The organism is Actinoplanes sp. CA-030573 (assembly GCF_050951115.1).
In the GTDB taxonomy this organism is placed as follows: domain Bacteria; phylum Actinomycetota; class Actinomycetes; order Mycobacteriales; family Micromonosporaceae; genus Actinoplanes.
Genome location: NZ_CP192038.1, coordinates 2521369 through 2635020, shown reverse-complemented (window position 1 = coordinate 2635020; position 113652 = coordinate 2521369). Strand labels below are relative to the sequence as shown.

Here is a 113652-nt window from a genome sequence, read left to right as displayed (position 1 = left end):
GGCCGGCCTGCTCGTCTACCTCACCCTGGACCGGGACGTCCCGCCCGCCCCGGGGTCGGCGGTGGCCGAGGAGGACGTGGTCCCGCTGCTGTCGCTGGTGGCACCGGCCAAGTCGACGCCGAACGGCCGCTCGGTCATCGAGTGGACGGTGAAGGGCCGTCGCGGCGAGGCCACGGTCGAGGTCAGTCGATCGTGAAGAGCACGTCCGGGCCGATGTCGCGCCGGGTGACGCCGGGCATGGACTCCACGCCGAGCGCCAGCTCGTAGGGGGTGCCGGTCACCCGGTCGCGCAGGACGACGACGCTGCGGATGCCGAGACGGCGCAGCAGGTCGAGGCTGCCCGGGCTGGGGAACGTCTGCATCACGTCGCGGACCGTCTGCCGGTCCGGGGTGTTGTAGCTGGCGACGCCGTTGACCATGGTCGGGAAGTCGTTGGTCGACCAGAGCAGGGCGGTGCTGTCGAAGCCGTCGTCCGAGGGCAGCACCATGAGCGGGGCGGTGGCCGCCGCCATCGCCGCCGGCTCGGCCGGCTCCCGCACGTGTGCGAGGTCGGGCATGCCCTCCAGGAGCACGAGGATCAGCAGCGGAACGGTCACCACCCGGGCCGCGACCGCCGCCCGCTCGGGCCGGGCGGCGGCACGGGCGGCGCGGGCCAGGCCGGTGACGAAGCCGGCGGCGAGAACGGCCAGGCAGATGGTCGGCCAGAGGATCAGCCGGCCCGGGGTGCGGCCGCCGTCGAAGCCGGGCACGTAGAGGTAGAGCAGCCGGTAGAGGGGGCCGTGGGTGCCCAGGGCGAACAGCACCCCGACGACCGTGCCGGCGAGCAGCAGCAGGCGCTGCCGGACCGACCACACCGACAGGAACATCCCGCCGAACGCGAGCAGGTAGAGCAGGTACCCGCAGAGCAGGGCCTTCTCGTTGTCGGCGGCACCAAGCGCGGCACGGCCGGCGGCGTGCAGCGTGCCCCACGGCAGGGAGTAGCCGGGCGCGACCAGCAGGCTGCGCGGGACCGGCGAGAAGGTGCCGACGTAGTCCCACGACCGGAGCACGTCCGGATAGAACTCACGGACCTGCTCGTACGCGTACGCGAAATAGCCGGTCACCGCCGTGAAGATCAGCCCGCCGGTGAGGTCGCCGAGGACGAGGCGCCGCTCCAGCGGCGGCCGGCCGGAGACCAGCCAGCCGATCGCCGCGCAGAGGCACGCCGCCGCCAGCAGGTAGACGAAGACCAGTCCCATGCCGAAGCCGAGGCTCACCTGCCAGGCCGCGACCAGCCAGCCGGCCACCGCCCAGCCGGGCCGGACCCGATCGGGCCGGTAGCCGCGGGTCATCGACCAGCCGTGCCCCCGGGCCAGCATCGCCACCGCCAGCGTGATGCCGCCGGTGGAGAGGATGTTCAGGTGCCCGACGTGGCCGTACCGCCAGGGCGCGTAGGCCAGGGCGGCCCCGGCCACCGCGCTGCCAACCCGGTCGGCGCCGAGCTGGCGCAGCAACGCGTAGCCGCCGAGGAAGGCCAGCGCGAACGCCAGCACGAACAGGATGTTGTAGCGCAGGAGCGTGGCCGTCACGCCGTTGCCGATCAGCCCGGCCGGCGTGTAGCCGATCAGGGTGTCGTTGAGCGCCAGGGCGTACTTTCCGGGATAGAACGCGTTGGTGTCCCACAGGCCGCCGAAGATGCCGTGCTTGAGCGCGTGGCCGTTCCAGGCGACCAGCCACGCCTGCGCGGCCGTGTCGCCGCCGTCGCCGACGATGGTGTGCGCGGGGTCGCCGATGGTCGCGGGCTTGACCCCGGCCGCGGCCAGATCGGCCGCGTAGGGCGGGATCAGCCACAGCATGGCGATCGCGAGCAGGACCGAGCCGACGCTCGCCACGACCCACTCATGAAGGACAAAGCGGTACGAGCGCTTTGTTTCCACGGCGACCGGCTCGGTCACCTCTTTGATCGCGACATCGGACAACGCGTCCCCCACACGCTGGATCCCGGAAAACGTGAGTGACGCTAACATGACGCTACGCGATTTCATAGAAGTGGCTCGATGTTGCGAGACTCGGCCGGTGGACAAACTCGCCGCCCTCCGCGCCGCCTGCACCGACGCCATCGCCGGCAACGGGCTGACCCCGCCCGCCCGGCTGCTCGCCTCGATCGGTTCCGGCGTCGAACCCGACTTCTACGGCGCCGGCGGCGTCGTGGCCGACCTCGAACGTGAGGTGGCCGAGCTGCTCGGCAAGCCGGCCGCGGTCTTCCTGCCCAGCGGCACCATGGCCCAGGCCGCGACGCTGCGGGTGCACGCCGACGCCCGGGGCGCCCGGACCGTGCTCTGGCACCCGCAGTGCCACCTGCTGCGGCACGAGGACAACGCGTTCGCCCACCTGCACCGGCTGGTCGGGCGGAGCGTCGGCGACGCGGCCCGGCTGCTCACCCTGGACGACCTGCGGACCGTGGCCGAGCCGTTCGCGGCGCTGCTGATCGAGCTGCCGCAGCGCGACCTGGGCGGCCGGCTGCCCGCCTTCGACGATCTCGCCGCGCAGGTGGAGTGGGCCCGCGGGCGGGGCGCCGCCGTCCATCTCGACGGCGCCCGGCTGTGGGAGGCGAGCGCCGGCCACGGCCGGGCGCCGGCCGAGATCGCCGCGCTGTTCGACACCGTCTACGTCTCGTTCTACAAGGGCGTGGGCGCGCTGCCCGGCTGCTGCCTGGCCGGTCCGGAGGACGAGGTCGCCCAGGTCCGCGAGTGGCGCAAACGGCTCGGCGGCACGCTCATGCACCTGTGGCCGGGCGCGGCCTCGGCCCGCAACCTGCTGCCCGGCGCCCTGGCCGAGATGCCGGACCGGATGCGGCATGCCCTCGACATCGCGGCCGCGTTCGAGCGGGTGCCCGGCGTCCGGGTGGTCCCGACGACGCCCGAGACCCCGATGATGCATCTGCTGCTGCCGACGACCGCCGAGGCGTACGCGCAGAATGCCCGCCGCCTGGCCGAGACCGAGAAGCTGTGGGTCGCGCCGCACGTCGCCGCCACCGAGCTCCCGGACGTGGTGCGGGTCGAGCTCACCGTCGGCAGCGCCACCCTGCGGCACTCCGCGGAGTTCGTCGCCGACACGTTCGCGAACCTGATCGGCTGACCGGCGCCTCAAGGGGCCACCGCGGAACGTCGGCGGGTGCCCGGTCGTGGGTCCGTTCGACGGCGCCGGGGCATGTCGGGTTCGTGGTCGGTGACCTCGAGGACGAATCCGACGCGTTCGGGTAGCGGCCCGTCGTAGCAGACGGTGAAGACCGATTCGTCGGTGCCCGTGTGCAACGGCATGGGAGTGCCGGGCATCGGGCGGACGACGATCCGGTCGGTCACTCCGGTGTCCGCCGAGAAGGTGTACGTGACGTCGATGGAGCCGACCGAGCCTTTCTTGCGTACGAAGAACACGGTGTCCTGGCCGCCGTTGATCAACCATCGGTAGGCGCCGGGCCAGATCCAGGTGAACAACACGTCGATGTGCTCGCCGGGTGGCAGGGGATCGGCGAGGCACATGTAGACGACGAGGGCATCGACCTCGTCGTACCAGACCTTGGTGAGGTCGAACGACGGTCCGATGACCCGGGTGCCGTCCGGGGCGGTGCTGAAGGAGTTGGCCGTCACCGCGACGCCCCGTTTCTGGGCCGCGGTCAGGTGCCCGTGTGGAGTCTGTTCGAAGGCCGCCCACACGACGTGGACCGGCTCCTCGCCCGCGCGCAGGGTCCGCCATTGTCGCAGCACCATGTCGCCGCCGCGGCCGACGTCCGCGACCTCGACCCACCGCTCCCAGGTGTAGGCCGTCGCCGACTGCTGGTCGAGGATCGTCCGGGTCAGTCGGCGAATGACAGCATCGGAGCGTGTGCGCCGCCGCCGCTCGTGGCGCAGCAGGGTGGTCAGAATGGCGATCACGACCAGGACGACCGCCAGGGTGACGACGAGGGCCGCGGTCGTGGCCGCGGGGGTCGGCACGGTGACCCCGAAGACAGTGGCCAGGAACGACAGTCCGGCGAGCGGCGCGGCGACGACCTTGCTCGCGCCGAACTCCTCCAGCAGCGAGTTCAGTGCCCGCTGCACACGACGGGTGAGCGGTGCCCGACGGCGGGCCGGCGGTGGCATGGCTGACCGCCTCTCCTCCGAGCGATGTGAGGAAATGATCGTTCCGATGGGCGGCTATCCGGCGACCGAGTGAACACCGCTCTTGCCACGACGGCACCCACCTGCGCAAACACCGTTACCTGAAGTCGATCTCGGGCGAACGCCGGCATCGGCCGTCAAGAATGGAACCGTGGGGAACGGATGAGGGCGCCGCCGGAGGGTTGGTCCGGTGAGCTGGTCGACCTGTTGCGCCGGCTGCGGCACGAGGCCGCAGCGCGAGACGGCCGGATGCCTTCCATGCGGGTGATCGCCGGCGCCTCCGGATACTCGGTCGGATACGTCAACAACGTCTTCAACGGAATACGGACGCCCGCGGCCGATGCCGTGGAAGCGATGGCGTCCGCCCTCGGGGCGTCCGCCGCCGAGGTGAGGCGGGCCCGCTTCTACGCCGAACAGGCACAAGCTGCCGCGCAGCGCCGGTCCACGTCGAGGCCCGTACCGCACCGGCTGCCACCGGACCCGGGCGCCTTCGCGGGCCGCGAGCACGAGCTCGATCTGCTCACGGAGGCAACCTTCCCGCGCGGCACCCGGGACGGCTCGCGGGTCGTGATCGTGACGGGGATCGGCGGCGTCGGCAAGACCTGGCTCGTGGTGCGCTGGGGTCGCCGGCACGCCACCCGGTTCCCGGACGGCCAGGTCTACGTCGACCTCGGCGGGTTCACCTCGGCCGACGAGCCGATGCCCTCCGAGCAGGCCTGCCGCACCCTGCTGGCGGCATTCGGCGTGCGCGTGGGCGACCGGGAGGACCCGGAGGTGCTGTACCGGGACCTGGTGTCGACCCGGCGGGTGCTGATCGTGCTGGACAACGCCCGCGACGCGGCGCAGGTCGCCCCCTTGCTCTCCGGAGAGGGGGCCGCAACCGTCGTGGTGACTAGTCGCGACGATCTTTCCGAGATAGTTCTGCGGCGAGGCGCCGGGGTGCTGCGCCTGGACCCGATGTCACCCGCGGAGGCCCGTGCGGTCCTCGTCGCACGCCTCGGAGACGAACGGCTGCGCGCGGACGAACGGTCGGCGCGGATCGTGGTGGACGCCTGCGGCGGCCTTCCACTCGCCCTCGGCATCGTCGGCGCCCGCGCCGCGCTGCACGCCGACTGGCCGCTGTCGGCGCTGGCCGCCGAGCTCGCCGACTCCGGCACCGTCCTCGACGCGCTGAGCACAGGAACACTGGAGGGCAACCTGCGCAGCGTGTTCGCGTCGTCGGACCGGCCTCTCCGAGCGGCACCGGCCGCTCTTCTCCGGCTGCTGAGCCTGGTTCCCGGGCCCGAGGTCGGCCTGGCCGCGGCGGCCAGCATCGCCGGCCGGCCGCTACGAACGACCCGCGAGCTGCTGCGCGACCTCGAACGGGTGGGACTCGTGCGTCAGCCGGCGCCCGACCTCTACGCGCTGCACGACCTGGTCCGCCTCTACTGGGCCGAACGTGCGGCGCACGACATGCCGTCGACGCGGCGGGAGACCGCGGTCCACCGCATGACCCTGTCCCTGCTGTACGGCGCCTACCACGCCGAGCGCCGGCTCGCGGCGCTGCGAGCGCCGATCGTCCTGGTCCCTCGGGACAACGGCGTACTGGCCGACGATCCGCCGGATCCCCTGACGTGGTTCGACCGCGAGTACCGGAACCTCATCGCCGCACAACAGCACGCGGCCGACCGCGCCCGGCACCGCATCGTCTGGCAGCTCGCGTGGTGCCTCGACAACTACCACTACCGACGCGGGATGCTCACCCAGCACAGCGAGGTCTGGCAGCGCGGGCTCGCGTCGGCGCAAGCGGACGGGGATACCCCAGCGGTCGCGCTCGCCGAGTTGTGTTACGGCAATGTCTGTACGCGCGCCGGCCGGTACGTCGAGGCGTCCGGGCACCTGGCCCGGGCCATGGATCTCGCCACGCGCCTCGGTGACACCGCAAGCCTGGCGCAGGTCCACCGTGCCATGTCCATGGCCGCCGAGGGCCGCGGCGACACCGAGGCGGCGATCGAGCACGCCACGGCGGCACTGCGCCTCTTCGAGGACCTCGGCGAACCGCTGTGGTCCGCCGTCGCGCGCAACGCCTTGGGCGAGGAACTGGCCCGATCCGGCGACCTGGCCGGAGCGCGCGAACACTGCACCGCCTCGCTGGCGATCCACCGCGCGCACCAGAACCGGTCCGGCGAGGCGGCCACCTTGGACAGTCTCGGCATCATCGCGCGCGCCGCAAACGAGCCGGCCGCGGCGGCCGCCTTCTTCGAGGAGGCACTGTCGATCTACCGGGAGCTCGGCAACGACTACTCGACCGCCGACACCCTCGCGCGGCTGGGAGACGTGCTGGCCGACACGCCGGGACGCACGGCCGAGGCCGAACGGTGCCGGCGCGATGCGTACGACCTTTACCGGGCGCAGCATCGCACCGTCGAGGCGTCGCGCCTCGCCCCGGACCTCGGCTAGCGCATCCGGCCGCGTCCGCAGGCTGCTCATGGACACCGTTGACATGGGCGACAGTCGATCTTACGGTTCGACTGTCAGACAGCTTTACTAACAATCCGGGGAGGCCCCATGCCCGCCACCCGTATCCTCGCCGCGGCCGTCGCGGCGATCGTCGCCGGTGCGCTGCCCGCGCCGGCCTACGCCGGACAGCGTCACCGCACGCTGCCCGCGCACGTGTTCGCGCCGTACTTCCAGACCTACACCGACGCCGACCCGGCCGCGGTCAGCAAGGCCTCCGGCGCCCGCTACCTCACCATGGCCTTCCTCCAGACGCAGGCCACCGGCTCGTGCGACATCCTGTGGAACGGCGACCCGGCGACTCCCGTCTCCCCCGCCGTCCACGGCACGCAGATCGCCCGGATCCGGGCCGCCGGCGGCGACGTGGTGCCCTCGTTCGGCGGGTACAGCGCCGACAGCACCGCCACCGAGATCGCCGACAGCTGCACCGACGTCGGGAAGATCGCGGCCGCGTACCGGAAGGTCGTCACCACCTACGGCGTCACCCGGCTCGACATGGACATCGAGGATGCCTCGCTGAACAACACGGCCGCCATCGACCGCCGCAACCAGGCGATCCACCTCGTGCAGCGCTGGGCCGAGCGGCAGCACCGGCCGCTGCAGATCGTCTACACCCTGCCGACCGCGCCCGGCGGCCTCGAGGACAACGCGATAAACGTGCTGGCCAGCGCCCGCCGCTACGGCGCCCGGGTGGACATCGTCAACATCATGACCTTCGACTACTACGACGACCAGGCGCACGACATGGCCGCCGACACCAGAACCGCGGCCGCGGGGCTGGTCGCCACCCTGCGCGAGCTCTACCCGCACCGCTCCGACCGGCAGCTGTGGGCGATGGTCGGCGTCACCGAGATGATCGGCATCGACGACTACGGCTCCGGCGGGGAGACCGGGCCGCTGGAGGTCCTCACGCTCGCCGGCGCCCGCGACGTCACGCGCTGGGCGGCCGCGCACCGGATCGGCGAGCTGTCGTTCTGGGCGCTCGGCCGCGACAACGGCGGCTGCCCGGGCACGCCCGGCTCCGACGACTGCTCGGGCGTGGTGCAGAAGCCGTACGAGTTCACCCACATCATGGGCCGGTTCTGAGGAACTCGATGGTGTGCCGCAGCAGCTCGGCCGAGTCCGTGAACCACAGGGCGTCGGTGCCGGGCGTCGTCCGCAGCCGGGCGTGCGGCAGGTGGGCGGCCAGATAGGAGGCGTGCCCCACGTCGACGTTGAGGCAGTTCCGGCGGTGCAGCACCAGCGTCGGCGCGCCGACCGCGGGCAGCCGGTGGCGCAGGTCGGTGCCGGTGGCGACGGCCCGGACGGCGAGGGCGACCGCGGGACCGGCGGCGCGCCGGCCCAGGCGGTTCCACCACCGCCGGAACTCCTCGTCGGCGGCGACACTGGGTGCGGCCTGCGCGACCGAGTCCACGCCGTGCTCCGGGTCGGCCGGCGAGACGGTGTCGCGGATCAGGGTGTCGGTGGTGCCGCGATCCAGCCCGTACGGATAACCGTCGCCCCGGGTGTAGCGCGGGTAGCACTGCGCGAGCACCAGCGAGCGCACCCGCTCGGGATGGCGCGCGGCGAACTCCAGCGCGACCAGGCCGGTGTCGAAGTTGGCGAACAGGTCGGCCCGGTCGGCGGCGAGGGCGTCGAGGACCCGGCGCACGTCGTCGACCCACTGGTCGAGCGGCGGCCGGCCGGCGGCGAGCGGGTCGGACAGGCCGATGCCGCGCCGGTCGAGGCACACCACCGCGGCGTGCTCGGCGAGGGCGGTCAGCGCCGTGCGGGCGTGCGCCCCGTCGAGCAGGCCGTCGATGGTGATCATCGCGGGGTTGAGGACGAGCAGGAGGCGGCCGCCGTCGGACACGCGCGTGTAGGCGGTGGAGCCGTCGTGGTCGGCGGCATAGCGGATCCGCACGGCGGCCGCCGGCCGAGGCGGGGCGGCGCGCAGCACCTCGGCCTGCACGTCGCGCAGGGCCGGCGACGGGTCGAGACCGACCTCGACGAGCGCGGCCCGGGCGGCGGCCGCGGCCCGCAGCGCCTCGGTCGGCCGGCCCGCCCGGTGCAGGGCCCGCACGTAGAGCACCCACAGCGGTTCGTCGAGCGGGTCGGCCGCGGTCAGCTGCTCCAGCTCGCCCAGCGCCACTCCCGGGTCGCCGCCGGCGGCCAGGCAGCCGAGGTGCTCCTGCACCAGCAGCCGCCGCTCCCGGCGCCAGCCCTGGCGCAGAGCCTCGGCCGCGACCGTGTCCGGCAGCTCGGGGTCGGCCCGCCACAGCCCGCGGGCCTCGGCGAGCTCGGCGGCGGCGTCGTCCGGGCGGCCGTCGGCGAGCAGCCGGCGCGCCCGGGCGCGGGCGGCGGCGACCAGGCCGACGTCGGTGCGGCCGGGATCGGCCGCGAGACGGTACGCGTCGCGGCCCACCCGCTCGACGTCGGCGCCCGGCTCGGCGGCCCGCAGCGCGGCGCGCAGGCGGGACAGGTGGGCGCGGATCGTCTTGACCGCCGAGGGCGGCGGGTCGTCCCAGAGCAGGCGGGCGAGCTCGGCCACGGCCACCGCGCCCGGCGACCGGACGGTCAGGATGCCGAGCAGCTCCCGCGCCTTTCGCTCGAGCCGGGGCGCGGGTCCCTCCGCGGGCTCGACCCGGGCCGTCCCGAGCACTCGCACGACCACAGTGCTCAATCTAGGACCACATCCGGACCACATCCAGAACGCAGCCGTCCCGGGCCGGGTGCCACCTAGCTTCGGCGCATGACCACGTACCGGCCCGGCGACCCGGGCTACGACGAACACCGGCTCGGCTGGAACCGCACCTTCGACTCCCGGCCGGCGCTGATCGTCACGGCGGCATCGACGGCCGACGTGCGCGACGCCGTACGCGCCGCCCGCGAGCACGACCTGCCGCTCGCGGTGCAGGCGACCGGCCACGGCGCCGTCGCCCCGGCCGACGGCGCCCTGCTGCTGAAGACGACGGCGCTGACCGGCATCGCGATCGACCCCCGGCGCCGGCTCGCCCGGGTCGGCCCCGGCGCCGTCTGGGCCGGCGTGAACCGCGCCGCCGCCGCGCACGGCCTGGCCGGGCTCGCCGGCCGGTGCGGCACCGTCGGCGTGACCGGCTACCTGCTCGGCGGCGGCCAGTCGTGGCTGTCGCGCACCTTCGGGTTCGCCGCCGACAGCATCGTCGCCGCCGACGTCGTCACCGCCGACGGGGTGGCGCTGACCGCGACCGCGCGGGAGCACCCCGACCTGTTCTGGGCGCTGCGCGGCGGTGGCGGGAACTTCGGCGTCGTGACGTCGCTGACCTTCCGCCTCCGCCCCGTGCGGCGGGTCTTCTCCGGCATGTCGCTGTACCCGCCGGAGCGGGCGCTCGACGTGTTCTGCGCCTACCGGCAGTGGGCGGCCGCCGAGCCGGAGTCGATGAACACGGCGGTCCTGCTGATCCGCCTGCCGGCGGCCCCGCTCGTGCCGGAGGCGTTGCGCGGCCGGCGGGTGCTGGCGATCCGGGCGTTCCAGCACGGCGAGGACGGCCGGCGCGTCCTCGAGCCGCTGCTGAAGGTGGCCGGGCCGCCGCTGCTCGACGCGTTCCGTCCCCGCTCGTTCCCGGACGCCAGTACGGCCACGAACGGCCCCGACGTGCCGCCGATGGCGAACCGCCAGGAGACCGAGCTGTTCCGCGCGGTGCCGGACGACGCGCTGCGGGCGATCGTCGAGGCCGGCGCGGACGACTCCCCGGTCGCCTTCGCCGAGCTGCGGCACTGGGGTGGCGCGATGGCCGATCCCGGCCCCGACGCCGGCCCGGCCGGGCATCGGGACACCGAGTTCTCGGTCATGGCGGTCGCGGCCTGTCCACCCGATGACCGGACGGCGGCCGACCGAGCGCTCGACCGCCTTTCGGGACGGCTCCGGCCGTACGCGACGGGTGGCGCCTTTTTGAACTTGCTCACCGATCCGACCCGGACCCGCGACGCGTTCACCGCGGGCAACTGGGCGCGGCTGACCGCGGTCAAGCGCGCCTGGGACCCGGCGAACCTGTTCCGCGCCGGCCACACCATCCCGCCGGCGCCCGACCGAGAGGCACTCCCATGAAACGCATCCTCGTCACCGGCGCCACCGGGACCGTCGGCGCCCACGTCGTCCGCGAGCTGCACGAGCGCGGGGCGACCGTCCGCGCGTTCGTCCGCTCCGCAACCCACGTCCCGCGCGGTGCCGAGCCCGTCATCGGGGACTTCGAGGACCTCGCGTCGGTGCGGGCCGCCCTCGACGGCGCCGACCGGGTCTATCTGTGCGCCGCCGACGGGCCGCGCAAGGTCGCGCACGAGACCGCCGTGATCGACGCCGCCGCCGAGCGGGGCGTCGAGCGGATCGTCAAGCTGTCGGCCATGCACGCCGATCCGGCGTCGGCATTGCCGGCCTTCCGCTGGCACGGCGAGATCGAGCGCCACCTCGACCGGTCGGGGGTGCCGGCGGTGATCCTGCGGCCGGCGTTCTTCATGACCAACCTGCTGATGGTGGCCGGGGGCGTCGCGCGAACCGGCACGCTGTACGCGCCGACCGCGGGTCGCCGGGTGGCGATGGTCGACGTCCGGGACGTCGCCGCGGTTGCCGCCGGCACGCTCCTCGAACCCGGGCACGCGGGCCGGGCCTACGAGCTGACCGGGCCGTCGGCGGTCACCTTCGCGGAGGTGGCGGCGGCCCTCGCCGAGGCGACCGGACGTCCCGTGCGCTTCGCCGATCTGACCGAGGAGCAGGCCCGGCCCCGGTTCGAGGGAGCGGGACTGCCGGACTGGCTGGCCGCGCACCTGGCCGGCGTCTTCGGCCTCGTCCGGGCCGGCGGGTTCGAACGGGCCACGGACCGGGTGCGGGCGATCACCGGCCGGCCGGCGCGGGACATCGCCGGTTTCGCCCGCGACCACGCGACGGCGTTCACGCCGGCACCGGCCCCGGCCGCGGGATGACCGCGGGCGGCGGCCCGGAGGACCCGGGCCGCCGCCCCACGTGTCACGAGATGCGGATCTTGGCGGAGGTGCCGTTCTCCTGCAGGACCCGGATCTTCACACCGACCGCGGGCAGCTTGACCCCGTGGTTCGGCAACTCGTCGTAGAAGTACTTCTGGGTGTCGTCGAACAGCGGCTGGGCGGCCTGTCCGCGTACGTAGGACGCCTGGCCGTTGACGTGCAACGTCATCGAGTCCGCCTTGCGCAGGCCGAACGGCGCGTCGTAGACCTGGATGCGGGCGCTGAACGGCAGGCCGTCGAGCCGGTAGAACGGGCGCGGGTGCGCGTCGATGTACAGGTTGCGGCCCTGGCCCGGATGCCAGTTGGTGTCGTTGTCGGTCTGCGAGGTGTCCCAGTACGAGATGAGCACACCCGTCTGGTACGAGTAGTGCTCGACCCAGTCCGGCTTGGTGTTGAGGAAGCCGAAGTTGTACGGGCCGGTCTTGAGATACCGGTCGTAGGAGACGTAGGTCCGGTGCCCGGCGATGTAGAAGTTGTCGTAGTCGCCGGTCGCGCTGGTCCCGACCGTCTTGAAGCCCTTCAGCGTCCACGGCGAGGTGGTCGCCTCGGCGTCGTCGCGGAACAGCACCGTGGTCCCGTCGACGACCTGGAGGTTGTCGGAGAAGAAACCACCGGCCGAGTAGCCGCCGTCGGTGCGGTAGTAGAACTGCAGATAGACCTTCTTCCCGGCGTACGCGTTCAGCGGCACCGACATGTCCACCCACTGGTTGTCGGTCGACCCGGTGACGGCCGGCCGCGGCGGGTTCGCGCCGTCACGGCCGAACGGCTCCCCGTTGACGGTCCCGTCCAGCGCCGTCCACTTCTGACCGTCGAGCGACGCCCGCACGTACAGGTAATCGAAGTCCTCCTCGACGTTGTAGCGCGCCTTGAGGGTGAGCGCCGGCGCGGTCGTGCCGGTGAGGTCGAACTGGCGGGTCATCGAGTTGCGCAGGTCGTCGGCGTTACCGGAGAAGTATTGCCGGGACCCCTCGAAGGGCGCGCCGAACTCGGTGGTGACCCGTTTCTTCGGCAGCACGACGACGGCGGCCTGGGCCTTGTCGCTGTTGTACTCCTGGGGGCCGAGGGTCAGCGTGCGCTTCTGCTTGGCCACCACGGTCTCGTAGTCGAGCCAGCCGAGCTGCAGCTTGTTCCAGGCGCCGAGGTCGCCGGGCCGGGTGCCGAGCGGCTCGCCGGTGCCGTTGAGCCGGCTCTGCGCCATCAGCGTCCAGTACTCGTTGTTGTTGGTGCCGCCGGTCAGCACGTTGTAGTCGTCGGGCAGGCCGAGGTCGTGGCCGTACTCGTGGACGAAGACGCTGAGGCCGCCGTTCTCGGGCTGGATCGTGTAGTCGCCGATCCACAGGCCGGTGCCGGCGATCTCGGTGCCGCCGAGAAGGTTGCCGGTGGGTCCGCGGTCACCCTCGTCGTCCCCGTACGCGAAGGCGCGGTGACTCCAGATGGCGTCCTCACCCTGGTACGGGTCGCCGTCGGCCTCGTCGCCACCGGCGTGCACGATCTGGAAGTGGTCGAGGTAGCCGTCCGGCTCGTTGAAGTTGCCGTCGGCGTCGTAGTCGTACCGGTCCCACCGGTCGAAGGTCTTGAGCTCGGCCACGACGTCGGCCTTGCTGCGGCCGGCCGCCAGCTGGTCGGCGACCCATTGGTTGGCGGCGTCGCGCACCAGGTCGAACGTGGTGTTGCAGACGTTGCCGCCGCAGACGTTGGGGTCGTCGCCGTTCGCGTCCTTCGGGTCGTCGCCGGAGCGGCCGTACCGGGCCTCGTTGTACTTGACCTTGACCCAGTCGGTGACGGTGCCGTCGACGCTGTACCGCCCCGAGGACTGCGTCTCGTAGTACGTCTTGACCGACTGGGTGTTCCGGCCCTTGCCGAAGTACAGGTCCTGGTAGTGCTGCCGGCTGTAGTCGGCCTGCCAGACGGTGGTGTTGTCGAGCGACCGGTCCGGCTGCGGGATCTGGTTGTGCAAGGGACCGTCGAAGCGCTGCGGCCCGGCCGTGGCCGGGTCGGTGTCCCGGTCCGGGAACCGCGGGTCGCGCTCGTTGCCGAACTCGGCGAGGATCACGAAGATCCGGTCGGTCTTCTCGCGGGCGAGCTCGACGTACTGGTCGCGGTTGTCCCGCCCGCCGTGGCGGTGGCGGGACTCGCGGCCGAACGCGCCGCCGCCGGCGGCCTGGCCGACCTTGACGACCTGGCTGCCGTTGCGGTTCTCGGGCCTGGCGCGGCCGGAGAGGACGTCGCTGACGGCCTTCTCCCGCAGCGCCCGGCGCTTCCGCTCGAGCGGGCCGACCAGCTCGTCGCTCGACGCCTCGGACCCGTTCTTGACGGAGGGGACGGCGGCCGGGCTGTCGGCCGGCGGGGCGGCCACGGCGGCCGGGCTGAGCGAGATGCCCAGGCCGGACGCCAGGCTGAGGCCCAGCAATCCCACTACGACTTTGCGCATCGACTTTCCCCCCGGGGGTGATCACGCCGGCGCCACCGGTGAACGCGGGGCCGGCCCGGATGCAAAAAAGGGCGGCCCGGTCGGGGCCGCCCTGGAACGTTTGCATCGATCACCGGCGAGGGAAAGACCTAGATCGGTATCGAATCAATATTCGCGGAGATCGCGACTACGGAAGTTTCCGGCCTTCCCGGGCGACTTCCCGTCCCCTGACGTAGACGGCCCGCACCCGGTGCAGTGCCGCGAGGTCCGTGCCCGGGTGGCCGTCGACGACGAGCAGGTCGGCGTCGTAACCGGCCGCGATGCGGCCCTTGCGGTCGCCGAGCCCGCAGGCGCTCGCGGCGGCCGAGGTGGCGGCCCGCAGCGCCTCGGCCGGGGTCATGCCGAGCGCCGTGGCCTGCCGGATCGCCCACGGCAGCACGTCGTGGGGCTTGGCGGCGGCGATGCCGGCGTCGCTGCCGAGGACCATGGTGGCGCCGTGCTCGTACAGCGCCCGGGTGTTCGCGATCAGCTTCGGGATGCGCTCGATCATGAACGGTGGCAGATCACCGGCGCCGGGCTTGGCCCCGATGGTCAGGCCCAGCGTCACCGGCCGCCGGTTCAGCAGATCGAAGACCTTCGCCGGTACGGGGTCGACGCCGTCCTCGGTCATGAAGGACACGTGCTCGACGCCGTCCACCCCGGCCTCGAGCGCGTCGATCACCGGCCGGCGGCCGTGCGCGTGAGCCGTCACCGGCAGCCCGAACCGATGTGCCTCGTCCACCGCCGCACGCAGGTCCGGGACGGAGAACTGCGAGTCCGCCACCCGGGTGCCCGGCGTCAGGTTCCCGCCGCTGGCCATGATCTTGACGACGTCGACACCGCGGCGCGCGTGCTCGCGCACCGCCCGCCGCAGGTCGGGCCCGGCCACCCCGCCGCCGAGATAGTGGCAGTGGCCGTCCGGCGTGGTCAGTGGCGGCCCGGCGGCCACGATCGTGGGCAGCGTCGGGTCGGACCGGGCCGCGTCCCGCAGGCCGAGCGACAGGTATCCGCGGTCGCCGAGGTCCCGGACGGTCGTCACGCCGCCGGCGACCGCGGTGCGCGCGGCCACGCTCATCGCCAGGAAGGCGGCCGCGTCGTCCCGCCGGGCCAGCCGCCCGACCGGGTCGTCCGACGCGTCGAAGGCGAGGTGGACGTGGGTGTCGATCAGGCCGGGCAGGATCGTCGCGGCGCCGAGGTCGACGACCGTGGCCCCGGCCGGCGGCTCAAGGCCGCGACCGGCCGCGACCACCGAGGCGCCGGCCAGCAGAACGGTCGGATCCGGTACGAACTCCAGGGTCACGCCGTCGAACATCCACGAGGCGCGCAGTGCCACCAGTCCTGATGTCGTCGTCATGGACACAGCGTCGGCCGGGCGCGCCGCCCGGGCATCGGTGGCACTACGGAGACGGAGTACGCATTCCCGACGCCACCCAGCCCGCGATCTGCCGCCGGCTGGCGAATCCCAGCTTGGTCAGGATGTGCTGGATGTGGCTCTCGGCGGTGCGCTCACTGATGTGCGCGGCGGCGGCGATCTGCCGGTTGGTGAGCCCGCGGGCGGCCAGCCCGGCGATCTCCCGCTCGCGCCGGGTGAGCGGGCCGGCCACGCCCAGCCCGGCCAGCAGCGCGGCGGCGTCCCGGGCCAGCGGCCGCATCCCGAGCGCCTCGGCCTCGGCGCCGGCCGCGACGGCGAGGGCGGCCGCCTCCTCCCGGTCGCCCGGGCGCCGCCGCCGGGCGAGCGTGCGGGCCAGGTGATAGCGGGCGGCGGCGGCCATCGGCGGCAGGCCGGCGGCCTCGTTGCGCCGCACCGCCTCGCGCAGGTGCCCGGCCGCGTCGTCGAGCCGGCCGCAGGTGGCGGCGGCGATGCCGAGCGGCATCCGGGCCGAGCCGCCGGTCAGCACCACCCCGGCGCCGCCGCAGACGAAGTAGTCGGCCCAGGGAAGCAGCCGCCGGTGGACCTCGGCGGCCATCTCCCGGTCGTCGAAGGCGGCAGCCAGCTCGGCGGTGCCGCCCAGCGCCGAGATTAGCACGAACCGCGGCACCGACGCCAGCGGCGGCAGCGTCCGGTAGAGCCGCTCGGCGCCGTCGCGGTCGCCGTGCGCGAGCTTCCAGGTCGCGAACATGGCCCGGAGGAACTCGGCGGCGACGCCGGCGAACCCGGTCGACCCCGGTTCCTCGGGCACGGCCGCCGCATCCCCGGTGATCGCCGCGAGGCCGAGCAGGAAGCCGACCGAGGGGGTGAGGGCGCCGTCGTGGGCGGCCTGCCGGGCGAGCGCCTCGGCCTGGCGGCCGTGGGTCAGCGCGTCGGCGAACCGGCCCCGGGCGTGGTCCATCGTGGCCCGGACCCGCACCGCGTGCCAGCGGGCCAGTGGCGTGCGCAGCCGGCGGGCGGCCTCGGCGACGGCCGGCAGCCCCGCCTCGGCCCGGTCGATCTCGCCCAGCTGGACGTGCGCGTCGAACCGCCACAACCCGGCCCACAGGGCGGCGTCGTCGTCGCCGGCCCGGCCGATCTCGGTCAGCCGGCCGGCCAGCTCCAGCCGGTCCCGTGCGCCGTCGGGTACGCCCCGTACGAGCTGGCGGGCGCGCAGCGCCTCGATCAGCGCCCGCTTGTCGCCGAGCCGCTCGGCCATCGCCAGCGCCGCGCGCGAGCGCTGATCGGAGGCCGGGGACTCGGTCCAGACGTCGGCGGCGACCAGTTGGGCGAGCAGGCGGGCCCGCAGTGGGCTGTCCTCGTCCGGCAGACCGGCCAGCGCCTCCTCGCAGAGGGCACGACCGGCCCGTTCCCAGATGAAGTCGGTGACGCCCTCCATCACCAGCACCGCACGGCCGAGCGCCGGGTAGTCGGCGCGCCGGCGGGCCGAATCGGCGGCCCCGGTCAACGAGACGCGGGCCCCGTCGACGTCGTACGCCTTGATCTGGGCCCGCGCCCGCTCGATCAGCAGGTCGGTCCGCTCGCTCTCGCCGGCGCCGCCGGCCCGCAGCGCCCGCTCGTACCAGAGCGCCGCCTCCTCCCAGGCGAGCTGGGCGGCCGCCTGCTCGGCGGCGTCGGCCGCCCAGCGCGTCGCGGCCGGGGCGTCGACCAGCGGCGCGGCCTCGATCAGGTGGTACGCGACCAGGGCCGCGCGCTCCCGGGCACCGGGCCGCGCGGCGAGAAAGCCGCCCAGCCGGGCGTGCAGCCGCAAGCGCTCGGCGGTGGCGACGTCGAGGCCGGCCGACTCGCGGATGATGTCGTGGGTGAAGTCGTATCCGGGAGCCGGGGCGACAATCCCGGCGGCGGCCGCCTCGTCCAGCGCGCCGAGGACGCCGGCCGGGCCGAGCTCGAGGACGGCCGCGAGGTCGAGGGGCTCGGTGGTGCCGAGAACCGCGGCGGCGGCCACGACGGACCGGCACGGCGGCGTCAACCGGCCGAGCCGGGCGCGGACGGCATCGCGTACGCCCTCGGGCAGATCGCCCTCGCGGGCGCCCGCCAGCACCCGCCCCAGCTCACCGACGAAGAACGGGTTTCCGCCGGTCCGGCGGCGGACCGCGGCGGCGACGGGCTCCGGCACCGCCCAGCCGGCGATGTCGCACAGTTGCTCGCCGACCTCCGCCTCGCTCAGGCCGGTGAGCACGATCCGGGTAGTCGCCGGCTCCCGGCTCAGCTCGGCCAGTGCCGCCCGCAACGGCTCCCGCCCGGCCGTCTCGGTGGTGCGGTAGGCGGCCACCACCGCCAGCCGGGAAGCGGCCAGCGACCGGGCCAGGTGGACGAGCAGCTGCAGCGAGCCCGGGTCCGCCCAGTGCAGATCGTCGAGGACGAGCACGAGGCCGGCCGGCTCGGCCGCGTCGATCAGCGCCGCCGACACCGCCTCGAACCGCCGGAAGCGTTCCTCGGCCGCGCTCGCCGCTCCGAACATGCCGGGCCGCCCCAGCGCCTGGAGGATCTGGCGGAAGGGCCAGTACGGCGGGCTGCCCGCCGGCTCGATCGCCCGCCCGTGGGCGACGGGGACGCCGGCCGTGGCCGTCAGCCCGGCCAGTCGCGTCTTGCCCGCCCCCGGCTCGCCCGCGATCAGCACCAGCCGGCCGGAGCCGGACCGGGCGCTGTCCACCGCGGCCAGGAGGAGCTCCCGCTCCCGCCGGCGCCCGATGAACGTGCCCGCCCGCTCGCCCGTGGCTCCTCCGGTCTCACCGATCCGGGGTCTGCCGTCCCATCGTAGTGGGGCGGGTCCCGGCCGGACGAGCCTCGCCGCGGCGGCCGGACTCGTCGGAGCGGCCGGGCTCGCCCGGGCGGCCGGTCTCGCCCGGATGGCGGGACGGAAGCCGGTTCGTCGGTATCCGTACGGTGAAGGTGGTCGCCGGGCTGCCGGCCTCGCTCACCTCGATGACACCGCCGTGCTGCTCGACGATCGTCCAGGCCAGGCTCAGGCCGAGCCCGGCGCCCGGCATGCCGCTGTGGCGGGCGCCGTCGCCGCGGAAGAACGGTTCGAACAGGCGTGGCCGCTCGTCGGCGCGGATCGGGACGCCGGTGTTGGAGACCGAGACCACCGCGGTGTGTTCGCCGGGCGTCAGCCGGATGTCGACCGGCGAGCCGGCCGCGGACCAGGTCAGCGCGTTGGCGATCAGCTCGTCGGCGACCTGGCGCAGCCGGTCCGGGTCGCCGACGATCGGGGCGCTGCCGGGCGCCTCGATGCGGATCGGGTGGGTGCGGTCCCCGGCGCGCGCGGCGTCGGCCGCCTCGCGCAGCACGAGCGCCAGATCCATGGGGCGCCGGCGCACGTCGAGATGCCCGGCCCGCAGCGCGGCCACGTCGAGCAGCTTGAGGACGACGGCACGCAGGCTGGCCGTGTTGCGCTGCACCACCAGCAGCATCTGGCGCTGGTCGCCGGTCAGGCCCGCCTCCTCCAGCAGCATCTCGGTGTAGGCCTGGATACTGGTGAGCGGCGTCCGCAGCTCGTGGCCGACCAGCGCGATGTACTGGTCGCGGGCCCGGTCCAGCTCGGCCGCCAGCCGCTCGGCGCGGCGGCGGGCGAGGAAGACGCCCAGGGGTGGTGTGACGCCGGTGACCATCCCGGCGCGGACGTCGCCGGGGATCTCGGCGACGTCCGCGTAGCAGACCAGCACGCCGAGCGGGTGCGGGCCGAGGGGCACCGGCACCGCCAGCGCCGTACGCAACGGGCCGTCCTCCCGGCCCGGCTGGTACACGGGCTGCTTGTCCGCCCACGCGCGCCCGGCCAGGCCCTGACCCGGCGCCAGGAACTCGGGGAGCCCGGGCGGCAGGTCGAGGGCCGGACCGGCCCAGCGGCCGGCCCGATGGATCAGGCCGGCCGCCTCGTCCCAGCACCAGAACTCGACCAGGTCCCAGCCGAGGATCGAGCCGATCAGCCGGGTGGCCTCGTCGAGGACCTGCCCGTCGGCCTCCGGGCGGGCGGTCGCCTTGGCGATCGCCAGCTCGCATTCCTGCAGGCGGGCGGCGCGCCGGGCGGCGGTGATCTCGTGGATCGCGACCACGGCCGCCACCCCGGGCTGGCCGGTCACCGGACGGCTGTGCACGCGGAAGAACCGCCGGAGCCGGCCCGGCGGCCGGAGGACGATCTCGACGTCGTCGACCCGCTCGCCCCGGAGGGCGCGCAGCAGCGGCAGGTCCGGTCCGATCGGGCGGCCGTCCGCCCCGTAGAGGTGCAGCTGCCGGCCCCACTCCGCGGCCGTCACCTCGCCGAGGGTGTCGCCCATCAGCTCGCGGGCGGCGTCGTTGTAGAGCACCGGCCGCCCGGCGGCGTCGGTGCCGATGACGGCCGGCTCCAGGCTGTCGATCACCGCCTCCAGCGCCTCGTGGCGCCGCTGGAGGCGACGGCGGGCGAAGATCTCGGCCGCCATCTGCTCGGTCCGCACCCGCAGCGCGCCGGCCAGCTGGGCGGCCTCGGCGTTCCCGTCGTGCGCGCTGACGAAGGCGGTGACGTCCTCGGCGCGGTGCACGATCCAGCGCAGCCTCCCGTCCCGGTCGAGCACCGGCGCGTTGACCGGCGCCCAGTAGCGGACGTCGAACGTGCCGCCGGCCATCGGGATGTCGTACTTCTGGATCTCCATGACGTCGACGACCAGCTCGCGCCGGACGCGGCCGAGGGAGGCGCCGAGCTTGGCGGTGCCGCTCGCGGCCGGGTCGTCCGGGTTGTCGGGGAAGGCGGCGAACACCGGGCGGCCGATCAGCTCGGCCCGGCTGCGGGCGGTGGCGTTCAGGTAGGCCTCGTTGGCGTCGACGATCGTCAGCTCGGGGTCGAGGACGAGAAACGCGGTCGGAGCGCTGCGGAACAGCGCTTCATAGTCGACCGCTCCGGACATATCGCCCACAAGGGTCTAGCGTAACCCGGCGGCGGCGCGGCTCGCGGGCTTACCGGAAGAGCCGCCCGGGCGATCCCGGGCGGCTCTTCGCACTCAGGCGGAACGCCGCGGTCAGGCGGGGGCGCCGTAGACGGCCACCTCCACGGTGTCGGCGAAGGAGCAGCCGCTGAACTGGCCGGGGCAGGTACCGCCCTCGTCGGCGACCTGCGTGCCGAGCATCGTGTACCGCACGAACCGGACGCCGGCGGCGCCGGCCGACAGGGTCACCCGGTTCATCCGGTCACGGTCGGCCGGCCCGAAGTGCCCGGTCGCCGCCACGGTCCAGGCGGCGCCGTCGGCGGACGTCTCCACCCGGTAGTCGCCGGTCGAGGCGGTCGGATCGTCTCCGCAGTTGCCGGTGGGGTTGATCTCGACCGAGCCGAGGTCGACCGCCGCCGGCAGCTGGATGGTGAGGAACCGGGGCTCGATCGCGGCCCCGGCTCCGGTCGGCACCGCGTCCGTGCTCCAGCCGTTGCCCTGGGACATGTCGATCGCCTGCCCCGGACCGCAGCCGAAGTCGGTGTTGTCCTCGCCGTTGGACGCGTCGATCCGGGCACCGCCCTGGGACGCGGCCCAGTCGCGGCGCACGCGCCAGTCGACCGTGCCCGGTCGTCTGGTCACGGTCACCGTCTCGACCTGCTTCTCGAAGCCGTTGCCACCGGCCGCGACCTTCCGATACGTACCGGCAAGGACGTTGTTGATCTTGTACTGCCCGTCGGCGCCGGTGACCGCGGCGTAGGAGCCGGCGAACCCGGACGCGTGCCCGCCGAAGGTGACCGCGACGCCGGCCGCCGGTCGTCCGCTGTCCGAGTCGACGACGGTTCCGGAGACCGAGCTCCGCGGTGCGTGCGGTCCCGGCGGCATCGAGAAGTCCTCGACCGGCGCCGTGTCCGAGCCGTCGGTCGCCGCCGCGAAGAAGCCCATCCCCCGGTGAGCGAAGACGGCCCAGATGTCGTGCTGGTGCCGGCCGCGGCTCACCACCCGGTCGGCCATCAGGATCGAGTTGCGCATGTCCAGGTAGGACGGATCGGCCGGGGACAGCTCCATGGCCCGGGTCACCAGCGACTCGGCGAGCCTGGCGCCGAGCTTGGTGCGCAGGTCCCACAGCGTCTCGGCCCAGATCTCACCGTCGGCGTGCACCTCCGGGCCGCGGCGGGAGATGTGGCCGAAGTCGCCGTACGTGTAGCCGCCCGGCCCCGCGGTCGCCGTGCCCGGGCACACCGTCGCCGAGGCGCCGACCGGGCAGTCGAGCGGCTGGGTGCGGATGGTGTTGGCGCCCGCCGTCGAGTACTCGAAGATCACCAGCTCGCCCGGTTTCGCGGTGTCCCGTTCCAGGCCTTCCTTCTGCAGATAGTCGTACGCGTACCAGTCGCTCCACGCCTCGCCCATGGCGCCCGACTGCGGGCCGTTGAGCGTGGACACCCCGGCCGCGTCGACGACGAGCCGGTTCGAGAGCCCGTGCGTGTACTCGTGGTAGACCGACGACGCCTCGTTGCCGACGTCGGAGGGCACGTACGGGTCGTCCGCGGCCGGCGTGTTCGCGGCCGGCTGCAGGTACATCTGCATCGTCGGCGAGGTGCCGTCGGGCGGGGTCGCCATGTTCGCGTTGTCGACGTGCGCGCCGTCCGGGAAGCCGTTGTCGGTGTTCGCCCCGTCGAGGTCGTTGACCTGCACCGGGTCGCCGTCGCGGGTCTCGAAGTTGCCGGCCGCCCGGGTGAACCCGATCGGCGCGGCCAGCAGGTGGTCGTGGAAGACCGAGGTGAAGTAGAGCAGCTGTGTGGCGTCCATGGCCCGGTTGGCCTGCCAGGAGTACGCGGTGAACGGGTCCCACGTGCACTGGTACTGCGCGCTGCACAGATCGCCGGGGAAGGTCTTGAGCGGGTACGTGAAGTGGCCCGGCGAGCTCTGGCCCACCTCCTCCCCGGCGTCCGCGACGTTGTTGTCGTTCAGGTCGGAGAAGACGTGCGCGGAGTTACCGGTGAGATTCTTCGCGTACGGGGTGACCCACCGGGACAGCGAGACCCGCCGCTGCTTCCCGCCCGCCGGGGCGCCCGGGTAGTTGTCCCAGACCAGCGCGTCCGGTCCGGACTCGTGGTCGGTCAGGCTCTGCCGGTAGAGGATGCGGCCGGTCCGCGCGTCGACGACGTGCAGGTAGCCTGACTGCATGGTGAGCGTCTGATAGCCCAGCCGCAGGCCGGACACGGTCGGGAAGGCGACCAGCGCGGCCTTGTCGGAGGCGGTCGTCCGGGTCTCCCGGGCGTCGCGGCGGGCGGCCGCGAGAGCCTGGGCGCCGGTCAGCTCGGCGCCGGCCAGACCGGCCGGGACCTGGCGCACCGGCGAGCCGGTCATCTGGATCAGCGCGCCGTTGCGGGCCACGTCGGCCCGGATCCCGTTGCCGAAGACCGGCACCGAGCCCACCCGCTGCAGGAAGCTCAGGTGGTGGGTGCCCACGACGTCCACATAGTCGCGGCGCAGCGTCAGCGTCGCCGGGTCGACGCCGAAGAGGTCGGCGTGCGCCGCGAGGTAGCTCCGGGCGACCTGGACGGCCGGCTTGCGCGACGGCCCGGTGAGGAAGCCGTCGAGCCGCGCCACCTGCCGGGGCGTGCCGGTCAGCGGGTCGAGGTCGACGATGCCCTGGTCGCCCAGCCGCGTGCGCATGTCGCGGACGGCCGGGGACGGCTTCGCCGCGAGCATCGCCGCCCTGGTCTCGAGCATGCCGGTGACGGCGGGGTCGTGCCGCGCGTCGTAGTCGGGGGGAGCGGCGGCCGGCGCTGCGGGTGCGCGCGTCGGTGCCGCCACGGCCGGGCCGGCGCCGATCGCCGCCGGCACGATGCCGACGGCCAGAGCCGCGCCGCCGGCGAGGATACGTCCGATAAACGTCTTCACCGGGCCAGCCTGGCCCACCCATCGAACGAGATCAACCTTTAGCGACCGTCGACAGTGACCGCCGTCAGGATCAGGCCCCGCGCCACCAGGAAACGGCCGCTGATCACCGCCAGGCGCGGGCCGCCGTCGGCGAGCAGGCGCGCCTCGAACGTACCGGCCGCGGGGTCGACGGTGAGGACCGCCTCGCTGAAGTCGAGCCAGCGCGCGGTGAGCGGGTACCAGGCCTTGTAGATCGACTCCTTGGCGCTGAACACCAGCCGGTCCCAGCAGACCGACGGGTCGTCGCTGCTCAGTGCCGCGACCATCCGCGGCTCCCCGGCAGTCATGATGTGCTCGGCCACCCCGGACGGCAACGGCTCGTCCGGCTCGGCGTCGATGCCCACCGCCGCCAGCTTCGTCGTGACGGCGGCGGCCCGGTAGCCCGGGCAGTGCGTGATCGCGCCGGCCACCCCCGCCGGCCACAGCGGCTCGCGTTGCGGTCCCGTCCCGATCGCGACCGGCGCGATGCCGAGCTTGCCCAGCGCCTCCCGCGCGCACCGGCGCCCGGTGACGAACTCCCGGCGGCGAGCCTCGACGGCGGTCGCTACCAGCCGCTCCTCGCCCGGGAAGACCGGCTCGCCGGGAACGTCGCCGAACGCCTCGGCCACCGCGACGTCGTTCGGCGGCAGCAGCTGGTCGATCACCCGGACTCCTCGAACTCTGGGGTTTCAGCCTGCCATGCGATGCCGCTGCGGTCAGGAAGTGACCGCAATGGCCGGCACGATGGCCTCATGACAGCGACGTGGAAGATCGAGCTCATCCCCGTGCCGGTCACCGACGTGGACCGGGCCAAGGCGTTCTACCAGCGGATCGGCTTCAACGCCGACGTCGACTCGACGATTCGCGCGGGCCTGCGGTTCGTGCAGCTGACGCCGCCCGGCTCGGCCTGCTCGATCGTGATCGGCGAGGGCATCACCGCCAAGACGCCGGGCACCCAGGAGATCCAGGTGGTGGTGCCCGACGCCCACGCGGCCCGCAAGCAGCTGGTCGAGGCCGGCGTCGAGGCGAGCGAGGTGGACACCCAGCCGTGGGGCGACTTCGTCCACTTCCGCGACCCGGACGGCAACAGCTGGGCGCTCCAGGCGGTCGAGGCACGCCCCAACGGCTAGGGTCTGTCCCTAGGCCGCCGGGTCGCGGTGGCGCAGGATGAGGACGCAGGCGGCCACGCAGACGGCGATCCAGCCGGCTTGCACGCCGGCGCCCGCTCTCAGGTCCCCAGCGCCGGCCGGGTCGAACAGGGCCACCCAGCTCTGCCAGTAATGGACCGGCAGGACGACGGCGACGGCATGCAGCGCGGACCGGCCGTCGAGGACACTGGCGACCACCACGAAGGCGATCGCCACGGCCAGGGCCTCGGCGCCGCGGGGCAGCAGCAGCCCGAGCGTGAACGCGATGGCGGCCATCGCCAGCAGGCACAGCAGCGCATAGCCGGTGGCGGCGAGGACGCGCCCGGCGGTGGCGGCCGCGGAGAGGTCGGCGGCGCCGATGATGTGGAACGGGTGCCAGCCGAAGAGCACCCAGCCGGTCGCCACCCCGGCGACCAGCACGCAGCCGAGCGCGGCCGCGGTGGCGATCGCGGCCGCGCCGAGCTTGGCCGCCAGCAGCCGGCCGCGGGTCACCGGCGCGACGTAGAGATAACGGAGGATCCCCCAGTCGCGGTCGGCCGAGGCGATGGCGGCGGCGAGCATCGCGACGACGATCGGCAGCAGCAGCGGACCGGTGAACTCGAGACCGGCCATGGCGTGGTTGAGCGCCGAATAGGGCGAGGCGCCGAAGAGCCCACCCTGGTCGCCGTTGCGGTGCCCGGCCGCGGGGGCGAGGGCGAGCCCGGTCGCGACCGGCACGGCCGCGAGGCCGAGCAGGGCGATGAGGGTGCGGAGTCGCATCAGCTGGGTGGTGAGCTCAACGCGCAGCACGTTCATCTCCTTCGATCAGGGCGAGGTACGCGTCCTCGAGCGCCCCCGCTCCGCCCAGCAGCTCCCGGAGGCCGCCCGCCGCGATCAGCCGGCCCCGGTTCAGCACCACCAGGTGACTGGCCAGCGCCTGCACCTCGGCCAGCTGATGGCTGGAGACCAGCACCGCGGCGCCGGCGGCGGCGCGGGCGGCGAGGTGCTGCCGGAGGGCGCGGACCTCGGCCGGGTCGAGCCCGGTCGCGGGCTCGTCGAGGACGAGGACATCGGGGTCGCGCATGACAGCCTGGGCGAGCACCAGGCGCTGCCGCATGCCCGTTGAGTAGCCCTTGACCTTGCGATCGACGGCGGGCCCGAGGCCGGCCAGGTCGAGCGCGTCGTCGAGTGCCGGTGGTGGCCAGTCCCGCCCGGTTGCGGCCCAGAGCAGGCGCAGGTTCGCCGCGCCGCTGAGATGCGGCACGAAGGCCGGCCCGTCGATCAGGACGCCGACCCGCCGCAGAACCGGCGACCCCAGCCCGACCGGCATGCCGGCGATGCGAACCGTGCCGGCATCGGGCCGCGAGAGCCCGACGAGCATGCGCATGGTCGAGGTCTTGCCGGCGCCGTTCGGGCCCAGGAGCGCGCAGATCTGGCCGGCCGCGACGGCGAAGCCGACCGCCCGGACCGCGTGCCGGCGACCGTAGCGCTTGGCCAGCCCGTCGGCCTCGATGACGGATATCTCGGGCATGCGGCATCACCTTTCCGCGCGGGGTGGAGAAGCGGGTTCGAGTTGGACCGCGCGGGCCGGGGGGAGGCCGGCGCGGGGTCAGACCGGTCGCGCGCTTCGCCGGGCGGACAGGGCGGCGAGGACGGCCATGGCGGTGGCCGCGGTCAGGGTGAGGGTCACCGCGATCCAGCTGGGCGGGAACGGGGTGGCCAGCAGCCCGTCGTCGCCGCGGAAGGCCGCCGGGTCGCCGGCCCGGATCTGGAGACCCCACGTCAGGGCGGCGATGGTGGTTGCGGCCATGCCCGCGGCCACCACGGTCAGGGCGGCCGGGCGGAAACGGGGCCGGGCCGCCTCCGGGAGTCGGCGCAGGACCTTCGCCGCCGCCCACGCGGTCGCGGCCACCACCGCGACTCCGGTCGCGGCCGTCAGCAGGAAGGCGGTCACGGTGGGCGCCGCGTGCGCGCCGTGGCCGTCGGCGACGGCCGCGGCGAGCCGCACCACGCCCCACCAGGCGACGGCGCCGACGACCGGCACCGCGACGTAGCGCCGGGCGGCGCGGTCGTGAACCAGCGCGGGCAGGCTGGGAGCCGCCGCGGCGACCAGCGCCAGGAGGGCCACCGCCGCGGCCAGGACGAGCGCGACGTAGGCGCCGCGGGCCGTGCCGGTGAAGTCCTCGGCCAGCTTGGCGAACCCGATGCCGCCGACGGTGAAGAGGCCGGCCGCCCGGACCGCGGCGGTCATCGGCGAGTTGCGGGTCATGAGCACACCTCCGTGGGCCCGGGCGGCGCCGCCGAGCGAGTCGAGGATCAGCCCGGGACGGCGGTGCACGCGCAGGTCACACAGCAGCTCTGCGTATTCGTCGCCGTACCGGCGGCGCCAACCGGCCGGATAGCAGGCCACGAGCGCGCGAACCAGCCGCGGATCGGCGGTCATGCCGGCTCCGGGTTCAGGCGCCGCAGGCTCAGGGCGGCCAGGCGGTGCATGCGCGTGGCCTGCGCGGACAGCTCGGCCGCGCCGGCCGGGGTCAGCCGGTACGGCCGGCGGCGCCCCTCGGCCGGCAGGCCCTCGATCAGGCCCTGTTCCTCGAGGCGCTGGAGGGCGGCGTAGAGCGTGCCCGGCCCGAGCGTCACGCCGGCCTGCTCGGCGACGTCGGCGGTGATGGCGTAACCGTGCTTCGCCCCCTCGGCGAGGCTGGTCAGGATCAGAAAGCCGGGATCCATCCGCTGCTCCGTTCTCCGCTATATCGCCCAACGTACTACGCGAGACGATATAGCGCTAGTCGGCGCGGGCGTCATGCGCCGGACCGCGGGATGACTTGCAGGCGCACCGAGTCGTCGTACGGCACGATCAGCGTGCGGCCCTGCGTCGTCCAGTGCTCCGGAACGAGGAACAGCCGCCCACCGGCTTGGACCAGCAGGCGCAAGCCGCGGTACCGGTAGCGGAACTTGTCGCCACGCTCGGCCGGCAGGGCGTTCTCCCGCACGTACGGCGGTAGGTCGATCAGCCTTTCGCCGGTGTCCAGGACGACTTCCGGGCGGTCGGGCAGCTGGAGGGCATCGTCATACGCGCGGCCCTCGCCCAGCCGCCACGCGAACGACGTGCCGGCCCAGAACATGCCGGTCAGCGCCAGTCCGGCGACCGCGGCGACGGCGATCAGTCGCAGCCGGCGGGCCTGGGCGTACCACGGGCCCAGCGGTCTGGTACGCGTCGCGATCCAGCAGCCGTACGCGATGAGCACCGGCCCGGCGGCCATGGCCAGCGCGGTGGTCCCGGGTGGCTCCTGGCGTGAGACGTGCGCGGCGGCGAGGCCGATCACGGCGCGTGCGGACAGCAGCACCCCGGCCAGCGCGAGCAGTCCCGTGACGATCCAGCCGCCGACGTTGCGGGCGACCAGATGGATGCCGGCGATGATCAGTACGGCGACCAGCAGCACCGCGACCGGGAGGTAGAGGACCTCGATGCCGTACAGAACGAGGTCCCGGCTGGACAGGTCGGTCAGATCGAGATAAACGCCGAAGTACGCGAACCGCGCGCGTGGCGATGTAACCGAAGTAGAGCAGCATGGCGGTGATCACCGTGGTCGGCGCGATGACCGCACCCCACTGGCTGAGCTTCGACGCCAGCCCGGTGGGTTCGGGGTTCGGTGCGTCCTGGGGCGGCTGTATCCGCGGCCGGCGTGGTCGCTGACGGGTGGTCGTCATCAGCAGAACGGGTTGTCGCCGGGCGGGTTCCGGATGCAGAGCTCGAACTCGTACGTCTGCGTCCAGGTGACCTCCACCGGCCGGGCGGTGGTCGGCTCCGGACTTCCGCTGTCCTGGCAGGGCAGGCCCACCGTGGACGTGCAGCGGGCACGCAACGCGATCGACATCGAGGATCGGAGCGTCTCGGGATCGCCCGTGCCGGTCGACAAGGTCCGCGGTTCGATGCCGGTCCAGCACCCGTCCCCGCCCGGCTTCAGGTCCGCGCCCGCCCGGCAGGCGAAGGTGGGCGTCCAATCGGGGCCCTGCGCCGACACTCCGGCACATCGATCGGGGTCGACGATCACGGCGGGATTGCCCGCGCTGAGCGCGGTGATCCGGACCGTGACCGGCGAATCCAGGTTGCGCACCAGGTAGCACATCGTCCGCGGGCTGGTGTCGTCGAGCGTCACCCCGCCGACCCGGATCGCCCGGACCGGGACGGGCGGTGCGCCGTCGCCGGCCGGGGGCGTGGTCGCCGTCGCCGGCGCAACCGTCGGCGGGCCTCCGGCCGGCCGGGCACCCGGCGTGCCGGCCTTACCGGCAGTCGCCGCTGTCGCTGATGCGCCGGCCGGCGCACTGCTCGCGGTTGCCGCCGAGGCGGGTGCCCGCGTAACGGTGGCCGAGACCGGCCCGGGCCGCGACGACTCGGCCGCGGCCGGGCCCTCGGTGGCCTCGAGCTGCTGGGCCGACGACCCGGCCGGGCCCTCGCCCCGGGCGACGCGGACGAGCCAGACCGTGCCGGCCGCGGCCAGCAGAACAAAGACGACGACAGGCACGAGAACCCGGGCATGCTTCACCTTGACCGGTACGGACCGGCGACGGGCTTCGACTCACGACTGTCCTTGATCCGTCAGTTCGCCGATGCGGCCGCCGCGGGAGGAGAAGCCGGCACGGCCGCCGCGGGAGGAGAAGCCGGCGCGGCGCGGCGGACCGAGAGGAAGGCGACCAGGGCGACGATGACGAGGGCCCACGCCGCGGTCACCGGGCCGGTCCCCCAGCCCAGGCCACCGCGCGCGACCGGCACGCCCATCCAGTCGGCGAACGACGCGCCGAGCGGGCGGGTGATCACGTAGGCGGTCCAGAAGGCGGCCACGGCGCCGAGCCGGCCGGTGCGGTAGGCCAGCGCCGGGACCGCGATCGCGGCGGCGAAGACGAAGCCGGAGAGCAGGTAGCCCCAGCCGAGGCCGGCGGCGGTCAGGTCGCCGGCCGCCGTGCCCAGCGCGAACGTCACCAGCACGGTCGCCCAGTAGAAGAGCTCGGGGCGCCCGCGGGTGACGGTGTGGATGGAGAGCGTGCGCTCGCTGACGTACCAGACGATCAGGACCACGGCGAGCGCGATCGCAAACGCGACGGTCGAGATCGCGTACGGGATGCCCAGCCCCACATGCAGCACGTCGGCCGCCATCGTGCCGAAGACGCTGACCATCACCACCGCGAACCAGTAGACGGCGGTCCGGAAGCGCCGGGCGCGCACCTGCACGGTCAGCGCCACGACCAGCGCACAGAAGGCGAGGCCGACGGCGACCGGCGGCGCCATGGCCCGGGCCAGGAAGTCGGAGGCGGTCTCGCCCATGCCGGTGGTGAGCACCTTGATCACCCAGAACAGGGCGGTGACCGGCGGCACCTTGACCGCGAGCGTTGCCGGGCCGAGGGGGCGGCGCGTTGTTTCGTAGATCGTCACGCCGGGGAGGGTTTCGGGTCGCTCCTGAAAACGCGCTGAAGCCGTCACCCGGCCGTGCCGGCCAGGCCGCACTCGTAGCCGAGGATCACCGCCTGGACGCGGTCGCGCAGCTCGAGTTTGGCGAAGATGCGGCCCAGGTGGGTCTTGACCGTGCTCTCGGAGAGGGAGAGCGCGACGGCGATCTCCGGGTTGGACAGGCCGCGGGTGATCAGGGTCAGCACCTCGCGCTCGCGGCCGGTCAGGGCGGCCAGCCGCTCGTCGGCCGTCGGCGGGGCGGGCGACCGGCCCAGGTAGTGGGCGAAGAGGCGGCGGGTCACGCTCGGGGCGGCCACCGCCTCGCCCGCCACCACGACCCGCACGGCCGAGACCAGGTCGGCGGCGAGGGCGTCCTTGAGCAGGAAGCCGCTGGCGCCGGCGCGCAGGCCGGCCAGCACGTACTCGTCCAGGTCGAACGTGGTCAGGATGATGACCTTGGCCGGGTGCGGTCCTCCGCGGATGCGGCGGGTGGCCTCGATGCCGTCGAGGCCGGGCATCCGCACGTCCATCAGCACCACGTCGGGGCGGGTACGTGCGACCACGTCGAGGGCCTGGGAGCCGTCGGCCGCCTCGCCCACCACCTCGATGTCGGTGGTCTCGTCGAGCACGAGCCGGAAGCCGGTGCGGACCAGGGTCTGGTCGTCGACCAGCACGACCCGCACGGTCACGGCCGCGCCGCCATCAGCGCCGACCGCGGCAGGGTCGCGGCCAGGCGATATCCGCAGCCGTCCGGCCCGCGGCCGGTGGACAGCTGACCCCCGAGCATGGCGACCCGTTCGGCGATGCCGCGCAGGCCGTTGCCACGCCCGTCGGCGCCGTCGGCGAGACCGGCGCCGTCGTCGACGACCTCCACCCGTACGGCATCGGGCCGGAAGTCGAGCAGAACCCGCGCGCCGGCGCCCGCACCCGCGTGTTTGAGGGTGTTGGTCAGCGCCTCCTGGACGATGCGGTAGGCCGAGAGATCGACCGCGGCCGGCGGCGCGTCGGGCACCCCCTCGATGACCAGCTCGACCCGCATGCCGGCCGCACGCAGCTGGTCGACCAGCGCAGGCACCTCCCCGATGCCGGGCAACGGGGCGAGCCTTGTCTCGCCGGCCGGATCCGTGCGCCCGGCGTCGAGCAGCCGGCGCATCTCGGCCAGCGACGACCGGCCGACGTCGATCACGTGTTGCAGCGCGTCGGCGGTGCGGTCGGGATGCCGCTCGAGCGCCGCGGCCGCGCCCTGGGCCTGCACCACCATCACCGACATGCCGTGGGCGACCACGTCGTGCAGCTCGCGGGTGATGCGAGCCCGCTCGGCGGCCACCGCCAGCGCCGCCCGCTGCCGCTCCTCGCGGGCCAGGTCGGCGGCGCGCTGCTCGATCGCCGCGAGGTGGGCGCGGCGGCTGCGCATGCTGTCGCCGACCGCGAACGCCGCCACCGACAGCAGCCAGACCTCCAGCACCTGCTGGCTGGTGTCGATCAGCACGTCGCTCATGACGCCGACCGAGAACACCTTCTTCGGCGCCGTCGCGATCTTGACCTGGGTGGCCACCGCCCCGACCTGCTGCTGCTGCTTGTCGAGCATCGCCTGCTTCTGCTCGTCCATCAGGCCGATCCGGCCGACCAGCATCGCGAACCAGGTCAGCACCATGACCAGCACCAGCACGCCGAAGGCCAGCCGGCGCCGCCGCGCGGTCGCCGCCACGGTGTAGAGCACCAGCGGCAGCGCCAGGTCGAGCAGCTGGAACTTCGTCTGCAGGACCAGGTGCCCGAAGGTGCCGGCCGAGACCAGCACGAGCGCGGTGACCGGGTGGTGCTGCCGGATCAGCAGCCCGGCCAGGACCAGGGCGGCGAACAGCCACCAGCCGGAGTCCGCCGGGGCGAGCGGATCCCCGGCCTTCCCTCCCTCCGCCGAGCTCACCATGCGCGTCACCACGCCCGGCGCCAGCGTCAGCACCAGCAGCACCAGCGCCAGCGCGGCGTCGGTGAGCAGGCGGCGCGGCTCGAACCGGGACATGCGCCCATCGTAGGAAGCGCGGGCCGCGACCGCGTCAGACTCAGGTACTACATCGCCGGTGCCACCGCCCGCCGAAGTCCCGACCGTGGGCTGACGAGCACGGCGGCCACGACGGCGACGGTATTGGCATGACCAAGAAATCGTCCACAGTGCTCATCATCGCGGTCCTCGCGGCCGCCCTGGCCGGATGCAGCGGCGGCGGAGGCGGCGGCGACCCCGCGGCGTCAGCGAGTGCCGGCGCCAACCGGCAGCAGCTTCTCGCCCTCGGCCAGCAGTGGGTGCAGTGCGTGCGCGACCACGGCCTGCCCCGGATGCCGGACGCCCAGCTCAGCCAGGACGGCTACCTCGAGATCGCCCCCACCAGAGGCTACGACTGGAAGAACGACCTCGCGAAGCACCGATCGATCATCGAGGCCTGTCAGTCGATCGAGGACTCGTACCCGCCGAACGCGTTCCGGCCCAAGGAGCAGTACTCGGCCGAGGATCTGCGCAAGCTCGCCGCGTACGCCAAATGCGCCCGGGCCCACGGCATCCCCGACTGGCCCGACCCCGACACGTCCGGCGCGTTCGACGTCACCGGCACCTCGATGGAGCACGGCGTGTCCGGCCGGCTCCGCGACCAGATCGACGAGGCGTGCAAGAGCATCTGGAGCGGCAACATCAAGCTGAGCGGCGGCTCCGGGGGCAAGAAGTGAACCGGCGACGCGGCGCGGTGACCGTGGTGGCGATCGCGGTGGCCGCGCCGCTCGCCGCCGGGGTCGCCTGGGCCGCGCGCTCCGAGCCCAAGGCGGCCGCGACGCCCAGCGCCGAGGTCGCCACCGGCACCGCCACCGTGGAACGCGGCACGCTCACCCAGACCACCCAGCTCAGCGGCACCCTCCAGTACACCGGCTCGTACTCGGCCGACTATCAGGGCCAGCCGGGCATGCTCACGGCGGCGCCGGCTACCGGCGCCACGATCGGCCGCGGCGGCGTCCTCTTCCGGGTCTCCGACGCGCCGGTCCGCCTCCTGCTGGGCGGCATCCCGGCCTACCGCGACTTCTCGTACGGGATGACCGACGGCCCCGACGTGCGCCAGCTCGAGTCCAATCTCGCCGCGATGGGCTACGACCCGCATCACGCGATGACCGTGGACCGGCATTTCAGCGCCGCCACCGCCGCCGCCATCCGGCGCTGGGAGGCGTCCTGGGGGCGGCGCTCCTACCAGCGCACCGGCCGGCTGACCCAGGCCCAGATCGTCTTCCTGCCCGCGCCGCTGCGGGTCACCGCGCAGCCGGCCCGGACCGGCACCGTGGTCGCGCCCGGCCAGACCGTGCTCACCGGAACGTCGGCCGAGCGCGCGGTCGTCTGCCAGGTCGACACCGCCCAGGCCGGCACCCTGCACGCCGGCGACCGGGTCGAGGTGACGTTGCCGGACGCCGACCCGATCCCGGGCCGGATCACCTCGATCGGCCGGGTGGCGACGGCGGCGAGCGACGGCGGCAACGGACCGGACCAGGGGCCCGACCCGAACGCGGCGACGGTCCCGGTCACCATCGCGGTCCGCCTGCCCCGCGGCTTCACCCTCGACCAGGCGCCGGCCACCGTCGACGTCACCGTCGGCACCCGCCCGAACGTGCTGCTGGTCCCGGTCGCGGCCTTGCTCGCCCGGCCCGGCGGCGGCTATCAGGTGCGGCTGGCCGGCGGCGGGTTCGCCCCGGTCGAGCTCGGCCGCTTCGACGACACCAGCGGCCGGGTCGAGATCGTCGGCGGCCTCACCGAGGGCCAGTCGGTGGAGGTGCCGGCCGAATGAGCGCGGTCCTGGAACTGATCGACGTCCGCAAGGTCTACCCCGGCACCCCGCCGGTCGAGTCCCTGCGCGGCATCACCTTCACCGTGCGCGAGGGCGAGCTGGTGGCCGTGGTCGGGCCGTCCGGCTCGGGCAAGACCACGCTGCTCAACCTGGCGGCCGGGCTGGACCGCCCGTCGGCGGGCTCGGTGCGCATCACCGGCCACGCCGTGGAGAGGCTGCGCGACCGGCAGCTGTCCGGCGTCCGGGCGCACCGGCTCGGCGTCGTGTTCCAGCAGTTCATGCTGCTCGACCGGCTGAGCGCGACGGAGAACGTGGCGACCGGCCTGCTCTACCGCGGCGTGCCGGGCGCCGAGCGCCGCCGGGCCGCCCGCGAGGCGCTGGACCGGGTCGGGCTCGCCCACCGCGCGGACTTCCCGGCCGCGCATCTCTCCGGCGGCGAGCGGCAGCGGGTCGCGATCGCCCGCGCCCTGGTCGGCCGGCCCGCCGTGGTGCTGGCCGACGAGCCCACCGGCAACCTCGACTCGGTCTCCGGCGAGGGCGTCGTCGCGCTGCTGCACGAGCTCAACGCGGACGGCGTCACGATCGTCGTGATCACCCACGACGAGCGGATCGCGGGCGCGATGCGGCGCCGGGTCGAGATCCGCGACGGCCTGGTCGTCGGGGAGGAGCGATGAGGTCCCGGCTGCGCGTCGCCGACCTGCTGCCGGTCAGCACGGTCGGGCTGCGGTCGCGGCCGGGGCGGGCGGCGCTGTCCGTGCTCGGCGTGGCGATCGGGATCGCGGCCATGGTCGCGGTGCTCGGCGTGACCCGGTCCAGCCAGGCCGACGTGCTGGCCCGGATCGACCGGGTCGGCACCAACCTGCTGACCGTGGCCAACGGCAAGACGCTGCGGGGAGCCGAGGCGGAGTTGCCGGTGACGGCCGGGCCGGCGGTCGCGCGTACCGACGGAGTGCTCTCGGCCGCCGCCACCGCGACCCTCCCGCTGCAGGTCTATCGCAGTGACCGGATCCCGGTCGGGCGCACCGGCGGGCTCTCCGTGCGGGTGACCGACCCGGACCTGCTCACCACCCTCGACGCCACGCTGGTGCACGGCCGGTTCCTGGACGCGGCGCTGATCCGCTACCCGGCGGTCGTGCTCGGCCACTACGCCGCCTCGGTGCTGGGCATCGGCGACGTCGCCGGGCGGCCCCGGATCTACCTGGGCGATCGCTGGTACACGGTGGTCGGGGTGATGGCGCCGGTGGACCTGGCGCCCGAGCTGGACACCGCGGCCTTCATCGGCGCGCCGGTCGCGGCGGCGGACTTCGGCTATCAGGGCCATCCCACCCGGATCTTCGTACGCGCGGAGACCGACCGCACGACCGAGGTGGCCGCCATGCTCGGCCGCGCGGCCGCACCCGAGCATCCGGAGGAGGTCGCCGTGAGCCGGCCGTCGGAGGCGCTCACCGCCCGCCTCGCGGTCACCGGCGGCACCACCGTCCTGCTGCTCGGTCTCGGCGGCGTCGCCCTGCTGGTCGGCGGCATCGGCATCGCGAAAGTGCTGGTCATCTCCGTGCTCGAGCGGCGCGGCGAGATCGGCCTGCGGCGCGCGCTGGGCGCCACCCGCGGTCACGTCGGCGCGCAGTTCCTGGTCGAGTCGCTGCTGCTCGGGGCGGGCGGCGGCCTGGCCGGGGTGGTCCTGGGCACGCTGGTCACCTTCGCGATGGCCACGGCGCGGGGCTGGCAGACCCTGATTCCCGCGTACGCCGTGGGCGCCGGCCTGGCCGCGGCCGCGCTGATCGGCGGGCTGGCCGGCCTGTACCCGGCCCTGCGCGCGGCCCGCCTCTCCCCCACCGAGGCGCTGCGCACGCTGTGACTCCGCGGTGCCGTCAGCCGGTCACGGGGCGGCTGACGGCACCGTGGTCGCGTCCGCGCGCCGGGCCGGTGTCAGCCAGCCCTTGCGGTAGCGGCGACGATGAGCGCGGCGACGGCGCCGGGATCGTCGGCCATCGGGACGTGTCCGCACCCGGGCAGTTGGCCGACGCGGGTTCCCGGCGGCAGTTCGCCCAGGTGGCGGGACTGGTGGGGAAGCAGGAGGCGGTCACGCGACCCGAACGCGACGGTGACCGGGGCGTCGATGGGTGGCCCGCCGCGGTAGCAGCGCGGCTCGGTGGCCTTCATGGTGGCGTGGAAGGCGGAGGCGCCGGCCATCGCCCGGACGGCGGCACGGGCGTAGGCGGCGGTCATCCGGGAGGGCCGCCCGTGGGTCTGGCCCAGGATCGCGATCCGCCCGGCGCGGTACCGGACGAGGCGGCACGCCGGCCCGGTGAAGTGCTGGGCGAGCCATCGGGTGGTGCGCAGGCTGATCCGGTTGTACAGCGGGGTCCGGCCGTGCCACAGGCCGGCCGGGGAGAGCAGGGTCAGCGACCGCAGCGGCCGGGCGGCGGCGAGCTCGAGGGCGACCCAGCCGCCGAGCGAGTTGCCGGCCACGTGCGGTGCCGCCACGCCCTGGGAGTCGAGGAACGCGGCCACGGCGGCCGCGATGGCGGCCGGCCGTGGTTCGACGCCGGCGGGCAGCGGCGGGGATTCGCCGTGGCCCGGCAGGTCGACGGCGATGACGTCGAATCGCTCGGCGAGCCGGTCGAGGACGGGGTCCCAGGCCTGGCGAGCCGATCCGATGCCGTGCAGCAGGATGAGCGGCGCTCCGGCGCCGCGGCGGGTGAAGGCGAGTGCCATGCCCGGAGGACGACCCGGCCGGCCGCATTGTGACGCGGGTCCGCCCCGCCGCCTCCTCGGATCACGTCACCGCCCCCTCACTGGTGTAGAAGTACGGGTCGAGCACGCTTACCCGGGTGATCGCGTCCACCGGTAGCCCGTTGCGCTCGGCCACCTCCCGGATGGCCTCGGGCGACGGCCCGTCGTAGACGCAGAACGTCCTCGCGCGATCGTCGGAGACGTACGAGTGCAGCCAGGTCACGCCCTGATCGGCGTTGGTGGCGACCACGCCGGCGACGGTTTCCGCGCCGGCGTGGTCGAGGGGAATGTGGAGCCCGTCGACGAACGTGCGTTCCACGAGGTATCGAGGCATCGGTTCGGTCCTCCGTTTCGACGCCGGTGGATCCGGCATGTGCCGAACGGTAGGTAGCGCCGCCCGGGCCGGACATCGGCAGCAATGCCCATGTTGCGGCGGCTACCGCTCGGCGCCGCGGAGAAGTCCGCGCCGGTCCGCCTCGAAGACGGCCTGCCCGCGGCTGGCGACGCCGAGCTTGCGGAGGATCGCCGAGACGTGATGGTGCACGGTCTTCTCCGACAGGTAGAGCCGGGCAGCGATCTCGGCATTGGAGGCGCCCTGCTGGATGTGCGCCAGAACCTCCGCCTCGCGGCGGGTCAGCCGGGCCGGGTGGCGCCCGGTCTCCGCGCGCGGTCCGCGGGGCAGGTCGCGCGCGCCGCGTTCGCGGAGGCGACGGGCCACGATGCCGGCCGCCGGGCGTGCGCCGAGCCGCTGGAACTCCGCCAGTGCGTGGCGGAGGCTCACGTCGTCGTCCGAGGCGGCGAGCGCGAGGGCGGCGTCGTACGGGCACCCGATCCCGGTCCATTTCGCCGCCGCGGCCTTTGCGTCGCCGGCGAGCTGCGCCGAGTACGGCTCGGCCACTCCGGGCACCGTCTCGTGGATCCCGGCCAGGCGCCGCAACCAGGCGAGCTCGCCGGTCACCCAGGACGCGCGCCGGTCCAGCGCGGTGGCCAGGACCTCCCGGGTGATGCCGTCGACCGCCGCGCCGCGGCCGCCGAGCCACGCTGCTTCCGCCCTGGCCGCGGCCACCGGCGCGCGATACTGGAGCTCCTCCCGCCCGGCAAGCAGCGCGAGGGCCTCGTCGAGCGGATCCTGCTGCTGGGGGTCGCCCCGGCGGGCCCGGACGAGCCCGAGAACGGTCAGCGCGAGCAGCCGCAGCAGCGGCACGGACCGGGCGGACCGGAGCACGAACGCGGCATCCGCGGCGGCCCGGTCCCAGCGGCCGAGATCGAGGTGCATCCGGGCCCGGTACGCGATCACGTACAGCTTCCACACCTCGAGCCCGAGCTCCTCGCACACCGTGACGCCGCGGTCGAGCCAGGGCTCCAGCCGGTACGAGCGGGTCCTGGTCATCGCCCAGCCGAAGTGGAGGAACGCCCGTCCCACCGACTCGTCCAGCCCGGCCGATTCCGCCAGCGCGAGGCTGCGCTCCAGTTTCTCCCGGCCCTCCGGCATGCCCGCGAGCAGCTCCATCGTGCCGAGATTGTTGAGGCAGTACGTGCGCACCGCCGTGTCGCCGTACGCCTCGGCGAGCGCGACCGCCCGCCTCCCCCAGACGACCGTCTCGTCGAGCCGCTCGTCGTTCATGCTCAGGCTGGACAGCACGCCGTACGCGAGCGCCAGCTCCCGGCCCGGTGGCCGTTCCTCCAGCACGCGCACCGCCTCGCGTCCGGCCTTCGCCGCGTCGGCACTGCGCCCGGCGCACCACAACCGGCGGGCCAGTTCGGACAGTGCCGCGCCCTGCCGCACCGGGTTCCCGGCCCGCCGCCACTGCAGTATTGCCTGCTCCGCAGCGTCGATCGAGGCGTCCATGTCATCGGTCAGGTAGCACTCGTACGAGCGTCCGTCGAGGAGCGCGGCGCGCTCGTCCGCCGGCAGCGCGGCGCCGAACCGCAAGGCACGCGCGTACTGTGCCGCCGACTCCCGATGTGCCCTGATCGAGGCGGCGTACCGGGCCGCCGCGGGTGCGAACCGCAGGACGCCCTCGGTGTCACCGGCCGCCTCGGCGTGGTAAGCCAGCCTCATCGGATCGGGCGGGCCGGACGGCGGCGCCGCGAGCGCCTGGAAAGCGCGGCGATGCAGGTCGATCCGCCGGTACGGGGACAGCGACTCCTCGACCGCTATCCGCGCGAGATCATGCCGGAACCGCACGCCGGCGGGTACGACCTCGAGGATGCCGGCACCGAGGCATTCGTCAAGAGCGCCGGCCGCGTCGCTGACCAGCGCGGCGAGCAGCCATAGTTCGGCCTGCGGGACGGCGATCGAAACCGCCTCGGCGACCGCCGTCGCGGCGCCGCACAGGCGCGCCGCACGGGCCAGGACCGCATCCCGCACGGTCGGCGGGATGCCGGCGCCCGGTGTCCCGATGACTTCCGTGACATAGAACGGGTTCCCCCCGGTGGCGCGGTACAACGCCGCCGCGTCGAGGCCGTGCGGTGCGGCCAGCGTGGCCACCGCCGCCGCCGACAACGGCGCCGCGGTGAGCCGGCGCACCGAGGCGGTGTCGCGCAGTTCACCGAGCAGCCTGCGCAGCGGGTGGCCCCGGTCGAGCTCGTCGTCGCGGTAGGTGGCGATCACCAGTGCCGGAATCGTCTCGATCCGGCGGCCGAGCAGGCTCAGCACGTCGAGGGTGGCTTCGTCCGCCCAATGCAGATCTTCCAGGACGACGACCGTCCCGCGGACCGCCTGCGCGACCCGGCTCACCGAGGCGGCGACCTGGTAGGGCTTCGCGCCGGCCGCCATCAGAGCGCTCAGTTCGCCGCCGGTCTCCTGGGCGATGTCGAGGAACGGGCCGAGCAGACGCGGGGCGAACAGGGGGTCGCAGGCGCCCCACAGCACCCGCTCGATCGGCCGGCCCGCCGCACAGAAGCGGCGCAGCACGGTGGTCTTTCCACCGCCGGCCTCGCCCGCGAGCAGCACCAGAACGCCCCGGTGCCCGGCCACCGTGGCGGCCACCGCCTCGCGCAACGCCGACAGTTGGTGTGAGCGTTCGAGCAGTTCACCCACCGTCTCACCTTGGCACGACACCCGGGCCCGGTCCATGTCCGGTAGCCGACCCTCGGCGCCGGGCCGGCCAACATGGGAAATCCTTCCGATGTGGCGCTTCCCCGGCCGTTCGTACCGTTCGGCGCATGTCGCTTACCAAGGAATCGCTGCGGACCGGCTCGGTACCCGCAGCACATATCGAACGAGTGGTGACGATCGTGGTCAATCCCGACCGCGACGGGCGCTTCCTGGACGCGTACACCACCGCGAGCGCCGATCACGGCGTGGTTACCCGCACCGCCGAGGACGACGGCAGCCAGCGCTGGTTGCTCACCGACCAGGGCGGCGGCGCGTACACCATCATGCAACTGAGCACCGGCCGCTATCTGGACGCGCACGAGATCGAGAGCCGGAACTTCCGGGCCGTCACCCGGCCGTGGCAGGGGAACCCCACCCAGCTGTGGCAGCTGACGCCCCTGCCCGGCGACCTGGCACTGGTCCAGCAGGTCAGCACCGGCCGGGCGTTGCAGGCGTCGTTCGCACCGTCCGAGGACTTCCGCGTGACCACCAGGCATCCGGAGGAGCGGTTCGAGCAGCAGTGGCGCCTCGCCACCCGGTTCGCCATGGCGGTGACGGATCGCTCGGGAGAGTTCGGCGCCCCGCACGGATCCGGTGCGCCCGCCGTGTGCGTCAACCCGGCAGCCGGCGTCGATGACATCATCTACCGCGACGGTTCGGGCCATCTGCACGAGCTGTGGCGGGACGCGCGCGGCGCCACCGGCACGGCCGACCTGACCCGGAATGCCCGCGACCACGGCTTCGACCCGCCGGCGGCGACCGGCAACCCGTGCGCCTTCGTCGACCGGAACAACCAGATCGTGGTCGCGTTCCGCGGCGACGACGGGGGCGTGCACTCCCTGTACTCGTTCGGCGACGGGGTCGGCCACGACCCGCTCAGCGGCGTGGCCGGCGCCCCGCACGCCGCGGATGATCCGAGCGGTTACTACGACGCGGCGCGCGACACCTTCCACGTGGTCTACCGCGGCGTCGACAACAACCTGCACGACCTGTACGCGGTCGGCACGGCGACGATCGGGTACGACGGCCCGCTGACCGGACCGGATGTGCGGCCGGCGGGCAGGCCGGTCGGGCTGGCCGACGTGGCCTTCAACTATGCGATCTATCGGGGCGTCGACGGGCAGATCCTCAGCCGGTACCGGGGCCCGCAGGACGGCGTCGACCATCTGTCCGGCGTGGCCGGCACACCGCGGGCGGCCGGCGACCCGGCCGCGATCTACATCCCGCGCGACGACTACAAGCAGATCGTCTACCGGGCCGGCGACGGGCACCTGTACGAGCTCTTCGCCGCCGACGGCGACACGATCCAGGGCCGCGACGTCACCGGGCCGCCGTCCGCGCCGGACGCGACCGGCACCCCCGCCGTCTACTACCACGCCGCGACCAACACCGTCCGGGCCGTCTACCGCGCCGGCGACGCGACGCTGCACGAGATCGGGTGGACGCCCGGTGGCGTGGACACGCCCTGGCACGTCGATCTCAGCGGCCTGGCTCGGCACGTGCCCGGCTGCGCGGACGCTCCGGCCGCCTTCGCCGTCGACGAATCCGGCTCGCAGCACGTGGCGTACCGGACGAGCGACGGCCACCTCTACGAACTGCGCCGCTGGTGACGTCAGGCGAGGGGCACGTCGAGCCAGGATCCGCTGCCGAAGGTGATCGCGGAGTTGCCCGCGTTGGCGTCGAGATACAGCGGGTCCTTGGTGTCGGCGACCAGGGCGAGGCGGTGGCCGGCCGGAACGTCGTAGGCGGTCACCTGCAGCGGCAGGTCGACCGTGGTGGGCGAGCTCGGCCAGGTGACGGGGGCGTGCGAGAACAGCTTGCCGACGCCCGAGGCGTCCAGGTCGTACAGATAGGCGATGACGGTGCCGGCCGGGCTCGACGAGGTCACCGGCGCGTGCAGGTGCGGCACGCCGCGTACCCGCCAGCCGCCGGCCGGCGCGGCGCCGGAGACCCACACCCCGGCGTCGCGGCGGGAGACCGCCGGCAGCCACACCATCGGCGGGATGCCGGTCAGGCCCTCGAGCCCGTTGCTCACCAGGGCGATCCCGCCGTCGGCGACGGTGTCGGCACCGGCGCGGACGGGCCACGTCCACGTGGTTGCCGGTGATGCCGCGCCCAATGCGCCGGTGGGGAGCAGGCCGCTCGGCGCGCCGAGCGTGGCGCGGCGGGTGTGCCCGGTCACGTGCGCCCAATCGCGGTAGTACTCGACCGCCGGGGAGTTGTGCGGCCGCAGCACGACGCCCGGTTCCTCCCCGATGCCGGTGTCGATGCCGGCCAGGTACTGGTCGAACCAGCGCCGCAGGCTGGTCCACACATGGTTCGGGATGCCCGCGAGGCCGGGAAGCTCCACCGTGGCGTGGTCGCCGGGCGCCAGTTCGAGGCGTTTGGGGGTATCCAGCGCGGTGTAGAAGTCGAGCATCTGATTGGCCGGGAAGACGCTGTCGCCGAAGTTGTGCGCGATGAGCACCGCCGGGTGGTTGCGGTTGATCGCGTCGATCGCGTAGCGCGGGGACCGGGCCCGCGCCCACTGCTCGCGGGCCTCGGCGTTGCGGTCGGCCCAGTAGTCGTCCAGGATCCGGGTCATCTCCGGCGACGGGCGCCCGAGGAGTCGTGCCGTGGTCTGCAGGAACCACGGCCCCTGGGACCGGCGGGTGTTGCCGCCGGCCATCGACGCGGCCATGTCCGACCACCCGCTCAGCGAGCCCACCGCGCGGATGCGCGGGTCGTGCGCGGCGGCGAGCAGGCTGATCCCGCCGCCGTACGACAGCCCGGCGAAGCCGATCCGCTGCGGGTCGACCCGGGTGTGCGCGATGAGCCAGTCGACCGCGCGGGAGGCGTCCGCGACGTCCGCGGGTCCGGCGACGTCGATCGTGCCGCCGGAGAACCAGAACCCGCGGGCCGTGTACGACAGGACGACGTACCCGGCTTCGGCGAACCGCTTCGCTTGGGCCAGGTACTCGAGGTCGTTGAGCGCCCAGCTGGCCGCGAGGACGATGCCGGGATGCGTGCCGGGAGCGGCGGGCTCGATCACGTTGGCCTTGAGCGTCACCCCGTCGGCTGCGGTGATGTCGTTCCAGTGGAAGCCGGTGGTCCGCTCGGCGGCCCGCACCGAAGCGGGGGCGACCAGCGCCAACGATGTCAGGAGCAGTGACAGTACAACCGCGAGACGACGCATCGACGATTCCCGTTCCCTCAAGTTACCGGAGAGTAACAGGTTGGGAAAGCAATCGACACATGGCTATACGTGCGCCCGGAGTGTGCAAATGGTGCACAACCGCCGGGCGCCGGCTATCGGCTCGGGAGCGAGCGCGGTAACCCGAACCAGGGCAGCACGCCGGGCTCGAAGCGGGTGATGCCGCGGATCCGGCCGGCGGCAAGGGTGAGCACGTAGAAGCCGGCCGCGTGGCGGGTTCCGGCGGGCAGGCGCAGGTATGCCCCGAACGCGGGCTGGCCGTTGGCTCGCGTCGGCACCAGGTCGAACCTGCGGCCCGCGCCGAACTGGCGGGCGAAGTAACGGGCCACGAGCTCTCGGCCCTCGTATCCGAAGGGCTCCGGCGGCATTGCGACGAAGACGTCGCCGGTCAGCAACGCCACCAGCGCGTCGAGGTCGGCCGACTGCCACGCCCGGGCGAACTTGGCCACGATCGCGTCCTCGGCGGGCGAGCCGGCGGCCGGCGGCGGTGGGTGGCCGGCGGCCGACTGGCGGCGGCGCTGCAGGCCGGCGCGGGCTCGCTTGAGGGCGCTGTTGACCGATTCGACGGTCACCTCGAGCATGCCGGCCACCTCGCCGGCGTGGAATCCGAGGACGTCGCGCAGGATGAGGACGGCGAGCTGGCGCGGCGGTAGCAGCTGCAGGGCGGTCACGAAGGCCAGCGAGATGGCTTCGGTCTGCTCGTAGCGGGCCTCCGGCCCGGCCGGCCGGTCGGCGGAGCCCGCCAGGAACGCGTCCGGGAACGGCTGCAGCCACACCGGCTCGTCGCGCGGCGTCGGCAGGGGCGCTTCGAACTGCGACATGTCCCACTGCCGGACCGGGCGGCGGCTCGCCGCCCGGCGCGCGTTGAGGCACCGGCTGGTGGCGATCTTGTACAGCCGCGTGCGCAGCGAGGCCCGTTCCTCGGTGTACCCGCCGAGGCCCTGCCACGCGGCCAACATCGTCTCCTGGACGGCGTCCTCGGCGTCGGCGAAGGATCCGAGCATCCGGTAGCAGTGCACCTGCAGCTCACGCCGGTAGGACTCGGCCAGCGCCCGGAACGCCTCGCCATCACCGGCCCGCGCCCGCGTCAGAAGATCGGCTTTCACCATCCTGCGCTCCTTCCGCACGACGTCGTACTCGCACCCGGTATATACACCGCGCATCACGCGAACTGGGCGGCTCGCGTGCGCCCAGTTTCCCGGTGCCGCGGTGTATGCACCACCGACCCGCAAGCCACCGAAGGGAGAGCGGATTCATGATGAGCATCGCCGCCCGGCCGCGGCCGGGCCTGCTCCGGCTCGTCCGGGCCATGGCGCCGAAAAAGGCCGCCCACGTCGAGCGGGCCGTACTCGGCGGCCCGCCGGCGCCCCGGCCGGCGCGGGAGATCGCACTGCGGTGCCGGCGGCACGAGGACGACCGGCTTACCGGAATTCGCCGCATATAGCGGTCGACATCAATGTGGAATGGGTACGCCCGTCGATTCCGATCAAGCCGAACGGCGGATCAGAATGAGCGGGCGAAGTTGACATTGCGCTGCTCCGGCAACGGATCGACGACGGCATCGGGCAAAGGGGGGAAATGTGAAACGACGCGTCTGGATGATCGGGTTGATCGCGGTGGCGACGGCCGTGGCCGTCACCCTGCAGCCGGGGAGCTCGAGCGCCGACCCGAGCGTGCCCCAGCGCATCGCGGCCGGCACGCTCAAACCCACATATCTGAAAGTCGACGGCGGCACGAAGAGGATGCCGTTCCTCTCGCCCGGCCGCACCGAGCTGCTGACCAACTCCTCGTCCGCCGCGCGGGCGCAGCGGGTGACGGCGGACGGCGCCGGCATCGCCGTGAAGTCGGCCGGCTGCGCCGAGCGCGCCGGCGGCCGCAACGTACGGGTGAACCAGGACTGCACCTACCGCCGGCAGGCCGAGGAGCACATCGCGGCCGACCCGAACAACCCGGGCAACCTCGTGGCCGGCATGAACGACAGCCTGGTCGGCTGGAACCGCACCAGCATCGACTTCTCCGTCGACGGCGGCCGGCACTGGGGCGCCATCAGCACCGCGCCCTTCGGCTACCGCCTCAACGACCCGGAGGACCTGCTGCCCACTGCCGCCGACCCGAACCGGCACACCATCAGGGGCGACGCCGGCTCCCTGCATTCGTACGACGCGTGCAGCGACCCCTATGTGGCCGCCGACTCCCGCGGGCGCTTCTTCTACACCTGCGTCGGCTTCGACATCGCGTCCAACGATTCGCTCGCCTTCGTCGTGCCCTCCCCGCCGGGCGCCAAGGGGTCCTATTTCGACCAGGTTCCGCCGCCGTCGGGGGTGCTGCCGCCGTACACCGGGCGCGAGCACATCGTCGCCGAGGACAACAGCGCGGCCGCCAGCTACGACGCGCCCAAGGTGGCCGCCGACCACTTCGTGCACAGTCCCCGCCGTGACAACGTCTACTTCACGTGGACCGTCTTCAACTTCAGCTGCGGCCCCGCCCACGACGAGTTCTGCGAGTCCCCGGTCTGGGGATCGATGTCCACCGACCACGGCTTCACCTGGTCGACGCCCGAGATGATCAGCGGCGTGAACCCGGCCGTCTGCACGCTGGGCAACGCCTTCGACCCGGATCTGGACCCGGGTTCGTGCAACTTCGACGGGCACTCCGACCTGACCGTACGGCCCAACGGCGAGCTGGCCGTCACGTTCATCGGCCAGAACACTCCGACACAGAACCCGCAGATCCTCGGCCTGCGCTGCCACCCGGCCGGCAGCTCGACCGCCGGCACCGCGCACCTCAACTGCGGCACGCCGCGGAAGGTGGCCGACTACGTCACCGGTCCGTCCTGCGACTTCGGCGGTGGCCTCGAACAATGCATCCCGGGCGTGTACATCCGGGCGCCCTTCGAGACCGCGCAACGGCTGAGCGTCGACGAGCGCACCGGCGACCTCTACAACACGTGGTACGACTACCGGCTCGGCGAGTTCGACGTCTTCGTGACGCGCTCCACCGACGGCGGAACGACGTGGAGCCCGCCGCGGCTGGTGAACCCCGACCGCGGCACCGACCACTACTTCTCCGCGATCGACGTCGGCGAGAACCACGGGACCCAGGTGGCGATCAGCTACTACCGGACGGGGCGCGTGCCGGGCGAGAACGTCACGCCACCGGGCGGCTTCGGTCCCGGCGTGGCCACGAAGATGTCCGACTACGTGCTCTCGGGCGGCAGGGGGCAGGCCACCCCGTACCGGTTCGAGGTGTTGTCGCCGAAGTTCCCGCCGCCGGACGGCATCCAGGCCGGCTTCAACGGCGACTACTCGGGCATCACGGTCGACCGCAACGGCATCGCGCACCCGGTCTGGTCCGACACCAGGAACCGGACGCCCAACCCGGCCTTCGACAAGGTCACCGTCGACGAGGACGTCTTCACCGCGGCACGTCCCATCCCGGGCCGCTGAGCTCCGGGCGGCCGCCGGCACGCGCCGGTGGCCGCCCGGAACGGGGCCGCGCTACGAGCCGTGGCCGGCGTGGCCGTCGTGCGTGACCGCGCCCACCGCGCACGCGGCGTCCGGGGGGTTGGCGCGCACGACGATCAGCGCGCGTCCCGTCGCCGTGGCGCCCGGCTCGACCCGGTTGACCAGGCCGACGCCGGCGCCGAGCGGGCCGCCGGCCGCGGCCACCGTGAGCTCCACCTTGTAGGCGTGCTCCACGCGGTCGCCGTTGACGACCGTGTAGGTGACGTCGGCCGAGCCCGCGTTCTGCAGGTCGCAGGAGGCGACGCGGACGGTTACGCGCTGCGGGCCGACCGGAGTGCCGGCCGGCCTCGGCACCACCGCGAGCACCCCGACCACCACGAGGACCGGAAGCTCGGCCAGCAGCGGGGTGAGACGGGCCGGAAGCCTAGGCATGCCTGAACACCACCGTCGCCATCAGCCAGACCGTCGACGCGCCCGTGGTCACGCTGGCCGCCGGGGTGCCGCCGGTGCCGACCACGGTGTCCTCGACGAGCATGTCCATGTTGCCGTTCGGGGACAGGTTCACCCGCGTCGTGTAGCCCGGGTCCCCGGTCAACGTGTTGCCGAACCCCGAGTCGGCGTAGAACCCGATCGCCAGCTCGCCGTCGGCGGTGGCGGCCGGGGTGACGGCCGACTTCACCACCTGCTGGCCGGTGGTGGTGCCGGTGCCGGTCGCCTGCTGGTCGACGGCGCCGGCGCCGGAGGCGGTCGACAGGCCGGAGTACTCGGCCGCCGCGATCCCGACGTCGGCCGACCCGCTGACCGTCGCCGTGATGGTGGGCTTGATGCCACCGGTCGCCACCACCGCGGTCCACACGCTGACCTGCGTGTGGTCGGACGCGGTGAACGAGGTGAGCTTGGTGAAGACGTCACCGGCGCTGTCGGTGACCGTGCCGACCGTCGCCGACCCGGCACTCCACACGCCGACCTCGACGACCAGCCGGTTGTTGGCCGTCGCGGTGGCCGGCAGGGTGACGGCCAGGCTGGTCCGGCCGGCGCCCTGGGCCGACACCCGCTGGACGAAGGCCGGCGCGGTCACGTTCGTCGGGGTCACCGGATTGGAGTCGGCGGAGTCCGGTGAGGTGCCGACCGCGTTCGTCGCCGACACCCTGAAGGTATACGCGGTGCCGTTGCTCAGCCCGCTCACGGTCGCCGTCGGCGCCGTCACCGTCACCGGCGTCTGCGCGGTGCTCCCGATGTAGGGCGTCACCGTGTACGACGTGATGGCGCTGCCCCCGTTGGCCGGTGCCGACCAGCTCACGGTCGCCGAGGCGTTGCCGGCGGTGGCGGTCACCCCGCTCGGCGCGGCCGGGGCCGTCGGCGGTCCGGCGGTGCCCGGCTTGAACACGAGCGTGCCGAGCAGCCACGTCGTGCTCGCCCCGGCGCCGACCGCCGCGTTGGGCCTGGCGCCGGCCACGACGATCTGGTCCTCGGTGAGCAGGTCCATGTTGCTGTTGGGCGAGACATTGCCGCGTACGGTCCAGCCGCTGCCGGCGGTGAGCGGGTGGTTGAAGCCCGAGTCGCCGTAGAAGCCGATCGCCAGCTCGTTGCCGGCCGCGGTGGCCGCGGTCGCGCCCGACTGAACCGTCGCGGCGCTCGAGGTGGTGCCCGAGTTGGTGGCCGCGACATCCACCACGCCGGCATCGGCCACGGTTGACAGCCCGCTGTACTCCGCCGCGACGACGCCGATATCGGCGGTGCCGGACGCGCGGGCGGTGATGACCGGCGCCTGCCCGCCCCCGCCGGTGATCGGCGCGGTCCAGACGCTCAGCTCGGTACTGTCGCCGGCCTTCCAGTGCGCCACCTCGGTGAACGGGTCGCCGGCCGAGTCGGTCACCCCGCTGGTCGTCGCGCCGGTGCCGCTCCACGTGCCGACCTCGACGACGAGCCGGTTGCCCGGGCCGAGGTTCGCCGGCAGGGTGACCGCCTGCGCGCCGGCCGTGCCCTGGGCGCCGGTCTGCTGCACGAACGTCGGGGTGGCCACCGTGCCCGGCGTCACCGCGTTGGAGGCGGCCGAGGCCGGCGACGTCCCGATCGCGTTCGTCGCCGTCACCTTGAAGGTGTACGTGGCGCCGTTGGTCAGCCCGGTCACGGTCGCGCTCGTGGCCGGCGGGTTGCCGGTCACCGTCATCGGGGTCTGCGCGGTCGTGCCGACGTACGGCGTGACGGTGTATCCGGTGACCGGACTGCCGCTGTTCGGGGGCGCGGTCCACCGCACCGTGGCGAACCGGTCGCCGGCCGTGGCGCTCACCCCGGCCGGCGCCGCGGGCGCGGTCGGGGCCTGGGACATCTGCACCATCGACGCGACCGACGGCACGCCCTTGTCGTTGACGATGAACAGCATGTAGTAGCCGGGCGGCGCGAGCGCCGAGCTGGCCGGCGCCTGCACCGACAGCGTGGAGCCGTTGGCGGTGAAGCTCAGCGGCACGAAGTGCTGGTTCATGTCCATCTGGTGGGTGTCGGCGCCCAGCGAGACGAGGTTCACCGACCGGATGCTCGCCGCGTCGGGGGTCGAGACCGTGATGCTGCCGCCGTAGGACGCGCCCGCCGACGCCGAGGTGATCGTCGGCCGTGCCCCGTTGGACAGGTACGGCGGCGAGTAGTACTGCGCCGAGTACTGCGCCGTGCCGCCCTGCCCGAACGGGTGGCCGCCACCCGCGACGAGCACCCGGCCGTCCGGCATGAGCAGCGCGGTCGAGTGGTAGTTGCGGGCCGCCGCCATCGAGGCGCCGGTCGTCCACGCCTGCGTGGCCGGGTCCCAGATCTCGGTCGACAGCACGCCCGAGGTGACGATGCCCTGGTTGGTGTCGGTGTTGCCGCCGACCGCGAGCACCTTGCCGTCGGCCAGCATCGTCAGTGTGTGATACACGCGGGCCGAGCTCATCGGCGCCGCCGCCGTCCACGCCGGGCTGGCCGAGGTGAGGTCGATGGTGGCGGCCGTGTTGAACGCCGGCCCCGACGCGTTGACGTTGGCGCCGCCGCCGGTGTAGAGCACCTTGCCCGGCCGGTACATCACCGAGGACCCGTTGTGTACGCCGCTGGCCCCGCCGACCGAGGTCCACGTCTGGGCGTTGACGTCGAGCAGGAACGAGTTGTCCTCGTCGGGCCCGATCGCGAAGACCTTCCCGCTGGGCAGCAGGTAGGAGAACGGGTACTCGGTCTCGTGGATCTGCGGGGTGGAGACGTTGGAAAGCAGGGTCCAGGTGTTGGTCGACGGGTCGTACACCTCGGGCGTGTCGGCCCAGTGTGCCGACGAGGTGTCGTTGCCGCTGAGCGTCACGTACCGGCCGTCGGCCAGCTCGGTCACCGTCGGGTACCAGCGCGGGAAGTGCATGTCGGCGACGCGCGACCAGCTGTTGGTGGCCGGGTCGAAGATGTTCGTGTCGACGATGCCGAGCTGCCCGGTGGTCAGGCCGCCGTAGCCGCCGACGACGAGCACCCGGCCGTCGGGCAGGGTGGCCCCGCCGTCGCAGAAGACGCTGGTCGGCGCGTTGACGGTGGTGAACGCGTCCGGCGTCGACGGGTTCCAGATGACCGACGGCTGCGGCTGCTGCCAGCCGTCCCAGGCGACCACGTTGCCGTTGTAGAGCAGCGTGTTGGACAGCGCGACGATCGGCCAGGTCTGCAGGCTCGACCAGGAGCCGCCGGGCACGGAGGCGGGAGTGACCGCGTTGGAGGCCGCCGAGGCGGGCCCGCTGCCGACCGCGTTGGTGGCGGTGACCGTGAACGTGTAGGCGGTGCCGTTGGTCAGCCCGGACACCGTCACGGTCGTCGCCGGCGGGTTGCCGGTGACCGTCTTGGCGGCCTGCGCCGTCGTTCCCACGTACGGCGTGACGGTGTAGCCGGTGATCGGGCTGCCGCCGTTGGCGGGCGCGTTCCAGGTGACCGTGGCAACGCCGTCGCCCGCGGTGGCGGTCACCCCGCTCGGCGCCGACGGCACGGTCGGCGGGTTGCCGGAGCCGCCGCCGGCGCGCAGCACGAGCACCGCCATCAGCCAGGTGGTGTTGGCGCCGGTGCCGGCCGTCGCCGAGACGGCCGAGCCGACCGGCACCACCTTGTCCTCGGCCAGCATTTCCATGTCGCCGTTCGGTGACATGTTGGCCCGCTGGGAGAACCCGCTGCCGGCGGTGAGGGAGGCGCCGAAGCCCGAGTCGGCGTAGAGCCCGAGCGCCAGCTCACCGTCGGCGCTCGTGGCCGCCGTGGTTCCCGAGCTGACGCTGCCGGCGCTGGAGGTGGTGCCGGCGGCGTGGGCCTGCTGGTCCAGCACCGTCGCGTCGGTGACGGTCGACAGTCCCGAGTACTCCAGCGCCAGCACCCCGACGTCGGCCGACGACGTGGGCTTGGCCGTGATGGTGGGCTTCGTGCCGCCGGTCGCCACGACGGCGGTCCAGACGCTCATCTCCGTGTGGTCGCCGGCGGTGTAGTTGAGCAGCTTGACGAACGTGTCGCCGGCGTTGTCGGTGACCGTGCCGATCGTGGCGTTCTTCGAGTTCCACACGCCGACCTCGACGATGAGGCGGTTGCCGGCGACCGTGTTGGACGGCAGCGTGACGGCGCGGGTGCTACCGAGCCCGTGCGCCGTTGCCTGCTGGACGAAGCTGGGCGTGGCGGCGGCGTAGCCGGGCGTACCGGCCGTCACACCGGCAGCGGTCAGTCCCGCGCATACCGCGCCGATCGCCAGCTTCCGAAACAAGGACCGCATGCCTGCTCCTGCATCCGACGAGGGCGACCCCTCACACGGTGTGAGGACGGCGCAGTGTCCCCACACTGTGATCCCGCGCCGGACCGGTGAGCAAGATTCACGACAGCGCCCGGTCCCGGTTCTGCACGTTCGGCTGACCGACGCTCCTCCTCGCGTCGGGCCGGATGCCCCGCGGCGTCAGGCGACCAGGCGGAAGCGCTGGTTGCGGACGCCCGGGTAGAAGCAGTCCCAGATCTGCAGGTACGCGCCGTTGGCCGTGGACGCCCCGGTCACGTCCAGGCACTTGTCCCCCACGTCCGGCTTGATGCGGTACGCGCCCATGCTGCCGTCCCAGGTCACCATCCAGACCTGGTTGTAGTTGCCGGTGCAGGTCCACTGCTGGACCACGGCCCCGTTGGCGTTGAGGTTGTCGCGCAGGTCGAGGCAGGCGGCGTCGTGCGCCGAGACGATGTTGTAGTACTCGCCGCCCACCCCGCGCAGGTACCACTTCTGCTGCGAGGCACCGCTGCACGTCCACTGCTGGATCCGGGCACCGTTGGCCCGCGAGCCGTTGACGATGTCCAGGCACTTGCCGCTGTTGAGCGGCCGGAGCTCGTACTTGATTTCGGCCGCGCTCGCCGGCGAGGCGACGGCCAGGGCCCCGGCAACCACGGCGACCGCGACGGTCATGGCACTGATCAGACGTTTCATCGTGTCCCCAACTTCTTCCGATCAGCCCCGGGACAGCCTAAGTGGACAGAGCCGCGCCCGGCCGCCCCGCCGGCCCGGGGCCGCGAGAACCGACGATTCCGGCGATCGCCGTACATGCCGCATGACCCCGCGCGTGCGCGCGATCTCGTCGCGACGCCTGCCCTTGACGACCCACTTGCATTTTGCAAGTATGGCCCACATGAGCCTCTTCATCACCTGCCCGGTCGAAAGCGTCGAGCGCGCCACCGCCTTCTACACCGCCCTCGGCTGGACCCTCAACGCCGAGATGTCCGACCACAACGTGTCGTGCTTCGCGATCGCGCCCGAGCAGTACGTCATGCTCGGCAGCCGCGAGATGTACGCCAGCGTCGGCGGAGTCGAAGGGCTGATCGGCGGACCTGAGACGCCCTCGAAGATCACGGTCTCGTTCAACCTGGGCAGCCGCGAGGCGGTCGACGAGCTCGTCGACCGCGCCGGGGCGGCCGGCGGCCGGATCGGTGACACCGACGACTACCCCTTCATGTACCAGCGCCAATTCGACGACCCCGACGGCTACCACTACTCACCGTTCTGGATGAAGGCCGACGCCGATCCGGCCGCGTGAGCGACCTCGCCGCGGCCCTCGACATCGTCGGAGCACGGTGGGCCCTGCTCATCGTGGAACGGCTCCTCGACGGGCCACAACGCTACGGCGATCTCCAGCGCGACCTCGGCGTGCCGACCAACATCCTCGCGACGCGCCTGCGCGAGCTCGAAGCGGCCGGCGTGCTGGTCCGCCTGCCCCTTCGGCACAACACCCGGGCCTATGCCCTCACCGATCGCGGGCTCGCCTTACGCGAAGCGATCCTCGCGCTCGGCACCTGGGCCAAGAACGACCCCTCAGCATGAGCAGGCGTCCGGCCAGCCCCGGCCCGCGGCACACCACGTGAGGACCTTCGTCAGCCGCCACACACCGGACCGGCGGGGGGCGCTACCCCACCCACTGGCCGAGCCTGCCACCTCACCGACTGCTCCTGCCGGAACTCTTCCAGGTTGATGTCGCTTTCCTTGATCGTCTTGCGTCGCTGGAGCTCCGCCCAGTACTCCGGATCGAGGAAGATGGCCGGATTCGTGAGTGACCGGGTCACCACCTCGACCTGACCCAGATACAGCAGCGCGTCGAACAGTTCACCGAACTTCTCCCCGCACTGCCCGGGAAGGTATCGGAAATCGTTCGTGTCGGCCGACGCCAGCCAGGTGCCCGCTGCGGGAACGACCATCCGCCGGGGAGCCGGGGCGAGGCGCGGGTGGGTCCCGGCCACGATCACGTACGTGCGCTGCCCGGTCACGTGCTCGATCCACGGAATGATGTCTCCGTCGCGACGCACGTGGTTGGTGCCGTAGCAGATCAGCGCCCGGCGCCCCTTGGCCAGCACCTCCCGTTCGATCACCGAGATCGTGTGGCCGTCGCGGTCGCCGAACGCGAGCACGTCGTCCCGCGTCTTCACCTTGGCCCAGTCGATCGGCGGGTCGCCGAGCAGCACCCGGATCTTCTTTTGCGTCGGGAGCGGCCAGTTGACCGCCCGGACCGACCGGAAGAACTGCTCGTGCATCGGCGAGTCCCAGGTATTCGACGGCGACTGCGTGGTGTTGCGCCAGACCAGCCGCAGGTCGCGATCCTCCACGATTTCCCCGTTCACGAACCGGTCCATCGTCGGCTGGTAAAGCGCGTTGCCGAACTCCACCACGATGTCGTCGACCATGGCGGGCAGCCGGGGGTCGAACAGCAGAGTCTGCATGGCGTCGTAATGCTCCTGCTGCCCGTGGATCTCGCCGATGGCGACGATGCGGTGTTTGCGGAACGCCGCGATGACGGCATCGGCGAGAGTGCGGGCAGAGCTGCCGGTGGTGGCATCCTCCCCGGCGTTCGCGGTGGGTGCGAGCCCGAGCTCGGCGACGCCGGTGGCGGCTGCGGCCCCGGCACCGGTGAGGGCCAGCAGTCGGCGGCGGGTCAGTCTCTGATTCGTCATGGGTGTGTTCTACGGGTGGGCCACTAACACGGTCCGAACGATGTCTGTCATGCCTCCGTCAGCCCGGCGATCGTGAAGTCCGGTGGGCGCTTTCGCTTCGGCGCATTCCGCACGCCCACCGTGGCATTTGAATGCCGGCCGTCTCGGGACAAATGCGGTAGCCGCCGAGCCGGTCCGGGGCCCCGGACCGGCTCGGCGAGGGCTTCTTCTAGGAGCGGGTGGGCGCCGACGGTTTCGCGTCGGTCCACTCGATCGTCAGGAACGTCTCGTTGCCGGACTTGACCGCCTTGCCGTCGCCGGCCGTCTTGGCGTCGTAGCCCCGGGCGAGGACCTGATGGGCCGCGGGATCGAGGATGATCGAGTTCGCCTCGTCGATCTCCGAGCCGTTGTGCGGCAACGTGATGCGGACACCGTCGCGGCCTTCGGCGTCCTTGACGTTTTCCTGCGTCGTGATGCCGGGCAGGCCGGCGATCACGGTGAACGCCGCGGCGCGCACGGCGGGTGATGCGGGGACCTCCACCAGCAGCTCGGTCATCGCCCGGAACAGGTTCGCATCCCCGGCAGGGGTGCCCGGGAGCGCGGCGGTGGCGCGCTGGACGATCTTGTCCTGGAACAGCTTCTCGAGCCCGGCCGGGTCGGTCGGCAGCGCGTTCACCTCGACGGTGTCGAAACCGCCCAGGCTCTGCAGAAACAGCGAGGCGGACGTCCTTTCCAGCGTGGCCTTGCCCGGAGCCGCACGGAGCGTACGGTGACCGGCCGCGTCGTCGGTAGCGACGTTCCACGTGGCCGGCTTGCCGGCCGCCACCCACTTCGTGGTGTCCTCCGGGGAGAACGGGCGGTATCCGAGGTCCCGCTGCCCTTCCCAGCTGGCCTCCCGCGGATCTTTGGCGAGCCAGTACTCGACGACGGTCCGGTTGGCGAGGTTGTAGCCCTCGACGTGGTACGGGCCGCGGACGACGACGGCCGCGGTGTGCCAGTACCGGCCCGTCTTCTCCGCACCGGCCGTGGTGGCCGCGGCCAGCAGCAGGTCGTGCGCGCCCAGCTGCCGGGCCTGGGTGGTTGTTCCTACGCGGGGAGTGTCCGGCTGGCCGAGGACGAACGCCATCACCGCGGTCACGGTGAGGGCGGCGCCGGCACCGGCCAAGGCCGCATGAATCTTGCGACGGCGGGGGCGCCGCTCCATCGCCGCGGTGAGCTTGCTCCGCGCCTGAAACGTCGCCTGCGGGGTCGGCCGTGGTGCGTCGAGCAACTCACGGATGAGCTGAAGGTCTTCGTTCATCGGGTGGCTCCTGAGATGTCACGGGTGGGATCGGCTCCGCCCAGCGCCGCACGTGCGGCCTTGCGGGCGCGGTTCAGCCGGGAGGCGACGGTGCCCTCCGGGATGCCGAGGGCGACGGCCACCTCCGCGTAGCCGAGGTCGGCCAGGGCGACGAGCAGCAGTACGTCCCGGTCGGCCGGTTTGAGCCGGCGCAGTGCTTCGGCGAGCTCGCACTGGACGACGCCGGCGGCCACCCGCGAGATGACCCGCTCGTGGTCGTTCTCGGCCGGCGCGGCGTGCGAGCCGGCGCGGCCCAGGGCCCGGTATCGGCGCTCCTCGTCGCGGCGATGCCGGCGAATCAGATTGGTGGCGATGCCGTAGAGCCAGGCGCGTACGTGTCCGGCGTCGTTCAGCTTGGCCCGGTCGCGGAACGCCACCAGGAACGTCTCGGCGGCGAGGTCATCGGCGTGGGACGCGCTCAACCTGCCGGCCACGTACCGGTAGATCTCGCCGTGGTACTTGTCGAACAGATCCGTGAACCGGTCGGTCGGTGCGTCTCGCGTGGTGATCACCACCATGAGTGGGTCCGTTGGCTAGTCACGGCTATTAGTGCCCGATAGCCCCCGATGCCTTCACCGCTCATCCTCGCCGACTCCGCCGCCGGCCCGTTGGCCTCGTCGGCGCTGTCGCGTCGTCGCGCCTGGTCGCATGATGTGCGGTGAGACGCCGAAGGAGGCGACCGTGCCTGAGTCGAAGGGCGATGCATCGAGCCGCCGGCTGCGGTGGGGATGGCTGCTGGTGGGGATGGTGGGGTTCGTGATTGTCGCGGCCCTGATCGGCTACCAGATCATTCGGCCCTTCAGTGACTGGGTCAACGACGTGCTCGGCCGCCTGGGCATCGGCGAGTAGCCCACGAAACCATCACCAGTGCCCGCTCACCTTGGCTCGTTGACGTCTCACCCGGCCGGAGCTATGTTAACGTTCTCAATATTGAGGTACTTCGATTTATGAGGTCCGTTCGGTGAGACGACTGCTGCCGCTGCTCGGTGCCGCCCTGCTGCTCGCGGTGGGGGTCTTCACCCCGGCCGCCCGGGCCGCGGCCGTGGCCGTCACGCCAGGCACCGTGTGGACCGACACCTCGCGGAACCCGATCCAGGCGCACGGTGAGGGCATCATCAAGGTCGGTGACACGTACTACTGGCTCGGTGAGGACAAGACCGGCGGCTCCCCGTTCCAGAACATCAAGTGTTACTCGTCCACCGACCTGGCGACGTGGCAGTTCGTCGGCAACGTGCTCACCCGGCAGTCGAGCGGCGACCTCGGGCCCAATCGGGTCGTCGAGCGCCCGCACGTCATCTACAACGCGAGCACGGCGACGTACGTGATGTACATGCACATCGACAACAGCGGCTACTCCGAGCGCAAGGCGGGGGTCGCGACCAGTAGCAGCGTGTGCGGCACCTACACCTACCGGGGCAGCTTCAAGCCGCTGGGCCACGACAGCTTGGACGACAACCTGTTCCTGGACGGCAGCACGGCGTACTTCCTCAGCGAGGACCGCACCAGCGCCAAGCTGCAGATCTACCAGTTGTCGGCCGACTTCCTCAGCGTCACCGCGCTGGTGAAGACCCTCGAGCAGTACGAGGCGCCGGCGATGGCCAAGATCAATGGCACGTACTACCTCTTCGGCTCGCATCTCACCGGCTGGTCGACGAACGACAACCAGTACACGACGGCCACCTCCGTAACAGGCACGTGGAGTGCGTGGCGCAGCTTCGCCCCGGCCGGCACCAATACCTGCAATTCGCAGACCACCTCGATCCTGCCCGTCACCGGCAGCTCGACCACCAGCTACATCTTCCTCGGCGACCGGTGGAACTCGGGCACGCTGAGCGACTCCCGGTACGTCTGGGAGCCCCTGACGATCAGCGGCACCACGGTGTCGATGACCTGCCGGTCCAGCTGGACCGTCGACGCCGCCACCGGTGTGGTCGGCACGGGCGGCGGCACCGGCACGGGCACGGGCGTCCTGCGCGGCGTCGGCTCCGGCCGCTGCCTGGACGTGCCCGGCTCGACCACCGCCAACGGGACGCAGACCGACATCTATGACTGCAACGGCGGCGCCAACCAGTCCTGGACCTACACCGCGTCGCAACAGCTCGTCGGGATCGGCGGCAAGTGCCTGGACGTGTACGGCCAATCCACCGCTGCGGGCGCGAGGGTCGACATCTACGACTGCAACGGCGGCGCCAACCAGCGGTGGAACATCAACAGCAACGGCACGGTCACCGGCGTGCAGTCCGGGCTGTGCCTCGATGTGACGGGCGCCGCCACTGCCAACGGCACCAAGGTCGAGATCTGGACCTGCAACGGCGGCGCCAACCAGCAATGGGCGCGCGCATAAGCGCCTCGTCCCCGCCTCCCCCGGGTGCGGCGTCCGGATGAAGCCGGCGGCCGCCGCCGCGGCGACGACCAACGTCTGGATGGCCGGTGACTCGACCATGGCCAACCCCCACACCGGCTGTCCCGTCGGCTGGGCCACCGAGTTCGACGGGCAGTTCCACAGCAACATCGTGGTGAACAACCTGGCGGTTGCCGGTCGCAGCATTCAGACGTGGCTGTACGAGGGCGGCGTCACCGCGAACAAGAATTCCGCCGGCGAATGTGCCCTCAACTCGACGACCCTCTCGGTCAACTGGCAGAAGGTGCTCGACGGTATGAGGGCCGGCGAATACCTGTTCATCCAGTTCGGCATCAACGACGGCGACAGCGCATGCCCCAAGCACGTCGGCGGCGCCCGCTACCAGCAGCTGATGACGATGATGGCGCAGGCCGCCCAGGCGCGGGGTGCCTTCCCCGTCCTGGTCACGCCGGTCGCGGCCATCGCCTGTTCCGGTAGCACGGCAACCCTGAACCGCGGCTTCTACCCGGAGACCTTCGCGGCCGGCACCGCCACCGGTGCTCCCGTCATCGATCTGCGGACCCTCAGCGTCGACTACTACAACTCGCTCCACCTCTGCCCCAACAACGGCGACTACACGGCCGGGCCGGTAGGACAGTTCTTTTGCAACGACCACACCCACTTCGAGGCGTACGGTGCCCGCCGGATCATGCGTCTAGTGACCGGCGCGCTGAGGACACAGAACATCCCGCTCGCCGGATCCTTGCTCTAGCGGCGGCGCCGCTCGGGCCACAAGCGAGTAGCGGCCGTCGGACCTGGCGCCCAGGGTCACCGATCGACAACCGGTCCGACCCGCAGCCAACCGGTGCAAGTTGAAGGGCAGCAGCACGACCGGATCCCCGCCAGCCCTCAGCCGTTCGAGTTCCGAGAGCGAACAGTCCATGGTGTAGGCGGCGTCGAGTTGTCCGCCGTCCACGACAAAATCAGGGTGGTCCAGCTCCAGGATGCATTCCAAACGGCTGGCACCCACCTTCGAAACGAGGCCGTGCGGAGATGCGCCGTCCGGCGCTTGTCGGCGGACGCCCTCCGCGTGACGGCTGTTGTCGGCGGCAGATCCGGACGGGCTGCGGAGGAAGCCGGGTGCACTGCTGGGGCGGCGTCCCGGGCGTTCATCGCGTAGCCGACTGTGGCCGCGTCGCGTGGCCGGCCACCGCCGGGGTAAAAAAGCGACATGGCCAAGTACGAAGTGAACGAGGCAGCGCTGCAACGAGCCCGACAGCTCATCGCCTCGAAACAGTACGTGCTGGACAGCGACTGGGGCGATGTGCAGCCCCGCGCCGACACCGAGAACGCGTTCCTCGACAAACATTCCTGGGACGAGTACGCGTCCTGGTACCTCGGCCTGACCGACGGCGCTTCGGCCGAGACCAAGGCCCGCTACGCCTTCGCCTATGGTGACCTGCGCCGGCTGCACCGTAGCGGCCTGATCGCCTGCGTCTACCGCGCCGCGGAGTGGCGACACAAGGCCATCGAGCTGGCCGCCTACAACCTCCTCCAGGAACTGGACGCGGCGGCCGGCATCAAATGATCCACTCGACGACCCGGGTCGGGAAACGGCTATCACGATGGCTGACGTGACGATGCCCGGGTGGGGCATGATCGGCAGGTGAGTGACGTGTGGGACGGCCCGTTGGCGTTCACCGTCGGCACGACGCAGATTCTCGTCGGCCTGGCTCCGCCGGCTGTCCTCGGTGTCTTTCAACAGCATGCCGACCTGGTCGAGGACTTCCCTGACGCCGACGACAGAGCAGTCGGCGGGTACTTCTTCGTTGCCGTTGACGACGGAGACGGCGAGTGGCCTCGCCTCGTGGTTACCCAGCGGTATGCGCCGTCGGGACCCGGATTCAGCCCGGGAGTGCTGTGTGTTCCCGAAAAGCGTCAGCTTTTCATCGGCGCCGGCACGCGCCTGGTGGCCTACCACGCGAGGTCCGGCCGGTGGAGGCGATGCTGGGTGGACGAAGCAGAGTTCGGTTTCTGGTCCTGGCGTCAGCACGACGACGTGGTGCTTATGTCGGCGGAACTGGAACTCGCCGCTTGGCGCACCGACGGCACGAAACTGTGGACGACCTTCGTGGAACCGCCATGGTCTTACCGGGTCGTCTCGGACCGAGTCATCCTCGACGTGATGGGTGACGTACGGACCTTCGATCTCAGAAGAGGTCCGTAGGGGTCGTCCGGCCACCGCATACAACGCCCAGGCCCAGTCGAAGTGACCATCTGAGGCTCTGCTTACCCGCGATCGGCGGCAAATGAGTGCGCCAATCCCGCGTCGTCTTCAAGTGCTGGATGAGTAACCGGCGCCAGATCTAGCATGCTCTCCATGAGCGACGTCGACCCCGGTGAGCTACCCGAGCTGACGTTCGTACTCCCGACCATCCCGGCCTCGGCCGGGGCCCTTATACGTGGCCGCAAGGGCCGATTGCTCATCTTGAAGCCGACGTACAAGGGCGGCTGGACGATCCCGGGTGGGATTGTCGAGATCGGCGAGTCACCCTGGGATGCGTGTCGCCGCGAAACCAGGGAGGAGTGCGGGCTCGACGTCACCACGGGGCGGCTCAAGTGCGTCGACTTCCTCCGCCCACGGCCTGACCGTCCGGGTGGTATGCGCTTCCTTTTCGACTGCGGCGTCTTCGACGACGCCGTCCTGGACACGGTGGTCCTCCAGCCGGTCGAGATCGCCGAAAGCCGGATCCTGCCGATAGACGCGGCGCTGCCTTTGCTCAGCGGACCGGTCCGACGCCGTGTGCGCGCCGCTTGGAAGGCAAAACGGGTGCGCTATCTGGAGGACGGCCACCCCGTACAGGGAGTCAGCCCATAACAGCCGGGACGTGCGCTTATCTTGCTGCGCAGGTGCCGAATTCCGACTGATCGCCGGCCCGCGGCGCTGGTATTTTCCGGCATGGACACGGTGCAGAGCGAGAACGACACCGCCGATCAGGCGCCGGCGGCAACCCAACCGGGCGCCCCGGACGCGTCTGCCCGCGGCGAGGAGAACAAGAACGACGAGAACAACCGCGCGGACGACCAGCGCGTGGACGACCAGCACGAGGTAGAGCAGCGCCCGGAAGACCAGCGCCCGGAAGAAAAGCGCCAGGACGACAAGCGCCAGGACGACAAGGGCGAGGAAAGCAATGGCGCCCTCTTCGGCTTCCTCGGGCTACTGGCCTGGGGCGCGGTCATCGCGGTCATCGCCTACCGCAAGCCCATCTGGTCGTTCCTCACCCGCTGGTGGTGGATCCCCGCCCTCGTCCTGCTGCTGGTCGCGGTCGCTCTCGCCACGACGGCAGGGCGCCGGTGGCTGCTGAGGGCCAGCGCGAGCGCACGTGCCGCGCTGGTCATCTTCGTCATTGTGCCGGCCATTCTCGGCGTCGTCGGCAGCGTGGCCGTCTTCCCGCAGCGATATCAGCTGATCTCCGTACGCATCGTCTTCCTGATCATCGTTTGCCTTCTGCCGGCCGCGATGTGGTACCTGTTCATCGCCACCCGCAAGGCCAGCCTTCTCAACGACTTCCTGGCGAGCCTCGCCCGCCTAGGATTGCTGCGCATCGCCGAGGGCGAGGACAACCTGACCCGCAAGCGGCGGGTCCTCAGCTATCTGCAGCGGTTCGAGGCGGTCTACGGCGATCTGCCCAAGGAGGTCTACGACGCCGCCATCGAGAACCGGGAGGTCGCCGTCTACAAGCAGGCGGACGTCTCGGGGCAGACGGGCCTTTCCACCACCACCCTGCCGGTCCTGTTCTCGACAGTGCTCATCGCCCTGGGCTGGCTCGTCACCCTTCCGCCGGGCGAGGTGCTCCAGGTGGCTCCGGCTCCGTTCGTCGAATCCTGGTGGACCGCCTTGGTGCCGAAGGCCTCCCCGATCACGCTGGCGTTCCTCGGGGCGTACTTCTTCTCGCTGCAAATGCTTTTCCGGAGGTACGTCCTGAAGGACCTGCGCGGCAGCGCGTACACCTCGGTGTCGATGCGCATCATCCTCGCCGTGATCGGCGTCTGGGTCCTCATGGTGGTGTCCGACAAGATGCACCTGCTGACCGAGGGCCAGCTGCTGCTCGCGGGCTTCGTGGTGGGCGTCTTCCCCCGGGTCTTCTGGCAGATCATCGAGTCCGTCTTCAAGCGGACCTTCGGCAAGATCGCGCTGCCCAGTATGCGGTCCGACCTGCCGATCAGCGACCTCGACGGCATCACCGTCTGGCACGAGGCCCGTCTCGAGGAGGAGGACATCGAGAACCTGTCCAACATGGCGACGGCCGATCTGGTCGAGCTGATGCTCAACACGCGGATGCCGCGGGAGCGCATCATCGACTGGACGGATCAGGCGATCCTCTACACCCAGCTCGGGCCGCAGGGCAAGGACAACGAGACGCGGGACCTCCTGCGCGCGCACGGCGTGCGTACCGCCACGTCTTTTCTCTGCTCCTTCCAGCATCAGCGGCTTCGGGGCAGTGACACCTTCGAGAGGATTTTGGAGCGCGACGGCTTCTCCGTCGCGGCGGATCTCGAGTCCTCGCTGTCGACCAACTCGAACCTCGAGCTGATCAAGCGGTGGCGCCGGATGCCGGCGCCCGTGCGCCGCGCGGACACCCGACGCAAGGTGCCGCTCACCTCGGTCGTTCCCTAGTACTCCACCCGGGGATGGTGACCTTGGCTCGCCGGCTGGCGCGGAGACGAGGGGCCGGCTCGGCTGGGTCGACATCTATCTGGAGTTTGGCGACCGGAACAGCGCGGCAAACACCTACTACCAGCGCGGTGTCCTGGCTGTCGCAGCTCAACCGACACCCCGACTCTGTCACCGCATTGTGCGGGTGCATGCGTGGCATCTCAATCCCGGCCGTCCCGTCTTGTCGCCCTTACCGCGAATCTTCAGGACGCGGCGGCCGCGTTCCACTCCAAGATCGGCGATGTTGGCGCCGCAGGCTTCGAAGATTCGCAGCCCGAGCAGGCCAAGCATCGCGATCAGGGCGAAGTCGTTGCGGTTGGCTGATGGCCGCGCGGTTGTCAGCAGCGCTTCGCACTGCAGGAGCCGGAGGCCCAGGGTGGGTGGGTCGGCCGGCATCGGTGGTCGACGCACGTAGTCGTGCCGGCGAGTGGACCAGGATCTGGTCGATGACGCAGACCCGGTAGGAGCGCCAACGCCCTCGACGCGGCAGATCCGCGCATCGGGGCCTGCCGGTAGACGGAGCGACCGCCATGCGGGTGGCGTTGTCGCTGTCTTCGACCTCGGCTTGCTCCCGGATGGCAACCGTCATTGCACCGGCGGGCGGCTAGCTTGGCGGGGTGTTCGTCTTCGGCGAGGTTCCTCCGTCGTCGCGTAGAGTCGGCATTCGCGCTGCGGTGGCCCTGATAGTGATCACCGGCGTGCTTACCTCTGCCTCGCTCTGGGCTGCGAACGCCCGGTCGGCGCCGGCGGCCGAGCTGCCGATCATTCCGGAAAGCTGCACACCGGGCACTGTCCGCGCCTTCTCCGTCAGCGGCGGACCGGTCGATCCCCGAACCTTTCTAGACGCCGTCCTGAAGGAGGATGCGAGGGCCTGTGGGTTCCTGACCGCGCACGACGCCGATCGGAATCCACCGCCGACGTCAACTGCGGTGAAGACCGAAGCCCGGACCATCAACGCTGGCGTGCAAGCGGCGATCTGCCCGGATCCGTCGTCCTGCCTGGATCCGCGATACAGCACCGAGACGGACGTGGCCACAATCCGCCAGGCACTAGCGGAGTTGGGCTATCCCGACGCCGAGATCCGGTTGGCCGAATACGTCGGCGAATCCCCGAACGCGACGTGGTCTTCGGCGTTGCGTTGCACGAGACGGCTGGCTGCCTCGTGTCATTCGCGCACATGGGCCAAGGCGTGGCGCCGATCGGTCCCGCCGGGACCCTGCGAAACGGCCATTGCCTACGCTCGGCGCCTTGACCGCAAAGCCTCCGACCCGCCTCTGACTCACTGGCGTATTACGGCACGAGCGCGTGCGTCCTTCGCGCCGAGCAAATCCAGAGGGCAGGCTGTTCGTCTCTAGCCGGGGCGCTGGTGTCACGACGCACTGTCAGTGAACAGGAGATAGCCGTGGACGACCGGCACGGCGGGCACACTGCGGTTGCGCAGCCGACCGTCAGGGACGACCGTGGGTGGCGCGGTGCGGTGACTTGGGCGATCCAGCACGTGTTGATCCTGGTGGCAATGACGGTGGGCGTCCTCACCTCCGACGGCGTCAACCGTGCCTACGCGGAGTATTTGCGCTTCTTAGAGCTCTTCGTCGTGCCGGTTGCCGGCAATAGTGGCCTTGTGCCTCGGAATGGCGTCTCGACGCGCTTCGTGTCTCCCAGTAGTTCTCGCCACTCTCGCGGGAGCGGCCGTGGTACTGATCGCCACCTTGATCGTCGGCAACGGCGCCACCTGATCCTGACGTGCTAATCCATCAGCATGAACACCAGACACCCAATGACTATCCACGCGGTCGAGGCCGATGCTGCTCCCCATTTCGCCCACGTGACGCGTCGCCGACCCCGGCTGTCAGGCGACCTCTGAGCCGCCCCAGGTCCCGCAGTAAAGCAGGCGGCGCGTCGCCGACCACTTCCGTGGCGAGAAGCCTCGCACGCGCCTCTCCGGGAGAGGGCGGGCCCCGCACCGGACGGGATCCGACTGGGCTAACCTCTCGGTGCGCGTCGGGCGATAGCACATGGGAATAGTGCGCCATGCGTGAGCATCGGCACCCGAGCAGTCTGGGACGAGCCGGTTCGAGTCCGGCGGCCCGGCGCGCCCGGACAGCGGCAGATCCGTGCAGGTGATCATTCGACGGCATGGCGTGGGCGTGGCAGAACGGCGGAGCGGGGCATCCAGGCCCTCTGGATCCGGTGGCCGTCTCTGGATAGATTGTCCGCCGTTCATGATCATCAAGCCGGGGGATGCGGTATGTGGGCACGGCGGCTGATAGCCACAAGCGCAGCAGTTCTCACGGGGGTGTCGGGGGCCGCCTGTTCGACCACGACGAACGGCGTGGCCGGCGTCAGTCAGGCTCCTCGGGTCGCCGCCTCGATTCCGGCCGACCCGGTGATGGCGCTTGCCGCCGCGAAAGCCAAGCTGGGCAGGGAGTCCGCCCGGTTCACCCAGGACGGCGGCTCCGACATCTACCGATTCACCGGCGTGGTGAACGCCGAGACCAAGAGCTGGGAGGTTACCGGGAGGGATTTCGTCGTCCGCCGGGTCGGGAGGGACCTCTACGTGCAGGCGAGCGGCCGAGCGCTGCACGACATGGCGCTGGGGTCGACCACGATCGCCCGCCTTGCCGCGGGCGACTGGGTTCATACGGGCTTGCCGCTGTACGCCGAATCCTCCGTGGTGTTCAACGACGCGTTTCCCTGGAACTTGGCCAATCCGGCGAACCGCGCCGGCGACATTACCAGGACTGGTAGCCGCTCATTCACCGGTCAATTCACCAGCAAGGACAAGAGGCCCAGCTCGACGCCGCGCCCGGACATAACCTTCCGGGTGAACATCGACCTCGACGAGCAGGGTCGCTTCTCCAAGATCAGCACTGCCTCGGTCGGCAAGTCCGGCGCGTACACCACCATCTTCACGCTCTCGGATTACGGGCTGCGGACCGACCTGGCGATCCCTCCGGCCGACCAAGTCGTGGAGGAAAAGGACCCCTTCTTCCTTTCTGCGACCCTGCTGCCATGAACCACCGTGTTTCGTGACGGCGTCACCGAAGCCGCCGGCCGTGCCTCAGGTTCGGCACCTATCTACGTTTCTTGCCGCAGGGGCCGGCTGATCGTGCTGTGCTCGCGGCCGCTCAGCTCGCGGTCCAGCGTCTCCTGGGCCACGCGCATCGCCTCGGCGTAGCGCGGCTCACCCAGCCGGCGCAGGCCCTCCTCGACCGGGACGTCCTCGACCACCGCGCTGATCCACCAGATGTTGCCGAAAGGGTCGCGCACGCGGCCGCCGCGCTGGCCGAAGGCGTGCGTGGCCGGCTCGGTCACCACGCGCGCCCCGGCGGCGACGGCCCGCGCGATCGTGGCGTCGGCGTCGGGGACGAAGACGCGCAGCAGCGCGGGCATGGCCGGCCAGTCCGGGCGCCGGTCGAAGGCGAGCAGGACGGTGTCGCCGACCCGGATCTCGGCGTGCCCGATGCTGCCGTCCTCCAGCGGGACCCGGCCCTGCTCGACCCCCTCGAACACGGCGGTGACGAAGTCGAGCAGCTTCCCGGTGTCGGGCGTGACGATCCAGGGCGCGACGGTGGTGTATGTGGTCTCCATGCACCGACGGTAGAAACCGATGCGGTCAGTTTCCGGCCGGATCGATCGCGGGTGTGTGCTTCGCGCGGACCAGAATGCGGGTGGTGCCGCTCAGGACGGCGAAGTCGGCGGTCAGGTGGAGGGTGACGCCCGCTTGCACTTCAAGATCGAAGGGCAGGTCGTACGCCCATCCGGGCCCCGCCTCGACCTCGCTCGGCCCCTCGACCACGTTGTCCCAGTCGCTGGCCGGCTCGTAGTAGCCGCGCCAGGCGGTCACCCGGACCGCGATCGTGGACAGGTCGAGGCGCAGCGGCTCGGTGCCGCGGTGGACCAGGCGGCCGTCCGGGGTCACGGCCACGGCCGCCCGCGGGAAGGCGGTCAGGCGGTCGAGCAGGCGGCGGGCGGCGGCGGCCAGCGCCGGCCACTCCCCCGGGCCGTCGGCGATGGCGGCGATCGGAACCGGCCCGGTCGCGGGCAGCTCGAGGACCTGCTGCCCGGAGCCGGGCGGCGGCGGTTCCGCGGGCGGGGCCGCGGTCACCGCCCCGGCCAGGGCCTGGATCGCGGCCAGCTCGCCGGCCGGCAGCCGGCCGGCGAACCAGCCGACGCCGCCCTCGCTGACGCTGCGCCAGCCGCTGATCGCGCCGTCGGCGGCGACCTCCACGCTTTCCGCCACGGCCGGCGACTGCGTGCCGTCGGTGACCACGAGCCGCAGGATCATCGCCGCTTCGCCTCCCAGGTGCCGCCCAGTGCCCGGCCGAGAATAGCCACGAACTCGGCGATATGTCGCGGTTGCGCGCCGTGGTCGTGCGGATCCTTCTCGCGGCCGGGGTCGCCCATGATCGATCCGCTCGAGTAGCCGAACCGCTGGATGGTCTCGTAGCGGTCGTTGTCGTCGGGCAGCGCCGCGTTGAGGTCGGTCAACAGGTCGCCGGTCAGCGGGACCGCGGGCCGCGGCGGCACCGGGGGCGGGCCGGGCGACGCGGGCACGAGCGGCACGACCACCACCGGCAGCGCCGCGTAGGCCGCGACGACCTGCTGAGCGTACGCGCCCTCCTTGACCCCGGCCCCGACGCTCGCCGCCCGCGCGTTCACGCTGCTGCGCGCGACCATCGCGGCCTGCAGGCGCGCCGCGATCGTGGCCGGCGGCACGCCCGGCCCGGCCGCATCACCGACCGGCGGCTCGTGACCGGTGGCCCGCACGTAGTCGCCGGGGTGCAGCTGGTACTCGTCCTGCAGGCCGATCAGGTGACCGAACTCGTGCGGGACGGTCGTGGCCGCGTTCGGGTCGCCGGCGTACCACAGACCGGCGTTGGCCCGGCCGGTGCCCGCCTGCACCTGCACCGTCTTGGCGTCGCCGCCGGCGCCCCGGGTCATCCGGAAGTCGACCGGCATGGTCCTCTTCGACGCCGTCTCCACGCCCATGTACTGGTTCCAGACCGTCTCGACGTGCGCGAACCACGCGGCCGGCGGGGGCAGCCCGACGAAGTTGACCTTGGCGGTGACCACCATCCGGGTCTTCTGGATCTCCCACGAGTACCGGGCCGCGTTCGCGCCGGTCATCCCGTACGTCGCCCCGCCCACCACCTCGGTCCAGTTCCGCTCGACAGCGCCCACGGTCGTGCCGGGCGCGATCGCGTCCAACGCGTCCCAGGCCGCCTTGTCCGCGGTGCCGGGCGCGGGCAGCGGCGGCACCCGCCCGTTCTTGAACGCCTGCAGCGCGCCCTGGGTCAGCGGCCCGAACACGCCGTCGTCCTTGAGCGCGGGCGCGGCGCCGGCCTGGTTCAGCTTCTGCTGCAGCTCCCGCACCGCCGGGCCCCGGGTGAGGCCGCCGACGCCGACCACCGGGTGCAGCGACGTGCCGGCCACCTGCGTGCCGAGCGAGTTGGCCGTCCCGCTCGGGGTGTTCTGCTCGACCGGGGTCGCGCCGGCACCCTCCCGGGCGACGAAGCCGCCCTTGACCTTGGCGTCGAGGTCGGCCCACATCGCGGCGTCGACCGTCCCGGTCGGGAAGCGCCGCAGCACCGCGATCTCGTAGCCGACCACGGCCAGCAGCACGGTTCCGTCGAAGACCGCGTTGACCGCCAGCCGGGGGCTGCTGCCGAGCGCGTTGAGCTTCTGCTGGGCGAAGCCGACGTCGGCGCCGCTCGACCCCATCGTCAGCACCGCCCGGACCGGGGGCGGCAGGGCCGCGAACGCCGCGTCGAGCCGGGTGGTGGTGACCGGATCGAGGACGCCGGTGGCCGGGGCGATGCCGGCGCCGGCCTGGAAGGTCCGCACCGCCGCCTCGGTCAGCGGGCCGAACCGGCCGTCCTCGGTCAGCGGCAGCGCCGAGGCCTGCACCCGGCTCAGCTTGACCTGGGCGTCCCGGACCGCCTCGCCGTGCGCGCCGGCCGCGAAGCCCGCCGCCGGCACGCCGGCCCAGGGCGGAGCGGCGGGCTGGCCGGCGAAGCGGGCGACCTGGCCGTTGCCCGCGAGCTGGGCGAGGCCGGCCATGGCCGGTCCGGAGGGCGCGCCCTGCAGCAGCCGGGCGAGGGCGGCGTTGCCCCCGGCCGGCAGCAGCGCCGGGCCGCCGCCGTCCGGATCGGACGTCCGGGTCGCGGGCACCGTCGCGTCCGGGCGGACCTGCTGCTCCGCGATCGGCGCTTCCGAGGCGTCTGCCATACCTCAGCCTCGGCCGCCGTGCCCCGCCGGCGGAAGGGCGTTCGGGCGGCCTTTGGGGAACACCTGGGCCCTTGAGGACACCTAGGTATGCCTAGGCGGCGACCCGCCTCCGCCGCCGCTCAAGATAGGTAAGCGCTCCCGATGTGGCGGCCCCGGCACCGGCCGAAGATTGACTCATCACCGGCCGACAAGGAGAAACGCCATGTTGATGCACCCCGACCTGATGCTCACCCTCGTCAACGAGCGGCACCGCGAGCTGGTCGCCGAGTCCGAGCGGGCGCACGTGCTGCGAAGCGCCCGCTGGGCCCGCCGGGCCCGCCGCTCGCCGGCCGTCCGCGGACGTCCCACCGGTACCCTGGCGTCGTGCGAACCCTCCGCGGCGGTGCCAGCCCGGTGATGATCGGGCGAGAGAGCGAGCTGCGCCGGCTGGCGCGGCTCGCTTCGTCGCGTGAGCCGGCCGTCGCGATCATCGCGGGCGAGCCCGGCATCGGCAAGACCCGGCTCGTGCGCGAGCTGCTGAGCACCCTGCCGGCCGAGACCGTCGTGCTGGTCGGCCAGGCCGAGCCGGGTTCGCTGGCCCGGCCGTACGAGGTGCTCCTGGACGCCATCGACGGCCGTCCCGAGGTCGACGAGGAGCAGCTGGCCGCCCTGGCCGATCCCCGGCGCAGCCCGGTCGAGCGGCTGCACACCGGCCTGGCCATCCTGACCGACCTGATCGGCGACGCCCCGGCCGTCATCGCCTTCGAGGACCTGCACTGGGCCGACTCGGAGAGCGCGGCGCTGTTCGAGCGGATCGCCGACCAGCGCGGGCCGCGGCTGCTCATCGGGACCTACCGGCCGGACGAGGTGACCCGCCGCCAGCCGGTGGCCGGCCTGCTGGCGCGGCTGGAACGCCGGCACGCCGTCACCCACGTACGGCTGGATCGCCTCACCCCCGCGCAGACCGCCGCCATGCTCGCCGCCGCCACCGGCGCGCCGGCCCCGCTGCGGGCCGTCACCGCCCTGCACCAGCGCACCGGCGGCAACCCGTTCTTCCTCGAGGAGCTGCTGCGCGAGCTGCCCGGCAACGACGTCGAGGCGCTGGTCGAGCGGCCGCTGCCGTGGAGCCTGGCCGACGTGCTGCGCCGCCAGGTGGAAGACCTCGACCCGGTCAGCCATCGGGTCGTCGAGGCGGCCGCCGTGCTCGGCCAGCGCATCCCGTTCGACCTGCTCGCCGACGTGACCGGGGCGACCGAGGACGGGCTGATCGCCGTGCTGCGCGACCTGGTCGCCCGGGGCGTGCTGGTCGAGACCGGCGAGGACGAGTTCGCGTTCCGGCACGCGCTGGTCCGCGAGGCGATCGCCGACCAGATGCTGGCCCGGCAGCGCCGCCGGCTGCACGAGGCCGCGCTCGAGGCCCTGCTGTCGAAGGAGGCCGACCCGGCCATGGTGGCGCACCACGCCCGGGGCGCCGGCCGGTACGACGACATGATCGCCGCGGCCCGGCGCGGCGCGGCGCTCTACCTCTCGATCGGCTCCGCCTACCAGGCCCTTCAGCTGGCCGAGATGGGCCTCGACGAGGTGCCCGACGACCCCGATCTGCTCGCCGCCGCGGCCCGCTCGGCGTGGCTGGCCGGCCTGCTCGACGACGCCCTGCGCTACGGCCGCGACTGGCGCGACCGGGCCGCCTCCACCACCGACCGGGCCGAGTCGCTCTACCTGCTGGTGCGGATCGCGTGGGAGTCCCGGGTCACCGACGAGATGCGGGCGCTGACCCAGGAGATCGAGACGCTGATCGCGGAGCTGCCGCCGGGCGCGGACCAGGCCCGGGCGATGACCGCGATCGCGCAGTCGGCGTACCTGCGCGACGACGTCGACGCCGCGCTGCTCTGGTCGGAGCGGGCGCTCGCGCTCGCCGAGGAGCTCGACCTGCCGGCCGTACGGCTGGCCGCGTTGCTGGAGAAGGGCTCGGCGCTCACCGACCGCGCGCAGACGGCGGAGGAGGGGCGGGTGCTGCTCTCCGCGCTGGTCGACGAGGCCGAGAAGGCGGGCGAGTGGGTGCTGGCCGCCCGCGCGCTCAACCACCTGGTGAACGGCGAGCCGCCGGCCTCGCCGATCGAGCACGCCGAGATCCTCGAGCGGATGCGGGTCGACGCCGAGCGCGCCGGGTTCGAGTCGCTCGCCGTGGCCACCTACTTCCAGGGCCGGGCCCGGCTGGCGCTGCGGGCCGGCGACCTCACGGGCGCGATCGCCGACCTCGAGGAGGGTCGCGCCCAGGACCGGGGCTACCAGCGCCGGGGCCGGTGGGCCGACTACCACGGCATCTTCCTGGCCGGGCTGTACCTGGAGGCCGGCGAGCTGGAGCGGGTCGAGCGGCTGATCGCCGACCTGTCGGCGCTGCCCAACAATCCGCCCAACACCGTCTCCGGCCTCGAGTTCCACCTCGCCTGCCGGCGGCACGACCTCCCGCGGGCCGAGGCGGCGCTGGAGCGGCTGATGACCGAGCTGGCCGGGCTGGCCTGGCGCAGCGGCGAGCAGGCGCACGATCTGATCTCGGCGGCGCTCGAGCTCGGCCTGCCCGCGCCGCGGCTGCACCGGATGGCGGCCACGCTGCTCGACGCCGACGTCTGGGACGCGTTCCGCACGCTGGTGGACGCGCAGGTGGCGGAGGCGCACGGCCGGCACGCCGAGGCGCTGACCGGCTATCTGTCCATCGTGGAGGCCCACATCCTGGGGCCGGCGATCCGCGGCACCGTACGCGTCGGAGCCGCCCGCTGCCTGCTGTCGGCCGACCGCCGCGCGGAAGCCGCCACCCAGGTCGAGGCCGCCGCCCGCCTGCTCGCCCGCTGGCGGGGCTGGCGCGTCGCCCAGCTCGACCAGGTGCGCGCCCAGCTGGGCCTGGCCCCGGCCGGCACGGAGGACGCGGTCACCGGCCCGGCCGCGCTCACGCCGCGCGAGCGGGAGGTGGCGGTGCTGATCAGTGACGGTCTCACCAACGCCGAGCTGGCCCGCCGGCTCTACATCTCGCCGAAGACGGCCGCCATCCATGTCTCCAACATTCTGCGGAAATTGGGCGTCAGCTCCCGTACCGAGGTGGGCCAGGCGATCAGCCCGCGCTGATCCCTATCGGTCATCTGAGGGGTTTGGTCGGCGCGGCAAGGGGTAGCCGCCACGCATGTGGTTCCAGGAGCTGATCGCCGAGGCGTCCTCGCCGTGGATGTTCCCGACGGCTGGCGACGACGCCGGGACGCCGGACGCCCGCTGGACGGCCTCGTCCCACGATGTCCGGTTCTCGCTGGTGACCAGCCACGAGTCGGTCTGGGTCATCGCCTGCCTGCCGAACGGCGCGGGGGTGGCGCTGCGGGCCGCCTACTGCCCGGTCGGCGAGCTGAGCGTCGAGGAGGTGGAACCGGCCGACACCGGCGCGCGCCTGCGGATCGACTCGGCGATCGGCGTCTTCCGTACCGAGATCGATCTTCCCGATCCGGACGCCCCCCTGCTGCACGTCACCACGGCGCTGACCCCGCGCGAGCCGCTCACCATGCCGTACTGGCCGCGAGATCTCATCCCCCTCGGCGACGGCCCCACCGGGCGGCTCTACGCCCAGCAGGAGGGGCTGCGCACCGGATGCGTCCACTTCAGCGTCACCAGGCCCTTCACCGGCACGGTGTTCTACTTCCAGAACCTCACCGCCCTCAACGACTACGCGGAGCAGACCCACACATCGCTGGCCGACGTCGTGGGTGGCTCCTGGCCGGAGATGGGCTTCGCGCTGCCCGGATCGGCCGACCGGTACATCGCGCCCGGTCGCGAGACCGTGCTCTCCGACGCGTACCTGGCCCTCTTCCCGGACGTGCCCGAGGACGACACGGCGATGGCGGAGCAGTTCCTCGAGTCGATGGCGCGGATCCTGGTGGTCCTGCCGCGCCGGCCGCACGCCTACGTGCACTGGCCGGACATCGCCGAGAAGGCGCTGCGGGACCTGGCCGAGTCGCCGAAGTGCAGCGAGGTGGTCGAGGGGAGCCGGTTCCTCAACGCGTACGTGGAGGACCGCGAGACCCCGCCGGAGAGCATGGTGCAGCTCGCCGTTCTCCTGCCACTGCTGGAGTACGCCGCATGGCGTGGCGACGACATCCCGCTGGCTCGCGAGCTGCGGGACGGCCTGCCCGGGTTCTTCGACCGGAAGGCCGGCGTCTTCGGCCGCTGGCTGATCAGCGAGAAGGACCGGCTGGACGGCTCGGAGCCGCACAAGAAGCCGGGCACGATGGATTCCTGGTACCTCTACCACGCGATGCTGAACCTGGCCCGCCTGGCCCGGCACGGCGACGAGTCGGCGCGCGCCCTGTTCGTGGACTCGCTCGACTACGCGATCGCGGTGGCGCATCGTTTCGACTACCGCTGGCCGGTGCTCTACAACCTCTACACGCTCGACGTCGAGGTGTCGCGGTCGGGCGACGGCGAGCCGGGCGAGAGCGACGTCGCCGCCCTGTTCGCGCACGTCATGCTGGAGGCGCACGAGCTCACCGGCGAGGACCGCTTCGTCGCCGAGGCCAGGGCCGCCGCCGAGAGGCTGACGGGCCTCGGCATGAAGATGTTCTACCAGGCCAACGTCACGCTGTTCGGCGCCGCCGCGCTGCTGCGGCTGGCCGAGCTCACCGGCGAGGACCGGTTCCGCCGCATGACGTACGTGGCGATGGCCAGCGCCTTCAACAACACCTGGCTGTGGGAGTGCGACTACGGGTACGCGTCGAGCTACCCCACCTTCCTGGCCATGTTCCCGCTGCGGGGCGCGCCCTACATCGCCGTTCTCGAGGCGATCGAGGCGTTCAGCGCGGTCGAGTACTACCTGCGGCTGGCCGGCGGCGAGCTGCCGACGTGGCTGACCGTCCTGCTGCCCGAGTTCCGCCGCGGGCTGATCGAGCGGGCCGCCTTCTACTACCCGCAGAACCTGCCGCCCGAGGCCGTCAGCGACAAGCCGAGGACCGGATCCATCGACCGTGAGCTGTGGATCCCGCTCGAGGACCTGTACGAGGGCTGGGAGCAGGCCGGGCAGGTCGGCCAGGAGGTCTACGGCGCCGGCGCGGCCTTCGCGTTCCTCCCCCGGCAGTACCGCCGGATCGAGGGCGCGGGCTTCATCGTCTTCGTCGACTATCCCATCGGCGATCTGACGGTGACCGGGGAGCGCGAGGCCACCCTCCGGGTCGTCGGCGACCCGCGCTTCGCCTGCCGGCTGCGGATCATGCCGGACGGGCCGGATCCGTTGCCGGACGTCACCGTCACCGTCACCCCCGCGGTGGAGCTGCCCGGGCATCCGACGCCGGAGGGCCATTGCGAGTACGAGCTGCGCGGCGATCAGACCGCGACCATCCACTGGGAACCGAGCGGAACCGGGGCAAGCCGATGACCATCAGCGGTCGGACCATGGAACAGGAAGCCGGCGCGGCGATCGTGCCGGAGCCGGAGCCGGTGGCGGGCAAGACCGTCCTCGTCACCGGGGGCAGCACCGGCATCGGCCGGGCGACCGCCCGCGCGCTGGCCTCGGCCGGCGCCCGGGTGGCGATCGTCGGACGGCACGAGCGGGAGCTGGACGACGCCGCCGAGGACATCCGGCGCGAGGGCGGGCAGGTGCTCGCGCTGCGCGGCGACCTGGCCCGGCCGGAGGACGTCCGCCGGATCTTCGCCGAGACCGACGCGCGGCTCGGCCGCCTCGACATCGTCGTCAGCAACGCGGCCCTCGGCGCCGGGTCCATCGTGGACACGCCGTACGAGGAGTGGGAGTACGTGGTGCGGACCAACCTGCTCGCCTACCTGGCCGTCAGCCACGAGGCGATCGAGCGGATGAAGAGCCGCGGCGGCGGGCACCTGGTCTTCGTCGGTTCGATGAGCGCCGACGTACGGGAGAAGGGCAGCTCGATCTACGTCGCGACCAAGGGCGGCATCCAGGGCTTCGCCGAGGCCCTGCGCAAGGAGGTCAACGAGCTCGGCATCAAGGTCAGCCTGATCGAGCCCGGCGCCGTCGGCACCGACATGCAGGCCCAGTTCCCGCCCGAGGAGCAGCGCGAGCAGATCGACCGGATGGCCATGTTGCGGGCCGAGGACATCGCCGCCTGCGTGCTCTACGTCGTCACCCAGCCCCAGCGCTGCGACGTCATCGACGTCAAGATCCGCCCGCACCGGCAGGAGATCTGATCAGACGGTTATCGCCACGAAGACGGCTCCGGTGCTCTCCTTGTCGGCGGCGGTCTCGAACGCCTCGTTGATCCGCTCCAGCGGGAAGCGGTGGGTCACCAGGCGCCCGGCGTCGAGCCGGCCGCGGGCCAGCAGGTCGACCACCCGGCCCTCCTCGGGGTCGAGGTCCCAGACCGCGAAGCTGGCGCTGGGCAGGATGCGGATCTCGGACTTCTGGATCCGCTCCCACTCCAGCCCGATCGCCGTCTCGCCGGGGTCGAACCCGCCGACCACGACGACCGCGCCGCCGCGCCGGACCACCTTCGTCGCCTGCGGCAGCGTCACCGGCATCGAGGGGCCGCCCGCGCACTCGAAGGCGACGTCGGCGCCGCGGCCGCCGGTGAACGCCATGACCCGGGCCGTCACGTCCTCGGCGGCGCCGTCGACGACCTCGTCCGCACCCAGCTCGCGAGCCATCCGCCGGGACGACTCCACCACGTCACTGACGATCACCTCGGCGCCGGCGGCCTTGGCCAGCATGAGCTGACCGAGCCCGATCGGACCGGCGCCGATCACGGCGACCCGGTCGCCGATCGACAGCGGGCTCAGGTGCTGCGCGTGCAGGCACACCGAGAGCGTGTCGACCAGCGCCGCCTCCTCGAAGCTGACGTGGCCGGGCAGCCGGTAGAGCTTCGACCGGGGAGCGACCAGGAACTCGGCGTAGGCCCGGGAGACGCTGCCGGTCCGGACGTCGTACAGATGCGGGCAGAGGTTGTACCGGCGGACCCGGCACCAGGGGCAGGCGCCGTCGCCCATCACGGTCTCCACGACGACCCGGTCGCCCGGCGCCAGGTCGGTCACCGCCGGACCGGCCTCGGCCACCTCGCCCGCGACCTCGTGGCCCACGACGTGCCCCTCGACCTCGGGGTCGGCGACCTTCCAGTGGCGCAGATCCGTCCCGCAGACCCCCGCCGCCCGGACCCGGACGCGCACCCAGTCCGGCCCCGGCAGGTCCGGCGTGCCGAGCTCCTCGAGGGCGAACGTCCCGTCCGCCGTCTTGACCGCTGCCCGCATCGCGTATGCCCCTTATCCCCCGATAACGGGCGGCGCGTACCCCGCCGCGCGGCGGGCTAACCTACCCTTGAGGCGTGATCAACGGTGGCCACGTGATCCTCTACAGCCGCGACGCCGAGGCGGACCGGGCCTTCTTCCGCGAGGTGCTGGGGTACCCGCACGTCGACGCCGGCGGCGGCTGGCTGATCTTCAAGACGCCGCCCGGGGAACTGGCCGTGCATCCGGCCGACGGGCCGCCGGCGCAGGAGTTCTACCTGATGTGCGACGACCTGGCCGCGACCATGGCCGAGCTCGGCGAGCGCGGGGTCGAGTTCACCCGACCGCCCAGCGACCGCGGCTGGGGCGTGCTGACCGGCATCCGGCTTCCCGGCGGTGGCGAGCTCGGCCTGTACGAGCCCCGCCATCCGATCGCACACTCCCTGCCCGGCTGATACCCGGCGGTGCGCCGGCCGCCCCGAAATTCTTGTCCGCTGGCAGCGCGAAGCTGTCCGGCCGGCGGCGGCACGCCCGCCCACCGCCGCGTGAGGATCGACCGGTGACCACGCGGCCGTTGCCGCCCGATCCGAGGAGAACCCCCATGTTCATCGCCATCCTGGACTTCAGCACCTCCGCCGCCGACCGCCCGGCTGCGCTCGCCCAGCTCGACCGCGAACGCGAGCAGGTGCGGGACATGCCCGGCAACATCGCCTTCCGGGTCTACGCCGACCGGGAGGACGACACCCGGGTCACCCTGGTGCACGAATGGCAGGACGAGGAGTCGTTCGCCGGATACCTCGGCTCGCCCTCGTTCGCCCGCTCCGGGGAGGTGCTCCGCCCGCTCATGGTGGATGCGCCGGTGAGCCGGCGGTTCCGGGCCGAGCCGGCGGAGACCGTGCGCTGACACCGGCGCCTACGATCGGCAGGTGCGAGAGCGTCGATGACCCGCCCGGCGTACAGCTTCGTGCGTACGTTCCCCGCCGAGCCCGAGCGTGAGCTCTGCGTCGACCGCCACTACCTGCTCTGCGCCTCGGCCGGTGTGCTGCGGCTCGAGGCGCAAGGGCAGACCTGGCTGCTGCCGCCGGCCCGGGCGGCCCTCATCGAGGCCGGTCGGCCGATCCGGGTGAGCATCCCGCAGCCGGTCACCACCGCGTCGGTTCTGTTCGGCACCGGCTTCGTACCGGCACCGCCGGCGCCGCTGACGGTCTTCGACCTCAACCGGCTGGCCGGCGCCCTGCTCACCGAGTGCGGCGGCTGGGGTCCGAGCGAGGAACCCCTTTCCCCGTACGCCGAGACGCTGTTCGCCGCGCTCGCGGCGGTCTGCTGGCGGCTGGCCGAACAGCCGAGCCCGGTCGTGGTGCCGGCCGGCCGCTCGCCGGAGCTGCGCAAGGCGCTGCGGCTGACCGAGCAGCGGCTCGGCGGCCAGGCCCGGTTCTCCGACATCGCCGGCGAGGTGGGCCTGGCGCCGCGCTCGCTGGCCCGGCGGTTCGCCGACGAGACCGGCATGACCTGGCGGGCGGTGCTGCGCCGGATGCGGATCCTCGCGGCGGTCGAGAAGCTGGCCGACGAGGACCTGCCGATCACCGCGATCGCGTTCAGCGTCGGCTACGGCTCCCTGTCGGCGTTCAACGCGGCGTTTCTCGAGCTGACCGGCCGCACACCCACCGAGTACCGCCTCAGTTTCCGGCCCTGACCGTCGCGGCGCGCAGGCTCCGCGCCAGCGCCGGGATCATCACCGCCGCGGCGACCAGGTGCAGCCCGAGCAGCGCGGCGACGGTCGCCGCGTTCCCGCCGCTGAGGAAGGGCGCGACGAGCGAGACCGCGGTGAGCGGCACCGCCGTCTGCACGAACCGCCGGGCGGGCCGCGCGCTCCAGCGGAGAAGAGCCGCGGCGATGACGACGCCGACGATCGCGAAGACGCCGGTCATCGCGGCGAAACCGGGCAACGGGATCGTCTCGCCGCCGTCCGGAAGCTCGAAGTCGGCCCCAGCGGCCCGGGCCAGCGCGGCGGCGAGGGTGGTGGCCGCAATCGCCGCGAGCGTGGCGGCGAGGCCGGCGCCGGCGAGCCGGCGGAATCGACGAGCACGGCCGGCCGGGGCGAGGGTCACGGTGTCGTTCATGCCGGCAGCTCTTCCGGGAGCCCGAGCCGCGCGAACCGGTCGGCGTGGAAGGTGAAGACCTCGGTGATCGCACCCCCGCTGATCCGCAGGACGTCGAGGGTCAGCGGCCGGTATGTCGTCGTTCCGTCCTGCCGCTGATAGAAGGCGACGGCGGGCTGCCGGTTGACCGAGGTGGGCAGGGCGCGCAGGCCCGTCATGCCCGCGAAGCCGTCGTCGACCCAGTTGTGCACCACCGCGTCCCGGCCGACGTGCAGGCCGGGCGTGGGCGGCATCGAGAAGCGGACGTCGTCCCGCAGCATCGCCGCCAGCGCGTCGACGTCGGCGGCCACGCTCGCCTCGGTGAACCGGCGCACGAGCTCGCGCGTACCGGCGTCCTCCTCGCCGCCGGTCCAGTCCTGCCGCTCGGCCGGCAGATGCTCCCGCATGCCGGCGCGCGCCCGCTGCAGCGCGCTGTTCACCGAGTTGACCGAGTCACCGAGCAGCTCGGCGACGTCCTTGGCCGGCCAGCCGAGCACGTCCCGCAGGATCAGCACGGCCCGCGGGCGCGGCGCCAGGTGCTGGACCGCGACCAGGTACGCCAGCTCGACCGTCTCCCGCGCGACGGCCACCGTCTCCGGCTCGTCCGCCTCGCCCGCGGGCAGCTCGTCGAGCAGCCGGTCCGGGTAGGGCTGCAGCCAGCGCACCTCCCCGCCGGTCGCCGGCTCCGGACGGCACCGGGCGAGCAGGTCGAGGCAGGCGTTGGTGGCGATCCGGTACAGCCAGGCCCGGAACGTCGACCGCCCCTCGAAGGTCTCCCGCCGCCGCCAGGCCCGCAGGAACGTCTCCTGCACGGTGTCCTCGGCGTCCTCGAACGACCCGAGCATCCGGTAGCAGTGCACGTGCAGCTCCCGCCGGTGCCGCTCGGCCAGCCCCGAGAACGCCGGCTCGTCGACCTCACCCAGACCGCCCACGCCCCGCCCTTCCAGCCGCGTGTCCACACTCATCACGTCAATCCTTCCGTCTCATCGTGTCCCGATGCAGATATGACGGCCGGGGACGCGAGAACTCATCACCGGGCGGGAGCAAACGCGCCGGTCCGCACATCCCCATCTCCTCCGGCGAGGTCGCGGCCTGGCTGCGGGTGGTGAACGGAAGGGCCACGATCGCGCAGGTGGGCGCGTGATCGTCGGGAACGCCGCCGGCCGGGTGTCTCGTCGCATCCCTTGCCCGCGTTGTACGGGCCGGACGGGCAGCCCGACGGACAGGACGCTGCGCCTGCGGCAAAAATAACTAACAGTCTTGAAAGTTTTTCGTGACATCCATCAGGCTCGATGCAATCCCCTGGTGAAGGAGTTGCGATGAGGCATTTGCACCGCTGGGTGGCGCTCGCCGCGGGCGTGGTCACCGTCGCGGCCGGAGTCATGACATCCCCCGCCGTCTTCGCCGCGCCCGCCGCCGGCGCGACGGTCATGGTCGCCTGCTCGGCGCCGGCCTGGGCCGAGGGCACCAGCTACGCCGCCGGCGCGCTGGTGACCTACAACGGGCGCCTCTACCGGGCCCGCGTGGCGCACACCCCGCCGGTCGGCGCCGGCTGGAACCCGGTCGCCGCCGCCTCGCTCTGGGAGGACCTCGGCGCCTGCGACGGCGGCGCCACCCCGCCCACGACGCCGCCGACCACTCCCCCGACGACCCCGCCCACCCCACCGCCGCCGACCGGCGGGCTGCCGCATGCCCCGTACGTCGACATGGGCGCCTGGCCGACGCCCAGCCTGCCCACCATGGTCAGCAGCGGGAACCTGCGGAACGTCACGCTCGCCTTCATCACCGCCTCCGCCTGCAAGGCCATGTGGTTCAACGCCTACGACCCGCGCCAGGCCTGGGCCAAGGACCAGATCGACGCCGTGCGCGCCCGCGGCGGCGACGTGAAGATCTCGTTCGGCGGCGCCACCGGCATCGAGCTCGCGCAGGCCTGCTCCAGCGTGGCCGCGCTGCAGGCCGAGTACCAGGCCGTGGTCAGCGCCTACAACCTGCGCTACATCGACCTCGACATCGAGGGCAGCGCGACCGCCGACCCGGCCTCGGTGGCGCGCCGCTCGCAGGCGCTGGCCGGGCTCCAGCGGGCCAATCCCGGCCTGCGGGTGTCGTTCACGCTGCCGGTGCTGCCCGAGGGCCTGACCGCCGACGGGCTGAACGTGGTCCGCTCGGCCCGGGACGCCGGCGTCACCGTCGACCTGGTCAACGTGATGGCGATGGACTACTACCGCAGCGGCGACTACGGCACCTTCGCCGTCGACGCGGCGAACGCCACCTTCGGCCAGCTGAAATCGCTCTACCCGGGCTTCTCCGACGCGCAGGTCTGGAAGATGGTCGGCGTGACGCCGATGCTCGGGCAGAATGACGATGGTCACATCTACGACCAAACGGACGCCCGTCAACTGGTGTCGTTCGCTCAGGGCAAGCACCTGGGCATGCTCAGCTTCTGGGAGCTGGGACGCGACAAGAACGCCTGCACAGGGGCCCTTTACATGTGCACGAACATCGCGCAGCAGCCGTACGAGTTCAGCAAGATCTTCGCGGCCTACACCGGTTGATCTTTGCCGCTACCGTTGCCGAGTGCCCTTCCTCAACCGCCTCCGCCGTGACCACCATCCGCTGACCAACGTGAGCTCGCTGCTGATGTGCGGGCTGCTCGCCGGGGTGGTGGTCGCGGCGGCGTCGTTCCCGGCCGCCGCGCTTTCCGGGCTGGCGGCCAAGGCGAGCTCCGAGGGCTTCGCGTCGCTGCCGAGCGAGCTCAAGGAGCAGACCTCGCCCCAGCTGACCCGGATCTACGCCTCCGACGGCAAGACCCAGATCGCCGTCATGTACGACGAGTACCGCAGCGACGTACCGCTGAAGGAGATCTCGGTCAACATGCAGAACGCGATCGTGGCGGCCGAGGACCACAAGTTCTACAAGCACAACGGCGTCGACTTCAAGGGCCTGGCCCGCGCGTTCGTGAACAACCGTAACGGCGGCGACCAGCAGGGCGCGTCGACGCTGACCATGCAGGTCGTGCGGATGTCGATGACCTACTCGGCGAGCAGCCCGGCCGAGGTCGTGGCGGCGACCGCGAAGACGACCGAGCGGAAGCTGGCCGAGATCAAGTACGCGATGGAGCTCGAGAAGCAGCTGACCAAGCAGCAGATCCTCGAGCGCTACCTGAACATCGCGCCCTTCGGCAACGGCGCGTACGGCATCTACGCGGCCAGCCAGATCTACTTCGGCAAGAAGCCCAAGGACCTCGACGTCGCCCAGTCGGCCTTGCTGGCCGGCATGGTCAAGGGCACCTCGCTGTTCGACCCGACCACCGCCGACGGCAACCCGCGGGCCAAGGAGCGCCGCGACTACGTCATCAACGACATGCTGTCGCTCGGCTACGTCACGGCCGACCAGGCGAAGAAGGCCAAGGCGGTGAAGGTCGCGCGCACCACGCGGCCGATCGGCAACGGCTGCACCAGCGTCTCGCACAACGACTGGGGCTTCTTCTGCGACTACTTCCAGCGCTGGTGGATGAGCCAGACGGAGTTCGGCGACAACACGTACGAGCGGGAGCGGCGGCTCAAGAGCGGCGGCTACAAGATCGTCACCACGCTCGACATCGACGCCCAGAAGTCGGCCCGCAAGCGCATCGTCCAGCAGCGCGGCGACAACTCGGTGAACGCGCTGCTGCTGGCGGCGGTGCAGCCGGGTACCGGCAAGGTGATGGCGCTGGCCGCCAACCGCAAGTTCAAGCTGCCCACCGACGCGAACCCGAACCCGCTCTCGTCCGACCCGAAGAAGCGGGCGGCCGGGGCGCGCGCCACCTACCCGAACACCACCAACCCGATCATCACCGGCGGCGGGGACATCCACGGCTACCAGGCCGGCTCGGTGTTCAAGATGTTCACCATGGTGGCGGCGCTGGAGCAGGGCGTCGGGCTCGACTTCACGATCAACACCACGCCGCGGTACGTCTCACCGCTGTACCTGGACTCGGGGGCGCCGGCGGCCTGCGGCGGCCACTACTGCCCCGGCAACTCCAGCGACAAGGAGAAGGGCCCGTACAGCATGTGGACCGGCTTCGGCGCCTCGGTCAACACGTACTTCGTGCCGCTGCAGGAGAAGATCGGCGCCGAGCACGTGGTCGACGTGGCCAAGCGGTTCGGCGTGCAGTTCCGCGAGCCGCGCGACAACGACCTGGCCACCAACGCCGCCCACGACTGGGGCGCGTTCACGCTCGGCGTCTCGGCCTCGACCCCGCTCGACATCGCCAACGCGTACGCGACGCTGGCCGCCGACGGCATGTACTGCACGCCGACGCCGATCCAGCAGATCACCACGCACGACGGCGAGAAGCTCAAGACCGGCAAGCCGAGCTGCACCCGGGCGACCACCCCGGAGGTCGCCCGCAGGGCGCTCGACGCGGCCCGCTGCCCGGTCGGCGACCAGGCCCAGCTCGGCAGCTGCGCCGGCACCGGCACGGCCAAGGCCGCCCGCGGCGTGGTCGGGCACCCGGTCTTCGGCAAGACCGGCACCACCGACGCCGAGAAGACCGCGTCGCTGGTGGTCGGCACGACCTCGATCGTCGTGGCCGGCTACCTGGTCAACCCGGACTGGCAGGCGCACACCGACCACATGAAGCACGACGTGGTCAACCCGGCGGTGTGGAACACGGTGGCCGACTACATGGACGGCAAGCCGTCGGAGCAGTTCAAGACGCCGTGACGGTGACCGCGGAGACGCCGGGGTGGATCGCGAACGCCGTCCCGGCCGCGGTGTAGTCGCCGAGGAAGCCGCGCACGGTGAGCGTGCCGTCGGGGCCGGTGCGCATCGGCGTCGGCGGCAGCCACCACTCGCCCTTGATCAGTCCGGCCAGCGCGTCGTACGAGGGCTTGCGGCTGCCGTCGGAGCGCAGCAGCCCGACCGGCGCGCCCAGCCAGGCGCCGTCGTCGGTGATGCCCCAGTAGTTGATCGACTGGACGGCCGGGTGCCCGACCAGTGAGCGGTAGTGCCGGACGATCTCCTCGGCCTGCCGCTCCTCCCCCTCCGGCGTCGACGGCCAGGACGAGATCTGGTAGTCGTTGAGGTCCTCGATCTCGGGCGGCATCAGGTGGCCGGAGAGCAGGGTCGTCTCGGTCATGTGCAGCGGCAGGCCGTAACGCGCGAACCGGTCGAGCATGGCGGCCATGTACTCCTCGCCCCGGTAGCCCTGGTGCATGTGGGTCTGCAGGCCGATCGCGTCGATCTCGATGCCCGCCTCGAGGACTCCTTCGATCAGGATCTCGTACGCCGAGGAGAGGTCGAAGTCGTTGAGGACCAGCGTCGCCTTGGGGTTGCCGGCCCGCGCCTCCTCGAACGCCAGGCGCACCATCGCGATCCGTCCGCGGGCGCGGGCCAGCGGCGTGATCGCGTTGTCCCCGTTGGCGAAGACCGGCATGATCACCACCTCGTTGATCGCGTCCCACAGGTCGATCAGGCCGGCGAACCCGCTGGTCAGCTCCCGCACCCGGGCCCGGGTCAGCTTCTCGACCTCGTCCAGGCCCAGCCCGAGCAGCCAGTCCGGCTGCACCGTGTGCCAGACCAGCGGATGCCCCTTGACCGTCACCCCGCGATCGGCCAGCCACCGGGCGGTGGCCTCGAGCCGCCGCGCGTCGGTCCGGCCGCGCACCGGCTCGTAGCCGCCCCAGTAGAACGGCAGCGTCGCGGTGTTGAACAGACCCAGGAACGCGTCGGCCAGCGCGTCCAGCGTCAGCCGCCCGGCCCCGCCGAAGACGTCGCCGCCCGCCGGGCCGCCGCCGCCCGCCGGGCCGCCCACCAGGCGTACGAAATCGAACCCGATGTTGCCGAAGGCGAAGTCGTGCCGCCGCTGCTCGACCGTGATCACCTGATCGGCCAGCGGCCGCCCGTCCGCGGTCAGCACGGTGAGCGCGACCTCGCCGATCCGATGATCCATGTCCATGCTCGACGCCTCCCGCGCAGAAACTTTTCGCAGCAGATTGCGAAACTGTCGTAACGAACGGCAGCATAGGTCTGCCCCGGCACGGGGGTCAACAGCACAGATAGGGTGATGCGCATGCCCGCCGAGGACCGCTCCCGCGCGACCCTGCAGGAGGTCGCCACCAAGGCCGACGTGTCGGTGTCGACCGTCTCCAAGGTGCTCAACGGCCGGTCGGGCGTCTCCGACGAGACCCGGGCGCGCATCGAGGCCCTCCTCCAGGACCACCGCTACCAGCAGCGCGGCGGCAAGCGCCCGGTCGCGCCCCTGCTCGACGTGCTCTGCTACGAGGTGGACAGCCCGTTCGGCAGCGAGGTGCTGGCCAGCATCGAGCAGTCGGCCCGGCAGCGGCGCATCGGCATGGTGCTGTCCGGCGCCACCGAGCAGAGCACCCCGCACCCGAACTGGGTCGACGACGTGCTCGGCCGGCAGCCGGTCGGCGTGGTGCTGATCGCCTGCAAGCTCTCGGCCGACGACCGGCAGCGGCTGCGCTCGCGCAACATCCCGCTGGTCATGGTCGACCCGGCGGGCACGCCGGCGCCGGACGTGCCGTCCATCGGCTCGGCCGACTGGAACGGCGGCTACCAGGCCACCCGGCACCTGCTCGACCTCGGGCACACCCGGATCGGCATCATCACCGGCCCGGCCGACATGCTGGCCTCGACCGCCCGCCTCTCCGGCTACCGGGCCGCCCTCGACGCGGCCGGCCTGACCGGCGAGCCCGAGCTGGTCCGGCCCGGCCGGTTCCACCACGCCGACGGCCTCGAGCAGGGCCGGGCCCTGCTCACGCTGCCCGAGCGGCCGACCGCGATCTTCGCTTCCTCCGACCTGTACGCGCTGGGTGTCTACGAGGCGGCCCGCTCGCTCGGCCTGTCGATCCCCGGCGACCTCTCCGTGGTCGGCTACGACGACCTGCGGATCGCCCAGTGGGCCGGCCCACCGCTGACCACCGTGCACGTGCCGCTGGTGGCGATGGCCGAGCAGGCGGTGCACATGGTGATGCGCCTGAACGACGAGCCCGAGCTGGCGTTCAGCCGGATCGACATCGACACCACGCTGGTGGTCCGGGCGAGCACGGCCCCGCCGCGAAACATTTCTCGTGGATAAGGAAACCTTGACGCGCATGTTTCGTGCGGCCTAGCCTCAGGCTCAATCCCGCGGGTCCCTCACTTCCTTCGCTCCGAACCTGGCTCCCTCGACGAGTGGAGAGGATTCCATGCGCTCAAAAACTCTGTCCGCGCTCGCCGCCACCGCCCTGGCCCTCGCGGGCCTGACCGCCTGCGGCGGCTCGAAGAGCGGCTCCGCCGACGCGTCGACCGCGACCTCCGGCACCGTCAACTGGTGGGGCTGGACGCCGACCGACACCGCCACCGCCGACGGGTACATCGCCGCGTTCCACCGGCAGTACCCGAACATCACGGTCAACTACAAGCTGGTCAACATCTCCGACTGGGTGGCCGCGCTCCGGCCCGCGCTCGCCTCGGGCAAGGGCCCGGACGTGTTCGACATGCAGCCGGGCGCGTACGTCACCCAGTTCAAGTCGTTCGCCCAGGACCAGACCGCGCTGGCCGAGCAGGCCCTGGGCGCCGACTGGAAGAGCAAGGTCGCCCCGATCGGGATCAGCGGCCTGACCGCCGACGGCAAGCTCACCGCGATGTCGGTCGGCTCGGTCTACGCCGGGATGCTCTGGATCAACGGCGACATCTTCAAGAAGTACGACCTCCAGCCGCCGAAGACGCTCGCCGAGTGGCAGCACGTCTGCTCGGTGCTCAAGCAGAACAAGGTCGGCTGCTTCGTGCAGGGCGCCGCCCAGGAGGGCTTCGACCAGGACACCCTCCAGTCGATCGCGAACTCGGTGCAGCCCGGCCTGTGGACCAAGGTGTCGACCGGCGACGCCAAGTGGACCGACCCCGGCATCGTCAAGACGTTCCAGATCTGGAAGCAGCTGTTCGACAGCGGGATCATGCAGCCCGGCGCGGTCGGCTACCAGCAGTACCCGGACGCCAACAACGACTTCCTGACCGGCAAGTACGGCATGGTCATGATGGGCACCTGGTACACCCAGTACGCGACGACCAAGGCGATGACGGCGGCGCTGTCGGCGGCCGGGGTCAGCGGGGCCGAGCCGTTCCCGATCCTTCCGGTCGCGTTCCCCGACGTGGCCGGGGCCGGCAACACCAGCGAGATGTACGGCGACGCCGACTTCGGCCTGGCGATCTCCACCAAGAGCGGCAACAAGGCGGCGGCTGCGACCTTCGTGAAGTGGATGGCGACCTCCACCGAGGGCCAGCAGGCGATCGCCGACCAGCTCAACGACCTGCCCGCGATCAAGGGCGTGACCCCGGACTTCGACAAGATCCAGCTGGTCGACCCGGCCACCCAGAAGGCCCCGGTGCAAGACCTGATCACCAAGGCCGGCTCGATCACCGAGCCGCGGGAGTCACTGCTCAGCTCGGACGTGCAGACCGCCATCCTGGCCGCGGCCACCTCGGTCGCGACCGGCAAGGCCAGTCCCGAGGACGCGACCAAGACCCTGCAGCAGGCCGCGGAGGCGGCGGGAGTGACCTTCAAGTGACCGCCACGACGACCAGGGCCCGGGCGGGTCTCGCGGAACCGGCCGCCGCGACGAAGCGGCGCGGACCCCGCAAGCCGCCCGGCCTGCCCTGGATCCTCCCGGCCCTGGTCCTGAGCGTCGGCCTGATCTACTACGGGATCGGCTACACCGGCTACATCTCGACCCTCGACTGGGACGGCCTCAGCCCGGGCGCCACGCACGTCGGCGCGCACAACTACGTGCGGATCTACCACGACCCGGTGTTCTGGGCCGCGGTCCGGCACACGGTGGTGTTCTTCGTCGTCACCTTCGTCGTGCAGACCTTCCTCGGCCTGCTGTTCGCCGTGATCCTGCACGCGCGGCTGCGGCTGGCCGCGATCTACAAGGTGATCGTCTTCGTCCCGGTGGTGCTGGCCCCGGCGATCATGGCGCCGGTCTTCCGGCACATGTTCGCCCCGGACGGCGAGCTCAACGCGGTGCTGCGGCACATCGGGCTGGGCAGCCTGGCCCAACCGTGGATCGGGCAGACCAGCACGGCGCTACCGGTGATCATGTTCATCACCATCTGGGAGTGGACCGGCGTCACGTTCGTCCTCTACTACGCGGCGATGACGCAGATCGATCCGTCGGTGCTCGAGGCGGCCCGGATGGACGGCGCCGGCAACCTGCGCACGCTGCGCAGCGTCATCTGGCCCGAGCTGCGCGGCACCACGGTGGCGCTGGCCATGCTCGGGGCGATCGGGGCGCTCAAGACCTTCGACGTGCCTTACCTGGTGACCATCGGCGGGCCGAACTACGCCACCGAGTTCCTGGGCACCTACATCTACCGGATGACGATCCCGCTCGCTCACGTCGGCTACGGCGCCGCGCTGTCGATCATTCTGCTGCTCGTGGCGCTGGTCATGGCGCTGGCGCTGCAGTTCGCCGGCCGCGAGCGGAGGGAACGCTGATGTTCGAGATCCGCAGCCGATGGGGAAGGACACTCCTGCAGATCGGCGCCACGCTGCTGGTCCTCCCGTACCTCTTCCCCTTGATCGTCATGGTCGAAGGCGCGTTCGCGGGCGAGGGCGTGCACAACTTCGAAGCCGTCCTGCGGGTGCCGGGCTTCGGGCGGTTCTTCGTCAACAGCATCGTCGTGGCGGCGGCCGTCATCGTGCTCGTCTACGCGGTGACCATGATGGCCGCGTTCGGCTTCGCCAAGCTGCACATCCGGTTCCGCGAGGTCTACTTCTGGCTGCTGCTGGCCTGTCTCACGCTGCCCGAGGTGGTGCTGCTGGCCCCGCTGTTCGCCACCGACACGAAACTCGGGCTGTACGACACGTACTGGGCGGTGATCCTGCCGCTGGCCGCCCTGCAGGTGCCGTTCGCGGTGCTGCTGACCCGCAACTTCATCAACGGGCTGCCGGACGAGCTGTTCGAGGCGGCGCGGGTGGACGGCGCCAACTCGTACCGTGGCTTCGTCCACCTGGTCATCCCGCTCACCCGGCCGATCGCCGCCGCCGTGCTGATCTTCACCCTGGTGGCCGCGTGGAACGACTACCTGTTCCCGCTGGTCTTCCTCCAGTCGCCGGAGCTGCAGACGATCACGCTGGTGCCGCAGTTCTTCGTCGGCGAGTTCTCCAACGACCAGACCAAGATCCTGGCGTCAGCGGTGATCACGGCGATTCCCGAGGTCGTCGCGTACCTCTGCCTCCAGCGCCTGTTCGAGCGCGGCCTCTCGGCCGGCGCCATCAAGTGAGAAGGGTGGCATCGTGCCGCTTATCCAGGTTCACCTCGCCCGGGACACGTTCGACAAGCACCACGAGCGGATCGGCGACGCGATCCACGACGCGCAGGTCGCGGCGCTCGGCATCCCGGCCGACGACCGGTTCCAGATCTTCTCGCCGCACGACGCCGGCGAGCTGAGGTTCGACCCCGGCTACAACGGCGTGGACCGGCGAGACTTGCTGGTGATCCGGGTGATCGCCGTGCACATGTACGACGTGGCGACCAAGCAGCGCTTCTTCCGGGCCGTCGTCGAGCGGCTGGAACCGCTGGGCATCCGGCCGGAGGACGTCCTGATCAGCCTGACCGAGAACGGCTTCGAAGACTGGTACGCCGGAAAGCTCTGAGAGGAAATCCATGCTTCAGTACGACTCCGCGCCGCTGCGGGTGCTCTACCTCGGCGGCACGGGCACGATCAGCACCTCGTGCGCGCGGCTGTCGGCCGAGTCCGGGATGGCGGTCACCGTACTCAATCGAGGCCGTAAGCAACCGCCGGCCGGAACCGAGGCGCTCGTCGCCGATGTCGCCGACGAGGCGTCCCTGTCCGCCGCGTTGCGGGACCGCGAGTTCGACGCCGTGGTCAACTTCCTCTCCTTCGACGCCGAGGACGCCACCCGCAAGGCCGCGTTCTTCGCGTCCCGCAGCCGGCAGTACGTGCACATCAGCTCCGCCTCGATCTACGCCAAGCCGGTCCGGCAGCTGCCGATCACCGAGTCCACGCCGACCGGGCCGAACCCGCCGCTCCCCTACGCCACCGCCAAGTGGGAGGCCGAGCGCGCGCTGCAGGGTTTGCCGGTGACGATCGTCCGGCCCTCGCACACCTACGACGACGACAACCCGCCGCTGCCGGGGGGCTGGGCCACGGTCGAGCGGATCGCCCGCGGCGAGGAGATCCCGGTGCACGGCGACGGCACCTCGCTGTGGACCCTCACCCACGCCGAGGACTTCGCCCAGGGGCTGGTCGGGCTGCTCGGCAACCCGCGGGCGCTCGGCGAGACCTTCACCATCACCGGCGCCGACGTCTACACCTGGGACCAGATCTACACGATCGTCGCCGAGGCGCTCGGCGTACGGGCCAAGCTCGTCCATGTCGCCTCGGAGATGTTCCCGCTGGTCGCCCCCGACTGGTTCTGGTCGGGCGAGATGGTCGGCGACATCGGGCACAGCGCCGTCTTCGACACCAGCAAGATCCGGACGTTCGTGCCCGGCTTCGCGCCCCGGCTCACGTTCCATCGCGCCGCCGCCCGGATGGTGGCCCGCCGCCCGCCGGTCGTCGCCGACGACGGGACCGACGCGGTGCTCGACCGGATCGTCGCCGCCTACCACGCCGCGCGGAAGGTCTTCGCGGCGTGAGAGCACTCGGCCGGACCGGTCTCGAGGTGTCGCCGCTGTGCATCGGCACGAGCCCGCTGGCCAGCATGCCCGGCCTCTACGGTTACGCCGTCCCCGAGGATCGCGCGGTGGCGACGGTCAAAGCCGTCCTGTCCTCCCGAGAGATCAACTTCATCGACACCTCCAACGGGTACGGGTCCGCGGAGCTCCGCGTCGGGCAGGCCCTCCGGGATCTCGGGGGCGTGCCGTCCGGATTCGTGCTGGCCACCAAGGTCGATCCCGATCCGGAGACCGGCGACTTCTCCGGCGCGCGGGTGCGGGCATCGGTCGAGGAGAGCCTGACCCGGCTCGGCCTCGACCGCATCCCGCTCCTGCACCTGCACGACCCGGAGCGGATCGGCTTCGAGGCGGCGACCGCGCCGGGCGGTCCGGTCGAGGCGCTGGTCGAGCTCAAGCGGCAGGGCATCGCCGAGCATCTCGGGGTGGCCGGCGGCCCGATCGGCCTGTTGCGGCGGTTCCTCGGCACCGGAGTCTTCGAGGTGCTGCTCAGCCACAACCGCTACACGCTGCTCGACCGGTCGGCGCGGGAGCTCTTCGCCGACGCGCACGCGCGCGGCATCGGGGTGCTCAACGCGGCGCCCTACGGCGGCGGCATGCTGGTCAAAGGGCCCGAGAAGCAGCACCGGTACGCCTACGGCGAGCGCGACGACCGGATCGCGGCCGCCGCGCTCGCCATGCGGGACGCGGCCGGCCGGGCGGGTGTGCCCCTGGCCGCGGCCGCACTACAGTTCTCGCTGCGTGCGCCGTTCGTCGACGCGACGGTGGTCGGGGTCTCCTCGCCGTCGCGGGTCGCCGAGACGGCGCGGCTCGCCGGCGTGCCGATCCCCGACGCGCTGTGGACCGAGCTGGACGCCTTGGCACCCGCGGAGGACCTGTGGCTGGGATGACCCGGATCGGACTGCTGGGCGCGGCCGGCATCGCGCGCGCCGCCGTGCTGCTGCCGGTGCGCCGCCGCGACGACGTGGTGGTCGCCGCGGTCGCCTCCCGGTCGGGCGCCAAGGAGTACGCGGCCGAGCACGGCATCGAGCGCGCCCACGACGCGTACGAGGACCTGCTCGCCGACCCCGGGGTCGACCTGGTCTACAACGCGCTGCCGCCGTCGATGCACGCCGACTGGACGATCGCGGCGCTGCGGGCGGGCAAGGACGTGCTCTGCGAGAAGCCGTTCACGATGAACGCGGCCCAGGCCCGGCGGGTGGTCGCGGCCTCGGCCGAGACCGGGCGCCGGGTGGTCGAGGCGTTCCACGACCACTACCACCCGCTCAGCGCCTGGGTCCGGGCGGCGGTGGCGGAGGGCGTCCTCGGGCGCATCACTCGCGCCGAGGCCGTCTTCCACGGCTCCAACCCGTACGTGCCGGGAACGTTGCGGCACGAGCCGGAGCTCGGCGGCGGCGCGCTGATGGATCTGGGCTGCTACCCGGTGCACTGGCTGCGGTCGGTGTTCCCGGGCGAGCCGGTGGTCGGGGCCACCTCCTCGGTGGCGAACCCGTCGGGCGCGGACATCCGGCTGCGGGCCGAGCTGACCTTCCCGGGTGGCGTCGAGGCGGTGGTGGAGGCGGACATGACCGAGGGCATCGCCCTGCGGTCGGCGCTGACCCTGACCGGCGAGCGCGGCACGCTGCTGGCCGACAACGTGGTCTTCCCGTCGGCCGGGCACAGCATCACGCTCGAGATCGACGGCGTTCCCCGGGTGTCCACGGTGGCCGGCCGCACGACGTACGACCATCAGCTCGACGCGGTCCTCGAGGGGCTGCGCGCCGGCACGCCGCTGCCGACCGAGGGCGAGGACCCGATCGCGAACATGGCCGTCATCGACGCGATCTACACGGCGGCCGGCTTCGACCGGTCGCGGTGGAGCTGAGGTGGCCGCGGACCACGACGAGGCGGATCGCTACCTGGCGGCCGCCGATCCCGTCCTGGCCGCGCTGATCGAGCGTCTCGGCCCGGTGGCGCCGATCGCGATGCCCGAGGCGGCCCGCGGCGAGCTCGGCGCGCTGATCCTGGCCATCGTCAGCCAGCAGTTCTCGACCGCCGCCGCCCGCCGCATGTTCGATCGGGTCCTGGGCCGGTTCGACGGCCGGGTGCCGTCGGCCCCCGAGCTGCTGGCCGCCGACCTCGACGAGCTACGGATCACGGCTGGCCTGTCCCACGCGAAGGCTCGCGCGCTGCGCTCGCTGGCCGAGCACATCACCTCGGGCGACCTCGACCTGGCCGCGCTGCCGTCCCTGCCCGACGACGAGGTGCGGCGCCGGCTGACCGCGGTCGACGGCGTCGGCGACTGGACGGCCGGCATCTTCCTGCTGTTCACCCTGCACCGCCCGGACGTCCTGGTGGCCGGCGACCTGGGCATCCGCAAGGCGGTGCAGAGCCAGTACGCCTTGACCGCGCTGCCGGACCCGGCCGAGGTGACCCGGCGGGCCGAGCCGTGGCGGCCGCACCGCACGCGCGCGTGCCTCTACCTGTGGCGCAGCCTCGAGGCCGCCCCGATCCCGGCCTCCTAGGAGCCGGCTTCCTCGCTCTCGGGCGGCGGTGGCGCGAGGTGCGTGTCGACCGGGGTGCCGAGCTGGACCGTGCGCGAGACGGTGCAGAGCCGGTCGTGCGACATCCGCGCGGCTCGGGGCAGCGCCTCGCGGGCCGCGTCGCCGCCCGCGCCTTCCGGAAAGGCGACCCGCAGCTCGATGGCCAGGTTGGTCAGCCGGTTGCCGGACTCGTCGCGCACCTTGTCCCCGGTGACCTCGACGACGAAGCTCGCCGGCTCCGCGCGCTTGCTGGTGATGTAGTCGACGTCGGCGCCCGTGCAGCCACCGAGCGCGGCCAGCAGCAGCTCGACCGGCGTGAAGTCGGCGCCGTCCCCGGTGCCGATGGTCATCGTGCCGCCACGGGCGTTGGTCACCTCGTACCGGCCAAGGCTTGTGCGCCGCAGGGTCACCGAGCGCCGGGAGTCGTCCGCCATACCGGCGAAGCTATCCGATGATCACGCCGAGCGGGGACCGGGCGGGCGGCTCCGCACGATGCGTGGCGCGTCGAAGTCGCGATTGTCGATCACGATCCCGGCCCGTTCGGCCGGGCCGATCTCGGCCAGGTACAGCTGCTCGCCGGGCAGGTAGTAGGTCCGGTACCGCTCGGACGCCGCGTCCGCCGACGCCATCCACGCCTGGTCCCGCCGGGTGCCGCGGCGCAGCACGTCCGCCGGCTCGATGTGCAGATAAACGACCAGATCCCAGTACGGCGCCAGGGCCGGCTTCTGCGGGAAGCCACCGTCCGCCACCAGGATCGCGTCGTCCGCGGCCGTCTCGACACCGGAGTCGACAGGCGTGCGGCCGGCAAGGTCCATGATCTGGCTCCGGTACCGGCGGCTCCCGCCCGGCCCGAGCGGCGCCAGCAGCTCGTCCCGGATGGCGTCGACGTCGAACATCTCGAAGTAGTAGCTTTCCGGCGAGCCTCGCGGATATCGCGTACGCCGGTCGACATGCCGTTTGAAGTGGTCGATCGACACCCGGATCACCGGACGCGCCGTGCGGGCGCGCAGCACAGCGGCCAGCTCGTCGGCGAGGGTCGACTTGCCGGCCGCGGAGTGACCGTCGATGGCGACGCGAGCCGGATGAGCAAGCCGCAGCGCCAGGATCCGGGCGGCCACCTCGGCGAGGGTCCGCTGCCGTGCCGGCGTCACCGAACCGGTGGCTCCGGCGAGACCACGACACCGATCATCGGCGGCCGCCGCAGGCGCAACAGGCGGGCGAACCAGTTTCCGGCCCGGGACATGACGTACCGGCGGGCCAGCAGCTCGCGCGCCTCGGCGGTCCCGGCGTCGTCCAGCAACCGGGCCGTCCCGGTCACGCTCGGCGCGCCGGGCGCCACCGTTCCGCGCAGCGAACAGGGCTGGACCCGCACCTCGGCGTTGCGCCGGATCCGCTTGACCTTGCCCGAGCCCGCCTCGGTCACGATCCACAGCTCGGCGCCGCGCGGCACGTGCCAGACCGGCGTGCTCACCGGCGAGCCGTCCTTGCGATAGGTGGTGAGGTTGACGTACCGGCTGGCCACGATCTCCTCGGGCATGGTCATCCCGTCAGCCTAGCGACGCGATCCCCGGCGCGGTCGACGCGGTAAGCTGTCCGATCAGGTCAACTCAAGTCGATGGTCCGCGTGCACCGCGAAGCACGCCACACATGACTCTCGAATGCTGGAGCGTCTCCGCTCCCCCGCGGTGAAGCCGGCGATCCGGGTCCGGACCCCACGCGAGATCCGGTCGGCCCGGCGCCCCCGTCGGCACCGATGCTGGGGACATCTCATCGCGGCTCCCCTGTGGCCGCTGCACGGCGCCAACCTCGGGACGCTGCTGCGCACCTGCGACGCGGTCGGCGCGTGCCTCGCGGTTCCGCCGTTCCCGTGGGTCGACACGGCTCTGGCCCGCGGCAACACGCTGCGGCAGCCCGCCTGCGTGCACCGCGTCGGCAACCCGCTGGGCTGGCTCGCCGAGGAGCGCCGCGCCGGGTCGGCCGTCCTCGGCGTCGAGCTGGCCGACGAGTCGATCCGGCTCGCCGACCTGCCCCCGGCCCGCCGCCGGACCGTCATGGTGCTCGGGCACGAGGCGACCGGCATCCCGCCCGAGGCGCTGGATCTGCTCGACGCCGCGGTCGAGATACCGATGATCGGCACCGGGTCGAGCCTCAACGTGGTGGTCGCCGGGTCGCTGGTGCTCTACAAGCTGGCCGGGCTGGTCTGAGAAAATCTTCGGCGAGGGTGTCCGATCCGGGTACGGCCGTTCGTGGAACTGATGTGTGGCGGCCGGTCGGGCCGCCGTCCGCCCCGGAGCAGGAGGAGAACGACCATGACCGAGTACCTGATCACCTTCAACGATGAGTGGGTGCCCGAGCACACGGACGAGCAGCTGCGCGCGAAGGGCGTGGCCGGCCGGGCCGTCGTCGAGGAGATGCGGGCCCAGGACGTCCTGATCTTCACCAACGGCGGGCTCGACCGGTCCACCGCGGTGTGCGGCGTCGAGTCGGTCGACGGGAAGGCCGTGTTCACCGACGGGCCGTACGTGGAGACCAAGGAGCACCTCGGCGGCTTCTGCGTCGTGGACGTGGCCGACGACGAGGCGGCGCGGTACTGGGCGGGCCGGCTCGCGGTCGCGCTCGACTGGCCGCAGGAGGTGCACCGGTTCCGCGGGCCCGGGCAGGCGCGGCACCCCGCACGATGACCGAGGGCGCCGTCGAGCGGGCGATCACCCGCGCCCACCGTACGGAGTGGGCGCGGCTGGTCGCCGATCTCGCGCGCCGTTTCGGAGACCTGGATGTGGCCGAGGAGGCGACGGCCGAAGCCTTTGTGGCGGCGGCCGAGCGGTGGCCGCGCGACGGCGTACCGCCGAATCCCGGTGGATGGCTCGCCACCACCGCGTCCCGCAAGGCGATCGATTGGCTCCGTCGCGAGTCGCAGCGCGACGCCAAGCATCAGGCGGCCCAATTGGCCTACGACGACGACCCTCCCGCACCGGTCGGCCCGGTCGAGGACGACCGGCTCCGGCTGCTGTTCACCTGCTGCCACCCGGCGCTGGCCATGGAGGCCCGGGTGGCGCTCACCCTGCGCCTGCTCGGCGGCCTCACCGTCGGCCAGATCGCCCGCGCGTTCCTGGTGCAGGAGGCCGCGATGGCGCGGCGGATCACCCGGGCCAAGGGAAAGATCAAGGCGGCCTGCATCCCGTACCGGGTGCCCTCGGACGGCGACATCCGCGAGCGGCTCGCCGGCGTGCTCGCGGTCGTCTACCTGATCTTCAACGAGGGCTATCTGGCCGGCGAGGGGGACGACCCGGTGCGCGCCGACCTCACCGACCAGGCGATCCACCTCGGCCGCCTGCTCCGGGCCCTGCTGCCGGACGACGGCGAGGTCACCGGCCTGCTGGCGCTGATGCTGCTCATCGACGCCCGGCGGCCGGCGCGCTTGTCCGGTACGGGCGAGCTGGTCACCCTGGCCGAGCAGGATCGCGGAGCCTGGGACCGGGCCCTGGTCGCCGAGGGCATCGCCCTGGTCCGGGAGCGGATCGAGGCGGTGGCGGCCGGGAACGGGCGGCCCGGGCGCTACCAGTTGCAGGCCGCCATCAACGCGGTCCACGCCCGGGCCTCGTCCGCCCACGACACCGACTGGTCCGCGATCCTCGCCCTCTACGGCCGGATGATGCTGGTCGACCCGTCGCCGATCGTGCGGCTCAACCGCGCGGTCGCGGTCGCCGAGGTCGACGGGCCGGCGGCCGGGCTGGCCGAGGCCGACCGGCTCGCCGCGGCCCTCGACGGGTACCACGCCTTCCACGCGACACGGGCCGACCTGCTGCGGCGGCTCGGGCGCGACGGCGAGGCGCGGGCGGCGTACGACCGGGCCCTCGCCCTCACCGGCAACCCGGCCGAGCGCGCCTATCTCACCCGTCGCCGCGACCGCCTCGCGGCCTGACCCGGCGCCCCGGCGCCGCGGCAACCAAGTCGCAACCGGCTGAAGCTACGGCTCCCGGGGGCGGCTGCCGACGCAGAACTTGTGGTGACAAAGACCGGCTCACGCAAACTTCCGCTCTGGGGCGCGATTCTGCTGTTCGCGCCCGTGCTGACGGTGCTCTACTACGTCACGGGGCACGTCGCCGGCTCCGCGGCCGTCGCCACCCAGGTGCTGTATTCGGCCTCGTCGGTCGGTGCCGTGGCCGGGCTCGTGTTCGGCGCGTTCCGCTACCGCGGTGGACGCCGCCGCCCCTGGCTGCTGCTGGCCGCCGGGCAGGGCGCGATGCTCGCCGGCGACCTGGTCTACTACGTCCTCGGGCTGCGGGCCGGCGAGGTGCCGTACCCGGGTCCGCCGGACGTCTGCTACCTCACCGGCTACCTCGGGCTGGTCGCCGGCCTGATCACGCTGGTGCGCCGCCGCACGCCGGAGTGGGACCTGCCGAGCCTGATCGACGCCGCCGTGGTCGCGGTGGCCGCCGCGCTGCTCGGCTGGGTGTACGTGATCGAGCCGATGGCGGCCGGCGCCGGCGGCGCGGCCCAGGCCGTGACGGTGGCCTACCCGGTGATGGACCTGGTGCTGCTGGCCCTGGGCGTACGCCTCATGCTCGGCGCCGGTACGCGGCCCCCGGCCTTCTGGCTGTTGATGATCTGGCTGCTCGGGATGCTGGTCGGCGACACGACGTACTCCGTCCAGGCGCTGCTCGGCAGCTACGACGGCACCTTCGTCGACGGCGTCTGGATCTGCGGGGTGCTCTGCCTGGCCGCGGCCGGCACCCACCCGTCGATGGCCGAGGTCGACGAGCCCTCGCCGGCCGCCGCGCCCGACGCCACGAAGTCGCGCCTGGTCGTGCTGGGCGCCGCCTCCCTGGTCGCGCCGGTCGTGCTGGCGGTCCAGTACCTGCGGGGAGCGTCCCTGCACGTGCCCGAGGTCGACGTCGCCTGCATCGTGCTGTTCCTGCTGGTCGTCGCGCGCATGGCCGGGCTGGTCCGGGTGCAGCGCGCGATGGCGATCACCGACGGGCTCACCGGCCTGCGCACCCGCCGCTACCTGAACGAGGTCCTGGGCACCGAGGCGGAGCGCCGGCACCGGACGGGCACGCCGTTCGCGTTCCTGCTCGTCGACGTGGACCACTTCAAGCGCGTCAACGACACGTACGGCCACCACGCGGGTGACCGCGTCCTGGTCGAGGTGGCCCGGCGGATGCGCGAGGTGGTCCGCTCCGGCGACGTGATCGCCCGCTACGGCGGCGAGGAGTTCGCCGTGCTGCTGCCCGGGGTGACCCCGCGGCGCCTCGAAAAGGTCAGTCACGCGATCCACCGCGGCGTGTCGACGGCGCCGTTCGCCCTCGGCGACGGCCGCCTGATCCCGGTAACGGTCTCGATCGGCGGCGCCTGCATGCCCCGCGACACCGACGCCGTCGAGGAGCTGACCCGGATCGCCGATCAGGCTCTGTATGCCGCCAAGTCGGCCGGCCGCGACCAGGTCGTCCTGGCCGGCTAGGAGGGCCGACATCCGCCGGCGGGTCGGATCACCGACCGCCGCCAGGAGTGCCGGCCAGGAGGTGTCGGCCGGGAAGGCCGGCTCGCGTCACTCCGGGCCCGGGCAGATGTTGCCGACGTTTCCCGTTTCTCGTATCACCACGCGGCTGGCCAGGGTGGTGCCCTTTGCCGCCAGCGCGTCGGCGGCGGGGCGGTCGGGGGTGGCGCGAACCGCGTCCAGGTCGACAACCATCAGCTCCACCGAGTATCTCTGGCCGGCGTCGCCGCTGAAGTACTGGGCACCCCGCCACGACGACAGCTGATCCGGTTTGTCCCAGTCGAAGACCTCTTCCACGTACTTGGTGCCGTCGTTGTTCAGGTTGCGCATGGCCAGAATGAGCGTCTTGCCCCTGGGCAGGTGCGAGGTGCCGGAGAAATAGGCGCAGTTCTTTACTCTCGCGCCTTCCGCGGGCGACGAGATGGTTCCGGTCGATGCGATTACCGCGTCGATCGTGGCCCCCGGGCTCGTCGTGACCGCCGGTTTCGAGGTCGTCCGTCGCTTGGTGGGGCCGGATGTCGCCGGCTCCGCGGGGGCGGAAGTCGCCGGCTCGGCGGGGGCGGATGTCGCCGGCATCGACGGCGGCTGGCTCGGCGGGGATGTGACGGCCGGAGCGGTGGGGCCGGAGACGGACGTGACAGCGGTGCGATGAGCCCGGCTGTCCACGGCCCAACCGGGCAGTCCCGTCCTGGCCAGCACCGCACCGGCCCCGACGGCGACGGTCAGGGCGGCCGCCAGAATCAACGCCGGACGGCGTCCTCGCCGCGGCCGGGGCGTGCCGTCGGCCGGGAGCGCCGAGAGCGCCGAGAGCGGGTGACGGTCAGGCTCCGGGACGCTGTTTTCGGCCCGGGACGGGTCGGTCGCGGCCGAGGCGCTGACTCCTTCCGCGAGCGGGTCGGCGGCGGCCCGGGCGGCGGTTCCGCCCGCGAGCGGGTCGGCGGCCCGGGCGGCGGATCCGTCCGGGAGCGGGCCGGTGGCGGCCCGGGCGGCGGTTCCGCCCGGGAGCGGGTCGGCGGCCAGGGCGGCGGTGCGGGCCAGGGCGGGGTCACCGTCGCCGTGGAACCGGCGTTGCGGGACGAGCGGCCCGTCATCGGCCATGCTGCGGCGAACGAACCGGTAGAGGTCGGAGACCGTGACGTACGGCGAGCCGGGCCGGGCCGCGGCGCCCAGCAGACCGCGCAGCAGGTGGGCGGTGAAGCGACTGAAGCCGGTGCCGTGCTCGGCATCCCGGCCGGGTCGTGCGACCGCGTTGCGGCGAGGACGTATCGGCCCCGCCCGGCCAGTTCGGCGGCCACGTCGGCGGTCTTGAAGGCGCCCGCGTGACAGCAATCGAGGATGATGATCGTCGCCGCCGCGGCGCTCTGGTCGATCATCCGGCTGATGGTCTCGGCGCCGAGCGTGGTGGCCAGCCGGCGGTCGGTGCGGCTGTTGCGAGCGCACAGCAGCAGGGAGCCGTTGTCCGCCGTGATGCCGTGGCCGCTGTAATAGATCAGCAGCACCTCGTCGCGGGTCGCCGAGGTCAGCAACTCCTCCAGTTCGGCGCCGATCTCGTACGATTGCCGGTCGGTCAGAAGCCTGACGTCGGCGGGAGCGAACAACGCGGTCGGTTCCTCGGCCAGGGCGCGCCCCAGGGCCGAGACGTCGTTGACCGGGCCCTTCAGATCCGGCAGATTGCCGGGATCGTCGGGGTAGTGCGAGTTGCCGATCAGGAGCGCCCGGTATCGCCGGACCGCCCACGGCGGCGCCTCCTGCCCTGAAATCACCGTCTCCCCCACCGGACCACTCGTCGACCGACGTCAACGTAGCCGCGGGCCTCCACGGCCCGGACCGCATTCGTCCGGTTTTGTGGCGGCCGGGACGGTCCCGGTCGGTGGACAAGAGGAAACGCCGAAGCGGGTCAGCGCGGCGAGGGTAGGGCTCGCAAGGCGATGTCGACGGTGGCGTGAAGCTCCTCGCGGGACACGCCGGCCGCCGCGTGCACCGCGTTGCCCTCGCTGACCACCATGACGTAGCGGGCCAGCGCCGCCGGGTCGGTGCCGGGCGGCAGGTCGCCCTCGTCTACCGCGCGGGACAGCCGGTCGGCCAGCGCCCGCTCGCCGGCCAGCCGGCTCGCGGCCAGGAACGGGGCGACGTCGCTGCCGGTGGACAGGCCGCCCTGGATGGACAGGCACCCGGCCGGGCGGCCGGGGCGGGTCAGCGCGTCCGCGTTCGACCGGAGGAAGCACTCGATGACCGCGCGCGCCGTCGGCTCGGCGAGCGCCTCCCGCGCGTACGCCATGTCGATCTCCGCATAGCGTGCCACCGCGCGGCGGAAGAGCTCCTCCTTGTTGCCGTACGCGGCGTACATGCTCGGCCGGTTGATGCCCATCGCCTCGGTGAGGTCGCTCAGCGAGGCGCCCTCGTAGCCCTGCCGCCAGAAGACCTCCACCGCCCGGTCCAGAACCGCGTCGACGTCGAAGCCCCGTGGCCGGCCCCGTTCCCGCGTCGCCTCCGCCAAAATCCGCCTCCGATGATCGTGACGCACCTCATCCTAACCGATCGGTACAGAAATGCGCGCCACCGTGCTAGCGTTCCGACTTGCATACCGGACGGTACAGAAAGAGGAACAGGGTCATGGGACAGCTCGACGGCAAGATCGCCCTCGTCACCGGCGCCAGCTCCGGGATCGGCCTGGCCGCCGCCCGCCGGCTCGCGGCCGAGGGCGCGTATGTCTTCCTCACCGGCCGCCGCGCGGAGGCGCTCGACGCGGCAGTGGCCGGGATCGGGCCGAACGCCACCGGCATCCGCGCCGACGTCGCCGATCCGGCCGGCCTCGACCGGGTGTTCGCCGCCATCGGGGAGCGCGGCCGGCTCGACATCCTCTTCGCCAACGCCGGCGGCGGGGAGTTCGCCGCCCTGCCCGACATCACGTGGCAGCACTACGCCGACACCTTCAACACCAACGTCGCCGGTACGCTCTTCACGGTCCAGAAGGCGCTGCCGCTGCTCACCCGGGGCTCGTCGGTGATCCTGACCAGCTCCAACATCGACACCAAGGGCGTGGCGTCGTTCAGCGTCTACGCCGCCTCCAAGGCCGCGCTGCGCTCGTTCACCCGCAGCTGGGCGGCCGAGCTCGCCGGGCGGGGCATCCGGGTCAACAGCATCGCCCCGGGACCGATCGCCACGCCCGGCCTGAGCGGTCTCGCGCCCGACCCCGAGGCGGCCGAGCAGCTGCTCAAGGGACTGGCTTCGGGCGTACCGATGGATCGTCTCGGTCGTCCGGAAGAGATCGCCGAGACCGTGCTGTTCCTCGCCTCCGACGCCAGCAGCTACATGACCGGCGCCGAGATCTACGTCGACGGCGGCGCCAGCCAGGTCTGACGCGTCCGCCTGCGCGGTGCCGGAACGAGCATGGGGACACGCCGCGCGTAGTCCGCATATCCGGCGCCGAGGCGGGCGCGCAGGTCACGCTCCTCGAATCGGATTCCGAGGCCGATGTACGCCGAGGAAGCCACCGCGAAGAACAGGTGACCGGCGGTCAGGTGCGGCGTCGCCCAGAAGGTGACCAGCAGCCCGAGCATCATCGGGTGGCGGCACCAGCCGTAGAGGCGGCGGTCGGTGAAGGCCGGCTCGTGGTGCGCCCGGTGACGCAGATGCGCGTACGCCTGCCTGAGCCCCAGGAAATCGGCGTGATCGACGGCGAAGGTGGACCAAACCACGAGCACCCAGCCCGCGGCGTAGAGCAGCCAGATGGGCGCCGACCAGGGCAGACTCACGTGCCAGACGGTGGCGGGCACCGGTTGCCACCCGCCGAAGATGGCGATCATGAGCAGAGCGGCACTGAGCACATAGGTGCTGCGCTCGGCGGCCGGCGGGATCAGGCGGGCGACGCGGCGCTTGAACCCGACGCGGGCCATGACCGAGTGCTGGACGGCGAACGCGAGCAGCAGGGCGCCGTCGATCGCGAGCGCCGTGGAAGCGGACGTGGTGGCCGGCCCGTCCATGCCGCCGGCCAGGAAGAGGACCGCCCACCCGACGCTGACCAGGAACGAGGCGTACGCGACCAGGGCGTACCCGAAAATGAGCATGCCCCTCATGGTGGTCGTGGGGCCGCGCCGGAACAGGCCGGAAAATACCTCAGCTGGTCGCCACGTACCAGGCGGCGATCTGCGCGCGCGACCGGAAGTCCATCCGGTAGCGGATGCGCTCGACGTGGGCCTCGGCCGACCGTTCCGCGATGCCGAGGCGCTCGCCGATCTCCCGATTGGTGCAGCCCTCGGCGATCAGCGCGGCCACCTCGCGCTGCCGGGCGGTCAGCGTCGGCGCCGCGCCGCGATGCCGCTCACGCAGGCCGAGGAACTTGCGGATGGCGCCGGTCAGCGGCCGGGTGTCGCCGATGTAGGGCAGATGCGACCGCCCCGGCACCACCTCGAACCGCGCGCCCGGGATCCCGTCGGCCAGCCGCCGGCCCTGCTCGATCGGCGCCGCCCGATCGCGCTCCCGGTGCACCACCAAGGTTCGCGCCTCGATGCGGGGCAACAGATCAACCACATCGAGGTCGTACGCCGCGGCCAGCATCGCCTGTGCCGTGTGCGCATCGGCCGACTCCCGCTGGTAGCGCCGGAACGCCGCCCGGGTGGCCTGGTCGGCGTCCGGCGCGAAGACGTCCGCGAGCAGGTCGGAGGCGAGCCCCCAGTGCTCGCCGACCAGCCCGAGCACGTGCCGCCGCACCTCGGGCGCGGCGACGTCGGCCCCGCGGGCCCAGCCGCCGTAGAGCACCAGCCGCGAGACGGTCGTGGGGTGGGTGGCCGCCCAGGTCGCCGCGACCGCCGCCCCCATCGACGCGCCGGCCAGGTCGAACCGGTCCGCGCCGGCCGCCGCGACCACGGCCGTGAGGGCGTCCAGCTCGTGCTCCATCGTGTACGGCCTCGTGATCGGCCCGGACAGCCCGCAGCCCGGCTTGTCGTAGCGGATCAGGGTCCGGCCGTCGGCGAGCGCCTCGTAGTAGGCCCGCTCGGCGGGAAGCGCCCAGCTCAGCTCCAGGTGCCCGAGCCACCCGGAGACGTAGACCAGCGGCGGCCCGGCGCCCACGGTCGCGTACGCGATCGGCACTCCCGCGGGCGAGGTGGTCATCGCGATCCGCTGACCCATCGGCCCAGTTTAGGGTTTCCCCGTGGACTCGGATCTTTCGGTGACGGTCGCGGACGGGGTGGCGCTGCTCGAGATGCGCCGGCCGCCGGCCAACCACGTCGACGAGACGCTGCTGACCGCCATCGTCGACGCGGCGCTCGCGCTGGACGACGATCCCGCGTGCCGGGTCGTGCTGCTGGCGTCGGAGGGCAAGCACTTCTGTGCCGGGGCCGACCTGGGCGAGGGCGAGTTCGTGCGCGACCGGGCGGCCGCGGCGCAGGGTCTCTATCGGCAGGCGGGGCGGCTTTTCGGCGTACGGACGCCGATCGTCGCCGCCGTGCAGGGCAGCGCCGTCGGTGGTGGTCTCGGTCTGGCGTGCGCCGCCGACTTCCGGGTCGCCGAGGCGTCGACCCGGTTCGTGGCAAACTTCGCGCGGCTGGGGTTCCATCAGGGCTTCGGCCTCAGCGTCACGTTGCCCGCGCTGGTCGGCCGGCAGGCGGCGGCCGACATGCTGCTGACCGCCCGGCGGGTGGGCGGCGAGGAGGCGTACCGCATGGGGCTGGCCGACCGCCTGGCCGGGCCCGGCCACGTGCGCGCCGCCGCCCATGAGCTGGCGCTGCAGATTGCCGCCTCGGCGCCGCTGGCGGTGCGCGCGATCCGCCAGACCCTGCGCGGCGACCTGGCCGAGCAGGTCAGCGCGGCGCTCGACCACGAGCTGGCCGAGCAGCGCACGCTGTGGGCCACGCACGACAGCGCCGAGGGCATCGAGGCAAGCCTCCAGCGCCGGGAGCCGCTCTTCCGAGGCGAGTAGCCCGGCTCTGCTCACCGTTGCGCTTCCTGTCGGTGATCAGAGCCGTGCGCAGGGGCCTAACGGCGGTGTTGCCGGCGGTCGTTGCTGTTCTGGCTGTTGGCGGCCGGCGCGCTGCTGTTCCGGCCGTCGCCGGCCGCCGCGCTGCTGTTCCGGCCGTCGCCGGCCGCCGCGCTGACGTCCCGGCCGTCGCCGGCCGCCGCGCTGCTGCTCGCGGCCGGCTTTCCCCTCGCGTCGCCCGCGGCCTCCGGCGTCATCGTGGCGATGAAGGCGCCGACGTTGTTGCCGTTGCCGCCGTTGCCCAACGTGTTGAAGGCGTTTGTGGAGAGCTTGACGCAGACCGAGTTCGCATCGACGCCGTTGTTGGCCGCGGCCTTGACCGCCACTCGGGGCACCGAGGCCGCGGGGTCCGCCTTCGCCGCCGCGCCGTTGTTCGCAGTCTTGCGATTGTTCGCAGCCGCGCCACTGTTCGCAGCGTTGCGATTGTTCGCACTCGCGCCAGTGTTCGCACCGCTGCGATTGTTCGCAGCCGCGCCACTGTTCGCAACGGCGCTGCCGTTCGCAGCCACGCTCTCGGTCGGCCTCGCGCCCGGCTTGTGATGACGAGTGCGGTGCTTTCGATCGCGGCCGGCGCCAGACGAGGCCGATCCTGAGGAGGAGGCCGACGCCGTGGGAGTTGCGCCCGCATTCGCCCCGCCGGACGGATCACCTCCGGACTGATCACCTGCGGACGGATCACTTGCGGGTGGGGTCGAAGCCAGCGGCGGGGTCGAAGCCGGCGGCGGGTTCGCGGCCGCGTTGGTGATCGGGCCGGTCACCGTGACGTCTACCGCTCGGCCCGCGCTGGTCAGGTGCAGCGCTGTCCCGAGGGGGAAGACGTCGGACAACGCCGAGTTCGCGTCGGCCGCTGCGGCCGCGTCGGCTACGACTATGCATGTCACCGATGAGCCGCTTCCGCCCTGGGTGGCCGCCAGGCTGATCCCGGTGCCGGCAGCGAGCACGCCTACCGTCGCGGAGATCAGCACGGCCCGGCCGGACAACCGGCGGCCCGCGGCCCGAGCGTCGCCCCGCCGCGCCGCGACCGGAGCGCTGCCCCAGCGGCCCGCGACCCGAGCGCCGCCCGGGCAGCCCGCGACCCAGGCACCCGCCCGGCGGTACTTTCTTCTCATGGCGTCCCACCCCTTCCTGGGGATTGCCCTTGCGACCCGAATTACGGGCCGGGACGAGACGCCAGTTCAACGATTCTTTTGGATTGACGAAGACCGAAACTCCATTTCGACAATCGTCACCGCAATGGGAGCTCACGCGAAAGACTGGACGCGGCGGACGCCCGGCCGGTAACTTGCACCTGACCGTGACACCGCCCGAAGGAGGTGAGACCCATGACTGCTGCATCGACGTGGGTGCTCCCCCTGCCCGTCACGGTCGGGCGATCGGCCTAGGTGTCGCCGGGAGCGCCGCAGGCACTCCCGGAAGGCAACACCATGTTTGACGTGATCATCGCCGGGTGCGGGCCGGCCGGCGCGATGCTGGCCGCTGAGCTGCGGCTGCACGACGTGCGCGTGCTCGTGCTGGAGCAGGAGACCGAGCCCGTCTCGTACGCGCGGATCGTGGGTCTGCATATTCGCAGCCTGGAGCTGATGGCGATGCGCGGGCTGCTGGACCGCATTGTCGAGAACGGCAGGAAACGGCCGGCCGCCGGGTTGTTCGCCGCCATCGACAAGCCGGTGCCGACGGGGCTGGATTCGACGTACGCCTATCTCGTGGGAATTCCGCAGCCGGTGATCGTCGATCTGCTCGAAAAGCACGCGGCCGAACGCGGAGCGCAGATTCGGCGCGGTGTCGCGGTGACCGGTTTCGAGCAGGACGACGACGGCGTCACCGTCGAGGCGGCCGTCGAGGCGGCCGGCGGGGCGGCCGGCGGGGAACGGCTGCGGGCGCGCTTTCTCGTCGGTTGCGACGGCGCGCGCAGCACGGTGCGCAAACTGCTCGGCGTCGGCTTCCCGGGCGAGCCGTCCCGCAACGACACGTTGATGGGCGAGATGGCCCTGGCCGTACCGCCGGAAGAAGTCAGGGTGAGCGACAAGCGTTTCAGCATCCGGCCCGCGGGCGCCGAGGTCTACCGCGTCGTGGTCCCCGCCGCCGAGGCGAGCGAGCGCGCGGAACCGCCCACCCTCGAGGATTTCCGGCGCGAGTTGCGCGCGATCGCCGGAACCGACTTCGGCGTCCATTCCCCCCGCTGGATGTCCCGCTTCGGCGACGCCACCCGGCTGGCCGACCGTTACCGGGCCGGGCGCGTGCTACTGGCCGGCGACGCCGCCCACATCCATCCACCCGCCGGCGGGCAAGGCCTCAACCTGGGCGTCCAGGATGCCGTCAACCTCGGCTGGAAGCTCGCCGCCGAGGTCCGCGGCTGGGCGCCGGGCACGCTGCTCGACACCTACCAGGCCGAGCGTCGGCCGGTGGCGGCCGAGGTGCTGGAGAACACCCGCGCCCAGGTCGAGCTGCTCTCCGCCGAACCGGGCCCGCGGGCCGTACGCCGGCTGCTCGGCGAGCTGATGGACTTCGACGAGGTCAACCGCTATCTGATCGAGAAGATCACGGCGATCGGCATCCGCTACGACTTCGGCGCGGGGCCTGACCTGCTCGGCCGGCGTCTGCCCGATCTCGAGACCAAACAGGGTCAGCTGTACGGCCTGATGCGCGCCGGCCGCGGCCTGCTGCTGGACCGCACCGAGCGTCTGACCGCCGGGGGCTGGGCGGACCGGATCGACTACCTGGCCGATCCGGCCGCGGCCCTGGACGCGCCGTGCGTCCTGCTGCGCCCGGACGGCCACGTCGCCTGGCTCGGCGATGACCAGCGCGATCTGGACGATCATCTCGCCCGCTGGTTCGGGGAGCCGCGCTGAAGGCGAGCCGGAGACTCAGCCCCGGTGATGCGTCTCGGCCAGCCGGTACACCGGGGTCGGCAAGCCCTCGTACCGCGCCTTCAACTGCAGTGCCAGGTAGAGCGAGTAATGCCGCGACTGATGCAGGTTCCCGCCGTGGAACCACAGGTTCTCCTGCCGGGTCGGCTTCCACATGTTGCGCTGCTCGCCCTCCCACGGCCCGGGGTCCTTCGGCGTGTCCGAGCCCAGCCCCCACACCTTGCCGACCTTGTCCGCGGTCTCCTGGTCGACGATGTCGGCGACCCAGCCGTTCATCGAGCCGTAGCCGGTGGCGTAGACGACCAGGTCGGCCGGCAGCGTGGTGCCGTCGTCGAGCACCACCGCGTCCTCGGTCAGGTGGTCGACCTGGCCCTGCGCCAGCTTGACCCGCCCGTCGGCGACCAGATCGGCCGCGCCCACGTCGATGTAGTAGCCGGAGCCGCGTCGCAGGTACTTCATGAACAGGCCGGATCCGTCCGAGCCCCAGTCGTGCCGGAAGCCGGCCTTCTCGAGCCGCGCGTAGAAGTCCGCGTCCCGGGACGCCATCTCCGCATAGAGCGGGATCTGAAACTCATGCATGATCCGGTACGGGATGGAGGCGAAGATCATGTCGGCCCGGTCGGTCGTGACACCGGCCGCCACGGCCCGTTCCGAGTAGAGGTCGCCGAGCCCGACGTCCATCAGCGTCGCCGACTTGACGATGTGCGTGGACGACCGCTGGACCATGGTCACGTCGGCGTCGTTCTCCCAGAGCGACCCGCAGATGTCGAAGGCCGAGTTGTTCGACCCGACCACGACGACCCGCTTGCCCCGGTACGCCTCCGGCCCCGGGTGCTCGCTGGAGTGCTGCTGCTCCCCGCGGAAGATGTCCTGCCCCGGAAAGACCGGCTTGTTCGGCTTACCGGACATCCCGGTCGCGAAGACCACGTGCACCGGATTCAGCTCGACCGTGTCGCCGTCCCGTTCGACGGTCACCCGCCAGGCGCCCGCCGAAGGATCGAACGCTGCCGAGCGTACGGTCGATCGGGTCCAGTAAGGCACCTCCATGACCCGCGTGTACATCTCCAGCCAGTCCCCGATCTTGTCCTTCGGGGAGAAGACCGGCCAGTTGGCGGGAAATGGCAGGTACGGCAGGTGGTCGTACCAGACCGGGTCGTGCAGGCAGAGGCTCTTGTAACGCTTGCGCCACTGATCGCCGGGCCGCTCGTGCTTGTCGACGACCAGCGCCGGCACCCCCAGCTGGCGGAGGCGAGCACCGAGCGCGATGCCGCCCTGACCACCACCGATCACCACGACGTACGGCTGCTGCTCGCGCCCGAGCGAGGCCGCCTCCGCCGCCCGGCGCTCCTTCCACGACAGCCGTCCCTTGCTCAGCGCGTGCTCGACGCCCTGCGGCCGCCGCGTCCCCTGGCTCTCCTCGAAGCCCTTGAGCTCGCGCAGCGTGGTCAGCAGCGTCCACGCGCCCTCGGGCTTGAGCCGCAGGTGGCCGGTGCCGCGCCCGGTCGTGGTCTCGAAGCGGATCCAGGCGTCGACCACGCCGTCGGCCTCGGTGGGCTCGTCGGTGAGCTCGAAGCCTTGTGGGCCGGCCTGGTCGAGGGTCGCGGAGAGCAGGTCCGCGACGCCCGCGCGGCCCTCGACGGTGGTGATGTTCCAGGTGAAGGCGACCAGGTCGCGCCAGAAGCTGTCCGGGGCGAACAGCGCGGCCGCGGCGTCCACATCGCGGGCCCGCAACGCGGACTCGAACGAGGTCAGCCACTCTTCGGCTCGCTGTCGTGGGGATGTAGTCATGGCGCCAGCAAACCGGCACCTCGACGCTGCGCAACAGGGTTGCAACACATTGCACATCCGCGCCTATGCTCAGGCGTGGGCGACGGCGTGGGTTTCGGCGTTGGTTTCGGCGTGGGTTTCGGCGTGGGCGAGGGCGGCTACAGCGCCGTGCGCCCTGGCACCGACCTCTCCCGGTACGCCCGTGACCTGCTCCGGGTGCACGACGCGGTGCTGGCCGGCGACCGTCCGCCGCACCGCCCCCGCGCGCTGGTCGAGCGCTCGTGGACGCGGGTGCTCGGGCTCGGCCTCGACCCGTCCCGCGCCAACGCCCGCGACCCCGTACCGCCCGGCGAGCTCGAGCGCCGACGCCGCGCCTCCGGCCTCGCCCCGGTCGCCGCCGACCTGCTGCGGATCGCCCAGGACGCCGCGTTCCTGCTGGTCGTCACCGACGCCGACGGGCGCATCCTGTGGCGGGCCGGTCCCACGTCCCTGCGGCACCGGGCCGACGCGCTCGGCTTCGGCGAGGGCGCGCTGTGGACCGAGGCCGCCGTCGGCACCAACGCGATCGGTACCGCCCTGGTCGAGGCCGCGCCCGTCCAGCTGTTCTCGGCCGAGCACTTCGAGCAGGCCCAGCACGCCTGGTACTGCTCGGCCCACCCGGTGCACGACCCGCGCACCGGCGACCTGCTCGGCATCGTCGACGTCAGCGGCCCCGCGCTCACCCTGCACCCGGCGATCGGCGCGCTGGTCGAGACCGGCGTCCGCCTGGCCGAGGCGCAGCTGTGGCGGCACCACGCCGACCGCCTGGACCGCCTGCGCCGCTCGGCCGCGCACGTCACCGGCACCGCCCGGGGCCCGCTCCTGATCGTCGACGACCACGGCTGGGTGGCCCACGCGTCCGGCGTGTCGGCCCGCGACCGGATCGGCGCCCCACGCGAGGGCGTCCCGCTCGGCGTTCCCGGCCTGGGTCTCTGCCGGGCCGAGCGCCTGCCCGAGGGGTGGCTGGTCCGCCCGGCCGGCCCGCACACCGCGATCACCGCGACCCTCGATCTCACGGCCGACCCGATCCTGGAGGTACGTGGTGAGGGCGACCCGTGGCGCACCCCGCTGACCCGCCGCCACGCCGACATCCTGGCCTTGTTGCACAGTTGCGGCCCCGGCGGGCTCACGGCCGGTCAGATCAGCCATTTCCTGTACGGCGATGCCGCCCACGTGGTGACCGTGCGGGCCGAGATAAGCCGCCTGCGCCGCACCGTCGGCGCCCTGGTCGCCACCAACCCGTACCGCCTGGCCGCCGGGGTGACCCTTTCGGTCGTCCGCGTGTGATGTGATCCAGCGCGTGACGCAAGCGGCGACGTTCCTGCGGGAGCGCCTTCATCGAGCCGGGATCGGCGATGTCCGGTCGGTGACCCCCGCGACGGGTGGCCTGGCCGCGCTCGCCGGCATCGCCACCCGCCGGGACGCGCCGCCGTTGTTCGTCAAGGCTTTCGCCGACCCGCCCGACGACGACGTCTTCGCCGCCGAGGCCGAGGGGCTGACCGCGCTGCGCGAGCTCGGCGGGATGGCGACCCCGGAGGTGATCCGCGCCGACCGGGAGCTGCTGGTGCTGTCGGTCCTGCGGCCGCGGCCCGCCGACGAGAGCTTCTGGGAGAAGTTCGCCCACGCGCTCGCCCACCAGCACCGCAGCACGATCCACCCGCGGTTCGGCTGGCACCGCGACAACTGGCTGGGCCGCCGCCGGCAGACCAACGCCTGGACCGGCGACGGCTTCGCCTTCTTCGCCGAGCACCGCCTCCTGCGCTGGCTCGGCGAACCGCGCGTCGACGCCGCCCTGGACGCCGCCGACCGCGCCGCCCTGGAGCGGCTGTGCCACCGGCTGCCCGAGCTGCTGCCGGCGCGCCCGGCCTGCCTGACCCACGGCGACCTGTGGAGCCAGAACCTGATGGCCACGCCGGACGGCCGTCCCGCGCTGATCGACCCGGCCGTGTCGTACACGTGGGCCGAGGTCGACCTCGCGCACGTGTGGACCACCGCGCCGCCGCCCGAGGCCCACCGGTTCTTCGCGCTCTACGCCGAGCTGACCGCCCTGGACCCCGGCTGGCCGGCCCGGATGCCCCTCATCCAGCTGCGGCAGCACCTGGCCGTGCTGGCCCAGTTCGACGACGACTGGGGAGCGGCCGACATCATCCGCGCGACGCTGGCGCCGTTCCGCACGCGCTAGGTCCTGTCCCGTGGCTCACGCGGGGCTGCGGCGAGGTCACGGCGGTCAGCATCGCCAGGTACGACTCGTGGGCGAGACGCAGGCCGCCGAGGTCCGCCGTCCGGAACCAGCCCATCGCGTCGTGCTCCTCCGGAGCGGCGTTGACGGGTGTTCCAGTCCACTTCTCGACCAACCAGATCCGCATGTGGACCAGCCCGGTCCGGAACTCGTGCAGCGGCGGCCCGGCCGGCTCCGGCGCCGTGATACCCAGCTCCTCCCGGAGCTCCCGGACCAGGCTCGCCTCCGGCTTCTCCCCCTCCTCGACATGACCGCCCGGCAGGTCCCAGACGTCGGGGTTATGACGGCGCCCGGGGCTGCGGTGACACAGCAGCACCCGGTCGCCGTCGCGGAGAACGGCGGTCACGATCCGGACCCGGCCGGAGTCGTCGGCGGAGATCGTCATCGGCCCATTCTGACGGTGTACGCCCCGGCTTGCGTTTGGGTGGGTCGTGGGCGGGAAGCCAGAGACATGCCCAAATCCGGACCGGATGCGGCCGCCGGGAGTGACCTCCGGCCGCTCGGCGACCCCGATGACCAGACCGGCGACTTCGCCGACGAGCACGAGCAGTTCGTCGTCGACGAGCCCGGCGACGAATCCGGCGGCAAAGAGACGGAGAGCCCGGGCGACTACGCCGGCGGCCTCGACCGCGAGGGCCCGCCGTAGGGCCGCGCCGGCGGTCCGGGTGCGTGGCGGTGTGCTGAACTAGGGCATGCAGATTCGTCCGGCCGAGCTGGCGGCGATCCGGGCCGGCGACATCGACGTGGCGTTCCGCCGCTGGGACCGGCCCCGGGTCCGGGTCGGCACCCGGATGCGCACCGCGGTCGGGCTGGTCGAGGTCACGTCGCTCGACCGCGTGGCGGTGAGCTCGCTGTCGGCCGCCGACGCCCGCCGGGCCGGCGCGGCGTCGCTGGCCGCGCTCCGGCAGGGGCTGGACCGGGTGCGCCCCGACCGGCCGGTGTACCGGATCGGGTTGCGGTACGCGGGCGCGGACCCGCGGCAGGCGTTGCGGGAGTCGATCCCCGACCCGGCGGAGATCGACGAGATCATCCGGTGGCTCGATCGGCTCGACCGCGCCTCGGCGACCGGGCCGTGGACCCGGGCGACGCTGCTGCTGATCGACGAGCTGCCGGCGGTCCGGGCGCCGGACCTCGCGCAGCGGATGGGGCGGGACACGCCGGCGTTCAAGCAGAACGTGCGCAAGCTCAAGGAGCGCGGCCTGACCGAGTCGCTCGACATCGGCTACCGCCTCTCGGCGCGCGGCGCCGCCGTCCTCGACCACGAGGGCCACCGCCGGCCGGTTCCCCGGGGGCCGGCGCCCGAGCCGGGCATCCCGCTGCCGCACCTGGGCGCGGCCGCGCCCCGGGCGCTCACCGCGCGCGGCGCGGTCAGCTCGGAGCGGGTCGCCGAGCTCAGCGAGGCCGAGGTGCGGGCGCTGCACGGCGTCGGGCCCTACGCTCTCCAGCATCTGCGAGCGGCGATGGACGCGGCTGGGCTGGCGTTCCGGGCCGATTAGCGGCTCGGCTTCGGCACCCCGGTGCTCTCCGTAACGACGCCGTGGGCCCGCCGGTGCGCTGCCGGCCGCCGCTGGGCCCGCCGGGCCGCCGTGGAACCCGCCGGCCCGCTGCCGGGCCGCCGAGGTGCCCGCCGACCCGCTGCCGGGCCGCCGAGGTGCCCGCCGACCCGCTGCCGGGCCGCCGTGGGGCCCGCCGGCGCGCCGCGGGAGGTCGGCTCGCGGGCGGCACCGGCTCCGTGGCGCGGCGCCGGATAGAGTCCTGGCAAGATCCCCGCCGCCGGCCGCACGGGCGCCGCCGGCCCCACGCGCCGGAGGAGGACGATGCCCGAGCTGCCGGAAGTCGAGTCGGCCCGGTCGGTCGTCGAGCGGGCGGCGCTGGGCCGCCCGATCGTGGAGGTCGACGACAGCGACGCGTACGTCTGCCGGCCGCACCGGCCCGGTGACATCCGCGCCGCGCTGGTCGGCCGGGAGCTGGTCGCCGCGCACCGGCGGGGCAAGAGCATGTGGTGCGAGACCTCCGGCGGCGGCCCGATCCTCGGCATTCACCTCGGCATGTCCGGAAAAATCGTGATTTCTGATGTGGACGGCACCGAGATCGACGGCGGGGACTACTGGGAGGGGCGCCGCGGGCCGGGCGACTACCGGTGGGCGCGGTTCACGGTGACGTTCGCGGACGGCGGGCGGATGATGCTGGTCGACCCCCGGCGGCTGGGCCGGATCCGGCTCGACCCGCCGGTGGAGGTCCTCGGTCCGGACGCGGCGACCATCACCGCCGCCGACTTCGCGCGGGCGGTCACCGGCGGGACGGCGCCGGTCAAGGCGCGGCTCATGGAACAGCACCGGATCGCCGGAATCGGCAACCTGCTCGCCGACGAGATCCTGTGGCAGGCCCGCGTCTACCCGGCCCGGCCCGGCGACGAGCTGACCCGGGCCGAGACGAAGCGGCTCTTCGCCGCCACCCGCGAGGCCGTGGGCGCCGCGCTGCGCGACGGCGGCGTGCACACGCTGACCATCGTGGCCCATCGGCACGCGGGCGGCCGGTGCCCGCGCGACGACGCCCCGATGACCCGCGGCGTCGTCGGCGGCCGGACGACCTGGTGGTGCACGCGCGAGCAGAAGCGCTGACCGGCGGCCGATCAGCGGTTCAAGGCGGAATGGCGGCGGCCGTAGAAGGCGTACACCAGGATGCCGAGCACGAACCAGACGGCGAACCGCAACCAGGTGACCGGGGAAAGGTACGTGATCAGCCAGAGCGAGAAGACCACACCGAGCGCGGGAACGACCGGCATGGCCGGCAGGCGGAACGCGCGCGGCAGCTCGGGACGCCGGTAGCGCAGCACGATCACCGCGACGCAGACGACCACGAAGGCGAGCAGGATGCCGATGTTGGTCAGCTCCGCCGCCTCCTCGATCGGCAGGAAGCCGGCGATCAGGGCCGACACCGCGCCGGCGATCCAGGTCACCCGGTGCGGCACCTGCCGGGCCGGGTGCAGGCCGGAGAACCAGGCCGGCAGCAGCCCGTCGCGGCTCATCGAGTACCAGACCCGGGTCACGCCGAGCATGAACGTGAACATCACGGTGAGGATGCCGATGATCGCGCCGACCGCGATGACGTCGGCCAGGCCGGAGAGCCCGACCGCGGCGAAGGCAGACGAGAAGCCGCTCTCCGGGTCGATCTCGGTGTAGTGCTGCATGCCGGTCAGGACCAGGCACGCCAGCACGTACAGGATCATGGAAATGACCAGCGACCAGATGATCGCCTTGGGCATGTGCCGCCGGGCGTCCTTGGACTCCTCGGCCGCGGTGCTCATCGCGTCGTAGCCGAAGACGGCGAAGAAGACCGTGGACGCGCCGGTGATCGCGCCGCCGATGCCGAACGGGAAGAACGGGTGGTAGTTCGCGGTGTCGATGTGGAAGGCGCCGACCACGATGACGAGCAGGACCACGGCGACCTTGATGGCCACGACGGCGGTCTCGGTGCG

105 protein-coding genes (2 of these 105 cut by a window edge) are annotated in these 113652 nt (G+C 72.5%); 58 read left to right on the top strand and 47 right to left on the bottom strand.

Annotated features, from left to right (window positions below):
* Positions 1-196, top strand: the end of a protein-coding gene (locus tag ACQP2F_RS12255) for a Z1 domain-containing protein (protein ID WP_433303532.1). The gene continues 2777 nt to the left of window position 1, outside the view; only the last 196 of its 2973 coding nucleotides appear in the window; the start codon falls outside the window, past its left edge; the stop codon is at positions 194-196.
* On the opposite strand, the gene ACQP2F_RS12250 is transcribed toward ACQP2F_RS12255, so the two are convergent.
* The gene (locus tag ACQP2F_RS12250) at positions 183-1970 is read right to left on the bottom strand and encodes a hypothetical protein (protein ID WP_433303530.1); all 1788 of its coding nucleotides are present in this window, start codon (positions 1968-1970) and stop codon (positions 183-185) included. The two genes, ACQP2F_RS12255 and ACQP2F_RS12250, sit on opposite strands and share 14 nt — an antisense overlap.
* Before the next feature lie 85 nt (positions 1971-2055).
* Between ACQP2F_RS12250 and ACQP2F_RS12245 the strand changes: the two genes are divergently transcribed.
* Positions 2056-3117 carry a threonine aldolase family protein gene (locus tag ACQP2F_RS12245; RefSeq protein WP_433303529.1) on the top strand — a complete coding sequence of 354 codons (1062 nt, stop codon included), beginning with the start codon at positions 2056-2058 and terminating at the stop codon, positions 3115-3117.
* An 8-nt stretch (positions 3118-3125) separates the two neighbouring features.
* Here the strand turns inward: ACQP2F_RS12245 and ACQP2F_RS12240 are convergent, their stop codons facing one another.
* Positions 3126-4076: a hypothetical protein gene (locus tag ACQP2F_RS12240; RefSeq protein WP_433303527.1), complete on the bottom strand. Its 951-nt coding sequence runs from the start codon at positions 4074-4076 to the stop codon at positions 3126-3128.
* 222 nt (positions 4077-4298) lie between these two features.
* Here ACQP2F_RS12240 and ACQP2F_RS12235 point away from each other — a divergent pair, with 222 nt between their 5' ends.
* Together ACQP2F_RS12235 and ACQP2F_RS12230 are read left to right on the top strand one after the other, a co-directional pair.
* On the top strand, positions 4299-6575 hold the full coding sequence (locus ACQP2F_RS12235; protein WP_433303525.1) for a tetratricopeptide repeat protein: 2277 nt from the start codon (positions 4299-4301) through the stop codon (positions 6573-6575).
* A 108-nt stretch (positions 6576-6683) separates the two neighbouring features.
* The gene (locus ACQP2F_RS12230; protein WP_433303523.1) at positions 6684-7718 is read left to right on the top strand and encodes a chitinase; all 1035 of its coding nucleotides are present in this window, start codon (positions 6684-6686) and stop codon (positions 7716-7718) included.
* Here ACQP2F_RS12230 and ACQP2F_RS12225 read toward each other — a convergent pair.
* A complete protein-coding gene (locus ACQP2F_RS12225) occupies positions 7702-9285 on the bottom strand; it encodes an alpha/beta fold hydrolase (RefSeq protein ID WP_433303521.1) in 1584 nt (527 codons plus the stop codon). The two genes, ACQP2F_RS12230 and ACQP2F_RS12225, sit on opposite strands and share 17 nt — an antisense overlap.
* A gap of 78 nt (positions 9286-9363) precedes the next feature.
* On the opposite strand from ACQP2F_RS12225, the gene ACQP2F_RS12220 reads away from it, so the two are divergent.
* Positions 9364-10698, top strand: a complete 1335-nt coding sequence (locus ACQP2F_RS12220) for an FAD-binding oxidoreductase (protein WP_433303518.1) — start codon at positions 9364-9366, stop codon at positions 10696-10698.
* A complete protein-coding gene (locus ACQP2F_RS12215; RefSeq protein ID WP_433303516.1) occupies positions 10695-11567 on the top strand; it encodes an SDR family oxidoreductase in 873 nt (290 codons plus the stop codon). Before ACQP2F_RS12220 ends, ACQP2F_RS12215 begins: the two co-directional genes overlap by 4 nt.
* A 43-nt stretch (positions 11568-11610) precedes the next feature.
* Here ACQP2F_RS12215 and ACQP2F_RS12210 read toward each other — a convergent pair whose 3' ends face one another.
* The 6 genes from ACQP2F_RS12210 to ACQP2F_RS12185 all read right to left on the bottom strand — a co-directional run bounded on the left by ACQP2F_RS12210 (position 11611) and on the right by ACQP2F_RS12185 (position 23993).
* Positions 11611-14043, bottom strand: a complete 2433-nt coding sequence (locus tag ACQP2F_RS12210) for an immune inhibitor A domain-containing protein (RefSeq protein WP_433307459.1) — start codon at positions 14041-14043, stop codon at positions 11611-11613.
* A 181-nt stretch (positions 14044-14224) separates the two neighbouring features.
* Positions 14225-15430, bottom strand: a complete 1206-nt coding sequence (locus tag ACQP2F_RS12205; RefSeq protein WP_433303514.1) for an amidohydrolase family protein — start codon at positions 15428-15430, stop codon at positions 14225-14227.
* A 43-nt stretch (positions 15431-15473) separates the two neighbouring features.
* Complete coding sequence (locus tag ACQP2F_RS12200; protein ID WP_433303512.1) at positions 15474-18158, bottom strand: ATP-binding protein; 2685 nt, start codon at positions 18156-18158, stop codon at positions 15474-15476.
* Between the two features lie 76 nt (positions 18159-18234).
* Positions 18235-20385 (bottom strand): ATP-binding protein, encoded by a 2151-nt coding sequence (locus tag ACQP2F_RS12195; RefSeq protein WP_433303510.1) that lies wholly within the window; start codon positions 20383-20385, stop codon positions 18235-18237.
* 111 nt (positions 20386-20496) lie between these two features.
* Positions 20497-23310, bottom strand: coding sequence for a M36 family metallopeptidase (locus ACQP2F_RS12190; RefSeq protein ID WP_433303508.1), 2814 nt, complete (start codon positions 23308-23310; stop codon positions 20497-20499).
* Between the two features lie 38 nt (positions 23311-23348).
* The gene (locus ACQP2F_RS12185) at positions 23349-23993 is read right to left on the bottom strand and encodes a 4'-phosphopantetheinyl transferase family protein (RefSeq protein WP_433303506.1); all 645 of its coding nucleotides are present in this window, start codon (positions 23991-23993) and stop codon (positions 23349-23351) included.
* Between the two features lie 87 nt (positions 23994-24080).
* Here ACQP2F_RS12185 and ACQP2F_RS12180 point away from each other — a divergent pair, with 87 nt between their 5' ends.
* Positions 24081-24458, top strand: a complete 378-nt coding sequence (locus ACQP2F_RS12180) for a VOC family protein (RefSeq protein ID WP_433303504.1) — start codon at positions 24081-24083, stop codon at positions 24456-24458.
* Positions 24459-24467: 9 nt separating this feature from the next.
* Here the strand turns inward: ACQP2F_RS12180 and ACQP2F_RS12175 are convergent, their stop codons facing one another.
* From ACQP2F_RS12175 to ACQP2F_RS12155, 5 genes are all read right to left on the bottom strand, one after another.
* Positions 24468-25265: an ABC transporter permease gene (locus ACQP2F_RS12175; RefSeq protein ID WP_433303502.1), complete on the bottom strand. Its 798-nt coding sequence runs from the start codon at positions 25263-25265 to the stop codon at positions 24468-24470.
* Positions 25252-25986, bottom strand: coding sequence for an ABC transporter ATP-binding protein (locus tag ACQP2F_RS12170; RefSeq protein WP_433303500.1), 735 nt, complete (start codon positions 25984-25986; stop codon positions 25252-25254). Before ACQP2F_RS12170 ends, ACQP2F_RS12175 begins: the two co-directional genes overlap by 14 nt.
* A gap of 78 nt (positions 25987-26064) precedes the next feature.
* Positions 26065-26898, bottom strand: coding sequence for a hypothetical protein (locus ACQP2F_RS12165; RefSeq protein ID WP_433303498.1), 834 nt, complete (start codon positions 26896-26898; stop codon positions 26065-26067).
* On the bottom strand, positions 26895-27185 hold the full coding sequence (locus tag ACQP2F_RS12160; protein ID WP_433303496.1) for a PadR family transcriptional regulator: 291 nt from the start codon (positions 27183-27185) through the stop codon (positions 26895-26897). The genes ACQP2F_RS12165 and ACQP2F_RS12160 overlap by 4 nt, the downstream gene beginning before the upstream one ends.
* 71 nt (positions 27186-27256) lie before the next feature.
* Positions 27257-27898 carry a hypothetical protein gene (locus tag ACQP2F_RS12155; RefSeq protein ID WP_433303494.1) on the bottom strand — a complete coding sequence of 214 codons (642 nt, stop codon included), beginning with the start codon at positions 27896-27898 and terminating at the stop codon, positions 27257-27259.
* 128 nt (positions 27899-28026) lie between these two features.
* Between ACQP2F_RS12155 and ACQP2F_RS12150 the strand changes: the two genes are divergently transcribed.
* Complete coding sequence (locus tag ACQP2F_RS12150; protein WP_433303492.1) at positions 28027-28152, top strand: hypothetical protein; 126 nt, start codon at positions 28027-28029, stop codon at positions 28150-28152.
* Positions 28153-28165: 13 nt separating this feature from the next.
* Here ACQP2F_RS12150 and ACQP2F_RS12145 read toward each other — a convergent pair whose 3' ends face one another.
* The 4 genes from ACQP2F_RS12145 to ACQP2F_RS12130 form a co-directional block, all read right to left on the bottom strand.
* Positions 28166-28981: a hypothetical protein gene (locus tag ACQP2F_RS12145; RefSeq protein WP_433303490.1), complete on the bottom strand. Its 816-nt coding sequence runs from the start codon at positions 28979-28981 to the stop codon at positions 28166-28168.
* A 74-nt stretch (positions 28982-29055) separates the two neighbouring features.
* Complete coding sequence (locus tag ACQP2F_RS12140; protein ID WP_433303488.1) at positions 29056-29886, bottom strand: COG4705 family protein; 831 nt, start codon at positions 29884-29886, stop codon at positions 29056-29058.
* 44 nt (positions 29887-29930) lie between these two features.
* Positions 29931-30590, bottom strand: a complete 660-nt coding sequence (locus ACQP2F_RS12135; protein WP_433303486.1) for a response regulator transcription factor — start codon at positions 30588-30590, stop codon at positions 29931-29933.
* Complete coding sequence (locus ACQP2F_RS12130; RefSeq protein ID WP_433303484.1) at positions 30587-31921, bottom strand: sensor histidine kinase; 1335 nt, start codon at positions 31919-31921, stop codon at positions 30587-30589. Before ACQP2F_RS12130 ends, ACQP2F_RS12135 begins: the two co-directional genes overlap by 4 nt.
* Positions 31922-32049: 128 nt before the next feature.
* On the opposite strand from ACQP2F_RS12130, the gene ACQP2F_RS12125 reads away from it, so the two are divergent.
* The 4 genes from ACQP2F_RS12125 to ACQP2F_RS12110 are packed head-to-tail and all read left to right on the top strand — an operon-like array spanning position 32050 to position 35568.
* Positions 32050-32616 carry a hypothetical protein gene (locus tag ACQP2F_RS12125; RefSeq protein ID WP_433303483.1) on the top strand — a complete coding sequence of 189 codons (567 nt, stop codon included), beginning with the start codon at positions 32050-32052 and terminating at the stop codon, positions 32614-32616.
* Positions 32613-33713: an HlyD family efflux transporter periplasmic adaptor subunit gene (locus ACQP2F_RS12120; protein ID WP_433303482.1), complete on the top strand. Its 1101-nt coding sequence runs from the start codon at positions 32613-32615 to the stop codon at positions 33711-33713. The genes ACQP2F_RS12125 and ACQP2F_RS12120 overlap by 4 nt, the downstream gene beginning before the upstream one ends.
* Positions 33710-34387 carry an ABC transporter ATP-binding protein gene (locus ACQP2F_RS12115; RefSeq protein WP_433303480.1) on the top strand — a complete coding sequence of 226 codons (678 nt, stop codon included), beginning with the start codon at positions 33710-33712 and terminating at the stop codon, positions 34385-34387. Before ACQP2F_RS12120 ends, ACQP2F_RS12115 begins: the two co-directional genes overlap by 4 nt.
* Positions 34384-35568, top strand: coding sequence for an ABC transporter permease (locus tag ACQP2F_RS12110; RefSeq protein WP_433303478.1), 1185 nt, complete (start codon positions 34384-34386; stop codon positions 35566-35568). Before ACQP2F_RS12115 ends, ACQP2F_RS12110 begins: the two co-directional genes overlap by 4 nt.
* A gap of 71 nt (positions 35569-35639) precedes the next feature.
* Here ACQP2F_RS12110 and ACQP2F_RS12105 read toward each other — a convergent pair whose 3' ends face one another.
* The 3 genes from ACQP2F_RS12105 to ACQP2F_RS12095 form a co-directional block, all read right to left on the bottom strand.
* Entirely contained in the window at positions 35640-36428 is a 789-nt protein-coding gene (locus tag ACQP2F_RS12105; RefSeq protein ID WP_433303476.1) for an alpha/beta fold hydrolase, read from the bottom strand.
* 61 nt (positions 36429-36489) lie between these two features.
* Positions 36490-36780 (bottom strand): DUF4242 domain-containing protein, encoded by a 291-nt coding sequence (locus ACQP2F_RS12100; RefSeq protein WP_433303474.1) that lies wholly within the window; start codon positions 36778-36780, stop codon positions 36490-36492.
* A gap of 102 nt (positions 36781-36882) precedes the next feature.
* The gene (locus ACQP2F_RS12095) at positions 36883-39489 is read right to left on the bottom strand and encodes an ATP-binding protein (RefSeq protein WP_433303472.1); all 2607 of its coding nucleotides are present in this window, start codon (positions 39487-39489) and stop codon (positions 36883-36885) included.
* Positions 39490-39614: 125 nt separating this feature from the next.
* On the opposite strand from ACQP2F_RS12095, the gene ACQP2F_RS12090 reads away from it, so the two are divergent.
* Entirely contained in the window at positions 39615-41156 is a 1542-nt protein-coding gene (locus tag ACQP2F_RS12090) for an RICIN domain-containing protein (protein WP_433303470.1), read from the top strand.
* A gap of 2 nt (positions 41157-41158) precedes the next feature.
* Here ACQP2F_RS12090 and ACQP2F_RS12085 read toward each other — a convergent pair whose 3' ends face one another.
* On the bottom strand, positions 41159-42679 hold the full coding sequence (locus ACQP2F_RS12085; RefSeq protein WP_433303468.1) for a S15 peptidase family protein: 1521 nt from the start codon (positions 42677-42679) through the stop codon (positions 41159-41161).
* 155 nt (positions 42680-42834) lie between these two features.
* On the bottom strand, positions 42835-43848 hold the full coding sequence (locus ACQP2F_RS12080; RefSeq protein WP_433303466.1) for an RNA polymerase subunit sigma-70: 1014 nt from the start codon (positions 43846-43848) through the stop codon (positions 42835-42837).
* Positions 43849-43994: 146 nt separating this feature from the next.
* On the opposite strand from ACQP2F_RS12080, the gene ACQP2F_RS12075 reads away from it, so the two are divergent.
* Both ACQP2F_RS12075 and ACQP2F_RS12070 read left to right on the top strand, forming a co-directional pair.
* Positions 43995-44183, top strand: coding sequence for a hypothetical protein (locus ACQP2F_RS12075; protein ID WP_433303464.1), 189 nt, complete (start codon positions 43995-43997; stop codon positions 44181-44183).
* A gap of 136 nt (positions 44184-44319) precedes the next feature.
* Positions 44320-46185, top strand: a complete 1866-nt coding sequence (locus ACQP2F_RS12070) for a hypothetical protein (protein WP_433303462.1) — start codon at positions 44320-44322, stop codon at positions 46183-46185.
* 51 nt (positions 46186-46236) lie between these two features.
* Here the strand turns inward: ACQP2F_RS12070 and ACQP2F_RS12065 are convergent, their stop codons facing one another.
* The 3 genes from ACQP2F_RS12065 to ACQP2F_RS12055 form a co-directional block, all read right to left on the bottom strand.
* Positions 46237-46635: a hypothetical protein gene (locus tag ACQP2F_RS12065; RefSeq protein ID WP_433303460.1), complete on the bottom strand. Its 399-nt coding sequence runs from the start codon at positions 46633-46635 to the stop codon at positions 46237-46239.
* A complete protein-coding gene (locus ACQP2F_RS12060; protein ID WP_433303458.1) occupies positions 46628-50944 on the bottom strand; it encodes a fibronectin type III domain-containing protein in 4317 nt (1438 codons plus the stop codon). Before ACQP2F_RS12060 ends, ACQP2F_RS12065 begins: the two co-directional genes overlap by 8 nt.
* Positions 50945-51121: 177 nt before the next feature.
* Positions 51122-51634 carry an RICIN domain-containing protein gene (locus ACQP2F_RS12055; RefSeq protein WP_433303456.1) on the bottom strand — a complete coding sequence of 171 codons (513 nt, stop codon included), beginning with the start codon at positions 51632-51634 and terminating at the stop codon, positions 51122-51124.
* A gap of 199 nt (positions 51635-51833) precedes the next feature.
* Between ACQP2F_RS12055 and ACQP2F_RS12050 the strand changes: the two genes are divergently transcribed.
* Together ACQP2F_RS12050 and ACQP2F_RS12045 are read left to right on the top strand one after the other, a co-directional pair.
* Entirely contained in the window at positions 51834-52238 is a 405-nt protein-coding gene (locus tag ACQP2F_RS12050) for a VOC family protein (RefSeq protein ID WP_433303455.1), read from the top strand.
* Complete coding sequence (locus tag ACQP2F_RS12045) at positions 52235-52522, top strand: winged helix-turn-helix transcriptional regulator (protein ID WP_433303453.1); 288 nt, start codon at positions 52235-52237, stop codon at positions 52520-52522. The genes ACQP2F_RS12050 and ACQP2F_RS12045 overlap by 4 nt, the downstream gene beginning before the upstream one ends.
* 50 nt (positions 52523-52572) lie before the next feature.
* Here ACQP2F_RS12045 and ACQP2F_RS12040 read toward each other — a convergent pair whose 3' ends face one another.
* The 3 genes from ACQP2F_RS12040 to ACQP2F_RS12030 all read right to left on the bottom strand — a co-directional run bounded on the left by ACQP2F_RS12040 (position 52573) and on the right by ACQP2F_RS12030 (position 55479).
* Positions 52573-53643: a hypothetical protein gene (locus ACQP2F_RS12040; RefSeq protein WP_433303452.1), complete on the bottom strand. Its 1071-nt coding sequence runs from the start codon at positions 53641-53643 to the stop codon at positions 52573-52575.
* Between the two features lie 208 nt (positions 53644-53851).
* On the bottom strand, positions 53852-54922 hold the full coding sequence (locus ACQP2F_RS12035; RefSeq protein ID WP_433303449.1) for a CU044_5270 family protein: 1071 nt from the start codon (positions 54920-54922) through the stop codon (positions 53852-53854).
* Complete coding sequence (locus ACQP2F_RS12030; RefSeq protein WP_433303447.1) at positions 54919-55479, bottom strand: RNA polymerase sigma factor; 561 nt, start codon at positions 55477-55479, stop codon at positions 54919-54921. Before ACQP2F_RS12030 ends, ACQP2F_RS12035 begins: the two co-directional genes overlap by 4 nt.
* A 163-nt stretch (positions 55480-55642) precedes the next feature.
* On the opposite strand from ACQP2F_RS12030, the gene ACQP2F_RS12025 reads away from it, so the two are divergent.
* The 10 genes from ACQP2F_RS12025 (at position 55643) to ACQP2F_RS11980 (ending at position 65035) form a co-directional block, all read left to right on the top strand.
* Positions 55643-55810, top strand: a complete 168-nt coding sequence (locus tag ACQP2F_RS12025) for a hypothetical protein (protein WP_433303445.1) — start codon at positions 55643-55645, stop codon at positions 55808-55810.
* Positions 55811-55922: 112 nt separating this feature from the next.
* Positions 55923-57305, top strand: coding sequence for a ricin-type beta-trefoil lectin domain protein (locus tag ACQP2F_RS12020; protein ID WP_433303443.1), 1383 nt, complete (start codon positions 55923-55925; stop codon positions 57303-57305).
* Between the two features lie 37 nt (positions 57306-57342).
* On the top strand, positions 57343-58074 hold the full coding sequence (locus ACQP2F_RS12015; protein WP_433303441.1) for a carbohydrate esterase: 732 nt from the start codon (positions 57343-57345) through the stop codon (positions 58072-58074).
* Positions 58075-58533: 459 nt separating this feature from the next.
* Positions 58534-58890 carry a hypothetical protein gene (locus tag ACQP2F_RS12010; protein ID WP_433303439.1) on the top strand — a complete coding sequence of 119 codons (357 nt, stop codon included), beginning with the start codon at positions 58534-58536 and terminating at the stop codon, positions 58888-58890.
* A 78-nt stretch (positions 58891-58968) separates the two neighbouring features.
* Positions 58969-59529 carry a hypothetical protein gene (locus ACQP2F_RS12005; RefSeq protein ID WP_433303437.1) on the top strand — a complete coding sequence of 187 codons (561 nt, stop codon included), beginning with the start codon at positions 58969-58971 and terminating at the stop codon, positions 59527-59529.
* A 153-nt stretch (positions 59530-59682) separates the two neighbouring features.
* Positions 59683-60180 carry an NUDIX domain-containing protein gene (locus ACQP2F_RS12000; protein ID WP_433303435.1) on the top strand — a complete coding sequence of 166 codons (498 nt, stop codon included), beginning with the start codon at positions 59683-59685 and terminating at the stop codon, positions 60178-60180.
* A gap of 21 nt (positions 60181-60201) precedes the next feature.
* Entirely contained in the window at positions 60202-61980 is a 1779-nt protein-coding gene (locus ACQP2F_RS11995; protein WP_433303434.1) for a hypothetical protein, read from the top strand.
* Positions 61981-62172: 192 nt separating this feature from the next.
* Entirely contained in the window at positions 62173-62343 is a 171-nt protein-coding gene (locus ACQP2F_RS11990) for a hypothetical protein (RefSeq protein ID WP_433303432.1), read from the top strand.
* A 293-nt stretch (positions 62344-62636) separates the two neighbouring features.
* A complete protein-coding gene (locus ACQP2F_RS11985) occupies positions 62637-63374 on the top strand; it encodes a hypothetical protein (RefSeq protein WP_433303430.1) in 738 nt (245 codons plus the stop codon).
* A gap of 977 nt (positions 63375-64351) precedes the next feature.
* Positions 64352-65035: a hypothetical protein gene (locus ACQP2F_RS11980; protein ID WP_433303428.1), complete on the top strand. Its 684-nt coding sequence runs from the start codon at positions 64352-64354 to the stop codon at positions 65033-65035.
* 62 nt (positions 65036-65097) lie between these two features.
* Here the strand turns inward: ACQP2F_RS11980 and ACQP2F_RS11975 are convergent, their stop codons facing one another.
* Genes ACQP2F_RS11975 through ACQP2F_RS11965 form a run of 3 tightly spaced genes read right to left on the bottom strand, consistent with a single transcriptional unit; the run spans position 65098 to position 68250 of the window.
* Complete coding sequence (locus tag ACQP2F_RS11975; protein ID WP_433303426.1) at positions 65098-65610, bottom strand: VOC family protein; 513 nt, start codon at positions 65608-65610, stop codon at positions 65098-65100.
* Between the two features lie 25 nt (positions 65611-65635).
* A complete protein-coding gene (locus tag ACQP2F_RS11970) occupies positions 65636-66307 on the bottom strand; it encodes a hypothetical protein (RefSeq protein ID WP_433303424.1) in 672 nt (223 codons plus the stop codon).
* A complete protein-coding gene (locus tag ACQP2F_RS11965; RefSeq protein WP_433303423.1) occupies positions 66304-68250 on the bottom strand; it encodes a peptidoglycan-binding domain-containing protein in 1947 nt (648 codons plus the stop codon). The genes ACQP2F_RS11970 and ACQP2F_RS11965 overlap by 4 nt, the downstream gene beginning before the upstream one ends.
* A gap of 202 nt (positions 68251-68452) precedes the next feature.
* Between ACQP2F_RS11965 and ACQP2F_RS11960 the strand changes: the two genes are divergently transcribed.
* From ACQP2F_RS11960 to ACQP2F_RS11945, 4 genes are read left to right on the top strand one after another with little or no spacing between them, the layout of a single operon-like run.
* The gene (locus ACQP2F_RS11960) at positions 68453-68647 is read left to right on the top strand and encodes a hypothetical protein (protein ID WP_433303422.1); all 195 of its coding nucleotides are present in this window, start codon (positions 68453-68455) and stop codon (positions 68645-68647) included.
* On the top strand, positions 68614-71349 hold the full coding sequence (locus tag ACQP2F_RS11955; RefSeq protein WP_433303420.1) for an AAA family ATPase: 2736 nt from the start codon (positions 68614-68616) through the stop codon (positions 71347-71349). Before ACQP2F_RS11960 ends, ACQP2F_RS11955 begins: the two co-directional genes overlap by 34 nt.
* 55 nt (positions 71350-71404) lie before the next feature.
* A complete protein-coding gene (locus ACQP2F_RS11950; protein ID WP_433303418.1) occupies positions 71405-73633 on the top strand; it encodes a hypothetical protein in 2229 nt (742 codons plus the stop codon).
* 17 nt (positions 73634-73650) lie between these two features.
* Complete coding sequence (locus ACQP2F_RS11945; protein ID WP_433303416.1) at positions 73651-74418, top strand: SDR family oxidoreductase; 768 nt, start codon at positions 73651-73653, stop codon at positions 74416-74418.
* Here ACQP2F_RS11945 and ACQP2F_RS11940 read toward each other — a convergent pair whose 3' ends face one another.
* Positions 74419-75471, bottom strand: coding sequence for a zinc-dependent alcohol dehydrogenase (locus ACQP2F_RS11940; RefSeq protein ID WP_433303415.1), 1053 nt, complete (start codon positions 75469-75471; stop codon positions 74419-74421).
* A 74-nt stretch (positions 75472-75545) separates the two neighbouring features.
* Between ACQP2F_RS11940 and ACQP2F_RS11935 the strand changes: the two genes are divergently transcribed.
* The 3 genes from ACQP2F_RS11935 to ACQP2F_RS11925 all read left to right on the top strand — a co-directional run bounded on the left by ACQP2F_RS11935 (position 75546) and on the right by ACQP2F_RS11925 (position 77140).
* Entirely contained in the window at positions 75546-75902 is a 357-nt protein-coding gene (locus tag ACQP2F_RS11935) for a VOC family protein (protein ID WP_433303413.1), read from the top strand.
* A gap of 146 nt (positions 75903-76048) precedes the next feature.
* Complete coding sequence (locus ACQP2F_RS11930; protein WP_433303411.1) at positions 76049-76351, top strand: putative quinol monooxygenase; 303 nt, start codon at positions 76049-76051, stop codon at positions 76349-76351.
* Positions 76352-76387: 36 nt separating this feature from the next.
* The gene (locus tag ACQP2F_RS11925) at positions 76388-77140 is read left to right on the top strand and encodes a helix-turn-helix domain-containing protein (protein ID WP_433303409.1); all 753 of its coding nucleotides are present in this window, start codon (positions 76388-76390) and stop codon (positions 77138-77140) included.
* Here ACQP2F_RS11925 and ACQP2F_RS11920 read toward each other — a convergent pair.
* A complete protein-coding gene (locus ACQP2F_RS11920) occupies positions 77124-77567 on the bottom strand; it encodes a DUF6069 family protein (RefSeq protein WP_433303407.1) in 444 nt (147 codons plus the stop codon). The two genes, ACQP2F_RS11925 and ACQP2F_RS11920, sit on opposite strands and share 17 nt — an antisense overlap.
* On the bottom strand, positions 77564-78553 hold the full coding sequence (locus ACQP2F_RS11915; protein WP_433303405.1) for an RNA polymerase subunit sigma-70: 990 nt from the start codon (positions 78551-78553) through the stop codon (positions 77564-77566). Before ACQP2F_RS11915 ends, ACQP2F_RS11920 begins: the two co-directional genes overlap by 4 nt.
* A 351-nt stretch (positions 78554-78904) precedes the next feature.
* Between ACQP2F_RS11915 and ACQP2F_RS11910 the strand changes: the two genes are divergently transcribed.
* Complete coding sequence (locus ACQP2F_RS11910) at positions 78905-80137, top strand: carbohydrate-binding protein (RefSeq protein ID WP_433303403.1); 1233 nt, start codon at positions 78905-78907, stop codon at positions 80135-80137.
* An 85-nt stretch (positions 80138-80222) separates the two neighbouring features.
* A complete protein-coding gene (locus tag ACQP2F_RS11905; RefSeq protein ID WP_433307457.1) occupies positions 80223-82289 on the top strand; it encodes a transglycosylase domain-containing protein in 2067 nt (688 codons plus the stop codon).
* Here the strand turns inward: ACQP2F_RS11905 and ACQP2F_RS11900 are convergent.
* Positions 82276-83523: an endo-1,4-beta-xylanase gene (locus ACQP2F_RS11900; protein WP_433303401.1), complete on the bottom strand. Its 1248-nt coding sequence runs from the start codon at positions 83521-83523 to the stop codon at positions 82276-82278. The genes ACQP2F_RS11905 and ACQP2F_RS11900 overlap by 14 nt on opposite strands.
* 114 nt (positions 83524-83637) lie before the next feature.
* On the opposite strand from ACQP2F_RS11900, the gene ACQP2F_RS11895 reads away from it, so the two are divergent.
* The 9 genes from ACQP2F_RS11895 to ACQP2F_RS11855 all read left to right on the top strand — a co-directional run bounded on the left by ACQP2F_RS11895 (position 83638) and on the right by ACQP2F_RS11855 (position 91770).
* Positions 83638-84666, top strand: coding sequence for a LacI family DNA-binding transcriptional regulator (locus ACQP2F_RS11895; RefSeq protein WP_433303399.1), 1029 nt, complete (start codon positions 83638-83640; stop codon positions 84664-84666).
* 109 nt (positions 84667-84775) lie between these two features.
* Positions 84776-86134 (top strand): ABC transporter substrate-binding protein, encoded by a 1359-nt coding sequence (locus tag ACQP2F_RS11890; protein WP_433303398.1) that lies wholly within the window; start codon positions 84776-84778, stop codon positions 86132-86134.
* Positions 86131-87063: a carbohydrate ABC transporter permease gene (locus tag ACQP2F_RS11885; RefSeq protein WP_433303396.1), complete on the top strand. Its 933-nt coding sequence runs from the start codon at positions 86131-86133 to the stop codon at positions 87061-87063. Before ACQP2F_RS11890 ends, ACQP2F_RS11885 begins: the two co-directional genes overlap by 4 nt.
* The gene (locus ACQP2F_RS11880) at positions 87063-87851 is read left to right on the top strand and encodes a carbohydrate ABC transporter permease (protein ID WP_433303394.1); all 789 of its coding nucleotides are present in this window, start codon (positions 87063-87065) and stop codon (positions 87849-87851) included. The genes ACQP2F_RS11885 and ACQP2F_RS11880 overlap by 1 nt, the downstream gene beginning before the upstream one ends.
* 13 nt (positions 87852-87864) lie before the next feature.
* Entirely contained in the window at positions 87865-88224 is a 360-nt protein-coding gene (locus ACQP2F_RS11875; RefSeq protein WP_433303392.1) for a tautomerase family protein, read from the top strand.
* Between the two features lie 10 nt (positions 88225-88234).
* A complete protein-coding gene (locus ACQP2F_RS11870) occupies positions 88235-89230 on the top strand; it encodes an NAD-dependent epimerase/dehydratase family protein (RefSeq protein WP_433303390.1) in 996 nt (331 codons plus the stop codon).
* Entirely contained in the window at positions 89227-90156 is a 930-nt protein-coding gene (locus ACQP2F_RS11865; protein ID WP_433303388.1) for an aldo/keto reductase, read from the top strand. Before ACQP2F_RS11870 ends, ACQP2F_RS11865 begins: the two co-directional genes overlap by 4 nt.
* Positions 90153-91130: a Gfo/Idh/MocA family protein gene (locus tag ACQP2F_RS11860; RefSeq protein WP_433303386.1), complete on the top strand. Its 978-nt coding sequence runs from the start codon at positions 90153-90155 to the stop codon at positions 91128-91130. Before ACQP2F_RS11865 ends, ACQP2F_RS11860 begins: the two co-directional genes overlap by 4 nt.
* 1 nt (position 91131) lies before the next feature.
* The gene (locus ACQP2F_RS11855; protein ID WP_433303384.1) at positions 91132-91770 is read left to right on the top strand and encodes a DNA-3-methyladenine glycosylase family protein; all 639 of its coding nucleotides are present in this window, start codon (positions 91132-91134) and stop codon (positions 91768-91770) included.
* Here ACQP2F_RS11855 and ACQP2F_RS11850 read toward each other — a convergent pair.
* From ACQP2F_RS11850 to ACQP2F_RS11840, 3 genes are read right to left on the bottom strand one after another with little or no spacing between them, the layout of a single operon-like run.
* Positions 91767-92222, bottom strand: a complete 456-nt coding sequence (locus ACQP2F_RS11850; RefSeq protein WP_433303382.1) for an OsmC family protein — start codon at positions 92220-92222, stop codon at positions 91767-91769. The two genes, ACQP2F_RS11855 and ACQP2F_RS11850, sit on opposite strands and share 4 nt — an antisense overlap.
* Before the next feature lie 21 nt (positions 92223-92243).
* Entirely contained in the window at positions 92244-92939 is a 696-nt protein-coding gene (locus ACQP2F_RS11845) for a uridylate kinase (protein WP_433303380.1), read from the bottom strand.
* Complete coding sequence (locus ACQP2F_RS11840) at positions 92936-93331, bottom strand: PPOX class F420-dependent oxidoreductase (RefSeq protein WP_433303378.1); 396 nt, start codon at positions 93329-93331, stop codon at positions 92936-92938. Before ACQP2F_RS11840 ends, ACQP2F_RS11845 begins: the two co-directional genes overlap by 4 nt.
* A gap of 115 nt (positions 93332-93446) precedes the next feature.
* Here ACQP2F_RS11840 and ACQP2F_RS11835 point away from each other — a divergent pair, with 115 nt between their 5' ends.
* The 4 genes from ACQP2F_RS11835 to ACQP2F_RS11820 all read left to right on the top strand — a co-directional run bounded on the left by ACQP2F_RS11835 (position 93447) and on the right by ACQP2F_RS11820 (position 97249).
* Positions 93447-93992, top strand: coding sequence for a TrmH family RNA methyltransferase (locus ACQP2F_RS11835; RefSeq protein ID WP_433303377.1), 546 nt, complete (start codon positions 93447-93449; stop codon positions 93990-93992).
* Between the two features lie 105 nt (positions 93993-94097).
* Entirely contained in the window at positions 94098-94469 is a 372-nt protein-coding gene (locus ACQP2F_RS11830) for a YciI family protein (RefSeq protein WP_433303375.1), read from the top strand.
* Complete coding sequence (locus tag ACQP2F_RS11825) at positions 94466-95710, top strand: RNA polymerase sigma factor (RefSeq protein WP_433303373.1); 1245 nt, start codon at positions 94466-94468, stop codon at positions 95708-95710. Before ACQP2F_RS11830 ends, ACQP2F_RS11825 begins: the two co-directional genes overlap by 4 nt.
* 84 nt (positions 95711-95794) lie before the next feature.
* Positions 95795-97249 carry a diguanylate cyclase gene (locus ACQP2F_RS11820; protein ID WP_433303371.1) on the top strand — a complete coding sequence of 485 codons (1455 nt, stop codon included), beginning with the start codon at positions 95795-95797 and terminating at the stop codon, positions 97247-97249.
* Positions 97250-97336: 87 nt separating this feature from the next.
* Here the strand turns inward: ACQP2F_RS11820 and ACQP2F_RS11815 are convergent, their stop codons facing one another.
* The 3 genes from ACQP2F_RS11815 to ACQP2F_RS11805 all read right to left on the bottom strand — a co-directional run bounded on the left by ACQP2F_RS11815 (position 97337) and on the right by ACQP2F_RS11805 (position 99782).
* Positions 97337-98029 (bottom strand): hypothetical protein, encoded by a 693-nt coding sequence (locus ACQP2F_RS11815; protein ID WP_433303369.1) that lies wholly within the window; start codon positions 98027-98029, stop codon positions 97337-97339.
* Positions 98026-99060, bottom strand: a complete 1035-nt coding sequence (locus ACQP2F_RS11810) for a caspase family protein (protein WP_433303367.1) — start codon at positions 99058-99060, stop codon at positions 98026-98028. Before ACQP2F_RS11810 ends, ACQP2F_RS11815 begins: the two co-directional genes overlap by 4 nt.
* 122 nt (positions 99061-99182) lie before the next feature.
* The gene (locus ACQP2F_RS11805) at positions 99183-99782 is read right to left on the bottom strand and encodes a TetR/AcrR family transcriptional regulator (protein ID WP_433303365.1); all 600 of its coding nucleotides are present in this window, start codon (positions 99780-99782) and stop codon (positions 99183-99185) included.
* A gap of 116 nt (positions 99783-99898) precedes the next feature.
* Here ACQP2F_RS11805 and ACQP2F_RS11800 point away from each other — a divergent pair, with 116 nt between their 5' ends.
* Positions 99899-100645 (top strand): SDR family NAD(P)-dependent oxidoreductase, encoded by a 747-nt coding sequence (locus ACQP2F_RS11800; RefSeq protein ID WP_433303363.1) that lies wholly within the window; start codon positions 99899-99901, stop codon positions 100643-100645.
* Here ACQP2F_RS11800 and ACQP2F_RS11795 read toward each other — a convergent pair.
* Together ACQP2F_RS11795 and ACQP2F_RS11790 are read right to left on the bottom strand one after the other, a co-directional pair.
* Positions 100615-101352, bottom strand: coding sequence for a methyltransferase family protein (locus ACQP2F_RS11795; protein WP_433303361.1), 738 nt, complete (start codon positions 101350-101352; stop codon positions 100615-100617). The genes ACQP2F_RS11800 and ACQP2F_RS11795 overlap by 31 nt on opposite strands.
* A 49-nt stretch (positions 101353-101401) precedes the next feature.
* Positions 101402-102415, bottom strand: coding sequence for an alpha/beta fold hydrolase (locus ACQP2F_RS11790; protein WP_433303359.1), 1014 nt, complete (start codon positions 102413-102415; stop codon positions 101402-101404).
* Between the two features lie 22 nt (positions 102416-102437).
* On the opposite strand from ACQP2F_RS11790, the gene ACQP2F_RS11785 reads away from it, so the two are divergent.
* From ACQP2F_RS11785 to ACQP2F_RS11775, 3 genes are all read left to right on the top strand, one after another.
* Positions 102438-103205, top strand: coding sequence for an enoyl-CoA hydratase/isomerase family protein (locus tag ACQP2F_RS11785; RefSeq protein WP_433303357.1), 768 nt, complete (start codon positions 102438-102440; stop codon positions 103203-103205).
* An 81-nt stretch (positions 103206-103286) separates the two neighbouring features.
* Positions 103287-103802, top strand: a complete 516-nt coding sequence (locus tag ACQP2F_RS11780) for a hypothetical protein (protein ID WP_433303355.1) — start codon at positions 103287-103289, stop codon at positions 103800-103802.
* An 884-nt stretch (positions 103803-104686) separates the two neighbouring features.
* Entirely contained in the window at positions 104687-106111 is a 1425-nt protein-coding gene (locus ACQP2F_RS11775; RefSeq protein WP_433303353.1) for an FAD-dependent monooxygenase, read from the top strand.
* Positions 106112-106126: 15 nt separating this feature from the next.
* Here ACQP2F_RS11775 and ACQP2F_RS11770 read toward each other — a convergent pair whose 3' ends face one another.
* A complete protein-coding gene (locus tag ACQP2F_RS11770) occupies positions 106127-107917 on the bottom strand; it encodes a flavin-containing monooxygenase (RefSeq protein WP_433303351.1) in 1791 nt (596 codons plus the stop codon).
* Between the two features lie 75 nt (positions 107918-107992).
* On the opposite strand from ACQP2F_RS11770, the gene ACQP2F_RS11765 reads away from it, so the two are divergent.
* The gene (locus ACQP2F_RS11765; protein ID WP_433303349.1) at positions 107993-109222 is read left to right on the top strand and encodes a GAF domain-containing protein; all 1230 of its coding nucleotides are present in this window, start codon (positions 107993-107995) and stop codon (positions 109220-109222) included.
* A gap of 13 nt (positions 109223-109235) precedes the next feature.
* Positions 109236-110117 (top strand): fructosamine kinase family protein, encoded by an 882-nt coding sequence (locus ACQP2F_RS11760; protein ID WP_433303347.1) that lies wholly within the window; start codon positions 109236-109238, stop codon positions 110115-110117.
* On the opposite strand, the gene ACQP2F_RS11755 is transcribed toward ACQP2F_RS11760, so the two are convergent.
* Positions 110080-110559: an NUDIX domain-containing protein gene (locus ACQP2F_RS11755; RefSeq protein WP_433303345.1), complete on the bottom strand. Its 480-nt coding sequence runs from the start codon at positions 110557-110559 to the stop codon at positions 110080-110082. The two genes, ACQP2F_RS11760 and ACQP2F_RS11755, sit on opposite strands and share 38 nt — an antisense overlap.
* A 66-nt stretch (positions 110560-110625) precedes the next feature.
* On the opposite strand from ACQP2F_RS11755, the gene ACQP2F_RS11750 reads away from it, so the two are divergent.
* From ACQP2F_RS11750 to ACQP2F_RS11740, 3 genes are all read left to right on the top strand, one after another.
* Positions 110626-110820, top strand: coding sequence for a hypothetical protein (locus ACQP2F_RS11750; protein WP_433303343.1), 195 nt, complete (start codon positions 110626-110628; stop codon positions 110818-110820).
* 46 nt (positions 110821-110866) lie between these two features.
* A complete protein-coding gene (locus tag ACQP2F_RS11745; protein ID WP_433303341.1) occupies positions 110867-111670 on the top strand; it encodes a hypothetical protein in 804 nt (267 codons plus the stop codon).
* Between the two features lie 321 nt (positions 111671-111991).
* Positions 111992-112795, top strand: a complete 804-nt coding sequence (locus tag ACQP2F_RS11740; RefSeq protein ID WP_433303339.1) for an Fpg/Nei family DNA glycosylase — start codon at positions 111992-111994, stop codon at positions 112793-112795.
* 11 nt (positions 112796-112806) lie between these two features.
* On the opposite strand, the gene ACQP2F_RS11735 is transcribed toward ACQP2F_RS11740, so the two are convergent.
* A protein-coding gene (locus ACQP2F_RS11735; protein WP_433303337.1) for an amino acid permease crosses the window boundary here: on the bottom strand, positions 112807-113652 show its 3' portion. It continues 543 nt past the right edge of the window; the window shows 846 of its 1389 coding nt (coding positions 544-1389); its start codon lies beyond the right edge, outside the window; the stop codon is at positions 112807-112809.

Bases quoted from the DNA above. Each gene is read 5' to 3' on its own strand.
- ACQP2F_RS12215 (WP_433303516.1), top strand. From the start codon at position 10,695: ATGAAACGCATCCTCGTCACCGGCGCCACCGGGACCGTCGGCGCCCAC.
- ACQP2F_RS11970 (WP_433303424.1), bottom strand. From the start codon at position 66,307: ATGATCCTGCGGCTCGTGGTCACCGACGGCACGCAGTCGCCGGCCGTG.
- ACQP2F_RS11825 (WP_433303373.1), top strand. From the start codon at position 94,466: ATGACCGAGGGCGCCGTCGAGCGGGCGATCACCCGCGCCCACCGTACG.
- ACQP2F_RS11895 (WP_433303399.1), top strand. From the start codon at position 83,638: ATGCCCGCCGAGGACCGCTCCCGCGCGACCCTGCAGGAGGTCGCCACC.
- ACQP2F_RS12205 (WP_433303514.1), bottom strand. From the start codon at position 15,430: ATGACGACGACATCAGGACTGGTGGCACTGCGCGCCTCGTGGATGTTC.
- ACQP2F_RS12010 (WP_433303439.1), top strand. From the start codon at position 58,534: ATGGCCAAGTACGAAGTGAACGAGGCAGCGCTGCAACGAGCCCGACAG.
- ACQP2F_RS11770 (WP_433303351.1), bottom strand. From the start codon at position 107,917: ATGACTACATCCCCACGACAGCGAGCCGAAGAGTGGCTGACCTCGTTC.
- ACQP2F_RS11930 (WP_433303411.1), top strand. From the start codon at position 76,049: ATGTTCATCGCCATCCTGGACTTCAGCACCTCCGCCGCCGACCGCCCG.
- ACQP2F_RS11905 (WP_433307457.1), top strand. From the start codon at position 80,223: ATGTGCGGGCTGCTCGCCGGGGTGGTGGTCGCGGCGGCGTCGTTCCCG.
- ACQP2F_RS12055 (WP_433303456.1), bottom strand. From the start codon at position 51,634: ATGAAACGTCTGATCAGTGCCATGACCGTCGCGGTCGCCGTGGTTGCC.
- ACQP2F_RS12040 (WP_433303452.1), bottom strand. From the start codon at position 53,643: ATGACGAATCAGAGACTGACCCGCCGCCGACTGCTGGCCCTCACCGGT.
- ACQP2F_RS12100 (WP_433303474.1), bottom strand. From the start codon at position 36,780: ATGCCTCGATACCTCGTGGAACGCACGTTCGTCGACGGGCTCCACATT.
- ACQP2F_RS11890 (WP_433303398.1), top strand. From the start codon at position 84,776: ATGCGCTCAAAAACTCTGTCCGCGCTCGCCGCCACCGCCCTGGCCCTC.
- ACQP2F_RS11850 (WP_433303382.1), bottom strand. From the start codon at position 92,222: ATGGCGGACGACTCCCGGCGCTCGGTGACCCTGCGGCGCACAAGCCTT.
- ACQP2F_RS12195 (WP_433303510.1), bottom strand. From the start codon at position 20,385: ATGTCCGGAGCGGTCGACTATGAAGCGCTGTTCCGCAGCGCTCCGACC.
- ACQP2F_RS12150 (WP_433303492.1), top strand. From the start codon at position 28,027: ATGGCGGTGATCACCGTGGTCGGCGCGATGACCGCACCCCACTGGCTG.
- ACQP2F_RS11880 (WP_433303394.1), top strand. From the start codon at position 87,063: ATGTTCGAGATCCGCAGCCGATGGGGAAGGACACTCCTGCAGATCGGC.
- ACQP2F_RS12160 (WP_433303496.1), bottom strand. From the start codon at position 27,185: ATGGATCCCGGCTTTCTGATCCTGACCAGCCTCGCCGAGGGGGCGAAG.
- ACQP2F_RS11835 (WP_433303377.1), top strand. From the start codon at position 93,447: ATGCTGGAGCGTCTCCGCTCCCCCGCGGTGAAGCCGGCGATCCGGGTC.
- ACQP2F_RS12130 (WP_433303484.1), bottom strand. From the start codon at position 31,921: ATGTCCCGGTTCGAGCCGCGCCGCCTGCTCACCGACGCCGCGCTGGCG.
- ACQP2F_RS11755 (WP_433303345.1), bottom strand. From the start codon at position 110,559: ATGACGATCTCCGCCGACGACTCCGGCCGGGTCCGGATCGTGACCGCC.
- ACQP2F_RS11775 (WP_433303353.1), top strand. From the start codon at position 104,687: ATGTTTGACGTGATCATCGCCGGGTGCGGGCCGGCCGGCGCGATGCTG.
- ACQP2F_RS12050 (WP_433303455.1), top strand. From the start codon at position 51,834: ATGAGCCTCTTCATCACCTGCCCGGTCGAAAGCGTCGAGCGCGCCACC.
- ACQP2F_RS11910 (WP_433303403.1), top strand. From the start codon at position 78,905: ATGAGGCATTTGCACCGCTGGGTGGCGCTCGCCGCGGGCGTGGTCACC.
- ACQP2F_RS11840 (WP_433303378.1), bottom strand. From the start codon at position 93,331: ATGACCATGCCCGAGGAGATCGTGGCCAGCCGGTACGTCAACCTCACC.
- ACQP2F_RS12015 (WP_433303441.1), top strand. From the start codon at position 57,343: ATGAAGCCGGCGGCCGCCGCCGCGGCGACGACCAACGTCTGGATGGCC.
- ACQP2F_RS11950 (WP_433303418.1), top strand. From the start codon at position 71,405: ATGTGGTTCCAGGAGCTGATCGCCGAGGCGTCCTCGCCGTGGATGTTC.
- ACQP2F_RS11800 (WP_433303363.1), top strand. From the start codon at position 99,899: ATGGGACAGCTCGACGGCAAGATCGCCCTCGTCACCGGCGCCAGCTCC.
- ACQP2F_RS11830 (WP_433303375.1), top strand. From the start codon at position 94,098: ATGACCGAGTACCTGATCACCTTCAACGATGAGTGGGTGCCCGAGCAC.
- ACQP2F_RS12165 (WP_433303498.1), bottom strand. From the start codon at position 26,898: ATGACCGCCGATCCGCGGCTGGTTCGCGCGCTCGTGGCCTGCTATCCG.
- ACQP2F_RS11795 (WP_433303361.1), bottom strand. From the start codon at position 101,352: ATGCTCATTTTCGGGTACGCCCTGGTCGCGTACGCCTCGTTCCTGGTC.
- ACQP2F_RS12000 (WP_433303435.1), top strand. From the start codon at position 59,683: ATGAGCGACGTCGACCCCGGTGAGCTACCCGAGCTGACGTTCGTACTC.
- ACQP2F_RS12105 (WP_433303476.1), bottom strand. From the start codon at position 36,428: ATGGCACTCGCCTTCACCCGCCGCGGCGCCGGAGCGCCGCTCATCCTG.
- ACQP2F_RS12110 (WP_433303478.1), top strand. From the start codon at position 34,384: ATGAGGTCCCGGCTGCGCGTCGCCGACCTGCTGCCGGTCAGCACGGTC.
- ACQP2F_RS11945 (WP_433303416.1), top strand. From the start codon at position 73,651: ATGGAACAGGAAGCCGGCGCGGCGATCGTGCCGGAGCCGGAGCCGGTG.
- ACQP2F_RS11750 (WP_433303343.1), top strand. From the start codon at position 110,626: ATGCCCAAATCCGGACCGGATGCGGCCGCCGGGAGTGACCTCCGGCCG.
- ACQP2F_RS11920 (WP_433303407.1), bottom strand. From the start codon at position 77,567: ATGAACGACACCGTGACCCTCGCCCCGGCCGGCCGTGCTCGTCGATTC.
- ACQP2F_RS11740 (WP_433303339.1), top strand. From the start codon at position 111,992: ATGCCCGAGCTGCCGGAAGTCGAGTCGGCCCGGTCGGTCGTCGAGCGG.
- ACQP2F_RS11960 (WP_433303422.1), top strand. From the start codon at position 68,453: ATGTTGATGCACCCCGACCTGATGCTCACCCTCGTCAACGAGCGGCAC.
- ACQP2F_RS11925 (WP_433303409.1), top strand. From the start codon at position 76,388: ATGACCCGCCCGGCGTACAGCTTCGTGCGTACGTTCCCCGCCGAGCCC.
- ACQP2F_RS12230 (WP_433303523.1), top strand. From the start codon at position 6,684: ATGCCCGCCACCCGTATCCTCGCCGCGGCCGTCGCGGCGATCGTCGCC.
- ACQP2F_RS12060 (WP_433303458.1), bottom strand. From the start codon at position 50,944: ATGCGGTCCTTGTTTCGGAAGCTGGCGATCGGCGCGGTATGCGCGGGA.
- ACQP2F_RS12030 (WP_433303447.1), bottom strand. From the start codon at position 55,479: ATGGTGGTGATCACCACGCGAGACGCACCGACCGACCGGTTCACGGAT.
- ACQP2F_RS12235 (WP_433303525.1), top strand. From the start codon at position 4,299: ATGAGGGCGCCGCCGGAGGGTTGGTCCGGTGAGCTGGTCGACCTGTTG.
- ACQP2F_RS12035 (WP_433303449.1), bottom strand. From the start codon at position 54,922: ATGAACGAAGACCTTCAGCTCATCCGTGAGTTGCTCGACGCACCACGG.
- ACQP2F_RS11900 (WP_433303401.1), bottom strand. From the start codon at position 83,523: ATGGACATGGATCATCGGATCGGCGAGGTCGCGCTCACCGTGCTGACC.
- ACQP2F_RS12075 (WP_433303464.1), top strand. From the start codon at position 43,995: ATGATGAGCATCGCCGCCCGGCCGCGGCCGGGCCTGCTCCGGCTCGTC.
- ACQP2F_RS11975 (WP_433303426.1), bottom strand. From the start codon at position 65,610: ATGGAGACCACATACACCACCGTCGCGCCCTGGATCGTCACGCCCGAC.
- ACQP2F_RS11745 (WP_433303341.1), top strand. From the start codon at position 110,867: ATGCAGATTCGTCCGGCCGAGCTGGCGGCGATCCGGGCCGGCGACATC.
- ACQP2F_RS12115 (WP_433303480.1), top strand. From the start codon at position 33,710: ATGAGCGCGGTCCTGGAACTGATCGACGTCCGCAAGGTCTACCCCGGC.
- ACQP2F_RS11965 (WP_433303423.1), bottom strand. From the start codon at position 68,250: ATGGCAGACGCCTCGGAAGCGCCGATCGCGGAGCAGCAGGTCCGCCCG.
- ACQP2F_RS12065 (WP_433303460.1), bottom strand. From the start codon at position 46,635: ATGCCTAGGCTTCCGGCCCGTCTCACCCCGCTGCTGGCCGAGCTTCCG.
- ACQP2F_RS11790 (WP_433303359.1), bottom strand. From the start codon at position 102,415: ATGGGTCAGCGGATCGCGATGACCACCTCGCCCGCGGGAGTGCCGATC.
- ACQP2F_RS11870 (WP_433303390.1), top strand. From the start codon at position 88,235: ATGCTTCAGTACGACTCCGCGCCGCTGCGGGTGCTCTACCTCGGCGGC.
- ACQP2F_RS12090 (WP_433303470.1), top strand. From the start codon at position 39,615: ATGTCGCTTACCAAGGAATCGCTGCGGACCGGCTCGGTACCCGCAGCA.
- ACQP2F_RS11860 (WP_433303386.1), top strand. From the start codon at position 90,153: ATGACCCGGATCGGACTGCTGGGCGCGGCCGGCATCGCGCGCGCCGCC.
- ACQP2F_RS12220 (WP_433303518.1), top strand. From the start codon at position 9,364: ATGACCACGTACCGGCCCGGCGACCCGGGCTACGACGAACACCGGCTC.
- ACQP2F_RS12125 (WP_433303483.1), top strand. From the start codon at position 32,050: ATGACCAAGAAATCGTCCACAGTGCTCATCATCGCGGTCCTCGCGGCC.
- ACQP2F_RS12170 (WP_433303500.1), bottom strand. From the start codon at position 25,986: ATGCCCGAGATATCCGTCATCGAGGCCGACGGGCTGGCCAAGCGCTAC.
- ACQP2F_RS12080 (WP_433303466.1), bottom strand. From the start codon at position 43,848: ATGGTGAAAGCCGATCTTCTGACGCGGGCGCGGGCCGGTGATGGCGAG.
- ACQP2F_RS12180 (WP_433303504.1), top strand. From the start codon at position 24,081: ATGACAGCGACGTGGAAGATCGAGCTCATCCCCGTGCCGGTCACCGAC.
- ACQP2F_RS11940 (WP_433303415.1), bottom strand. From the start codon at position 75,471: ATGCGGGCAGCGGTCAAGACGGCGGACGGGACGTTCGCCCTCGAGGAG.